General features: G+C 60.5%; 100 protein-coding genes and 8 pseudogenes (1 of these 108 running past the window's edge). 35 read left to right on the top strand and 73 right to left on the bottom strand.

Annotated features, from left to right (window positions below):
* The 3 genes in view from L0U84_RS42455 to L0U84_RS42445 are tightly spaced (at most 2 nt apart) and all read right to left on the bottom strand, a layout consistent with a single transcriptional unit that may run on beyond the window.
* Positions 1–858: the 5' portion of an efflux transporter outer membrane subunit gene (locus L0U84_RS42455; RefSeq protein WP_233860093.1), read on the bottom strand. 606 nt of this gene lie to the left of the window's left edge; the window shows 858 of its 1,464 coding nt (coding positions 1–858); it begins with the start codon at positions 856–858; its stop codon lies off the left edge, out of view.
* Positions 859–860: 2 nt separating this feature from the next.
* Positions 861–4,037: an efflux RND transporter permease subunit gene (locus L0U84_RS42450; RefSeq protein WP_233860092.1), complete on the bottom strand. Its 3,177-nt coding sequence runs from the start codon at positions 4,035–4,037 to the stop codon at positions 861–863.
* Positions 4,034–5,161, bottom strand: coding sequence for an efflux RND transporter periplasmic adaptor subunit (locus L0U84_RS42445; RefSeq protein ID WP_233860380.1), 1,128 nt, complete (start codon positions 5,159–5,161; stop codon positions 4,034–4,036). The genes L0U84_RS42450 and L0U84_RS42445 overlap by 4 nt, the downstream gene beginning before the upstream one ends.
* A gap of 71 nt (positions 5,162–5,232) precedes the next feature.
* Between L0U84_RS42445 and L0U84_RS42440 the strand changes: the two genes are divergently transcribed.
* Positions 5,233–5,415 carry a hypothetical protein gene (locus L0U84_RS42440; protein WP_233860091.1) on the top strand — a complete coding sequence of 61 codons (183 nt, stop codon included), beginning with the start codon at positions 5,233–5,235 and terminating at the stop codon, positions 5,413–5,415.
* 118 nt (positions 5,416–5,533) lie between these two features.
* The gene (locus L0U84_RS42435) at positions 5,534–6,280 is read left to right on the top strand and encodes a TetR/AcrR family transcriptional regulator (protein WP_233860090.1); all 747 of its coding nucleotides are present in this window, start codon (positions 5,534–5,536) and stop codon (positions 6,278–6,280) included.
* Positions 6,281–6,323: 43 nt separating this feature from the next.
* Here L0U84_RS42435 and L0U84_RS42430 read toward each other — a convergent pair whose 3' ends face one another.
* Positions 6,324–7,379, bottom strand: coding sequence for an AI-2E family transporter (locus tag L0U84_RS42430; protein ID WP_233860089.1), 1,056 nt, complete (start codon positions 7,377–7,379; stop codon positions 6,324–6,326).
* Positions 7,380–7,437: 58 nt separating this feature from the next.
* Positions 7,438–7,620 (bottom strand): hypothetical protein, encoded by a 183-nt coding sequence (locus tag L0U84_RS42425; RefSeq protein ID WP_233860088.1) that lies wholly within the window; start codon positions 7,618–7,620, stop codon positions 7,438–7,440.
* 393 nt (positions 7,621–8,013) lie between these two features.
* On the opposite strand from L0U84_RS42425, the gene L0U84_RS42420 reads away from it, so the two are divergent.
* A complete protein-coding gene (locus L0U84_RS42420) occupies positions 8,014–10,401 on the top strand; it encodes a DUF3772 domain-containing protein (protein ID WP_233860087.1) in 2,388 nt (795 codons plus the stop codon).
* A gap of 140 nt (positions 10,402–10,541) precedes the next feature.
* Here L0U84_RS42420 and L0U84_RS42415 read toward each other — a convergent pair whose 3' ends face one another.
* The 14 genes from L0U84_RS42415 to L0U84_RS42350 form a co-directional block, all read right to left on the bottom strand.
* On the bottom strand, positions 10,542–11,099 hold the full coding sequence (locus L0U84_RS42415; protein ID WP_233860085.1) for a GNAT family N-acetyltransferase: 558 nt from the start codon (positions 11,097–11,099) through the stop codon (positions 10,542–10,544).
* Positions 11,087–11,632 (bottom strand): GNAT family N-acetyltransferase, encoded by a 546-nt coding sequence (locus L0U84_RS42410; RefSeq protein ID WP_233860084.1) that lies wholly within the window; start codon positions 11,630–11,632, stop codon positions 11,087–11,089. The genes L0U84_RS42415 and L0U84_RS42410 overlap by 13 nt, the downstream gene beginning before the upstream one ends.
* Positions 11,633–11,676: 44 nt before the next feature.
* Positions 11,677–13,038, bottom strand: a complete 1,362-nt coding sequence (locus tag L0U84_RS42405) for a TldD/PmbA family protein (protein WP_233860083.1) — start codon at positions 13,036–13,038, stop codon at positions 11,677–11,679.
* Complete coding sequence (locus L0U84_RS42400) at positions 13,038–14,474, bottom strand: TldD/PmbA family protein (RefSeq protein WP_233860082.1); 1,437 nt, start codon at positions 14,472–14,474, stop codon at positions 13,038–13,040. Before L0U84_RS42400 ends, L0U84_RS42405 begins: the two co-directional genes overlap by 1 nt.
* Positions 14,471–16,102, bottom strand: coding sequence for an ABC transporter ATP-binding protein (locus L0U84_RS42395; RefSeq protein ID WP_233860081.1), 1,632 nt, complete (start codon positions 16,100–16,102; stop codon positions 14,471–14,473). Before L0U84_RS42395 ends, L0U84_RS42400 begins: the two co-directional genes overlap by 4 nt.
* Positions 16,102–17,214, bottom strand: a complete 1,113-nt coding sequence (locus L0U84_RS42390; RefSeq protein WP_233860080.1) for an ABC transporter permease — start codon at positions 17,212–17,214, stop codon at positions 16,102–16,104. The genes L0U84_RS42395 and L0U84_RS42390 overlap by 1 nt, the downstream gene beginning before the upstream one ends.
* Positions 17,168–18,220, bottom strand: a complete 1,053-nt coding sequence (locus L0U84_RS42385; RefSeq protein ID WP_233860079.1) for a microcin C ABC transporter permease YejB — start codon at positions 18,218–18,220, stop codon at positions 17,168–17,170. Before L0U84_RS42385 ends, L0U84_RS42390 begins: the two co-directional genes overlap by 47 nt.
* Positions 18,221–18,228: 8 nt before the next feature.
* Positions 18,229–20,043 (bottom strand): extracellular solute-binding protein, encoded by a 1,815-nt coding sequence (locus L0U84_RS42380; RefSeq protein WP_233860379.1) that lies wholly within the window; start codon positions 20,041–20,043, stop codon positions 18,229–18,231.
* 251 nt (positions 20,044–20,294) lie between these two features.
* Positions 20,295–23,054, bottom strand: coding sequence for a TonB-dependent receptor domain-containing protein (locus L0U84_RS42375; RefSeq protein ID WP_233860078.1), 2,760 nt, complete (start codon positions 23,052–23,054; stop codon positions 20,295–20,297).
* A gap of 533 nt (positions 23,055–23,587) precedes the next feature.
* Positions 23,588–24,793, bottom strand: a complete 1,206-nt coding sequence (locus L0U84_RS42370) for a tetratricopeptide repeat protein (RefSeq protein ID WP_233860076.1) — start codon at positions 24,791–24,793, stop codon at positions 23,588–23,590.
* Between the two features lie 14 nt (positions 24,794–24,807).
* Positions 24,808–25,239: an ExbD/TolR family protein gene (locus L0U84_RS42365; RefSeq protein ID WP_233860075.1), complete on the bottom strand. Its 432-nt coding sequence runs from the start codon at positions 25,237–25,239 to the stop codon at positions 24,808–24,810.
* 9 nt (positions 25,240–25,248) lie between these two features.
* A complete protein-coding gene (locus tag L0U84_RS42360) occupies positions 25,249–25,674 on the bottom strand; it encodes an ExbD/TolR family protein (protein ID WP_233860074.1) in 426 nt (141 codons plus the stop codon).
* A 14-nt stretch (positions 25,675–25,688) separates the two neighbouring features.
* A complete protein-coding gene (locus tag L0U84_RS42355; protein WP_233860073.1) occupies positions 25,689–26,597 on the bottom strand; it encodes a MotA/TolQ/ExbB proton channel family protein in 909 nt (302 codons plus the stop codon).
* Positions 26,598–26,666: 69 nt separating this feature from the next.
* The gene (locus L0U84_RS42350) at positions 26,667–27,374 is read right to left on the bottom strand and encodes an energy transducer TonB (RefSeq protein WP_233860072.1); all 708 of its coding nucleotides are present in this window, start codon (positions 27,372–27,374) and stop codon (positions 26,667–26,669) included.
* Positions 27,375–27,851: 477 nt separating this feature from the next.
* Here L0U84_RS42350 and L0U84_RS42345 point away from each other — a divergent pair, with 477 nt between their 5' ends.
* Entirely contained in the window at positions 27,852–28,118 is a 267-nt protein-coding gene (locus L0U84_RS42345; protein ID WP_233860071.1) for a hypothetical protein, read from the top strand.
* A gap of 816 nt (positions 28,119–28,934) precedes the next feature.
* On the opposite strand, the gene phbB is transcribed toward L0U84_RS42345, so the two are convergent.
* Positions 28,935–29,675 carry an acetoacetyl-CoA reductase gene (gene phbB / locus L0U84_RS42340; protein ID WP_233860069.1) on the bottom strand — a complete coding sequence of 247 codons (741 nt, stop codon included), beginning with the start codon at positions 29,673–29,675 and terminating at the stop codon, positions 28,935–28,937.
* Positions 29,676–30,359: 684 nt separating this feature from the next.
* On the opposite strand from phbB, the pseudogene L0U84_RS42335 reads away from it, so the two are divergent.
* The 4 genes and pseudogenes from L0U84_RS42335 to L0U84_RS42325 all read left to right on the top strand — a co-directional run.
* A pseudogene (locus tag L0U84_RS42335) lies at positions 30,360–30,562 on the top strand (helix-turn-helix domain-containing protein); the annotation flags it as partial.
* A gap of 72 nt (positions 30,563–30,634) precedes the next feature.
* Positions 30,635–30,940: pseudogene (locus L0U84_RS43955) on the top strand (transposase); the annotation flags it as partial.
* On the top strand, positions 30,920–31,324 hold the full coding sequence (locus tag L0U84_RS43950; protein WP_326491263.1) for an NUDIX hydrolase: 405 nt from the start codon (positions 30,920–30,922) through the stop codon (positions 31,322–31,324). The pseudogene L0U84_RS43955 and the gene L0U84_RS43950, both read left to right, overlap by 21 nt.
* Before the next feature lie 93 nt (positions 31,325–31,417).
* Complete coding sequence (locus tag L0U84_RS42325) at positions 31,418–31,828, top strand: hypothetical protein (RefSeq protein WP_233860066.1); 411 nt, start codon at positions 31,418–31,420, stop codon at positions 31,826–31,828.
* A gap of 169 nt (positions 31,829–31,997) precedes the next feature.
* Here L0U84_RS42325 and L0U84_RS42320 read toward each other — a convergent pair whose 3' ends face one another.
* The 4 genes from L0U84_RS42320 to L0U84_RS42305 form a co-directional block, all read right to left on the bottom strand.
* A complete protein-coding gene (locus L0U84_RS42320; RefSeq protein WP_233860065.1) occupies positions 31,998–32,531 on the bottom strand; it encodes a nuclear transport factor 2 family protein in 534 nt (177 codons plus the stop codon).
* Positions 32,441–33,775 carry an MFS transporter gene (locus L0U84_RS42315; protein ID WP_233860064.1) on the bottom strand — a complete coding sequence of 445 codons (1,335 nt, stop codon included), beginning with the start codon at positions 33,773–33,775 and terminating at the stop codon, positions 32,441–32,443. The genes L0U84_RS42320 and L0U84_RS42315 overlap by 91 nt, the downstream gene beginning before the upstream one ends.
* A 90-nt stretch (positions 33,776–33,865) precedes the next feature.
* On the bottom strand, positions 33,866–35,389 hold the full coding sequence (mhpA, locus tag L0U84_RS42310; RefSeq protein ID WP_233860063.1) for a bifunctional 3-(3-hydroxy-phenyl)propionate/3-hydroxycinnamic acid hydroxylase MhpA: 1,524 nt from the start codon (positions 35,387–35,389) through the stop codon (positions 33,866–33,868).
* A 57-nt stretch (positions 35,390–35,446) separates the two neighbouring features.
* Positions 35,447–36,298, bottom strand: a complete 852-nt coding sequence (locus L0U84_RS42305; protein WP_233860062.1) for a fumarylacetoacetate hydrolase family protein — start codon at positions 36,296–36,298, stop codon at positions 35,447–35,449.
* A gap of 146 nt (positions 36,299–36,444) precedes the next feature.
* Between L0U84_RS42305 and L0U84_RS42300 the strand changes: the two genes are divergently transcribed.
* A complete protein-coding gene (locus L0U84_RS42300; RefSeq protein ID WP_233860061.1) occupies positions 36,445–37,011 on the top strand; it encodes a VOC family protein in 567 nt (188 codons plus the stop codon).
* Between the two features lie 170 nt (positions 37,012–37,181).
* On the top strand, positions 37,182–37,994 hold the full coding sequence (locus L0U84_RS42295; RefSeq protein WP_233860060.1) for an IclR family transcriptional regulator: 813 nt from the start codon (positions 37,182–37,184) through the stop codon (positions 37,992–37,994).
* A gap of 165 nt (positions 37,995–38,159) precedes the next feature.
* Here L0U84_RS42295 and L0U84_RS42290 read toward each other — a convergent pair whose 3' ends face one another.
* Positions 38,160–39,134 carry an IS5 family transposase gene (locus tag L0U84_RS42290; RefSeq protein ID WP_233860058.1) on the bottom strand — a complete coding sequence of 325 codons (975 nt, stop codon included), beginning with the start codon at positions 39,132–39,134 and terminating at the stop codon, positions 38,160–38,162.
* Between the two features lie 285 nt (positions 39,135–39,419).
* On the opposite strand from L0U84_RS42290, the pseudogene L0U84_RS42285 reads away from it, so the two are divergent.
* Positions 39,420–40,850, top strand: a pseudogene (locus tag L0U84_RS42285) (IS1182 family transposase); the annotation flags it as partial.
* Positions 40,851–42,791: 1,941 nt separating this feature from the next.
* Here L0U84_RS42285 and L0U84_RS42280 read toward each other — a convergent pair.
* The 20 genes from L0U84_RS42280 to L0U84_RS42185 form a co-directional block, all read right to left on the bottom strand.
* Complete coding sequence (locus L0U84_RS42280) at positions 42,792–45,878, bottom strand: LPD7 domain-containing protein (RefSeq protein ID WP_233860057.1); 3,087 nt, start codon at positions 45,876–45,878, stop codon at positions 42,792–42,794.
* A gap of 114 nt (positions 45,879–45,992) precedes the next feature.
* A complete protein-coding gene (locus L0U84_RS44130) occupies positions 45,993–46,358 on the bottom strand; it encodes a plasmid mobilization protein (RefSeq protein ID WP_233860056.1) in 366 nt (121 codons plus the stop codon).
* 251 nt (positions 46,359–46,609) lie between these two features.
* Positions 46,610–47,998: a hypothetical protein gene (locus tag L0U84_RS42270; RefSeq protein WP_233860055.1), complete on the bottom strand. Its 1,389-nt coding sequence runs from the start codon at positions 47,996–47,998 to the stop codon at positions 46,610–46,612.
* Positions 47,999–48,409: 411 nt separating this feature from the next.
* Positions 48,410–48,871, bottom strand: coding sequence for a hypothetical protein (locus L0U84_RS42265; RefSeq protein ID WP_233860054.1), 462 nt, complete (start codon positions 48,869–48,871; stop codon positions 48,410–48,412).
* Between the two features lies 1 nt (position 48,872).
* Positions 48,873–49,688, bottom strand: a complete 816-nt coding sequence (gene stbB, locus L0U84_RS42260; RefSeq protein WP_233860053.1) for a StbB family protein — start codon at positions 49,686–49,688, stop codon at positions 48,873–48,875.
* Entirely contained in the window at positions 49,657–51,375 is a 1,719-nt protein-coding gene (locus L0U84_RS42255) for an LPD7 domain-containing protein (RefSeq protein ID WP_233860052.1), read from the bottom strand. The genes stbB and L0U84_RS42255 overlap by 32 nt, the downstream gene beginning before the upstream one ends.
* Positions 51,372–53,111, bottom strand: a complete 1,740-nt coding sequence (locus L0U84_RS42250) for a type IV secretory system conjugative DNA transfer family protein (RefSeq protein ID WP_233860050.1) — start codon at positions 53,109–53,111, stop codon at positions 51,372–51,374. Before L0U84_RS42250 ends, L0U84_RS42255 begins: the two co-directional genes overlap by 4 nt.
* Positions 53,108–53,476: a hypothetical protein gene (locus L0U84_RS42245; RefSeq protein ID WP_233860044.1), complete on the bottom strand. Its 369-nt coding sequence runs from the start codon at positions 53,474–53,476 to the stop codon at positions 53,108–53,110. The genes L0U84_RS42250 and L0U84_RS42245 overlap by 4 nt, the downstream gene beginning before the upstream one ends.
* Positions 53,477–53,566: 90 nt before the next feature.
* On the bottom strand, positions 53,567–53,833 hold the full coding sequence (locus L0U84_RS42240) for a hypothetical protein (RefSeq protein ID WP_233860042.1): 267 nt from the start codon (positions 53,831–53,833) through the stop codon (positions 53,567–53,569).
* Positions 53,830–54,870 carry a P-type DNA transfer ATPase VirB11 gene (gene virB11 / locus L0U84_RS42235; protein ID WP_233860040.1) on the bottom strand — a complete coding sequence of 347 codons (1,041 nt, stop codon included), beginning with the start codon at positions 54,868–54,870 and terminating at the stop codon, positions 53,830–53,832. The genes L0U84_RS42240 and virB11 overlap by 4 nt, the downstream gene beginning before the upstream one ends.
* Before the next feature lie 228 nt (positions 54,871–55,098).
* On the bottom strand, positions 55,099–56,445 hold the full coding sequence (locus L0U84_RS42230; RefSeq protein WP_233860031.1) for a TrbI/VirB10 family protein: 1,347 nt from the start codon (positions 56,443–56,445) through the stop codon (positions 55,099–55,101).
* 17 nt (positions 56,446–56,462) lie between these two features.
* Positions 56,463–57,422, bottom strand: coding sequence for a TrbG/VirB9 family P-type conjugative transfer protein (locus tag L0U84_RS42225; RefSeq protein WP_233860030.1), 960 nt, complete (start codon positions 57,420–57,422; stop codon positions 56,463–56,465).
* Complete coding sequence (locus L0U84_RS42220; RefSeq protein ID WP_233860029.1) at positions 57,419–58,273, bottom strand: virB8 family protein; 855 nt, start codon at positions 58,271–58,273, stop codon at positions 57,419–57,421. The genes L0U84_RS42225 and L0U84_RS42220 overlap by 4 nt, the downstream gene beginning before the upstream one ends.
* 302 nt (positions 58,274–58,575) lie before the next feature.
* Positions 58,576–59,451 (bottom strand): type IV secretion system protein, encoded by an 876-nt coding sequence (locus tag L0U84_RS42215; protein WP_233860378.1) that lies wholly within the window; start codon positions 59,449–59,451, stop codon positions 58,576–58,578.
* Between the two features lie 67 nt (positions 59,452–59,518).
* A complete protein-coding gene (locus L0U84_RS42210) occupies positions 59,519–59,764 on the bottom strand; it encodes a hypothetical protein (RefSeq protein WP_233860028.1) in 246 nt (81 codons plus the stop codon).
* Positions 59,754–60,431 carry a type IV secretion system protein gene (locus L0U84_RS42205; protein WP_233860027.1) on the bottom strand — a complete coding sequence of 226 codons (678 nt, stop codon included), beginning with the start codon at positions 60,429–60,431 and terminating at the stop codon, positions 59,754–59,756. Before L0U84_RS42205 ends, L0U84_RS42210 begins: the two co-directional genes overlap by 11 nt.
* A 24-nt stretch (positions 60,432–60,455) precedes the next feature.
* Positions 60,456–63,026, bottom strand: a complete 2,571-nt coding sequence (locus L0U84_RS42200) for a transporter (RefSeq protein ID WP_233860026.1) — start codon at positions 63,024–63,026, stop codon at positions 60,456–60,458.
* A complete protein-coding gene (locus L0U84_RS42195; RefSeq protein WP_233860025.1) occupies positions 63,023–63,463 on the bottom strand; it encodes a VirB3 family type IV secretion system protein in 441 nt (146 codons plus the stop codon). The genes L0U84_RS42200 and L0U84_RS42195 overlap by 4 nt, the downstream gene beginning before the upstream one ends.
* A gap of 9 nt (positions 63,464–63,472) precedes the next feature.
* Positions 63,473–63,835, bottom strand: a complete 363-nt coding sequence (locus L0U84_RS42190; RefSeq protein WP_233860024.1) for a hypothetical protein — start codon at positions 63,833–63,835, stop codon at positions 63,473–63,475.
* Between the two features lie 53 nt (positions 63,836–63,888).
* A complete protein-coding gene (locus tag L0U84_RS42185; RefSeq protein WP_233860022.1) occupies positions 63,889–64,563 on the bottom strand; it encodes a lytic transglycosylase domain-containing protein in 675 nt (224 codons plus the stop codon).
* Positions 64,564–65,001: 438 nt separating this feature from the next.
* Here L0U84_RS42185 and L0U84_RS42180 point away from each other — a divergent pair, with 438 nt between their 5' ends.
* On the top strand, positions 65,002–65,289 hold the full coding sequence (locus tag L0U84_RS42180) for an Arc family DNA-binding protein (RefSeq protein WP_233860021.1): 288 nt from the start codon (positions 65,002–65,004) through the stop codon (positions 65,287–65,289).
* Positions 65,290–65,745: 456 nt separating this feature from the next.
* Here L0U84_RS42180 and L0U84_RS42175 read toward each other — a convergent pair whose 3' ends face one another.
* The 4 genes from L0U84_RS42175 to mnmH form a co-directional block, all read right to left on the bottom strand.
* The gene (locus L0U84_RS42175) at positions 65,746–66,759 is read right to left on the bottom strand and encodes a fatty acid desaturase (protein ID WP_233860018.1); all 1,014 of its coding nucleotides are present in this window, start codon (positions 66,757–66,759) and stop codon (positions 65,746–65,748) included.
* On the bottom strand, positions 66,743–67,456 hold the full coding sequence (locus L0U84_RS42170) for a helix-turn-helix transcriptional regulator (RefSeq protein WP_233860017.1): 714 nt from the start codon (positions 67,454–67,456) through the stop codon (positions 66,743–66,745). Before L0U84_RS42170 ends, L0U84_RS42175 begins: the two co-directional genes overlap by 17 nt.
* 34 nt (positions 67,457–67,490) lie before the next feature.
* Positions 67,491–67,736 carry a hypothetical protein gene (locus tag L0U84_RS42165; RefSeq protein ID WP_233860015.1) on the bottom strand — a complete coding sequence of 82 codons (246 nt, stop codon included), beginning with the start codon at positions 67,734–67,736 and terminating at the stop codon, positions 67,491–67,493.
* 707 nt (positions 67,737–68,443) lie between these two features.
* Positions 68,444–69,472, bottom strand: coding sequence for a tRNA 2-selenouridine(34) synthase MnmH (mnmH, locus tag L0U84_RS42160; RefSeq protein ID WP_233860014.1), 1,029 nt, complete (start codon positions 69,470–69,472; stop codon positions 68,444–68,446).
* A 907-nt stretch (positions 69,473–70,379) separates the two neighbouring features.
* Here mnmH and L0U84_RS42155 point away from each other — a divergent pair.
* Positions 70,380–70,865: a hypothetical protein gene (locus L0U84_RS42155; protein WP_233860013.1), complete on the top strand. Its 486-nt coding sequence runs from the start codon at positions 70,380–70,382 to the stop codon at positions 70,863–70,865.
* A gap of 637 nt (positions 70,866–71,502) precedes the next feature.
* Here L0U84_RS42155 and L0U84_RS42150 read toward each other — a convergent pair.
* The 3 genes from L0U84_RS42150 to L0U84_RS42140 all read right to left on the bottom strand — a co-directional run bounded on the left by L0U84_RS42150 (position 71,503) and on the right by L0U84_RS42140 (position 75,209).
* Positions 71,503–72,705, bottom strand: a complete 1,203-nt coding sequence (locus tag L0U84_RS42150; RefSeq protein ID WP_233860012.1) for a Replication protein O — start codon at positions 72,703–72,705, stop codon at positions 71,503–71,505.
* 249 nt (positions 72,706–72,954) lie between these two features.
* Positions 72,955–73,977, bottom strand: coding sequence for a ParB/RepB/Spo0J family partition protein (locus L0U84_RS42145; protein WP_233860011.1), 1,023 nt, complete (start codon positions 73,975–73,977; stop codon positions 72,955–72,957).
* On the bottom strand, positions 73,974–75,209 hold the full coding sequence (locus tag L0U84_RS42140; RefSeq protein WP_233860009.1) for a ParA family protein: 1,236 nt from the start codon (positions 75,207–75,209) through the stop codon (positions 73,974–73,976). Before L0U84_RS42140 ends, L0U84_RS42145 begins: the two co-directional genes overlap by 4 nt.
* A gap of 795 nt (positions 75,210–76,004) precedes the next feature.
* On the opposite strand from L0U84_RS42140, the pseudogene L0U84_RS42135 reads away from it, so the two are divergent.
* Together L0U84_RS42135 and L0U84_RS42130 are read left to right on the top strand one after the other, a co-directional pair.
* Positions 76,005–76,574 (top strand): annotated as a pseudogene (locus L0U84_RS42135) (cyclic nucleotide-binding domain-containing protein); the annotation flags it as partial.
* Positions 76,575–76,597: 23 nt separating this feature from the next.
* Positions 76,598–76,735 (top strand): hypothetical protein, encoded by a 138-nt coding sequence (locus L0U84_RS42130; protein WP_233860006.1) that lies wholly within the window; start codon positions 76,598–76,600, stop codon positions 76,733–76,735.
* Between the two features lie 32 nt (positions 76,736–76,767).
* On the opposite strand, the gene L0U84_RS42125 is transcribed toward L0U84_RS42130, so the two are convergent.
* The 5 genes and pseudogenes from L0U84_RS42125 to L0U84_RS42110 form a co-directional block, all read right to left on the bottom strand.
* The gene (locus tag L0U84_RS42125) at positions 76,768–77,076 is read right to left on the bottom strand and encodes a helix-turn-helix domain-containing protein (protein WP_233860005.1); all 309 of its coding nucleotides are present in this window, start codon (positions 77,074–77,076) and stop codon (positions 76,768–76,770) included.
* Between the two features lie 203 nt (positions 77,077–77,279).
* Positions 77,280–77,645, bottom strand: a pseudogene (locus L0U84_RS44335) (DUF3717 domain-containing protein); the annotation flags it as partial.
* Positions 77,646–77,781: 136 nt separating this feature from the next.
* A complete protein-coding gene (locus tag L0U84_RS42120; RefSeq protein ID WP_233860004.1) occupies positions 77,782–78,090 on the bottom strand; it encodes a hypothetical protein in 309 nt (102 codons plus the stop codon).
* Positions 78,091–78,142: 52 nt separating this feature from the next.
* A complete protein-coding gene (locus tag L0U84_RS42115; protein WP_233860003.1) occupies positions 78,143–78,973 on the bottom strand; it encodes a DUF932 domain-containing protein in 831 nt (276 codons plus the stop codon).
* A 51-nt stretch (positions 78,974–79,024) separates the two neighbouring features.
* A complete protein-coding gene (locus L0U84_RS42110) occupies positions 79,025–79,441 on the bottom strand; it encodes an antirestriction protein (RefSeq protein WP_233860002.1) in 417 nt (138 codons plus the stop codon).
* Positions 79,442–79,664: 223 nt separating this feature from the next.
* On the opposite strand from L0U84_RS42110, the gene L0U84_RS42105 reads away from it, so the two are divergent.
* On the top strand, positions 79,665–81,728 hold the full coding sequence (locus L0U84_RS42105) for a ParB/RepB/Spo0J family partition protein (RefSeq protein ID WP_233860000.1): 2,064 nt from the start codon (positions 79,665–79,667) through the stop codon (positions 81,726–81,728).
* A gap of 260 nt (positions 81,729–81,988) precedes the next feature.
* Here the strand turns inward: L0U84_RS42105 and L0U84_RS42100 are convergent, their stop codons facing one another.
* A complete protein-coding gene (locus L0U84_RS42100) occupies positions 81,989–82,471 on the bottom strand; it encodes a hypothetical protein (RefSeq protein WP_233859998.1) in 483 nt (160 codons plus the stop codon).
* Between the two features lie 679 nt (positions 82,472–83,150).
* On the opposite strand from L0U84_RS42100, the gene L0U84_RS42095 reads away from it, so the two are divergent.
* On the top strand, positions 83,151–84,302 hold the full coding sequence (locus tag L0U84_RS42095) for a PDDEXK nuclease domain-containing protein (RefSeq protein WP_233859996.1): 1,152 nt from the start codon (positions 83,151–83,153) through the stop codon (positions 84,300–84,302).
* Between the two features lie 5 nt (positions 84,303–84,307).
* Here L0U84_RS42095 and L0U84_RS42090 read toward each other — a convergent pair whose 3' ends face one another.
* A complete protein-coding gene (locus L0U84_RS42090) occupies positions 84,308–84,508 on the bottom strand; it encodes a hypothetical protein (protein WP_233860377.1) in 201 nt (66 codons plus the stop codon).
* On the opposite strand from L0U84_RS42090, the gene L0U84_RS42085 reads away from it, so the two are divergent.
* Both L0U84_RS42085 and L0U84_RS42080 read left to right on the top strand, forming a co-directional pair.
* Positions 84,486–84,653: a hypothetical protein gene (locus L0U84_RS42085; RefSeq protein ID WP_233860407.1), complete on the top strand. Its 168-nt coding sequence runs from the start codon at positions 84,486–84,488 to the stop codon at positions 84,651–84,653. The genes L0U84_RS42090 and L0U84_RS42085 overlap by 23 nt on opposite strands.
* 212 nt (positions 84,654–84,865) lie before the next feature.
* Complete coding sequence (locus tag L0U84_RS42080) at positions 84,866–85,393, top strand: hypothetical protein (RefSeq protein ID WP_233859988.1); 528 nt, start codon at positions 84,866–84,868, stop codon at positions 85,391–85,393.
* A 223-nt stretch (positions 85,394–85,616) separates the two neighbouring features.
* Here L0U84_RS42080 and tnpC read toward each other — a convergent pair.
* From tnpC to L0U84_RS42065, 3 genes and pseudogenes are all read right to left on the bottom strand, one after another.
* Positions 85,617–86,171, bottom strand: a pseudogene (gene tnpC, locus L0U84_RS42075) (IS66 family transposase); the annotation flags it as partial.
* Between the two features lie 381 nt (positions 86,172–86,552).
* Positions 86,553–87,761: an IS91 family transposase gene (locus tag L0U84_RS42070; protein ID WP_233859987.1), complete on the bottom strand. Its 1,209-nt coding sequence runs from the start codon at positions 87,759–87,761 to the stop codon at positions 86,553–86,555.
* 8 nt (positions 87,762–87,769) lie between these two features.
* Positions 87,770–88,648 carry a tyrosine-type recombinase/integrase gene (locus L0U84_RS42065; RefSeq protein ID WP_233859986.1) on the bottom strand — a complete coding sequence of 293 codons (879 nt, stop codon included), beginning with the start codon at positions 88,646–88,648 and terminating at the stop codon, positions 87,770–87,772.
* A gap of 924 nt (positions 88,649–89,572) precedes the next feature.
* Here L0U84_RS42065 and L0U84_RS42060 point away from each other — a divergent pair.
* Genes L0U84_RS42060 through L0U84_RS42050 form a run of 3 tightly spaced genes read left to right on the top strand, consistent with a single transcriptional unit; the run spans position 89,573 to position 92,789 of the window.
* Complete coding sequence (locus L0U84_RS42060; protein ID WP_233859985.1) at positions 89,573–90,808, top strand: site-specific integrase; 1,236 nt, start codon at positions 89,573–89,575, stop codon at positions 90,806–90,808.
* The gene (locus tag L0U84_RS42055) at positions 90,805–91,776 is read left to right on the top strand and encodes a tyrosine-type recombinase/integrase (protein WP_233859984.1); all 972 of its coding nucleotides are present in this window, start codon (positions 90,805–90,807) and stop codon (positions 91,774–91,776) included. Before L0U84_RS42060 ends, L0U84_RS42055 begins: the two co-directional genes overlap by 4 nt.
* A complete protein-coding gene (locus L0U84_RS42050) occupies positions 91,773–92,789 on the top strand; it encodes a site-specific integrase (protein ID WP_233859981.1) in 1,017 nt (338 codons plus the stop codon). Before L0U84_RS42055 ends, L0U84_RS42050 begins: the two co-directional genes overlap by 4 nt.
* A 96-nt stretch (positions 92,790–92,885) precedes the next feature.
* Here the strand turns inward: L0U84_RS42050 and L0U84_RS42045 are convergent.
* Positions 92,886–93,870: pseudogene (locus tag L0U84_RS42045) on the bottom strand (IS66 family transposase); the annotation flags it as partial.
* A gap of 51 nt (positions 93,871–93,921) precedes the next feature.
* Complete coding sequence (tnpB, locus tag L0U84_RS42040; RefSeq protein WP_442794136.1) at positions 93,922–94,140, bottom strand: IS66 family insertion sequence element accessory protein TnpB; 219 nt, start codon at positions 94,138–94,140, stop codon at positions 93,922–93,924.
* A gap of 300 nt (positions 94,141–94,440) precedes the next feature.
* On the opposite strand from tnpB (L0U84_RS42040), the gene L0U84_RS42035 reads away from it, so the two are divergent.
* Positions 94,441–94,638 carry a hypothetical protein gene (locus tag L0U84_RS42035; RefSeq protein WP_233847938.1) on the top strand — a complete coding sequence of 66 codons (198 nt, stop codon included), beginning with the start codon at positions 94,441–94,443 and terminating at the stop codon, positions 94,636–94,638.
* A complete protein-coding gene (locus L0U84_RS42030) occupies positions 94,616–96,709 on the top strand; it encodes a recombinase family protein (RefSeq protein WP_233847935.1) in 2,094 nt (697 codons plus the stop codon). Before L0U84_RS42035 ends, L0U84_RS42030 begins: the two co-directional genes overlap by 23 nt.
* A gap of 12 nt (positions 96,710–96,721) precedes the next feature.
* On the opposite strand, the gene tnpB (L0U84_RS44330) is transcribed toward L0U84_RS42030, so the two are convergent.
* The 3 genes from tnpB (L0U84_RS44330) to L0U84_RS42020 form a co-directional block, all read right to left on the bottom strand.
* The gene (gene tnpB / locus L0U84_RS44330; RefSeq protein WP_442794135.1) at positions 96,722–96,889 is read right to left on the bottom strand and encodes an IS66 family insertion sequence element accessory protein TnpB; all 168 of its coding nucleotides are present in this window, start codon (positions 96,887–96,889) and stop codon (positions 96,722–96,724) included.
* A complete protein-coding gene (tnpA, locus tag L0U84_RS42025) occupies positions 96,886–97,281 on the bottom strand; it encodes an IS66-like element accessory protein TnpA (RefSeq protein ID WP_233859979.1) in 396 nt (131 codons plus the stop codon). Before tnpA ends, tnpB (L0U84_RS44330) begins: the two co-directional genes overlap by 4 nt.
* A gap of 365 nt (positions 97,282–97,646) precedes the next feature.
* The gene (locus tag L0U84_RS42020; RefSeq protein ID WP_233859977.1) at positions 97,647–98,525 is read right to left on the bottom strand and encodes a LysR substrate-binding domain-containing protein; all 879 of its coding nucleotides are present in this window, start codon (positions 98,523–98,525) and stop codon (positions 97,647–97,649) included.
* Between the two features lie 103 nt (positions 98,526–98,628).
* Between L0U84_RS42020 and L0U84_RS42015 the strand changes: the two genes are divergently transcribed.
* From L0U84_RS42015 to L0U84_RS41995, 5 genes are all read left to right on the top strand, one after another.
* Positions 98,629–99,537, top strand: a complete 909-nt coding sequence (locus tag L0U84_RS42015) for an HpcH/HpaI aldolase/citrate lyase family protein (protein ID WP_233859975.1) — start codon at positions 98,629–98,631, stop codon at positions 99,535–99,537.
* 44 nt (positions 99,538–99,581) lie between these two features.
* Entirely contained in the window at positions 99,582–100,787 is a 1,206-nt protein-coding gene (locus tag L0U84_RS42010; protein WP_233859974.1) for a CaiB/BaiF CoA transferase family protein, read from the top strand.
* A gap of 11 nt (positions 100,788–100,798) precedes the next feature.
* Positions 100,799–101,629: an amidohydrolase family protein gene (locus L0U84_RS42005; protein ID WP_233859973.1), complete on the top strand. Its 831-nt coding sequence runs from the start codon at positions 100,799–100,801 to the stop codon at positions 101,627–101,629.
* Between the two features lie 66 nt (positions 101,630–101,695).
* Complete coding sequence (locus L0U84_RS42000; protein WP_233859972.1) at positions 101,696–103,060, top strand: short-chain fatty acid transporter; 1,365 nt, start codon at positions 101,696–101,698, stop codon at positions 103,058–103,060.
* 36 nt (positions 103,061–103,096) lie between these two features.
* Positions 103,097–104,443: a 2-hydroxycarboxylate transporter family protein gene (locus L0U84_RS41995; RefSeq protein WP_233859970.1), complete on the top strand. Its 1,347-nt coding sequence runs from the start codon at positions 103,097–103,099 to the stop codon at positions 104,441–104,443.
* 290 nt (positions 104,444–104,733) lie between these two features.
* Here L0U84_RS41995 and L0U84_RS41990 read toward each other — a convergent pair whose 3' ends face one another.
* Both L0U84_RS41990 and L0U84_RS41985 read right to left on the bottom strand, forming a co-directional pair.
* A complete protein-coding gene (locus L0U84_RS41990) occupies positions 104,734–105,213 on the bottom strand; it encodes a hypothetical protein (RefSeq protein ID WP_233859969.1) in 480 nt (159 codons plus the stop codon).
* Between the two features lie 394 nt (positions 105,214–105,607).
* The gene (locus L0U84_RS41985; protein WP_233859968.1) at positions 105,608–106,096 is read right to left on the bottom strand and encodes a carboxymuconolactone decarboxylase family protein; all 489 of its coding nucleotides are present in this window, start codon (positions 106,094–106,096) and stop codon (positions 105,608–105,610) included.
* A 329-nt stretch (positions 106,097–106,425) separates the two neighbouring features.
* Between L0U84_RS41985 and L0U84_RS41980 the strand changes: the two genes are divergently transcribed.
* Together L0U84_RS41980 and L0U84_RS41975 are read left to right on the top strand one after the other, a co-directional pair.
* Positions 106,426–106,761: a hypothetical protein gene (locus tag L0U84_RS41980; RefSeq protein ID WP_233859964.1), complete on the top strand. Its 336-nt coding sequence runs from the start codon at positions 106,426–106,428 to the stop codon at positions 106,759–106,761.
* 2 nt (positions 106,762–106,763) lie between these two features.
* Positions 106,764–106,979, top strand: coding sequence for a hypothetical protein (locus tag L0U84_RS41975; protein WP_233859962.1), 216 nt, complete (start codon positions 106,764–106,766; stop codon positions 106,977–106,979).
* A 371-nt stretch (positions 106,980–107,350) separates the two neighbouring features.
* Here the strand turns inward: L0U84_RS41975 and L0U84_RS41970 are convergent, their stop codons facing one another.
* A complete protein-coding gene (locus L0U84_RS41970) occupies positions 107,351–107,617 on the bottom strand; it encodes a hypothetical protein (protein ID WP_233859960.1) in 267 nt (88 codons plus the stop codon).
* 185 nt (positions 107,618–107,802) lie between these two features.
* Positions 107,803–108,000: a hypothetical protein gene (locus L0U84_RS41965; RefSeq protein WP_233859958.1), complete on the bottom strand. Its 198-nt coding sequence runs from the start codon at positions 107,998–108,000 to the stop codon at positions 107,803–107,805.
* An 800-nt stretch (positions 108,001–108,800) separates the two neighbouring features.
* Here L0U84_RS41965 and L0U84_RS41960 point away from each other — a divergent pair.
* The 4 genes from L0U84_RS41960 (at position 108,801) to L0U84_RS41945 (ending at position 113,631) form a co-directional block, all read left to right on the top strand.
* Entirely contained in the window at positions 108,801–109,034 is a 234-nt protein-coding gene (locus tag L0U84_RS41960) for a type II toxin-antitoxin system ParD family antitoxin (protein ID WP_233859956.1), read from the top strand.
* Positions 109,035–109,039: 5 nt separating this feature from the next.
* Entirely contained in the window at positions 109,040–112,192 is a 3,153-nt protein-coding gene (locus tag L0U84_RS41955) for a CheR family methyltransferase (RefSeq protein ID WP_233859955.1), read from the top strand.
* The gene (locus L0U84_RS41950; protein WP_233859954.1) at positions 112,185–112,562 is read left to right on the top strand and encodes a response regulator; all 378 of its coding nucleotides are present in this window, start codon (positions 112,185–112,187) and stop codon (positions 112,560–112,562) included. Before L0U84_RS41955 ends, L0U84_RS41950 begins: the two co-directional genes overlap by 8 nt.
* A gap of 550 nt (positions 112,563–113,112) precedes the next feature.
* A complete protein-coding gene (locus L0U84_RS41945) occupies positions 113,113–113,631 on the top strand; it encodes a low affinity iron permease family protein (RefSeq protein WP_233859953.1) in 519 nt (172 codons plus the stop codon).
* A gap of 12 nt (positions 113,632–113,643) precedes the next feature.
* On the opposite strand, the gene L0U84_RS41940 is transcribed toward L0U84_RS41945, so the two are convergent.
* A complete protein-coding gene (locus tag L0U84_RS41940) occupies positions 113,644–113,991 on the bottom strand; it encodes a response regulator (protein WP_233859952.1) in 348 nt (115 codons plus the stop codon).
* A 130-nt stretch (positions 113,992–114,121) separates the two neighbouring features.
* Positions 114,122–114,527, bottom strand: a pseudogene (locus tag L0U84_RS41935) (histidine kinase); the annotation flags it as partial.

The following is a 114,527-nucleotide window of genomic DNA, read 5'->3' as shown; positions in this document are numbered from 1 at the left end:
GTGCGCGGGCAGCGTGAGACTGTCGAGATCCGGCACGCCCGGCGCGTTATCAGGCGTGCGGCCGATCAGCACCGCCAGCGCATGGACCGCGCACGTGCGTTGCTGCCGCAGTGCAGGCAGCGTCGCCGCGATCGAGGCCGCGTCCTGTTTCGATTCAAGCATCTGGGCGCGCGACACCGAACCGAGCGCGAACCGCTGCTCATCCTCGCCCGCGACAGCGTTGGACACTTCGACGAGCCGCCCGGTAAGGGCGATCTGCCGGTCGAGAGCCGCGACATTGATCACGCTCGCAACGATGTTGGCGGCAAGCGCGCGACGCGACGCCTCCAGTTCGAATGCCTGCACGTGCACGCGCGCGGCGCTTGCCGAGTTCATGTAACGCGTCTCGCCGAACAGGTCGAACGTGTAATGCGTGAATATCTGGCCGGCGAAGAAGTTGTATTGCACCTGCTGCGGTCCGAGCCCCGGCACGACCGCAGTGCGGGCGCGCTCGACCTGCACGCTGCCATCGATTGACGGCAGCGTCGAAGCGTCGACCTGCGCACGCAGCTGCTCCTGCGCGGCCGCGAGCGTGCGCTGGGTTGCCGCGAGGGTCGGGCTGTTGCGCAGGCCCTCGTCGACGAGCTCATCGAGCGTGTCGGATCGGTACAGGCGCCACCATTGGGCCGCCCCCGTTGCGCCGACATCGAATGTCTGCGCAACGCCAGCGGCCGTCACGGTATTGGACGGCTGCGCCTGTGCACCGTAATGTTGCGGCGACGGCATCGCCGGCGGTTCACCGCCCGGGCCGAACGAGCACGCCGTGACGGTCAGCGCGGCAGCCAACGCCAGCACGGAAGTCCTGAATGGAACGTTCATGATCACACCTCCGTAGGCTCGGCGACGAGCGCTTGCGTCGTCCCGGACTCGTCACGCCGGACCCTGAAGCAGGTCGCGTAGAGCGCCGGCAGAAAGAACACCGTCAACAGCGTGGCGACGGTGATGCCGCCCATCAGCGCGGTCGCCATCGGGCCGAAAAAGCCCGAGCGAAGCAGCGGTATCAGTGCGAGCACGGCGGCGGCGGCCGTCAGCATGATCGGCCTGAAACGCCGCACCGTCGCGCCGATGATCGCGTCGAAGCGAGGGTGCCCCGCCGCGATGTCCTGATCGATCTGGTCGACGAGAATCACGGAGTTGCGCATGATGATGCCGAACATCGCGATCACGCCCAGCAACGCGACGAAGCCGAACGGCTTGCCGAACAGCAGCAGCGCGCTCACCACGCCGATCAGGCCCAGCGGCGCGGTCAGCACGACGATGAAGGTGCGCGCGAAGTTCTTCAGCTGGATCATCAGCAGCATCAGTACCGCGATGACCATCAGCGGCATTTCCGCGTTGATCGATGTCTGGCCTTTCACGCTCTCTTCGACCGCGCCGCCCACGTCGATCCGATAGCCGACTGGCAGCCCGGCGCGCTCCGCGGTGAGCGCACGGTCGATGTCGCGCGTGACGTCGATGCCCTGTGCGTCGCCGCGCACGTCCGCCTGCACCGTGATCGTCGGCTGCCGGTCACGTTCCCAGATCACGCCATACTCCAGGGTGTCGCGCACGTGTCCGAGCGCACCAAGCGGCACCGGGCCGTTCGGCGTCGGCACCGCAAGGCTCGTGAGCTTCGCGGGATCGACGCGCTCGCTCTTCGGCGCGCGCAGGTCGACGTTGATCAGCTTGTCGCGCTCGCGATACTGCGTGACGGTGAAGCCGGACAGCGTCATTGCGAGGAAACTGGACACGTCCTCCGACGTGACACCAAGCTGCCGCGCGCGGTTCTGGTCGATTTCGAACGAGAGCGAACGTTCAGCGGGCTCGTCCCAGTCGAACTGGACGTTGCGCGTGCGCGCGTCGGCGCGGGTCTTTTCGGCGACCTTCTCCGCGATCGAGCGCACGGTCGCGATATCGTCGCCGCTGACCCGAAACTTGATCGGGAAGCCGACCGGCGGTCCGTTCTCGAGACGTGCGACGCGCGTGCGGACCCCGGAGAAATCCTTCTCCAGTTTCGCGTCGAGCCACTGCATCAACTCTTCGCGTGTCTCGACGTCTTTCGCGGTAATCACGAACTGCGCGAAGTTCGGCTGCTGAAGCTGCTGGTCGAGCGGCAGGTAGAAGCGCGGCGCGCCGGTGCCCACGAAGTCGACGAAATGCGCGATTTCCGGCTTGCCATCCAGCACCTTTTCGAGGCGCTTCGCTTCACGCAGCGTCGCTTCGAACGATGCGCCCTCCGGCAACCTCAGATCGACCAGCAGTTCCGGCCGTTCGGAGTTCGGGAAGAACTGCTGTGGCACGCGCGTGAATGCCGCCATCGCGATCGCGAACAGCACGACCGTGATGCCGAGCACGGCCCAGCGGCGGTCGATACACCCGCTGACCCAGCCCGACAGACGCCGGTAGAAGCCGGTGTTGTACACATCGTGCTCGTGGCCGTGTTCACCGCTCGCGTGGCGTTTGTGCTCGGGCAGCAGGTGAAAGCCCAGCAACGGCACCAGTACGACCGCGGCGAACCACGAAACGATCAGCGCGATGGCTGACACTTCGAAGATCGAACGCGTGTACTCACCAGTGCTCGATTTGGCCAGCGCGATCGGCAGAAAGCCCGAAACCGTCACCAGCGTACCGGTCAGCATTGGAAAAGCCGTGCTCGAATAGGCGAAGGCCGCCGCGCGCATGCGGCTCCAGCCCTGTTCGAGCTTCACCGCCATCATCTCGACGGCGATGATCGCGTCGTCGACCAGCAGCCCCAGCGCAAGCACCAGCGTGCCGAGCGATACCTTGTCCAGGCCGATACCGAACACATGCATGCACAGCGCCGTCACCGCGAGCACGATCGGAATGGTGATCACCACCACCATCCCGGTACGCAGGCCGAGCGAGATGAGACTCACGACCAGCACGATGGCCACCGCTTCGCCGACCGCCTCCACGAAGTCATCGACCGAATGCTTCACCGCGTGCGGCATGCTCGACACGCCCACGAGCTTCAGACCAGCCGGCAGCGACGCCTGAAGTTCTGCCGTCTTTGCGTCGAGCGCCTTGCCGAGGTCGATCACGTCGCCACCCTTTTGCATTGTCACGCCGATGCCGAGCACCGCGCCGCCGCCCACGCGCATCTGCGTGACCGGCGGATCGTCATAGCCGCGCCTGATCGTCGCAATGTCGCCGAGGCGAAACGAGCGCTTGTTCACGGTGATCAGCACGTCGGCGAGCGCCTGTTCGTCCTTGAATGCGCCGCTTGGCCGCACGAACACGCGGTCGTCCGCGGTCGTGATGGTACCGACAGGCGCAACGGCGTTCTGCGCGTCGATCGCCTGAGCGAGTTGCTGCGGCGTGATCGCCAGCCGCGTCAGCTGCGTGTTCGAAATCTCCACGAAGATGTGCTGATCGGGATCGCCGAAGTAGTCGACCTTCGCGACACCGGGCACCCGCAACAGCACGGAGCGCAGCCTGTCCGCGTAATCGTGCAGCTGCGCGGGCGAGAAGCCGTCGCCTTCAAGCGCGTAGATGTCCGTATAGACGTCGCCGAACTCGTCGTTGAAGAACGGCCCGGCCGTTCCCCTGGGAAGCGTCGCCTGGATGTCGCCGACCTTCTTGCGCACCTGGTACCAGGTCTCGGGCACCTCCTTGACCGGCGCCGAGTCCTTCATGGCGAAGAAGATCATCGACTCGCCGGGCCGCGAGTAGCTCTTGACGTTGTCGACATACGGCGCTGCCTGCAACTGGCGGCCGATCCGGTCGGTGATCTGCTCCTGCACTTCGCGGGCCGTTGCGCCCGGCCAGTAGGTCTTGATGACCATTGTGCGGAACGTGAAAGGCGGATCTTCCGATTGCGCAAGGTGGGTGTAGCCGAACACGCCGAACAGCGTGGCGAGCCCGATCAGGAAGATCACCAGTTGCTGGTGCCGCAACGCCCACGCGGAAAGATTGAAACCGGTTCCTTCAGCACCCGAGCCGTCGCCTGTTTTCACGCGCGCGTCGTCGCGCGCGTTTTCATGGTCGCGCGCGTTCATGACGGAAAGTCCTCCGGATGCAGCGGAGGCACAACCTGGACGTGCTCGCCGGCGCTGACTGCATGCACGCCTTGCAGCACGACCCGGTCGCCATCGTGCAGGCCCGAGCTGACCAGCACCGTGCGTTCGTCGTATCGCCCGATGGTGACCGGACGCAGTTCGAGGGTGTCGCTACCGGTGCGCGCCACCCATACCGCAGGTTGCTCGCCGCGGTGAAAGAGCGCCGTCACGGGCAGCGTATAGGGCTGTGCAGTGCCGGCGTTGCCAGCGGCATCGAACGTCACGTTCGCGCTCATGCCGAGACGCACCTCCGGGCCTGGCGAAGTTAGCGTCAGCTTGACGCGCCAGGTGCGGCTTTCCGGATCGGCGGCGGCGGACACCTCACGCACCGATGCATCAAAGGTCTTGCCGGGCAGCGCGGGCAGCGTGACGTGCGCCTTGTTGCCGACTGCCAGCGCATTCACCGTTGCTTCGGGCGCGTCGCAAGCGATATCGATGTCGCCCGTCCAGTCCAGGTGATACACCGCTTGAGTTGCCTGCACGTTCTGGCCGGAATCGGCGTCTTCCGACTTAATCACGCCGTCGTGATCGGCCACCAGCGTCGCATAGCGCAGGTGATCCGTCGCAAGTGCCATCTGCGCGAGAGCGGAAGTGCGCTGCGCGAGCGCGGAAGCGTAGGCGTCCTGGGTCTGCTCCAGCTGTGCGGTCGATATCAGGTTCGCGCGTGCCTGCGCCTCGTCCCGATCGAGCTGCTGCTTCGCGAAGACGAGGCGATGTTCGGCCGCATCAAGCTGGGCGCGCGCGTTGACGAGGTTGTTTTGCAGATCGGTCGGATCGAGCAGCGCGACCGTCTGCCCTGCTTTTACCGTGTCGCCGATCCGCACCCGCCGCTCGATGATTTTGCCTCCCACGCGGAACGAAAGAGGCGTGGCGTAGCGCGCCTGGACCTGCGCCGGCAACGAGTCACCCGCGATACGCCCGTCCGCGTGAACGGCACGCGCGACTACGGGTCTGGCCTCCGGCACGGCGGCTTTGTCGTGGTGACATCCGCAAAGAAGGATTGCGGTGCACGCCGCGATGACGGCGGGTGCCCGGTGTATCGACCGGGCGCAGGAAAGCAACAGGGAGCACGCCCGTATCGGTGCGTCAGGACCGGAGTGTTTCACGATGTTCACAAGGAAGCCGATGAGTTCAGATGGAAATTGATTTCACGCTGACCGAGGCCAGCCACGCGGGCGGTGTTGCGATCGGCGGCACGCGACCGGCGCACAGGCTGATGCGTGCGCACCCTTCAGCGCTGCTCGCCGCAGCAAGGCGCCGATTGAATCCAGCGCCTCAAAGCTCTGATCGTTGTATCGACCCGCTGCCTGAGCCCTGATGGCTACGCGATTTCCGTCATCTCAGGCGCTCTGGTGACATTAGACCCATCTTTGATACTATTGTCAACTATGACAAAGATACCTACAATCACAACGAACAGTAACCAGAGAGACAACATGGCAGATGTCCGCAGGGCGCGCACGGGTCGTCGGCAGACAGTCAAGGGGCCGAATTCGCCCCCCGAGTCCATCACAGCGCGGTCGCCCCGGCTCGTCCGGCGCAAGCACGAAACGCGCGTGCGTTTGCTTGATGCCGCGTTCGGCCTGATCGCGAAAAAGGGAATGGACGGCGTCACGATCAACGAGATCACCGACGCTGCCGACGTGGGATTCGGGTCGTTCTACAATCACTTCGACTCGAAGGAAGGGCTCTTCACGACACTCGTCGAATGGCTGTTCGAGCAATTCGCGGATACGCTCGATGGCCTCGTCGGCGGCCTGTCCGACCCGGCAGAAGTGGTCGCCGTGTCCGTACGTCATACGCTGTTACGCGCCTGTCGCGAACCCGTGTGGGGACAACTGTTGATCCGCGAGGGTCTATCCGCGCGTGCGCTCAGCGGTGGACTGGGACAGCGCCTGTTACGCGACACCCGCAGAGGCATTGCGCAAAGACGCTTCATGGTCGCGGACGAACTGATATGTGTCGTCTCGGTGATCGGCACCGTCCTCGCCGGACTCGCGGCCGAGCTTCATTTCTCGCCGTCTTCGAAGCGGATCGTCCGGTCGCGGAAAACCCTCCGATCCCAGGAGGAACGGTTCGCCCGGAACATCGCGGCGGTCGTATTGCAGGCGTTTGGCCTCAAGCGCATCGAGGCGGAGAAGATCGCCCGGCGTCCAATGCCTGCCAGCCCCGGAACTGTGTGAGGAGCAACGGTGGCATGCTGTCCACCGGGCCACGCCGGCCTGGTCAGTCCCGGTAAAGCGCGGTGGTCAGATAGTGACGACGCAGCTCCCGCAGCGCCGACGCGCAGGCCGCGCTGGCCGGCAATGCAAGCAGAACGCCGAAAAATCCGAACACCTTCCCGAAAGCCAGCAAAGAAAAGATCACCGCAAGCGGATGCAGACCGATACGCTCGCCGACGAGTCTGGGTGTGAGAACGACGCTTTCGAGGATCTGGCCGATTCCGTACACGAGCGCCACCGCTCCCACGCCGTACCAGTCTCCGAATTGCAGAAGCGCGGCGAACAGCGCGGACACCAGCGCGGTCGCAAATCCGATGTACGGAATCACGACGGCCAGCGCGGTAAGGACACCCACAGGCAGCGCGATACGCAATCCGGCGATCGTCAGCGCGGCGGGATAGAAAACGGCCAGCACCGCGATGACGGCGAGTTGCCCTCGCAAATACTGCGACATCATGTGGTCGACTCCGGCGACGAAATCCCGCGTTGGTGCGAGCCAGCGCCGTGGCACAAAGCTCTCGATCCGCGCCAGGGCTTCGGGCCTGTCATACAGCAAATAAAACAGCACGAGTGGCACCATCACGAGATTTCCCATGACGCCGATCATCGCACTGCTGCCTGTGCGCAGATATTGCCAGACGGCAAGGACAGCGTCGTGTTCGCTTGCCAGCAGGTGGGTGGCCACTGCGGCGCGCAGACTCGCCGAATCCGGCCAGTAGTCAATTCCCACGGAAGCAAGCCACGGCCTGACGGCGGTTTCGAGTTTCGAGGCGAGCGAAGGGATCTGTCCGGTCAGTTTGGGGCCTTCCATCTGAATGACCACGAATACCAGCAGAATCAGCAACGCGATAAGCGCCACGAAAAGCGACATCATGATCAGCGTGGCAAGACCTCGCGGCGCCCGCCGGCGTACCAGCCACTCCACACCCGGCTGCAAAACGTACGCGATCATCGCACCGAGCAGAAAAGGTGTCAGCACGGAGCGAAGGCCCCACAGCAGCACGCCGGCCGACACGGCGACAGCGCCCCAGAACAACGATTGGCGATGATAGGCAGTCATGGTTGCGTCTTTGTTGCGTGATCGCATGAGGTCTCGGGCGAGACCCTAGCCGATGAACTCAATGCATGGGTGCGTTGGTTTGCGCGACGAGGCGCTCCAGTTCGAGCAGCGCTTCGCCGAGCAGATCGATAGCGCTGTCAGGCGTCGACGCGATAGCGGCGCTGCGAATAGCTCGCTGCACAATCCGGTGCAGGTGTGCCGTTTTCGCTGCGCCCGCTGCGGCGGTGGACCGCTTTTCCATAAGTATTCCTGTTTATAAGGACTGTCAGACGCCTGATGCTGACTGGCGCCGGCGGAAAGTATAGGTGCGTAGAGTAGACGCGCGGACGTGCGCAATTCGTTGTTGCGAAAGCCGCAAACGCGACAAGGACGCCGCATCGATCTAACATCTGCTGATTACATCATAAATGATAGTATACTCATCTATGATTCGCACGCTTTTTTTGCCCTTCGAGTCGGATTTCTGCCGACGCGGCCGCAACAGCGAAGCGATATCGGCAGACGATTGCTGTCACAGCGCAGGGCAAAACGTCTGGATCTTTTCGCCTTAGTGAGTGTGCGTTATGCGACAAGTTCTTCTGTTCATCCTTCGCCTGGTCGTCGTTGCACTGCCAGCCCTTGGCCCGATGGCCGTATGTGCAGCTGCCCCGCCGCCCACATTGAGGGCGATGCCCGGGACGAACCGGACATATCGCGGGCACTAGACACCTTGCAGGCTCGCGAAGACGGAATCAGACAGCGTGCATCGAGCGCAACGAGCGACGCGCAGCTACTCGAACTTGACGCGCTGAGCCGCCAGACGGCCGATGAAGTCGACACCCTGATAGCCACATCGTTGCAGCCCGTGCTGGCAAGAACACGTGCGCAGCTGCACGTGCTGGGCGCAGCACCGGCGGCGGACGCAGGCGCCGAAACACCGGCGGTCGCGCGACAGCGCGTCGCACTGACCAATCGGCAAGCCCGGCTCGATGCGGAAGTCCAGCAGGCAGGCCGCGTCAAGGATGCGCTTGCGAACGTCAATGCACAGATCACGCGACTGCTGCACGAACATTTGAAAGATCAGCTCGCGCTTCGTACGGGCAGCATCATGAGCGAAGCCTTCTGGAGACCTGTCGTTCACCTGGACGAAACGGACTATCGACGTCTGAGAACGTTCGCGGGCCAGGTCGAGGCGCAGATTCTATCCATGTGGCAACCGCAGCACCGGCTCATCAACGCTGTGCTCTTGCTGATCGCATTGGGCTACGCGACGATTGGCACGCGCATTCTTCAGAAAACTGCGGCATTGTTCTGCCTGCGGCGTCTTCCAGAAGGACGGCTGCGGCGCAGCGCATTGGCGATATCGATGGTCCTCGCCGCGCTGGCGACCACGATTGGCGCGTTGCAGCTGCTCGGCGTTGCCTTGGCTAGCCAGCAGGCCCTGTCGCCTATTTTGCAGACGTTCGTCGACGGACTGTTCAAGCACATCGTGAATTGCGTGTTGATCGCTGCTCTCGGCGGGGCGTTGCTATGTACACGACATCCGTCCTGGCGGCTGCCAGCCATCGCCGATCCGGTCGCGCAGGCCCTGAGCCCTTTTCCGCCCGTCCTCGCGGGACTGCTGCTCTTTGCGGGGACGCTCGAGCAGATCGATCGGGCCGTCGATACCAGCATCCAGCTCACCATTTTTACTCGGGGCCTCGTCGCGCTGATCGTCGCGTTGACCATCAGCGCCTCGCTGATGAGGGCCAACCGGGTGCGCTCAGGGGTGGCTGCGGCCGGGAATGCCCCCGAAGCACGGACCACGCTTGCCGGCTCGATACATGCCGCAGTAAGCCTCGCCGTCGTCGGCTCTCTGGTTGCATTGCTCGGCGGTTATGTTTCCGTCGCGCGTTTCATCACTTACGAACTTGTGTGGTTCGACATCGTGCTGTGCACGCTGTATCTGCTTGTAAAGCTCTCGCACGATGTGTGCGAAAGCGTATTCTGTCCGACACAGCGGGGCGGCAAGACGATCAGGCATCTGTTCGGGCTCAAGGACTTCCATCTCGACCAGATCGCGACAGTTCTTTCTGGAATCTGTCGAAGCGTCCTGATTGTCGCCGCGGTAGTGGCCCTTCTCACCGGTGGCCTCGGCACGACACCAGCCGATCTCATCGCCAGCATTGTCGACGTGCTGGGTGGTGACCGGCTGCGCGCACTGAATATCGTTCCCGGCCATCTGTTCAATGCAGCACTCACGTGCGGCGTTGGACTGTACCTCACTCGATCCGTGCGCAGATGGTTCGAGACCGAGTTGCTGCCGAGAACGGAAATGAGCCACGGCATGCGTGCGTCCCTGTTGACGCTATTCGCCAACATCGGCTACCTGCTCGTCATGCTGCAGACTCTGTCCGTGCTGGGAGTCAGATGGCACAACCTTGCGTGGATTGTCAGCGCATTGTCTGTCGGCATTGGCTTCGGGCTGCAGGAGATCGTGAAGAACTTCATCTCCGGGCTGATATTGCTGGCGGAGCGCCCAGTGAAGGTGGGTGACATGATCAGTATCGCCGGCATCGAGGGAGACATCCGGCGCATCAATGTACGCGCTACCGAGATCCAGCTCGCCGACAAGTCAACTGTGATCGTGCCGAACTCACAACTGATCGCGCAAAACGTGCGCAACGTCACGATGGGCAACGCGAGCCCAGGCGTCGTCACGATCGTGCTGACTTTTTCGGTGAATGTGGACCCGGAACAGGTTCGTGAGATTCTTCTCGATGCCTACGTGGATCATCCATCGATCCTTGAACGTCCAGTACCTTGCGTGATGTTCAGTCAGCTGACTGCAGACGGCATCACGCTGACGATTACCGGATACGTCAAAAGTCCCCGGGTCTCCGCCGAAACCAGAAGCGAACTCCTGTTCATCATCCTGAAACGCCTGCGTGCGGCGGACATACCGCTGTCAAACCCTCGAGCCGTCGTGGTTCATGGAACGCGAGTTAGCGACCTCCCTGCACATGAGGGAACTCAGGGGAAGCCGCAGCGAAGAGCGGCATAGCTGTTGAATTGCACGGAGAATGCTGCGCGACCGGCAGCAATGGAATCGCGAGCACGCCCGCCACCATTACCGCGAGCGCGATGACCCATGTGAAGACCGGCCGGTCGATGAAAATGAAAGGCACGCGCTGGTCGGTACGGTCACGGGGACAAGGGAGAAGCGAACGGTGGTGCTTCGCCGTGGCGCGCCATATGAAGCGTATCGGCAAGCACGCCGTCGCGCATCGCCGCGCCACGCGAGTAGCCCTCTACCACAAAGCCGAACTTGCGATAGAGCGCGATCGCGGCCTCGTTGTCGGCGAATACTTCGAGTTCGAGCCTGCGCAGGCCTAGCGACTGGTCGGCGCAGGCGACGATCGCCGCCATCAGCGCGCTGCCCACGCCGCGCCGCTGCCAGGCGTCGTGCACCCCGAAGCCCACCGAAGCGCAGTGTGAGCGGCGCGCCTTCGCGACTTCGAGCTGCGATTGTCCGACCACGCGTCCGTCGATTTCGGCGCAAATCGTGATGCAGCCGGGCGGCCGGCTCTCATACCACTCACGCAAGGATTCGGGGGTGCGCCACCCGCTCAATAGCGTGCCGCGGCGCACACCTGGCTGGTTCATCAAGTCGGCGATCGCCTCGAAATCGGTGGGCTCGCAGGTACGCACGCGGATAGCACCGGCGCTCGAAGCCACGGACGATGGAGTCAGGTCAGGCATGAAAATGACTCCGTGGCGAGCGGCATGGGATCGCGCAGGCGCGCGATCAGGAAAGAATCGACGAGCACCCCTTCGCGCAGCACGGTTCCGCGGAAGCGCGCCTCGACTTTGAAACCACACTTGCGGTAGAGCGCGATCGCGGCGGCGTTGTCGGTGAAAACGTGAAGCTCAAGTCGACGCAGGCCGAGCCAGTTATCGGCGAAATCAAGAATCTGCCGCATCAGATGGGCGCCGATGCCACGCCGCTGCCAACCGTCGTCCACGCTGATGCTGATCTGCCCAACGTGCGCGCGGCGCAACTTCTGCGGATGCAGCCCGGCCTCGCCGACCATCGTGTCGCCCACCCAGGCGCCGATGGCGAGCGCGGGCGACGCCAGCTGGCGGATCCACTCGCGCGTTTCTCCCACCGGACGGTACGGCGCATGCGGGTGCCCGCGCAGCACGGACGGGCTGAGCCGCAGCGCATGCAACGATTCGGCATCGCCGGGGCGCAGTGCACGCACGACAAGCCCCTCGGGTAAGCTCGACTGCATTGTTGTTTCCTTCGTGTTTGCGTCGTCGGGGACAGACAGGCAGGCTACAGCGTCAGTTCAAACGACTTCACCAGCACCCCGGGCAGTTGCATGCCGCCCGTCGCGCGTTGCCCCCACGTGTCTTCGGAGATGCGCAGTTCGGGTTGCGCACCAAGACGCTCGAGGCGCTCGCCGAACAGGCCGTACAGACTGTCGTCGAAGCGCATGGCGTCTACCGGTGCGACCACACGTCCCTCTTCCACCCAGAACGTCGCAAAACGCGTCATGCCGGTAAGGCGGCAGCTCATGCGGTCCGAGAAGTTCACGTACCACAGGTTGCCGACGTAGAGACCCGTGCCAAGCGCCGCGAGTACATCCGCATCCGCGAGGTCGCCGCCCGACATCGAAAGGGACGACGGCGCCTCGGTAGCCAGCGCACCGTTGGGTATCAGGCCGTACTCACGCGCCGTCCGGGCGTTAGTCAATTGCGCGACGCTCCTCCCCTCAAGCACAAGCGGCACGCTTTCGCGCAAATAGCCGTCGTCGTTGAAGGCAGGTGTAATACCAAGATCGAGGTCTTCAGTGATCGAGACACGCGCATCGAGTGAAAGCTCGCCGCCATGCAGCCGGTAAAGCGGACTCTGTGACGTAGCCTGCGCGCGAGCCGAAAAGCCGCCCCACGCAGCAACGCCCAGCAGCTCTTCGAGCGCCGCTGGCGCGAGCCACGCACGGTACCGGCCCGGACCGAGCGCGCGCGGTGCGAGCGCTAGCACGGGCAGGCGCGCCGCCGCCTCCTGCACCTTGCTGGCAAACTTCGCGTCGTCCCAGTTCTCACCCGCATAAGTCGTCTTGATTGCGCGGCCGCCGGGATGATAGAGCGACCAGCTGAAGCAGAAGTTCTCGACTTCGTGCCAGCCGCGGCTGCCGCAGCTGGAGGCGAAGCCACGCGCTAGCGTGCCACCCGCGTAGAAGCCCACAAAATCGAGCCCTCGTGCGCATTCGGCCACCACATGGACGAGGGCATGCGGATCCCGAAGCCGTCCCGTGCGCCGCGTCGAATGCTGCCACGGCGCCGTGTCGTAGAGCAGGTGCGGATCATCAGGCGCATCACGCAGGCCCGAGCGAAGCGTTTGCAACGTAGCGCCCACATCGCGCAGATCCTGATCAGCATTACCGCAGATGTCGAGCGTGGAATATGCCTGGCGCGCGCCATCGATCAGGCGGAGCGTGAGCTTGCCCTGCGAGACCAGGCCCATCTGCCGGACCTTGCCGCCGTTGAAGCGAATGAAGTCCGACTGCTCTCCGGCAAAAGAAAGAAGTGCCGTTTCACCGGCCAGCAACAACCGGTCGATCGCATCAGCAAGCATCATGAAATGCGTGTGCCAATCCACCGCCACACGCTTGCTCGCAAAGAGTGTATCGCTCATCAGGCGCCTCCGAATACGTCTACGTTGCTGAAGACGCACGCGGGTGACGCGTGCCCCACACGAATCACCTGCGCAGGCTCTCCCTTGCCGCAATAAGGCGTGCCGTAGACCTCCCGGGTACTCGCGTCGCCTACGGCAACGAGACTGCGCCAGAAGCTCGCTGAGATGCCGCGATAATTAGGTTGCTTAACGACCTGCGTGAGCTTGCCGTTCTCGATGAGCCGGCCATATTCGCAACCAAACTGGAACTTGTTGCGATGGTCGTCAATTGACCAGGACGTATTCGAAGTCATCAGAATGCCGTTTTCGATGTTTGCGATCATTGCGGCGAGTGTCTCTGTCCCGGGCTCGATGTTCAGGTTCGCCATGCGGTCGATAGGCGGGCGATTCCAGTTGGCCGCCCGCGAGTTCGCGACCCCTGGCAGCCCGGCGCGCTGCTGCGTGAGTGCCCCACCAAGCGGCCGCTCCAGAACGCCGTTGCGGATCAGGTATTGCTTGCTCGCCGAACTGCCTTCGTCGTCGAACGCATATGTAGCGGCTTCTTCGCGCAGCTCCGGGTCGAACGTCACGTTCAGCAACGGGGAGCCGTATTGATAGCTGCCGAACATCTCCGGCTTCACGAAGCTCCAGCCAGCGAAGTTGCGCTCGTCGCCAAGAATCCGGTCCAGTTCGAGTGGATGACCGATCGATTCGTGAATCTGCAACATCATCTGGTCCGGCATCAGCAGCAGGTCGCGTGTGCCAGACGGGCAATTCGGTGCCGCGAGCAATTGCAGCGCCTCGTCTGCCACACGGGCACCAGCGCCATTGAAGCCGTGCCGTGCGAGTATCTCGAGGCCTCCCTGCCCGAGCGCGCCGTGGTCCCCGGCAAGCGTTCGCACCTGCGTGTCGCCGTTGGCATGCGCTGCCACGCTCAGTCCTGGCATGAGGTAGCGAAAGCGCTGCTCGATATGCACGCCGTCGCTCGTGAGATAGAGTTGATCCGCGTGTGCAACGTGCATGCTCGCCACGCGCTCGACGATGCGCGCATCGAGGTTCGCCGACGCACATTCGTGCGCGAGCAGGCCGATCCACTCACGTCGGGTGAGGAGCGGCGCGTCGACATTCGGTGAAGCATAGCTGCCACTCGCAACGGGCCGGGCAATGCGGCGATGATCGATCAACGAGACTGGCGCACATGCTAACGCCCGCGCCGTGGCGATCTCGAGCGCACGCTGGAACCCCTCAGCACTGAGATCGGCGGTAGCCGCATAGCCCGCGCCAGCACCGGCCCAGGCTGTCAGCATTGCGCCGCGCTCGCGCATTACGCACAGCGGCTGCGCGATGTCGTTGCGCACCACGTGGTCCTCGACAAATTCGTCCACCATGCGCAGCGACCAGAAATCGGCGCTGCTCCGCAACGTGCGCGCACCCTGAACCCAACGCTCTTCGATCATGCAATTTTCTCCTGTAGCGCTGTTGGCTCGTGCAGCATAGACGACGCCAGCAGCGATTGAGTGTAGGGATGTGACGGCGCGTGCAGTACGTCGAGCGTGTCACCCTGCTCGACGATACGGCCCGCTTTCATCACGATCACGCGATGCGCCATCGCGCGCATAACGGCCAGATCATGCGTGATGAACAAATAACTCAGCTTGTACTTCTTCTGCAAGTTCGTCAGTAGCGCGAGCACCTGTCTTTGAATCGAGACGTCGAGCGCGCTGGTCGGCTCATCGAGCACAATCAGTTCCGGCTCGACCGCCAGCGCACGCGCAATAGCGATGCGCTGCCGCTGGCCGCCCGAAAATTCGTGGGGGTATCGCTGCATCGAATCGGCGGGCAGCCCCACTTCCTCGAGCAGTGATGCGATGCGCATGCGCCGCGCGGGTCCGTCAACCTCCGGTTTGTGGACGGCCAGCCCCTCCCCGACAATCTGCTCAATCGTCATGCGCGGAGAAAGCGAGCCGAATGGATCCTGGAACACCACCTGCATACGCGAGTACAATGCGCGGCGCGCGCTCGCCTTGCGTTGCGCCGAAAGCGCGATCCCGTCGATGCGGATCTCGCCCGCCGCCGCGCTTTTCAGCCCGAGCACCGTGGCCGCGAGCGTCGATTTGCCAGAGCCCGACTCGCCGACGATACCGAGCGTTTCGCCGCGCCGCAGACTAAGGTCCGCTTCGTGCACGGCACGGAAAGTCGAGCTCCCGAACAACGACCGCCAGCCCTTCGCGGCCGTTCGGTAGTCCACGACCAGGCTCTTCACATCGAGGATCGACGGCGCATCGGCCTCAACCTGAACCACCTCGCGACGAGGTTCGCTATCGATCAGGCGCTGTGTATAGGGATGCCGCGGGTTCGAGAACAGAGCCCCGGTCGTGTTCGTTTCGACGAGCACGCCCTTCTCCATCACCGCCACGCGCTGCGCAAAGCGCCGCACGAGATTCAGGTCATGCGTGATGAGCAATACGGCCATGCCACTGGCTGCCGCCTCCTGCTCCTGTAGCTCGATCAGCAGGTCGACAATTTGCTCGCGCACGGTCACATCAAGCGCCGTCGTGGGCTCGTCGGCGAGCAGCAGCCGCGGGCGGCACGCGAGCGCCATCGCGATCATCGCACGCTGGCGCTGTCCGCCAGACAGTTGGTGCGGAAAGCTGTCGATGCGGCGCTCCGGCTCGGGAATGCCGGTCCGCCGCAGCAGCTCGATACCGCGCTCACGCGCCGCGCCGGCGCTCAGACCTTCGTGCAGGCGCAGGCTTTCGGCAATCTGCTTGCCCACCGTGTACAGCGGATTCAGGGCAGTCATCGGCTCCTGAAAGACCATCGCAATATCTGCTCCGCGAATGCCGCGCATCTGCTGCTCGCTCTTCAGCAGCAGATCCTCACCGTCGAACAGCATGCGTCCCGAGAACCGTGCATGCTCGACGAGGCCCAGGATCGACAAGGCCGTCACGCTCTTTCCCGACCCCGACTCCCCGACGAGCGCCACGCGTTCACCGCGTGCAATCGAGAGACTCAATTCGCGCACTGCCACTTTCTCACCGAAACGCACGCAAAAGCGCTCGATTTCCAGCAAAGGACCATTCATTATTTACCTCCGCCGAACGCCGACCCACGCTTACGCGTATCGAGTGCATTACGCAGTGCATCGCCCATGAACGTGAGCAACAGCAGCGTAATCACGAGCGCCGCAAAGGCAGAAAGCGAGATCCACCACGCTCCGAGGTTGTTCTTGCCCTCTTGCAGTAGCTCGCCAAGGCTCGGCGTAGGTGGCGGCACACCCAGCCCGAGGAAATCGAGACTCGTGAGCGAGAGAATCGCCGCACTCATGCGAAAAGGCAGAAATGTGATGACCGGCGTCAGGCTGTTTGGCAGCACGTGGCGCCACATGATCTGCCAGTTTGAGAGACCCATCGTGCGCGCAGCCTTCACGTAGTCGAGGGAACGGTTGCGCAGAAACTCAGCGCGCACGTAATCGGAAAGTACAAGCCACCCAAACATAGAAAGCAGGATAAATAGCAGCCAAAGCGTAGGCTCGAAGATCGACGCGAAGATGATAAGCAGGTAGAGGTCCGGCATCGAGCTCCAGATTTCGATGAGCCGCTGGCCAATGAGATCTGTACGTCCTCCATAGTAGCCCTGCACCGCGCCTGTCAACACACCCAGTGCGACGCCCGAAACCGTAAGCGCCAGGGCCATCAGCACCGAAAGCCGGAAGCCGTAGAGCAATCGCGAAAGCACGTCGCGGCCGAACTGATCGGTACCGAGCCAGTTTGTGGCCGACGGCGCGGACGGATACGGTCGCGCCGCGAAGTAGTCGATGGTGTCGTAATGAAAGTGATTGAGCGGATAGATTGCAAAATTGCCGTTCGACTCTAGACGTTGCCGGATATAAAGGTCGAGATAGTTGGTCCTCGCCGGGAAGTCGCCACCAAAGATCGTCTCCGGATAGTCCTTGACGATCGGGAAGTAATATTGACCGTCGTAACGCACGACGAGCGGCCGGTCATTTGCCAGCACCTCGCCGAGCATGCTGATCGCAAACAGCGTGACGAAGATGACGAGACTCCAGTAGCCGAGCGGCTGTGCGCGAAAGCGCCGCCACGTGCGCCGCCAGGGCGAGACCGAGGATACGTGCGGAACGGCTGCGGAATCAGCGGTCCAGACGGTGGAACTGGATGCGGGGGTCGACGAGGACATAGCAGACGTCAGCAATGAGTTTGGTTACGAGGCCAATCAGCGTGAACAGAAACAGCGAGCCAAGCACGACGGGGTAATCGCGGCGGATAACAGAGTCGTAAGAGAGTTGGCCCATGCCGTCCAATGAGAACAGTGTTTCGATCAGCAGGTTGCCGTTCAGAAAAGCGCTCACGAACGCGGCGGGCAGGCCCGTGACGAGCGGAATGGCGGCGTTGCGCAATACGTGCTTCCACAGCACGTCGCGTTCGGGCGCGCCTTTTGCCCGTGCGGTCAACACGTACTGGCGGCCGATTTCTTCGAGGAAAGTATTCTTCGTGAGGATCGTGACGATCGCGAAGTTGCCAACCACAGAGGCCGTTACCGGCAGGACGATGTGCCACAGGTAGTCGAGCACCTTACCCGCGAGGCTCAGGTCGGCGAAATTGTCGGACGTGAGACCTCGCATGGGAAACACCTGCCAGAATGTGCCACCACCGAACAGCATCAGCAGGAGCACACCGAGCACAAACCCCGGCACCGCGTAACCCGAGAGCACAAGTACGCTGGTCACTGTGTCAAAGCGCGAACCGTTGCGCACGGCCTTGGCGATGCCGAGCGGCACGGATATCACATACGTTAGCAGTACGGTCCACAAGCCAAGCGTGATGGAAACCGGCAACTTCGACCGAATCACGTTCCAGACGCTGTCGTGCTGGTAATACGACTGGCCCAGATCGAACGTTGCGTAGTTCTTCAGCATGAGGAGGTAGCGCGTGAGTGGCGGCTTGTCGAAACCGAACTCCTTCTTGATCTGCTCGATCTGTTGCGGATCCACGCCCTGGCTGCCGTGATAGCCGCCCCCCCCTGCGCCGGCCTCGCCGCCGCGCGTATTGCCATGGCGCAGTTGCGCCATGATCTGCTCGACGGGGCCGCCCGGCACGAACTGCGTGACGACGAACGTCAGCGTAACGACGCCGATCAGCGTCGGCACTATCAGCAATAGACGTCGAAAAATGTAAGCGAACATGGTGCTCCTCAGTGGGCAACCGCTTGCGCGGTCTGGGCGGTGACTTGCACGTTTTGCCGCTTGCGATACCAATAGTCGACGATCCAGTCCTGAGCCCCGAACGATACGGGCACGACGGACGGAAAGCCGAGCGACGTCTTGTATGCGATGCGCGCGTTGGGAGCGTAGTACTCGGTCACGAGGTAGTACTCGTTCATCAGCACCCGATCAAGAGCACGTGTGGCCGCTTCAAGGTCGTCGAGCGTGTTCGCGACCTGCACCGCCTTCACGAGCGCGTCGACGGCCTGCGAGCGCACGCCCGGATAGTTCTCCGAGCCCGCCTCCAAGGCAGCTGCGCTGCCAAAGCGACGAGCAAGCTCCGCGCCGGGAATCGTCACCGGGCTGTAGAGCCAGGTGGTCATGTCGTAGTCGAAGTTGTCCAGGCGCTTCTGGTACAGCGCACTGTCGATTTCGCGCAGATGCGCGTTGATACCAAGCGTCGCGAGTGCCTGCGTATAAGGCAGAATCACGCGGTCCATGCCCGGCTGGTCGTCGAGGATTTCGATGATCAGGGGCTCGCCCGCGGCATTGCGCAGCGCGCCGTCACGATAGTGCCACCCGGCCTGCGCAAGCAGATCGCGCGCCTCGCGCAAATTGCCGCGCAGCGAATCGGGTGGCAGCGTCGTAGGCTGCTTCATCATCGGCCCAAAAACTTCCGGCGGCAGGCTCGCGCGCCACGGTTCGAGCAGCTTCAACTCTTTCTCGCCCGGCATGCCGGTCGCGCCGAATTGGCTCGCCTCGAAATAGCTGTGCAGGCGCCGGTACTGACCGTAGAACATCATGCGGTTCATCCAGTCGTAGTCGAACGCGAGAGAAAGTGCGTGGCGCACGCGTACGTCCTTGAACATCGGCTTGCGCAGGTTGAAGAGCATTCCCTGCATCTGCGCCGGACCGTCCGGGAAATTGGCCTGCTTTAGCATGCCGTTACGGAAATTCTTGCCCACATACTTGCGTGCCCACTGGGTCGCGCTGTCTTCCACATGGACATCGGCATCGCCAGCCTTGAACGCCTCGAGCTGCGTGTACAGGTCGAGGTAAAGCTTGAACGTGATGCGCTCGAAGTGATACATGCCGCGGCGCGTGGGCAGGTTAACCGCCCAGTACGCAGGATTGCGGCGATACGCAATCTGCTTGTCGTTCTTGCGTTCGGAGATCAGATATGCACCGCTCGCTATGGGCGGCACGTTCGAGAGCTGGTCGAACGGAATATGTGTGCCGTCGGATTTCATCCCCCACTTCGGCGAGAAGATGGGCAAGTCGCCCGCAATGAGCGGCGCATCGCGCTCCGCGCGACGGAACTCGAAACGGATCGTCGAGGGGTTCACCACGACAGCGTTTCTGATCACCGAAAACTGCGCATTGAAGAGCGGCGAAGCCTGAGGGCTCGTGAGTGTCTCGAACGAATATTTGACGTCGGCCGCCGTTACCGGATCGCCGTTTGAGAAACGCGCAGCCGGGTTGATATGGAACGTCGCAGACGAGAGGTCGGCCGCGACGGCAACGTTATCGGCGATGAGCGGGTATTCGGAGGCCAGTTCGTCCCAGCTGCGCTGCATTAGCGTGTCGAACATCAGATTCTGGATGTCCGGCGCAGGTGCACCTCGCACAAGAAACGGGTTCAGCGAATCGTAGCTTTGAAAATCATTGTAGTTTTCGAAGCTCAGGACGCCATTCGACGGCGCATCAGGGTCCGCGTAGTCGAAATGGGTGAAGCCGGGGGGATACTTCGGCTGGTCGTACTGCGCGAGCGCCGTGGCCGCCTGCGCCGGCGGCATCGCAAGCATGCCGACACCGACTGCCAGGCCCAAAGCGGACGTAGCGCCCGACCAATGCGGCGAGAATCGTGACAAGCTCAACTTCTTCAATCTCATCGTCTGTCTGCATTAGGACGTACACCGGCGCGTGGCCGTTGCACGGTTCGTCTGTCCGACGTGGCAGGGGTCTGCCGCCGTCGCTCGCCACTTCAGGAAACTTTCGAGGCAGGCGGCCAAAGCCGCCTGCCTCATATACCTACCCACTACATTGCGCCGCTTGCTCAGAACTTGTACGTCCCTCCGATCTGCGCGAAGCGGCCGACATAGTTGTACAGCGACGTGTCGTAGCCAGTCTGGTCGAGCGCGCTGCTGGCAAAGATCGGATCGAACGGAGGCGTGCGGTTGAAGATGTTGTTGATGCCACCGTAGATCGTCCAGTGCTTGATGCCCGTGTAGGTGACCATCAAGTTGAACTGGCTGTACGAGCCCACCTTGTCGGCTACGGGCGTGGGCGCCGCCACCGACAACGTCTGCGCATACGGGCCAGTGAACTGCCACGTGAGCGCCGCGTTCCAGCCGTGATTTGCCCAGCAGAGCGTCGTATTTCCCTTCCAGCGCGGGAAGCTGCCGCCGAACGGCTGCGTGATCGTGTAGTTGTTGCCTGCACCGTTGATCGGGCCCGTGGACTGCCCCAGTGTGAAGTCCTTCACGTACGCCCAGTCGGCCAACAGCGTGAACGTGCCAGCCTTCGTCGGCAACGACTGGCGGAAGGTGCCTTCGAAGCCGTTCGTGTCGAGGTAGCCGAGGTTCTCATACGGGAAAACTTCATAAAGCACCTGGCCTTGCGCATTCGTCACGACCTGCGACGGCGTAGCCGCCTCGCCGATGACGTGATCGACACGGATCTTGTACCAGTCGAAGCCGAAATCGGTCGTGCGCGTCGGCGACGTCTGGAAGCCGAGGTTGATGTTGCGCGTGCGCTCCGGCTGCAAGTTCGGATTGCCCTCAGTAATCGTGGTAACCGTACCGGTGGCCGATTGCTGGATACCAAGCGTCTGCGACGTGCTGTTTTCGACGAACGTCGGTGCGCGGAAGCCACGGTTATAGGAGCCGTACATCGTCAGCGCCTGGACGGGCTGGTAGCGCAGGGCGAAGCGCGGCGAGAACGCGCCCCCGAAGTCGCTGTAGTGGTCATACCGGCCCGACTGACTGAACGTCAGGTTGTGGACGATGGGCACATCGACCTGGTAGTACACCGCCGCGACATTGCGTTGACCGTCGACGGTCTGCAGCATCGGGTTCGCCACGAGGCCTTGAGAAAACTCTGCGCCCGGGTTGATGACTTCGCTCTGGTGCAGGAACTGCGCGCCGAAGCCGACACCGATATCGCCCGTGGGCAGATGGTAAAGGTTCGGCGTGGCCAGCGTTGCGTCAACCGTATCGAGCTTCGAGATCCCCTGGTTGTTCGCATCCATGTACAGGCCGTTAAAGCCATTCGGCGTCGAGGACGGATTGGCGAAGTTGAACGTGCCGTTCTGGTAGATGTTATTCAGCGTCGCTGTGTTGAGCTGGTTCGTATACGTGTTCGAAACGTTGCTCTGCGAGTGGCTATATGAAGTCGACCAGTCCCAATCCCCATACCTCGGCACAGTGAATGAACCGCGAATGCCCGTGGACGCGCGCCAAAAGTTCGCGTCAGTTTCTTCTGCCACGGTATTCGGGAACGAATAGGTGAGCGGAGTCGCCACGCCATACGGGTTGTACGGATTGCTTGCCGGCACGACGTTGTTGAACGGCGTCAGACCGACGCCCGGTGTATATGTCAGCGTCGGCGTTTGCGGGCTGCCCACGATGTTGTTCCAGAGACCGTCGTTCGTGGTCGTCTGGTTGTAGCTTTCCCAGAGATCTGCAAAGGCAGTGGTCGTGTCGTCGACCTTGAAGTCGGCATGGACCTTCACGCTCGCACGCGTAGTCTCCGGCGCGATCGACATGCTGTTGGCGGTGTTGAAGGCGCACACCGTGCCGCCCAGCCCTGCAGCGGCGCCCAGGAAATTGCTCGCGGCCGGATGGACCGCGCCGCCGTATGGACACCCGCTCAACGCCTGAGCAGTGGTGGGACTCGTCTGCCAATAGGACGGCGCGAGCAGCGAGAGGCCGCCCGGCTTGTCCGTGAAGTCCTGCGCCGCCGTGGAGTCCCGGTCGGCCAGCGTCGAGCCCGCCGAGTGATAGACGCTCGCGGACGCAGTGACGTTGAAGCGGTCCGCATTGAGGTCGCCGAAGCCCGCCAGAATGCCGAACTTCGTCGTGCCGTTGCCGCCACCGTCGCTCACCGAACTGCCGTAGCTGCCGTCGAGCTGAAGGCCGCGGAAATCGTGCTTCGTGATGATGTTGACCACCCCCGCAATGGCGTCCGAGCCGTATTGCGACACCGCGCCGGTTTTTACGATCTCGATGCGATCGATGGCGTTGAGCGGGATGGTATTGAGGTCGAAGAAGCTGTCGGTGCTGTTCGAATAGAAGGCGAACGGCGCAACGCGTTGACCATCGACGAGCACGAGGGTGTACTTCTCGCTCAAGCCGCGCAGAGCGATACCAGCCGCGCCGGCTGCGAAGTTGCCCGCCTGTCCTTCGCTCCAGCTATTGGCGGAGTTGGCCGAGACAGTGCGCAGGTAGTCGGCCACCGTTGTCGCGCCGCTATTCTGAATGTCTTTCTGGCTGATCGTTTGCACCTGCTGGAAGCCGGTCTTGTCCGATTGCCGGATCAGCGAACCGGTCACCTCAAATTTCTTCAGCTGCTTGACGGTTGTATTGCCCCCGGTCGTGGCGGTCGCGCTGCCCGTGCTGGCCTCACCCGTCTCCGCGCTCGCGCCTGGTTGCTGCGTCGCTGCCGGCGCGGCTGCATTTTCTGCCGCGACGGCCGTAGCGGCGCCGTTAGTCACTGCCTGGCTCTGGGCAAACGCAGGTACGGCAAACGCCGCTGAGAACGCAAGTTCAGCCCAGACTATTCTTCGAATGGCTACTGCCAATTTCCTTGGTTTCACTATTTCCCCCTCTCACTCGTCGGTCACGCCCACTTCGGTTATGCGAAGCAAGGTCTCGTGAACCCCCGTATCAGATTTGACGACGCTGTCGCATCGCGCCACTTTTTTTGCTTGGATCCACCGGCATATGTCCAGGGATCGTCCAGTCCCTTGCATCCGGTCAACTTTGGGACGCACGGTAATTCAACTCTCTTTACAGCGGACCGCGTCATTGGAAATGCGGCTTCGCTTCGCATCCCCTATTGCCGCTTTCTCGAAACTTCATGCCGCTTCACTTCTGTCACGTTCCTCACCTGACGAGCCCGGTCGAATTGATTATTTCTTGACTCCTTATGCATACCTAATTAACGACATGACATTACAACTTCAATCTATTTCCTTGATCGACTTAAAAAGCTACGGATCGGCACCCCATACGAGCGCGCCGTCCTTGCAGGACGTACTGATCCCACACCTGAGTCGCCACGCGATTCAAGGTGTGCAGTCTCGCCAGCTTGTGGATTCCCCGGCCTTCCGAAGGCGCGCTCAGGTACTCAGGGCTTCGAGGCCACCAGTATCCAGAGCTGCGCCAGATCAGCGCTGCCGTCGCTGCCCTTGACTGCCTTAAACGCCTGGACAGCTCGCACCTTCTCTCCTGCGGCAAAGTCTGCCTCGCCGAGACGCAGCCGCGCTAAATCCTGACGGTCAAGCCCGCCCTTCGCAATGAGCGACTCCATGGTCGCGAGACCCTGCTTCGCCTGACCCGCATACACCTGATTGAAAGCCGCTTCGAAAGGCGCGACTGGATTGGCCGGGTCCGGCCCGGCATTGGCACGCTTCGCCGCGAGAACCTGCAGGCGACGTTCGCGATCGGCCCCGGCATCGTGACCAAGCAAGCCAGATGCAAAACCCTGATCGATGATCTGCTTGCCTTCCGCCGTGGACCCCGCAACGATTGCCAGTTGCGTCATCTCCATGTAGTCGTCGGCGCGGGACAGCGAACCCGTAGCGCGGCGCAAGCGATAAGTGTCCAGATCGAGTGCACCGAGATAGCCCGGCTTGCTGCGAATTGCGTGCAGCAGGTCGTCCCAATACGACTGCTTCGGGTGATATGCCACGAGCTTTTCGAGCGCGCCGCGATAGGCCTCCTCGTCGTTCGCATGCTGGGCGCAGGTGCCGAGCAGTTGCAGTTGCGCCTCGTCTGGCGTATGGCCACCGCGCACCTGGGCTTCGACGTCCGCATTCAGCAGGCGCGTCGCGCTAGCGTAGTCGCCCAAGAGATAATACGACTCGACCAGCAGCGTGGCCATCTGGGGATCGCCGCCGCCCGCCTTCAGGTAGCGCTGCGTGACCTTGATCGCCTGGGCATAGTTCTTCTGTTGGAAGTAGATGCCTGCGAGCGTCGCCGTCGTGCGCTGCCCGTCCTCGCCTTTGAGCTGCCCGCTCGCGAGCAGCCATTCATACGCCTGCACCGCCACGCCGTTCTGGCCCGCCGCCATGGCCGCGGAGCCGCGCATCTCCTCGACCATGTAGGTTTCGTATGGCGTCTTGTTCGGCACGGCCGCGGCCTGCGCAATCTTGATGAGCGCCTCGTCATAGTGGTGCGCGTGGTACAGATTCTGCGCGTCGCTTAGCGGCTTCGCTACGTCGGGACGCAGCGTGTCCGCGGCCTGCGCCGCCGTCGGCAGCATGGACAACGCCGAAAATCCGCTCACCGCGAGCGCAAGCGCCACCTTCTTGAATCGATACTGAATGCTCATCGCTTTCGTATACCTCACTGCATGTACTGTTCGTTGCCGATCAAGCCAATCTTTGTTGCGCCTTCGCGCTGCGCCGCCGCCATCACCTCGGCCACGTCCTTGTATGGCGCAAGCCGGTTCGGACGCAGGTGGATCTCAGCCTGAACCGACTCGGCCGCGACCTGCGCGAAGTGTTGCTCCAGCGCCGCCCTGTCGGGCACAAGCGTGCCGTTCCAGGTCGTGGTGCCGTCGAAGTCGATGTCGATCTGCACGACCTCCGGCTGCACCGCCGGAGGCGGCGGATTGCCCACTGGCAGATTCATCTTGACGGCGTGCATCTGGATCGGAATGGTGATGATCAGCATGATCAGCAATACCAGCATCACGTCGATCAGCGGCGTGGTATTGATGTCCACCATCACTTCGGGTTCGCTGCTGCCGCCGCCCGACGATACGTTCATGCCCATAACCGCCCCTTAACCGCCGCGCGCTGGCGGCTCCGTAATAAATGACACTTTCGCAATTCCCGCCCGCTCGCACGACGTGATCACCCGCCCGATGAACTCGTATCGGGTACTCTGGTCGCCACGCACGTGCACTTCCGGCTGCGGCTGCTGCTCCGACACCGACTTCAGGCGCGCGAGGAGTGTCGGACCATCCACCAGCGTCTCGTTCCAGAAGAACTCACCGTCGCGATTCACCGCAATCTCGATGCTCTTCGGGGTGGTCTGCAGCGGCTGCACCGTTTCCTTGGGCAACTGCAACTGCACGGTGTGCGTGACCACAGGAATCGTGATCAGGAAGATGATCAGCAAAACCAGCATCACGTCGACTAGCGGCGTGGTGTTAATGCTCGAGATGACCTCGTCTTCGCCGCCTTCCCCTCCAACGCTCATGGCCATGGAGTGTCCCTCGCTCAGTCGGCCATGACGGCGGCGCGCGGCGCGGTGCGCCCGACGCGCTTGCCGCCAGCCAGCAGAACCGCATGCAGTTGCGCGCCGAACCCACGCACGCGCTCCATCACGGCCTTGTTGCGACGCACGAGAAAGTTGTAGCCCAGCACCGCGGGCACCGCGACCCCAAGGCCGATCGCCGTCATGATCAGCGCTTCGCCGACGGGCCCAGCGACTTTGTCGATCGACGCCTGGCCCGCGATACCGATCGCCGTCAGCGCGTGATAGATGCCCCACACCGTGCCGAACAGCCCGACGAACGGCGCAGTGGAACCGACCGTGCCGAGGAACGCGAGGCCATCCTGCAGACGATTCGAGACGTTGGTGATCGCGCGCTCGATCGAGACGTCGATCCACGTGTTGCGGTCGACCGCTTCGAGCAGCGCTTCGTCATGATGTTCGCCCGCTTCGATCGCGGTTTCTGCAATGAAATGGAATGGCGAGTTTTCTTCGAGCTGCTTCGCGCCATCGGCGAGCGAGCGAGCGCTCCACAGTTGAGAATCAGCCAACTTCGCGTGGCGGTTCGCCCGGACCTGCTCGATAAACTTGGTGGCCATGATGTACCAGCTGCCCATCGACATGATCACCAGCAGCATCAGCACGAAGCGCGCGACGAAATCGCCGTTCTTCCATAACGCGCCAAGGCCGTATGGATTGCTGACCGTTTCGGTCGTCGCAGGAACAGGCAGCGGCTGATCTACCGCCGGCCCCGACGCGAGCGCTGCGGCGGTCGTGCTCGGTGCGCTCGCCGAGGCCGTGGCGCTCGCGTCGCTCGCTTGCGCGTGGGCGAGCGTGGGAACAACAAAGGTGTCAACCATAACTACGGCGATCAACATGCTGGCCGCCAGTGCGGCGAAAGAATGCTTTTTCATGCCTACTCCAGTTCATTCGTTAAACTTACGTGACTAATGAATTGCCACCCGAATACTGCCGTTCGCAACTCAGTTGAGATTGAATGAGAACGGCACCTGCACGCGGACCGGCTGCCCCTGCGATATACAACTGAACTGCCTTACTGCGTTGAACGCCGTGCGATCCAGGCTGTCGTCGTCGGCGGATTTCGCGACCCGCTCGTTCGTGACACGCCCTTGTGCATCGACGACGAACTCGATGAGCACCTCGCCGGTCACGTTGTTCTCCTGCGCTTCTTGCGGATACTTGATCGTCGAGCGAATCTGGTCCGAGTTCGGGCACACCACGCCCACTTCATGGCTCACGGGTCTGGCCGGTGCGGTGACGGGCGCGGGCGGCGCGAGCGGCGCCGTCGCCGGCGCGCTCTGCACCGGCGCGGCTGAGTGAGCGATGGTGGCCTGCTGCGGCGCCTGTACCGACACCTCGGGCGGCGGCACGAACGGCGGCGGCGGCGGGGTGAATTTCGGCGGAGGCAATTGCACGGTGGGCAGCGGCGGAGGCGGCGGCGGTTTCACCGGCTCGACGATCTTCGTTTCGATCGGACGCTGAATGACCTGCACGACGTTCGTTGCCAGCCCGCTCACCAACGCATAGATCAGCACGATGTGCAGGGCGAGCACAGCCGCGATGCCACCGAAACGGCGCACCGGGCTCTCCTGCTTGCGGCCGATCTCACGAGGCCGCGCGGGCCGTTGCAGAGCGGTGCCCACCGATTGCAATCCGACTTCCCCTTTCATCACCACCTCCGCTCCCTCGGGCGCCGCGCGCCCTGCTTCCGTTTTGCGGCAACGCGTCCAACCAACGCGCGCTGCGTGTCACATTTATCCTGCCATTTCATTCGCATTCCGAACTAAATGGAATGCTTCGGGAACACGGCGGACCCGATTCATGCGTCATGCCCGGAGGCTGTCTACGGCATCGTATCGTTCCAGTCGATTCGACAAGGATTGCGCGCCATGAAGTGATGACAAGCGTGATGTCGAAGCTCGTGATAACGAGTTGCGGGAAGAACAATAACAACTGACAAAATTATCAACAAACTTTTTTTGATGCTGCATTACCCACCTAGAACATCCACTCTAAAATGCAGAAATCCGTCCCTTTGAGCGCCTCCCGGGAGTTGACATCGGAAAATTTAAATGCATTAAGTCGGCTATTCGGTTGAATAGAAATATCGAATTACAGATGCTTTAAATGGCGCATGATTAATCGAAATGGTGCGCAGCAATCCTTACTCGCGCCGTATTGGTGCAAGCAGGTTCCCGGCGTCAATCGCGCCGTCGGGTTTGTGGTTAATACGGTTCATGTTCCTACTTTGCTTGCTGCCCGGCCTGGCAACGGCCGCGGGCGACTCGCAACCGATCGCACTCAACGACCGGTATGTCCACAAGGTTATCGGCGATTGCGCCGCCGATTTCCACGCACTGGAAAATCAGGGCGTGCAAGAGTCCGCGACCCAAGGTGCTCAGAACGTAACGTGAACCGTTGACAATCAAAACCCGCAGTATTCTCGGTCTATAGCCGTTTGAAACTCGTGGGTGATCGTCGCGGGGTGTAGTGCTCGGGCGAATTCGCAACGCATCGCCGTGGCTTGGGGGTACGCCAACGAGCTCGCGCGCTTGCTAGTGCGCGGCATTTTTCCGTCGCGATAACTGCGGTCGGATCCGGCAAATGATCGCGGCCGCATATCACGCGTCGGAGAAAATTTGCCGGTACTCACAAGTCGCAGAGGTCGCCCCAAGGGGCAGCTATATCAAACCTCGAGCGAAGATCTGTCCTTGAACGAGCCGTTTCACTATGCCACAGTCCTGAACTATAGGAACGGCGCTCCTGTTCATAAACACACCAGAACGCTCGCCGAGAAGAACAAACTGCATCGGCGAACCAATTTTTCCACGTCGCTTCAAAGGAATTCGCCCCATGTGACAGCTCTACTACCCCAACGGATACACGAGCGCGGCGCCAGGATGATTGGCATCCCGCGCAACCAAACGAAACCTTCTTTGCCAGAGGACGGACGAAAATGGTTCCATGCCTGGTACATCACGCATGTGGCTCTCCGTGAGAGATGGGTGAGGAGGTTCAGGGCGTACTGTGTTGAGGTCAGGTCCGACGCGACAGTTCCAACCTGGGTGCGTTCTCGGGGCGGGAAGTACCTGAACCCCAGCATTTCGCCGCGGGAATGGACATAGAGCGGGGAACGCGTAATACGGGCGTGCTTCGCGTCTCCAGCGCTTTATCCGGAGCGCTGGAGACAGCGGTTTTCACCGTCTTCGTTAAAGCATCGGCGGATGCTGCTAGCTCATGTACAGGCCGCCGTTCAGCGAGAAATCAGCTCCAGTTGCGAAAGCGGCTTCATCGCTGGCAAGCCAGGAAACAATTGAGGCAATTTCCGCGGCCTCTCCGAGTCGGCGAACCGGAATGCTCTGAACGATGGCGTCCAGGATCTCAGGCTTCACGGCGCGGACCATATCGGTCCCGATATATCCTGGAGAAACCGTATTCACCGTGATGCCCTTGTTCGCCACCTCCTGCGCAAGCGACATCGTGAAACCGTGAAGGCCCGCCTTGGCCGTCGAATAGTTGGTTTGGCCGAACTGCCCCTTCTGCCCGTTGACGGACGAGATATTGATAACACGGCCCCACTCCTTGCTGACCATTCCTTCAATGACCTGTTTGGTGACGTTGAACAGACTGGTCAGGTTCGTGGCGATAACGTCGTCCCAATTCTCCCGTGACATCTTGCGGAATACGCCGTCCCGCGTTATGCCGGCGTTGTTCACCAGTACGTCGATGTCACCCACCTCTTTCTTCACCTTCGCGAAGGCAGTCTCAGTCGAACCCCAGTCCGCGACATTGCCTTCCGACGCGATAAAAGTGAAGCCCATCGCGGCTTGCTCGGCCAGCCAGCGCTCCCGCCGCGGAGAGTTCGGCCCACAGCCCGCCACCACCGTCATCCCATCTTTGTGCAGCCGCTGGCAGATTTCCGTTCCGATTCCGCCCATGCCGCCAGTAACATATGCAATTCGCTTCGTCATTTCTTTGACTCCTCGTCGGTTGCGGTTAGTGCACGGAGAATTGTTGCCAGGGTGAAGTCAGGCGTTTCCGTGCACACTCTATGGCACTACTATCTTTCTATTCGTGAGCGAACAGGTATTTCTGCTTCATACTGGTGCAACAGCTTGCCGCGTTATTACCTATATGATGGCGGCCGGATGTCAGGAAGGGCCAAGAGGTACGTTGCCCTCTGAGACTGCGCGGCAGTCCTTGCTCCCTTTGTCTGTTCTGTACAGAGCCAGTAAGCGTGAAGATCAAGAAAAGCCACAATACGCGTGAATATGCCTGGCGGTGGAACTGTGATTCCAAGGCGCCAGAATTGCACGTCGCATTCATTCACGTCGAGACGCCTGGCTCCCCGAGCAGAAGTGACCCGGGCCCGCTTCAGAGCAGTGTCAAGGCGTGCGGCAACGGCGCGTTTCACGGTGCTGTCCTCACCGCTCCGCTCCGCTCAAGATGCTCGATGGTTCGATCGTGTTGATTCATCCCGTTTGAATTCTCTCAGAAGTGCTTTTATAGTCGTCGTCACCTCTTGGGACGCCCGATAAAGCTAACCAGTCAATTTGGCAATTTCAAGTCCTACATCGATTTTTCGCTGTCAATCCGCTAGCGGCTGATGGTTGTGCAGGCACACATAGGTGCACGCGCTTGCCTCCAGCCGAACGATGGCCGTTGGCCAGGTAAGGCGAGCGCGGTTGATCCTGCTGCTCGACGAGGGGGCCTCGCGCGGGGCGATCATGAACGAATTGCGATGCGATTCGCGTTTCATCACCACCTGGCAATCCCGCTTCGCGAGTGAGCGTCTGGCGGCCCGTATGGCAGACACCCAGGTCGTGCGCCGCGCCGTGACCTAGCGCGTCGTGAGGCCCCCGACGTCAGAATAGTTGTCATGTTATCTGATTCTTATAGACATGGTCCGGGGGCGGTAAAATCGGAATGAATGAAACCGTACTCAGCAGAAAGAAAAGAAGCGCTGGTGCGCCGCATGATGCCGCTAGAGAATGCGCTGGTTTCGGCGCTGGCCAGAGAAACGGGGATTACGGAACAGACGTTGTACACGTGGCGCCGACAGGCCAAAGGACAAGAAGTCGCAGTGCCGGACGATGGGAAGAATCCCGAAGGATGGTCTTCGGAAGACAAGTTTGCGGTAGTGCTGGAAACGGCGCCGCTCAATGCAGCGGAGCTGGCCGAGTATTGCCGCCGCAAAGGTCTTTATCCCGAACAGATCGCGGCGTGGCGAGCCGCCCCGCCGCCGGGTTACAAGCGAGCAGCAGGTGTGGTGATCCGTGAGCCGGACGGTCGCGTGTGGGTCGTCGCGCAGACTAATGGATTTGCTGGCTACGAGGCGACGTTTACCAAGGGCACCGCAGTCGGAAAGTCCTTGCAGGCAATAGCACTGGCCGAGGCTTTCGAAGAGTCTGGGCTGAAAGTGCGTCTGATCTCGCATCTGGCCGACGTGAAGCGCAGTCAGTCGTACACACGTTACTACCTGGCCGAGCGGATCGGCGGCAATCCTGCGGATATGGGATGGGAAAGCCAGGCGGTATCGCTGGTGCCGACTGGGCAACTTCCCGCGGTGCTGAATCATCCAAACGACAAGGCGATTATCGAGGCGTTGAAGCATGTTTAAAGACACTACCTCGCGAGGCTCATGCCACAAGTCGGCACGGCATGGGGCAACGCATCGGCTCAACGCAGACAGGTGTTAGCAGGAGGGCATGCAATGACGGAAACGACTCATGATTCGATGGAACTGACCGGTTGCGATCACTGCTGGCCGGCATCCGCCGAGGCCGCGTGGGAACGGCCGAGCGGTCTGAGAGAACTGGACAGGTGGGTCGACGAATCGCACTTCGTCGTGCGCGGCCTGCAATGCTTTCGTTGTTCGCGCAGATTCATCTCGGTCTTCACCGAATCAATAGACTGGACGAATGGTGACGATACGCAAAGCTGGACCACAGTGCCTGTCACCGCTGACGAGTTCGCGTGGGTGGGAGCGGTGGTGCCATCGTCGATTGAAGCGGCACTACGCGTGGTGCCTTCGCAGCGCCGCACCTTGCGTCGCGATCATCCGTCAGGACGGGACGCGCAGATCAGTTGGACGAGCGGCGTCGCCGTCGGCAGTCACGACTGAGCAGAAACGGCGGCGGGAGCTTCGAAACGGGCATGTCGGTCGCTTTGCTATGGTGTGCTACCTGATGCGGCGGCTGACCGGGGCGACGGATATCCGGAGGGAGCCATGCTGGCATCGCTTGCCTTCGCCCTACGGGCTGTTGGCTTACTGAACGGCTGATTGAGGTCGCTCAAAACCATGGAGGGCGAGGGTCGGCCATGAAGGGACTGTCGCAATCGTCTGCCGAGTGGCCACTCTCTGGCTTCGAACGGACCTTCATAGACGGCGAGCCAAATGGGGCGTACGCCGAGATTCCGGGAGCGAAGGCATGAACCCAATGCGCTCCGTCTGGTAGGCGCCCTGAATGAAGATGTGGTAGCTTCCAGCCGGTCTCACGTCTGATCCAAACCTGAGTGACTAGAGCACGGATATTTACCTCCGAGCCGTCATTGCGGCGCTGCAACGATTGCTCAAACTGACCCGTCGTGATTACCAATTCAGGCAGGAAGATGTACGCGAGAGGCTGGGCACGCACGTTTTTATGTGTCTTGATCTTGTCGCTGAGGAACGCCAGATGTTTCGGCTTGTCGTGAATGTAGCCAGACGAATGGACGAAGGTCAGATCGTCGTTCACTAATGAGGCGAGCGTGCCGTCCGGTGAGCTGAGCCGCGCAGCAGACTTGCCTTTGGCAGGGCAAAGCTCGCGAGCAAGGCGACGGCGCATGCACTAATCACGTAGTAGGCGGGGGCGGCCAAGGATCCTGTCTCACGAACCAGCATGGTGGCGAGCAACGGTGCAAAGCCGCTGAATACGACCACTGAGATGTTGTACGCAAGAGCAATTCCACTGAACCGGACCTGGACAGGGAACTGATCGGCGAGGACGGAGGGCCACGTACCGCTTGCGAGCGAAAAGACCACCGCGGCGAGAACGAATAAGACGACCGGATTGACTGTGTGATTCACGAGCGCCCAATAAAACGGGTAGCTGAGCAGGATCAGCAGCGCTGCTGACGTTTGCAACAGGTATCGGCGCGCAATCTTGTCTCCCAGCCAGCCCGCAGCGAGCAGACCGAAGGAACTGACGACCAGATAGGCATTCTGGGCTATCGCCGCCGTCTGGGGCGCATAGTGCAGTTGTTGGACCAGATAGGCCGGCATGTGACCGTAGAGGATGCCATTGACGCCGGCCATCACAGCGATCGTGAGCGCTCCCGCGACGACACCTTTGCCATGATGTCGCAGCGTCTCGCGAAATGGTTGCTTGACGACCGCGCCATGCATCTCCTTGAACTCGGGAGACTCGTCCAGATTGCGACGCATCCAGTACGACACGAGCCCACAGAGTCCCCCGAAGAGGAACGCGATCCGCCAGCCATAGGCCGCCGCGTCAGCGCTGGAAAGGTAGGTCTGGATGCCGAGATTAACGAACGTAGCAAGCAAAACACCCACGTTGACCGCACAGATGATGATGCCTGCGGCGAGGCCCGCACGATGCGGCGCCGCTTCGACTGCATAGGTAATGGCGCCTGGCATTTCACCGCCGACGCAGAAGCCTTGCAGCATGCGCAACAGGATGAGCAGGATCGAAGCGGTGATACCCCAGCTCTGAAAATTGGGCAGCAAACCTAGACAGATGGTGGCCGTGGTGACCACGATGATGGAACCCAGGAAGACCGGACGACGACCGTAACGGTCCCCCCAGCTACTGAGGACGATACCGCCAAGCGGCCGGATGACATAGCCGATTGCCAGCACTGAGAAAGTGGCCAGCATGCTAATCAACGACGAGGCGTTCGGGAAAAACTGGGCCGCGATGTAATGGGCGAAGAAACCGTAGACGATAAAGTCGTAAAATTCCAGCGAACCGCCAAGGCTCGCGATGAGAATCATCCTCCACTGCGCCCGCGATAAGCCAGGAGAGTGCGAATGATCAGCGGCGCCAACGGGGTGGTGAGATATTTCCATGACTCCTCCAAAGATTGTTGTCTTCTTCGTCCAATAGATGTGTGTAGTCGTGCCGCATCAGCGGCTCTAAGCGTTCTGCGCGCCGGCCGGTTATACGCCCGCTGTTTGCAATGCCGGGAATGCGTGTTCGAGCAAGCTGTGCAACGATGCTGTGTCATGTGCGACGCCGTACACGTAGCGGTCAGGACGGATCAACAACGCTGCAGCGCCTGTTGACGCTAAAGACGCATTTACCGTGTCCCCATCGCTCACGATCTGGACGCCCGCGCGTTCCGCACAACGGACGATATCGTCACATCCGGCGAGCAGTTCGGGCGAAGCGACGAGCGCAAACCGATATCCAACGACGTCATCCATCAAGCGTCCGTCCTTCAGGCGGGGCTGGGACGAGATCTGTCCAACCACGGCTGACGACGATCCGTCGAGACAGGCTCCAGGGCCAAGCTTCGGTTGCGGGGTGACAAAGTTGCGAATCGCGGCGCTCATTTCGCTGTCGCGGTTGCTCGCGGCTTCAGGACTGGTCGTCTGAATGACCGAACCGAGTTGCACCGCAGTTTCGATAAATTCGCGCACATGAGGCGAGCGCTCCGATTCGTAGGTATCGAGCAGACTATCGGGCGAAGTGCCGCGAATGACGGCGCCGAGCTTCCATGCAAGATTCGACGCGTCGCGGATGCCGGCTGCCATCCCCTGGCCCATGAAGGGCGGTGTCTGATGCGCGGCATCTCCAGCAAGCAGCAGTCGTCCGCGGCGCCAGCCGTTCGCCACGACCGAGTGGAAGGTGTAAATCGCGGAACGCTCGAGTCGGGCATCGGCCGGGGAAATCCAGCGGGCGAGCTTATCCCACAACCATTCGGGGGACGCGAGTTGCGTCGCATCGTCGCCCGGCATGACCATGATTTCCCAACGGCGGCGATTTGCCGGACCACGGGTGTAGGTCGTCGGGCGCGCCGGATCGCAATACTGAATTGAGAAATCACCGAGGTCGGGTCGCGAGGTGTCAAGCAATACATCGACCACGACCCACCGTTCATGCGATTTCAGATCTGTGAGTTCGGTGCCCATGAACCGACGCGCGATCGAGCGCGCCCCATCGCAGCCGACCACATAGCGAGCCGTAGCGTGACCAAGCTTGCCGCAGCTGGTGTCTTCAAAGCGCAGTTGGACCCCATCGTTCGTTTCGTCAAGTGCAAACACTTCGTGACGCAGCCGTACGTCTACATTGGGGTGCAGTGCCAGGCGATCTCGTAACGCGTTTTCGAGGTCGGGTTGATGAAACTTGTAACTTGCGCACCAGCCCTGCGGGCCAATAGACGTGGGCCGTGCCCAGTCGATGAGAAGCTTGCCCGCGGCGTTCACGAATTTCATGCCGGGACCGACAAACAATTTGGGAAGCAGTGTGTCTGCGAGCCCAATGCTCTGAAACACGCGCATGCATTCGCCGTCAAAATGCACCGCGCGGGGCAGCGCAAAAATGTCCTTGTCTCGCTCCAGCACGAGTACCCGCAAGCCTTCGGTCGCCAGCAAGTTCGCCAGCGTCGCACCGGTCGGGCCGAGGCCGATGATGGTGACATCGTAGTCGCATGCGTGCATCGAAATCGTTTTATCTGACATGTCTACATCCGCTTGATGAGGCGCCGGATGCGCGGAAGGGGCATCCGGCAACAGTCTTTATGCTTCGTCGGCAATCGGATTGGAGAGGACGCCAATCCGGTCGACTTCCACTTCGACCCGGTCGCCAGGCTTCATGAACAGCGGCGGATTACGCTTTGCACCGACGCCGCCGGGCGTGCCGGTGACGATGACGTCGCCCGGAGCGAGCGGCGTGAAGGTGGACAGGTAGGCGATCTGTTTGGCAATGCCGTGAATCAGCATTTGTGTGGTCGCGCGCTGCACTTCCTGCCCGTTCAGACGAGTGACGAGCGTCATGAGGGCGTCCGGTTCGATTTCGTCGCTCGTCACCATCCACGGCCCGAACGCGCCGGTGCGATAAAAGTTCTTGCCCGGTCCCCATTGGGTGGTGTGTCGCTGCCAGTCGCGCACAGAGCCATCGTTGTAGCAGGCGTACCCGGCGATGTGATTCCAGGCGTCGGCTTCAGCGATGCGCCGCCCACCCCTCCCGATGATCACTGCGATTTCGCCCTCGTAGTCGAACTGGTGGGACTCGGCCGGACGCAGCATCGGCTGCTCATGGCCCACTTGCGAAGCCGGGAGCCGCATGAAGATCACGGGCTGCTCGGTGGTTTCGCGATTGGTTTCCTTGACATGCTCCGCGTAGTTGAGTCCCACACAGAAGATCTGCTCCGGGTTGGGAATCACCGGCAGAAGCGTCACTTCCGACAACGGGTAGTCGCCCTGAGCGCCGTGGGCCGCTTCGGCGGCCTCACCAAGCGCGTCGGCGGTGATCAGTGCCTTCAGGTCGGCATAACGACCGTCCAGGCGCCTGCCGAGGTCAACGATGCTGTCGTCGCGAACGACGCCGAAGGAAGGGCCTTGCCGAGTAGAAAAGCTGACGAGTTTCATTGAAGTTCCAGGTAGATAAAATTCCAGGTGGATCGATACTATCGACTCTATAAAAATCGTGCAGTTATCGTATTTTGAGAATAAACTACATTTATCGCTGAGCACAACGTGTTTTTAGTTAGGGTTTATCACTACTGGAGGCGGGCATGGAAGGTATGAAGAAGCTGCGACGCGGACTGTCGCTGAGCCATATGGGCTTCTACGTGAGCGATATGGCACGGGTGGAAGACTTCTATTCGCGGGTGCTGGAGTTCACTGTGACGGATCGTGGGACGCTGCAGACGCCGCGCGGCGAAGTGCGGCTGGTGTTCTTGAGTCGTGATCCCGCTGTTCATCACCAGATCGTGCTTGCGAGCGGTCGGCCTGAGCACCTGGCGTTCAATCCGATCAATCAGATTTCGTTCGAAGCGGACAGTCTTGACACGCTCAGGCAGTTTTACGCGCGCTTTGTCTCGGAAGGTTTGGAAGAGATCAACCCCGTCACTCATGGCAACGCGATTTCGATTTATGCGCGCGATCCTGAGGGTAACCGGCTGGAGATCTTCATCGACACGCCTTGGTACGTCGATCAGCCGATGCGAGTACCGGTCGACTTTGATTTGCCTGACGCAGACCTGATGGCGGCTGTTGAGCACCACGCGAGCACACTGCCGGGATTCAGGCCACGGACCGATTGGCAGGCCGAGATGGCCGTGCGCATGGGCCTTGTCTAACTTTGTGCTTGCCCGATCGGCTGCGCGTCGGGCAAGCACAAAGGCAGTACCCTGCGCAAAACAGGTTGGCGGCCGAGCACCCAACCGTTTGCCGTGAGTGAGCCGAGAAGACCGGCGGGAAATCGCGCTAGTGGCATAATCCGGTCAAATAGAAGGAGCTTAGCGCCCAGATGTCGAGCATCACCCGACTTTTATCCATACTGGAACTGTTTTCGGAGGCAAAGCCGTTCTTGTCCGCCGAAGACGTTGCTGCCGAACTCGATTGTTCGGCGCCGACGGCTTATCGCTACGTGCGTGAGCTCGTGGATGCGGGTTTGCTCGTCCGGTTCACAGGCGGAGATTACGGTCTCGGTCCTCGCATCATCAGGCTGGATTACCACCTGCGCGCTTCGGACCCGCTGCTTGCGGTCGGCCAGCCGATCATGCACGAGTTAAGTGAGCATTCCGGCTTCGATGTAGTGATGTCGCGCTGGTACGGAAACGAGCTTGTTGACACGCATCGGGAGACTCACGACGCGGCTCTTGATCTCCGATACGGCCGAGGCCGACCTAGGCCCCTGTTTCTCGGAGCCGCTCCGAAAGCGATTCTTTCAACCTTCCCGAAGGCCAAGCTCGCGATACTGTTCGAACAGTATCCTGAGGACATTGCACAAAGCGGCCTCGGGACGACGCTCGAAGAGTTTCGGACTTCGCTGTTCAAAATCCGACGCGCGGGTTTTTATCTCTCTAGAGACGAACTGGAACACGGGGTATCGGCACTCGCGTCGCCGCTGTTCACCGACGATTCCGGTGAAGCGGTCGGATCGCTTGCGTTGATCGTCCCGACGCAACGTCTTGAGTTCGCGAATCTGGAGCGTCTCGTCGAATCGCTACGGGAGGCCGCGGCGCGAACTTCACAGCGCACGCGGGCGGCCATTGAAAGCCGTGGAATTGCGACAGCTTCGCTGTCGCACACCGTGTCGCCAACAAGGCGCTCGGCATAATTCACGACCATTCGCGCCCACGCGCGTTAGGGCAACGCTGAACAAGCCGTTGTATTTATCTACTCGGGCGCAAACAAAGGCAGATTCATTGTGAGAGAAGCTTTCCGCCTGCATTTCCTGCCAACCTGGGCGTTGGGCACGGGCCTGTCGCCCGCTTTTCGCCCATTACGGGCGGACCTGTGCCATCAATCGCCTGCGCGAGAGATAGACGTTGGTCAACGCCAGCGCGACGAAGGCGCGATTGGCGTTCTTCGCCAGACCGCGATAGCGCACCTTCGTGAAGCCCCACAGGCGCTTGACGACAGCAAACACGTGCTCAACCCGAGCACGGATCTTCGACTTGTTGCGATTCTTGCCGCGCGCTACCTCGTCAACCTCGCCCGCACGGCGCGTACGCTGATTGGTGAAGTCGCGTGCGTTGGGGGCCTTGTCACGGATCAGCGCTTTCTGGCTCGCATAGGCACTATCTCCATAGACGCGTTGCTCTTGCCCATGCAGCAATTTCGGCAGCGGATGTTTGTCGTGGACGTTGGCCGGCGTGACCACCGCGCTATGTGCCAGGCCGCTTTGACTATCGACCCCGATGTGCAACTTCATGCCGAAATACCACTGCGTTCCTTTGCGCGTCTGATGCATCTCAGGGTCGCGCGCCTGCTGCCTGTTCTTGGTCGAGCTAGGGGCGGCGATCAATGTCGCGTCCACGATGGTGCCACTGGCAAGCTTCATACCGCTGGCTTGCAGCACCCGCCCCACCTCGGCGAAGAGCCGTTCACCCAGCTGGTGCTTCTCAAGCAGCCGCCGGAATTTGAGCAGCGTTGTCGCATCCGGTACGGCTTCGCATCCCAGATCAATGCCCACAAAGCGCCGCAGGCTGGTGCTGTCATACAGAGCCTCTTCGCAAGCGAAGTCGGCCAGATTGAACCAGTGCTGCACGAAGTGAATCCGCAGCATGCGCTCCAAACCAATCGGCGGGCGACCGTTGCCGCATTTCGGGTAATACGGTTCGATTACCGCGCACAGTTCGGTCCACGGAACGATCGTGTTCATCGTGTCAAGAAACTCGTCGCGTCGCGTGCGTTTGCGTCGGGTCTCGAACCCCGCACCTTGATCCGCGGCCATCGCGAGCGTCTGCTGCTTCATTGTCTTTTGCCTTTCTCGTTGCTTGTGCGCTCTATAACGCTTGACGCGCACAAGCGGTGGACTTAATCAGCATTGCCTTAGGAACAATTAGATCGCTTTCAAAGACTCAACTCGTTACCACTGCACCTAGCATTAGCGATCACGGAATAGCATTTTACGAAAGGCCGTTTCAAGACCGACTTGAGACGGCCACTTGACATTCGTGAGAGGCAGGAATGGGTCGAGCTTGTGTGAAAACACGCTGATCACCTAAACTGGATTAACTCATTCAGCATGGGTGACCGGATGAAGCGATTCATAGAAGGTGAAGATCGCAAGCAGGTGACACTGCTTCCGGAGTGCCTGGATGACTTCGTTGCCGAAGACAATCCGGTCAGAATCATCGAGGCGTTTGTTGAAGAGCTTGACCTTGCATCACTGGGCTTCGATGGCGCGATGCCGTCGACTACAGGTCGCCCGTCCTATCATCCGGGCGTGCTGCTGAAGATCTATATCTACGGCTACCTGAATCGGGTCCAGTCGAGCCGCCGCCTGGAACGTGAATGCCAGCGCAACGTTGAATTGATGTGGCTCACGGGACGGTTGGCGCCGGATTTCAAGACCATAGCTGACTTCCGCCGCGACAACGGCACTGGCATTCGCAACGTGTGCCGCCGTTTCGTGATGCTGTGCCGTGAGCTGAAGCTGTTCTCGCAAGCACTGGTCGCCATCGACGGCAGCAAGTTCAAGGCAGTCAATACACGCGATCGCAACTTTACCGAAGGTAAGGTTGATAAGCGCCAGAAGCAGATCGAGGAGAGCATCCAGCGGTATCTGAATGCGCTGGAGACCGCAGATCGTACGCAACCCGCAGAGCTGGAAGCAAAGACGACCCGGCTGAAGGACAAGATCGAGCGCTTGCGCGAACAGATGCGAAACCTGGAGCAGATCAAGGAGCGACTCAAGACTGAGCCGGACGGTCAGCTCTCGATGACCGATTCTGATGCACGCTCCATGGCGACTAGCGGCAAAGGCTCAGGAATGGTGGGCTACAACGTACAGATAGCAGTGGACGCCAAACACCACCTTATCGTCGCTCACAAGGTCACAAACTCTGGCAGCGACCGGGCGCAGCTTAGTCCCATGGCAAGAGCTGCGCGAGACGCGATGGGCAAGAGCAGACTGCGGGCAGTCGCCGATCGTGGCTACTACAGTGGGCCTCAGATAAAGGAGTGCGCCGATGCGGGGATTGCGGTCATGCTACCGAAGCCGACAACATCAGGTGCGAAATACCATGGCCGATTCGACAAGGCAGACTTCATCTACATTGCACGGGACGACGAATACCAATGCCCAGCTGGAGAACGGGCAATTTACCGTTACACCAGCGAGGAACACGGATTACAGCTACGCCGTTACTGGAGCAGCGCCTGTTCGCAATGCGCGATGAAGCCAAAGTGCACTCCGAGCGACCAACGACGGATAAGTCGATGGGAGCATGAATCGGTGCTGGAAGCAGTTCAACGTCGGCTGGACAAGACACCTGATGCGATGACAGTGCGCAGACGAACCGTCGAACATGTCTTCGGAACGTTCAAGCATTGGATGGGCTACACGCACTTCCTGATGCGCAGGTTGCCCAACGTAGGTACCGAGATGAGTTTGAACGTACTCGCCTACAATCTCGCTCGAGTGCTAAGAATCCTTGGCTTCAAGAAGACGATGAAGGCAATGCAGCCGGACCGAGCCGGCTATTTGCACCAGAGCCCCGAAAGTGATAAGCAAGGGTTGGGTTCAAAACAACGGAACGGTTGCCGTACATAGTGAAGCGAACACAATTGAACGTTCCAGCGTGGTCCGTAGTCGTTGCGTCCGCCCGGAAGCCGCCGTTCAAGTCAATCTCGACGCCGGTAGGCGGCCACCGTCTGTGAAGTAATGACCTGCGCCAACGCTTCTTCCGCGAGCGAATCCAGATATTCCGCGCATTCCGCGACCCAGTCCCGGAGCGATGAACGAAAGCCGTAAACGGTAGTCCCGAGCCGTGACAGAATATGTCTGACACCCCTCGCTGAGGTTGGAGCCCCGCTATGTTGTCCATTTGACGGGGCTTGTGCAACTCATTGTGGCATTGCAGTGTCATTCTTTGGAAAGCCAAGACCCAAAAAGGCCAAGCAATTCATCGACGCGGCGAACGACGTGGTCGGCCAGCAGGTCAGTCGGCCCGGAAGACAGTTCCGCATACAGCGAACCGGCAACGCACACATCGCAAACGCCAACGGATATTAAATCTCACGCCGATATCGAACGACACCCAGATACCGTTCAAGCATCGATGTACCGGGACCGATGGGATTCGAATCCACGATGTCCTTTCGGCGGCGGATTATGAGGCCAGACCAATACATAATCGGGTCATGAGGTTACCCGTTGCCGCGCGGTCGCGCAATGCCGGCAGCCTAGGATTCAGGAAATACCCCTCGCGCGGACGACGGGAACAAAAACACCGCGGGCACCGGATGTTCGCTTCCTGCCCGAGCGACAGGAACCGTCGGTCGCACGTCCCGTCATTGACTGCCCGATCCCCACAGCGATCCCGAAAATCCTCACCTCTACAAGTGCCGAAGACCGTCGGCGCACCGTCGCACCGGTCATGTGAGCAGACGCGGGCGTCGTTCCGGTATCGCGCGCCTCAGCGCGGACCTAAACCTTCCTTGCCAGTGGCGAGGGGTGCGCAGCCCAGCCCGGGGGAGCGCGCGATGGTTGATTCCTTGAAGACAGCCCGGTTACTTCGGTCCGGAGTCGTTACACGACATTCCTGGCGTAATGTCGATGTCCGTTTCGTCCTTACATCATTCTTTTCAAGCCAGCCAATTCACGCAGAAAATCTAATCAACGAATTGATCGTCGCAATGAACGCGTTAATCGTTTCGCCCGTTGTCGCGTTGCTTTCGCCCGTCGCGGCGTCGATCGCGCGTCGATCGCGTCGACCAGTTACCGCTTTTTCATTTCGCTCTCCAGCTAAATGAAAGCGTCACCCTATCGTCTGCCGTACGGTCGCGCATGCCTGCAGCGTGGGGAACAGGAAATACCGCTGGAGCCGACGACGCGAACAAAACACCGCAGGCGCCGGAACCCCGCTTCCCGCCACAGCGAGACGACCGTCGGCCGCACTTCCGATCAACGCGACTGGATCCGGACAGCAATCCCGAAAATCCTCACCTTTAGGAAGTGGGGGGCAGATTGCCCTCTCGTTTGCAGGACGGTTCGTGGCGAAGCAGCGGAAATGAATAACCGGCACGGACGGTTAGTTGCGATTTTCGACACCGACGTGAAGTGACAAATTTTTGCGCGAGGTTGAGAAACGTTTAATGCGCTCTACAATCCGCAGGCCGATTTCCCCCTTTATCGACCTCTGTGAATGGGCGGAGACCTTGAGATCTGCGCAGACGGCGTGGTGCTGCCCTGGTCCGGTACGACAGACTTGCGCAGATCGACTTGGTCGCCGTGTTGGAGCACAAGCGTCGCAGTCATGCGCTGCGGGTCACCTGGGCGATCCAGGAGCAGTGCGATAACCGCCCGATCTGCGGCTCGGCTTCACGCACGACCTGCGGTGAACCCGTCCGGGTGAAGGCGCGGCTGCACGTCAACAAAAGGCAGCGCGAAGTGACGCTTTCCGTTCTATCTCTCAGTTCTCGGGCCGCCGTCGGGGACATACGGTTCGTCGGGCGGAGTTATATCTTGCGCGTGTTCGGGTGGCAGATTGCGCACGTCTTCGCGCAGCCGATCGCGCTCCCATGTGTCACGTTCGCGCTGGGCGGCTTTTCGATCCTGTGCTTCGCCATCGAATTCCGCAACGCGAATCTGACGCATACGCTCGGTTTCGGGTTGCTCGAATACGATATGCATGCGCAAGTCTGCCGCGACACGTGCCGCGGCCGCCTGGAAGTCTTCCGGGCCTGACAATGACAGGGTGAAGCCGAACTTCTGCTGGGCGAAGCGCAGCGCAATCTCAATGGCGTCGCGCTCACTGTCCCACAGCCGCACTGTCCGTCCCTCGTCGATGAACAGCGCCGCGCCGTCCTTGAGGTAATCTACCTCTCCGCTGGCCCGTACCTCAAACGTGATCGACGGTCCGCGACAGAAAATCTCGTTCTCCTGCTGCGGCGCCTTTCCCTCACGCCAGGCAGGGCCAAGCGCCATCGTACGATCCTCGTCTGCGTGGCGAGACCGTGGGCGTTGCTGCATGCGTCGCAACTCGTGCAACGCCCGCTCGTCGCCGACCTGTGCCCGCTCCTGCAAAAAGATGCGGTAGTGCTCGTTGATAGGCCGCCGCCCCGCCTCCTTGAGTGCCGCACGCTCGCGGCGGATGCGATCGCGCAGTGCCGCCTCGGCCTCGAGGCGCCTAACGCGCGCGGCAGCGAGCTTGTCGCGGCGCTCGGTGGAGGACAGGTCCATGCGGTCGGCGAATGTGCTCCGCGTGTCGTAGAACGCGGTCTTGATCGCGCCGCGCCGCGCCTTTTCATGTTGTGTCTGTTTGTCCCACGCTTGCCGCAGTTCGTCACGGTATGCCGAGCGCCATCGCAGAAACTCGCCCCACAGGTCGCGCTCCGGCGGGCGGTGAGGTCCGTGCTCGGGACCGCGCGCCGTCTGCGCGCGATACGTGTCGCAGAGCATCTGGGCCGCCTCGTTCCACGACAGCTTCATCTCCTTCGTGAGGAAATCCGACACGTTAAGATTGCGCGTGCCCGCTCTGATCCGGTCGCCGCCATCCGCGCCCTTGCCGACACTATACTTTTCGACCATCAGCCCGTGCGAGTGCGCGAGCGCCGCAAGCAGCCGCGTGGCATCGAGTGTGACGCGAATCTGAGTAAGCGCTTCCCGTTCGTGCGCCCGCTGTGCCGCGCGCGATTCGACAAGATCCCACGCAAGCTGGTCGCGAACGGTATCGGCCTCGCGCCCGGCGGCGCCGCGGGCCAGCGCGTTGAATGCCTCGGCCGCAACGTCGCTGGCCACCGGCAACACCTCGTCGAAGGGAAGCGACTGGATCGCATCTAGCGAGGGAATATCCGCGAGGCTGCGGATCGGTTCGAGCGCTCCGAATCCCGTCGGCAGCTGTCTGCTCCCCAGCACCGAATTCAAGCCGAGCGGCTCGACGAGCGACGGTCCGTTGCCGAACGGTGCCCCAGAACGTATGAATTTGTCGGCGGCCGTCGCGGCGAATCGGGCACGCGCAGCGTCATCGGAACTGTCCCACGCAGCGTACATACGTGTGGCGATCGCGTCGAGCACCGGCGCGCGCTCGCGCAATCGCCCGTTCAGGACTGGCTGCTCTCCTCCCGTTCGCTCGCGATCGCCAGTCCATCGCAATGCGTCAATTCGGTCGGCTTGTTCGTTTCCCAACTCCAGTAGTGCATCAAGCGACAGAAACATTTGACGTCGCGCGGCGTCGCCATCCATACCGCGGCTGGACACACCTCGCACACGGTGTGCGGATTGGGACGTTTGGCGGGGTCGATCGAAACGAGCGTCAAAGTCGTGATCCGCCCCGCGTCGCCACCGCCCGCCGACTCTGTGCTGCGCGGCTTCGCGCTCTTGCCATTGCTGCTCCCACTGTGGCTCGCGCCCCCCTTGCGGCTCTGGCCACCACTGCCCTCCCCCGTGCCGTGAATCTCGCCAGTCTCGGGATCCTCGTACGCCGTCGATTCGTGGTGCTCGCTCATCGTGCTCTCCTGCTGCGTCATAGAACCGCTGCTCGCGGTGTTCGAGAATGCGCCGCTGTTCCTCTGGCGACGCGGCCTGCCACGTCCTGTAGAAGCTACTGCCACTGTTCAGATACTTGATCTCTCGGGCGCGGGTGGCCTGCCACTCCGTGAGGGAATCGAGATAGACCGGGGATGTCGTGCGCGGCACGCCCGGGTGGATGTACTCGGCGTGAACGTCGTGTTCGAGCGCCGCGCGCTTGGCCGCGGCATCGAGCTCGATAAATTCGCGCGAGAAGACGAATTCCTTCAGGTTGATGCCCTTATCGGCGCCGGGAGGCTTCACGTTCTCGTAAGCGTCCGCACGCCCGGCGTTGCGTGTGCGGGTCTCGCCAAATTCTGCGAGCAGCGTCTGGAAATCCTGGTAGCGTGTGACGTTGCCCGCCACCACAGCCTCAAGGATCCGCGCCTTCAGCTCGCGGTTCAGTGGCCGGAAAATGTCGCCCTTGTACCGGCTGATCATCTCCGAAGCGTCGGTGAATCGCAGACGGCGGTTATCCTTCGGACTCGCCAACCCGTATTTCGCGTTCATGTGTTCCTGAAACGCCTCAAGAAACCTGTGGTTTCTATCAACCTTGCCGAACGGCTCCAGTCGTCTTCCAGTCAGGAGATTCACCTCTGGGATGACCACATGCACGTGAACCTTGCGCTCGACAAAGTCCCCGCTGCGACGATCTGCGTAGCTCTTGATTCGCGGGACGTGCGCTTCCGCGTAGAGGTTGTACTCGTCAGGCCGGTAAGCAGCAAACGCAAAAGCCTCAAATTCTTTCACTATTTCTGCGAGCACTTCCCGAGGGACGTGGTCCTCCTTGAAAGACAGCGTGACGTGAAGGTACCGCTCTGCTCCAGTATCCATCGACTGGATGATGTCGTTTGTCAGTTCAAGGTCACCTGCCAGGATCACGCGTTCGTCCATTTCGTCGCGCCCGAACTCCCGGTCCTGCTTCTGGCCTTTTTCTAGATATTCCTTGATCCCATCGTGATACCCGCGTACCCGTACCAGCATCGCTCACCCCTTCCACTCTATGCACCGCTGCTCGCGATCTTCAAGGCGACGCGAGCTTCCGGGATACACAAGGCCGGACAAGTAGCAGCAGTTCATAAGCATGTCCCAAAACGGCTAGTCCACCTTCGCTAGGACGCTCTTCAGATATCGCGAGACAATCTGCAGCTGCACGAGCAACTGATCGTAGGTCGCCTCCGACAGCGTGCCGCGCAAATGTTCCGCATTGGCCCGGTGCGCAATCTGGTTCAGGTTGTTACTGGTTTTGTTGAAGACGTATAGCAAGCGCTTGCGGTCCGCGCTCGATGCCGGCCGCGCGATCACCTGAGTACGGTTGGTCAGCACCGCCAGCCGGAAGAACTCGGATTGCGTGAGGCCCGACGCCGCCACCTTCGCGAGATACGCTTCCCGGTCCGCCTCCGAAAGGCGGAACGCGATCGGCTTGCCAAGCCCAGTTCCGTCGTTACCTTTCCGTCGCGGCACGATCTAACGTCCTGTACGGTGGGTCCGGTTCACCACCCACGCCGGCAGGTTTGACCGCATCCGGTCGCGGTCCGATGCGTGGAGGCGGAGTCTGGACTTCCACCACAGCGCCTCGTCCTCGCACGACGCTGCCATTGCCCACTCGCCTGCCGGCGGTGATACGGATCCTGCCGAGGGCGGGTGCCGCCGCTGCGTGTTGTGCTTGCCAATGCGTGACCGGGTCACAATCTGGACCCATTCGCCCTGAGGAATCATTGATGTGCCTCCCGATCCGTCGGTGGCCGTGGCACGCCGGCGAGATGCAAAATTTTCGCACCGACGCGACGAAAGAACGCATCGTTGCGTTCAGCCTGTCCGTCGTCGTTCGCTACTCTAAGCTCAATAAGGACGCCCCATCGCTTCATGATGGCGTGTGTGCGGGACTTGCGCTCCAAATATTCCGGTGCATCGGCTCCCATCGTCTCGACGACGATCCGATGCAGGCGTGCGGTGGTATCGCCCACCGCGACCGTGCGGAATGTCAGTTCGAAGTCCGGCCGGCACCAGACGCTGGAACCGTCAGGCTCTAGCACCTCGCGGTCAAACAGCGGCTTGCAAAGAGTCACGTTGACACCACGCTTCCTTACCCACTCCATCACGGCGAAGAGCGATTCGAGAGTCACACGCTCGTAGCGGCTGTCCAGCGGAACTGGATGTGCCGCGGAATATGCGTGCTGGACGAAGGCCTCGCGAAACCGCCCGTTCCCATCCCGGTCGCGGTCAACGACCGCAAGTATCCAATACGGCGGCTGCTTCAGGCCTTGGTCGCGGCCGCCGGCACGGATGCCCTTTACCGGGCGCACCATTCGTTCGCCCATCGCCGTGTGCTTGACTGCGGCACCCTCGCGGACTTCATCAGCGACGAACAACAGCAGCGCGCTGCGGGCCTTCGTTCCCGGCCAGGGCAGCGAATCGATGGCAGCCATTTTGCCGGCGGGGCTGATCCAGGGCTTGAAATACAGGATCTGCCCCAGTGTCAACTCCGGACTCATCGCTTCGTCGTGCGCCCAAGCGTCAAGGCGCTCCCACGAACGGGTCTTGACCTTCAGGGAGTCGACCGGGACGGTAGCAAACCCCGCGTCCTCGAGCAGCGTATGCATGATGCGTCCAAGACGCGGCAAGCGCTTTTCGCTTTCGACGCGGTCACCTGGTGATTCACCCGGGCTGCCCGAACGTGCGACGCCCTCATGTATATCATCGAGATAGTCGAGGGCATCGCCGACCGGCTTGAGGGGATGATGCTTCCCAGGCGCCGACAACTCATCGTCGGCGTCGACTTCTTCCTCCGGATCTTGCCGGAACGAGGCCAGAGTACAGCGATGCTCGCCGTACTGGTGCATCCGCACAAAATGCCGTGGGCCCTCATCGCGCACGCGGGCGGTGAGCCGCGGCTGAGATTGCGAACCCGGCCGGCAGTCACATTCGAGCCACCGCCGCACGTGTCGCCCGTCGTGCATCGCTTCGAGCACGGCTGTCACAAGTCCAACGTCGCCAGGTTGCACTCCCTGTCCCTCACTGCAGAACCGGCGCACCGCTGCGGCTTCTTCCGGCGTGAGCGATCGCTCGATACGGTCGGGGCGATCCCTATCAATCAGACGCATGGCAAGTTCTCCCTAGTGCAGGCCGTTGAGCGTGATGAAACGAAGCATCATGAAGAACGGGAACACGATTTATGGTCCATTTTCGACAGCACCATATCTCGAATTGACCGAACCCCTTAAGTCTCTTCCGACCGATTGACATTCGTTCAGATAATTGCCGCGCGCGTTGGACGTACCACTGAGGTCGAAGTGCCCGTGGTGAAATCGCACGATGGAAAAGTACGTTGCCTCGTATTCGCCACACGTTTTGCCACTGCTACCACCGTCCATTACGCCGGCGAGACAGAGCACCACTCCACACGCAGCCACGTTATCGTCAGCACGCGCCAGCGGCGTCACTAGTGTGCAGATGAGAGCCACACGACAGAGTGCGACCACAATTGATCGTTGTTCCATTGCCTCGCCCCCGGGTCATCGTCCGAAGAGATGCAACGCAGCCAGAACGGCCGGCAACGCCACAGTTAGTGCCGCAGCAGTGATCGCCGCAACCACCACCCAGCTCATGAGTTCCCCCCGACTGACGAAGGCGCTCTGTCGCCATTCCTGCTGGAGTACTTCGCGCAGGAGGTTACGGCTGCGGCCGTTCGCCTCGTCGTACTGGCGCAGCGACAAATCGGCCAGCAACTGATCGCGTGCCTCGCCGAAACTGGCCGCCTTCTCCAGCACGTCCACACTCGCTTTGGAGAACTGCTTCAGGAACTGCTCGTGGCGCGCGGTGAGTCTCAGCAACACGAGTTCGCCATCGTCCTTGAGCTGTTTGCGATAAGCCTCGACCAGATCGCCGAGCGCCTTCACCTCGCGACGCACATTCGTTACCTCGCCCAGCGCGGCCGCAATCAGCTCCTCGCGGATCGCATCATCTTTTGCGCCCATGTCATTGCACCAGCTCTCTGAACACCATGTCGAGCTCTGACGTGACTCGGACTGCAAGCCGCTTGAGCGCCACCATCTGCCGAATATATGCGCGCTGGTCCTCGGGCAGCCCGGACTCGATCGCTTCGGCGTTCATGGTCAGGTAGTCCGCAGGATCGTTCCGAATATCGGCGATGGTCTTGCCTGTCCCCTTGATCTTTTCGAAGATGGGGTTTTCATAGATCACGGCCCTGGCGTTCAGGGTGATCCAGCGCTCAAGGCCAACTGCATCGAACAGTCTTGCGAAGGAACGGTTGAGATCCTCCTTTGGGTCGACCATATTGAAGACCACCCGAATCTTCTGCGGCGGCACGCCGATATCCTTCAGTGTCTCGAGGGTTGAGATCGTATCGACCTGCTGCTTTGTGCCCGAGACTGTGGGTATGATGAAGCGATCGTAGTCCGCGTGCGAACCGTCGTAGCAGTTCATCAGCATAATGAAGTCTTCGACGTTCGACGCGCCGACGTCGACGACGGCGTGGATCACACTCATCAGCCGGTCCTGCACCTCATCAAACTGGCTACCACGCAGGGCGGCGGTGTTGGAGCCGTCGGAATTGATCGATTCAACTGAAATCACGACCGCCCCTTCGAGGCGAGGTGCCAGTACATGATGCGTGATGGTTGTCTTGCCGACATTGCCCGAATGGTTCATCACGGCGATTTTCATGCTTCGCGGCTCCGGAGAAGGATTGGCAGGAATGGCCGTTGTCTGCACGCGGTCATCGTCCGGCTTCAGGTTAGGATCAGGGTTCCAGTTCGAATGGCGGCGCCTCATGTCCGGTCTCCAGTGAGGGTTGCTCCGATGCGCTTTCCGTAGAGAGGTTCCCCGAATGCTGCTGGCTGGGCTCCTGCGTCGCGTGCTCGCGCTCGATCTGCTCACGCACGGCCTCGATCGTTGCGTCACTGACCTGTGGCATCGGGACGTCGAGCGGACGGTTAGTTGCGCGCGCCTCGGCCACGGCGCTTTCGAACTCCCCCCGCAGTTGATCCTTCTGTTGCTCGGGCAATCCTTTAATTTCGTCTTCCAACACCTCGCGCGCAGCCAGTTCCTTGATGCGCTCGCGCGCCGCTTCGAGCATCGCCTGCTGCTCCTTCGTGTAACGCCAGTTGCCACTTAGAAAGCGCTCTCGCGCCTCGTTGATGCGGCGCCGTTCGTCGATTTCCCGGCGCACACTCGCCATCTGTTGACGCTGCTCGCGCGTCGGCAGCCCGGCCACGTCGGGTGACCATACCAGCCACTCATTGCGCCGGCTCGTGACAGGCTTCGAATCGATTTCCCGTCCCCTGCCGTCGAACTGCCGCTGCAAAATGGTGACCTGGCGACTACCACCCTTTTCAAGCTCGATACGCTGCCCGATCTGGACACCGCTCTCCGCAATCGCTCGTTCGAGGTCGAGGCCCCAAACGGTGCGCTCTCCTTCCTGTGTGCGAACTGTCGCGTAATAGCTGTCCTTGTGCTTTGGATCGTGATTGAACGGAGCCGACCCGTGCGCAATTAGCTCGCCCAGCGTGACTCCCTGCGGAGTCGTGGTCTGGAGCGCGGCCTGTGCCTGCTGTCGCGCCTCCTTCGGTGCCAGACTGCCGGCGCCACCGCCCGGTGGCACCGCCGCGGGTGCAGGACTGTCCGGCCCGGGAAAGCCGATACCCCTGCTTGCGCGAGGCGCCTCACCTGCCGTCCGTGGCACGCCCTTCCCCCGCCCCATGTTTTCGTCCGACGCAACGGGTCGTTCCGGGCTTTTCGCATCGGCCGCTGATTCAACGGTATTCGTGCGTGCCGGCTCGTCAGTCGTCGACCGCTCGCCGGCAGCAATACGCATCGCCTCGCGCGCGGAAGCAAGCGTCGCCCGATCCTGAGCCTTGGGCCTGAAACCGCGCGTGGGCACGCCGGCCAGCTCGGCAGCGATCCACGCTTGACGGCGAAACTCGTCGCTGCCCTTCAGTTGCAGCTCGCTCCAGTGCTTCGCCTGCGCCACCGCAACCATATGCTGGATCACCTCGCGGTCTTCGCTCGCCGTGGCCAGCGAGCGGCCCTTGTCCTCGAAATGCACGGCCTCGCTCTTGCGATCGAGATACTTGCCCTCGAACGCCACATACTGATCGCGGACCGACTTCGGAATTTCGTAGCCGGTCTTCTCAACGATAGGCTTCGGCCGGATGCTGTTGTCGCCCTCCTTCGCGGCGAGCGTCCTGCCGATGCCTGGGGCCGGCTTGACAGCGTCATCGACCGCAGGGCTATCCTTGAGCAAGACTTCGACCTTCCTCCGGTCAATTCCGCGAATCTTCTTCATCCGCTCTTGCGTTGCTTCGTCGAGCGACGTTTCAGGTGCTTTCGACACAGTACCTGCATTGGGCTCGCTTGCCGGTAACATCTGGCGCGCGCGGATAGCCGCCGCGTCGTCGGAATTGGCGGCGTCGCGCTCGTGGAACTCAAGCTGGTCCTCCGGGAATTCAATCTCGTTCATGGGTTAGCTCCTTCAGATATCGAGAAGGGCGCGGCCGCGGGCTTGTCACCCGCGGTCGCATCAGATAGCACGTCGCTCAGGTATGGCATCAGCTTGAAAAGCGAAGCGCGAATGCTGATACGGTTGGCAAAGTGGACAGCTTTCAGCACATCGATTTCGTGCTCGCGCACATCACGCACCAGTGTGAACGACGCCGCCATCTCGGCCGTCTGGACACGGCGCAAGTCGTTCTGCCGACGCCACCACTGCTCAACGTCAATCTGCGGCACCGGCGCGCAGAGTTCCCGTTCGACAAAGGCAGCATGTTTCATCTGCGCTTCGTCCGGAAACTTCCGAGCAAACCCGAAGAATTCGCGTCGACGATTGGCCTTTTCGAGGCCCGCCATGACGCGCTGCAGATACGGGCTTTGCTGTACGAGGCGACGCACCATCTCGGCGTCCTCGTAGTAGTACGCCTTGTCGCACAGGATCGGATTGCACCCTTCGATGGTGATGATCTGCCTGCGTCTGGGCAGGCCGCGCAATTCCTGAGGCAGCATCAGCGGGCGCGCGTGCTCGGTCTCGTTCGTGTTCGTGGACGAACTACGGCCACGGCTGCGCCCGCGCGAACGCGCGAGATACGTGAAAGTTCCCAGCATCTTCGAATACTCTTCGGAGTCTTCTCGTGTTCGGGGCGCAAAGATATTCCGCATCTTGCAGTTCACAGCGAGCGTCTGCGCGCCGTGCCTGCCGTACAGCTTGGGGTCCTCGAGTTGAGACATGCTGTGGAAAATCAGCATTAGGCGCAGGTTGTAGCCCGCAATGAAGGCATTGGCGGTGTCGATGATGTCAATTTTCCCGGGGGCAGCAAATTCGTCCATCATCAGCGCGCACTGGTATTGCAGTTCAGGGTTCTCAGCCGGTTGCTCGCGCGTGTTCAGATCGATCAGCTGCGAGTAGAAGAGGTTCATGAGCAGCGCGCCGGCCTTGAGCTCGTTCGGTCTGATCGCCACGTAAATCGACATGGGCTTCCGGCGCACGCTTGCTAGATCGAAGTCACACCGCGACGTCGATGCGTCCACGATCGGATTGATGAATACATTCAGCGGTGCGGTCATCGTGGACACGATGTTGCCAAACGCCTCTTTCGACTGGGACAGGAAGCGGTTCAGACAGTCCAGGCATTCGAAGCTGAGCGCGGGCAGCGTGACCGTAGCGTTCGTGCGCGTGCTGACGATCGCCGAAATATGCTCGCGGATCGAGCGCCCTTTGCCGGAGGCCTGCCGCAGCACCTCACCGAACGCGCAAGTCAGCGACGGCGTCTCGAGCAGGTAAAGTACGATCCCGATGAAGAGATTGCGGGCGTTGTCGTTCCAGTATTTCAGCCGGGCGTCGACGTTCGACGGATACAGATGCTCGCCGATAGCCATCACATCACCTACACGCGTATAGGCTGGCCGGCGCTCAATGTATGTGAACGGGTTATACGCGTGCGTGCGGCCGTCTTCGGCAAAGGGTGCCCACAGCCAGGTTTCCTGCCCGCACTGACGCCGATAGCCGGACGTGTACAGGAAATTCTCGCCCTTGATGTCCTCCACCACAACCGAATGCGGATAGGTGAGAAGATTCGGGATGACCATGGATACGCCTTTGTCGGCGCGCGTGCCTGCGGCAAGCATCAGGAAATCCTGACCGTGGTACTTCAGGTATTCGCCTTTGTACTTGCCGACGATAAACGGGGGATACAGGTGGCTCATGGCTGCCTCCCCCGCCGCTCGAGCAGGCCGGCTTTCTCGATATCACGTCTCGAGGCGAAGCGTGCCTCGCCAAACTGGGCGACGCGTCCGCGGCTCTTCAACATCGCCATTGAGACCACCGCCACCGGCAGGCCGCCGATCAATACCGAGAGCAGCGTGCAGACTTTCAGCGCGCGCTGGACCGCGGGCGCATCACCATACGCCAGCCAGTAATCGTGAAGCGTGAATACGCCTGCCGTTTCAGGCGGCAGCTTTTGCATGCGGGCGAAGAGCACACCGCCGATGTACTGGCCAAAGGCCACGGCACCGGCCACGATCGCCAACAATACGACGCAGGGGACAAGGATCCTGAGATATCTGGGCATGACTTCCCTCAATGCATGATCACGACGATCCAACTGGCGCCGATGCCGAACTTCACGTGTATCGTCATCTGCCTGTCTCCTTTCTCTTTTTCACTCCGCTTCATGCAACGCGAACCGCCGGTGCAGCCACAGTGCGTCGCGCACGTCATTGAGCGGTCCATGGAACACAGCGCCGTTCGAGGACCAGCACAGGTTCACCGGCTCCCACAACAGATCGCGCCATTCCACATAAACGGCGTATCGCGCAATCGCCCAACCCGTCGAATTCATGAGCGCGAGTCCACCATCCGGGCGCCGCTTGCACGCATCGGAATCGGCGACGGCGGTCGCCGATTCCTGAAGTACGGTAACGTTCATGAAATGCCCCCCAGTAGTTGCCACTTGCCGACCGGGTCGTACCAGATTTCCGCAAGCCGCTTGTTGCGCATGAAGAGCACCAAATCGATTGTCGAACGTACCTGATCCATGATGAATCGCCAGTCGAGTGTCTGGCCCACCGCGCTCTGCTTGACGAGAGTGGCGATTCGCGAGTGCGCCGAACGGGCGTCGTTGCAATGAACGGTCGTTATGCCGCCGGGCGTACCGGTGTTCAGGAGCGTGATGTAGTCCCACGCCTCATCGCCACGTAGTTCGGCAAGGAACACGCGATCGAACTTCATGCGCAGCGTCGAGCGCACGAGATCCTTCGCAGGCAGCGTGTCGCTGAAAAATAGATGGACGTGGTTCGAATGGTTTGGCAATGAGAGTTCCGGCGTATCCTCGATCGTGCCGATCCGCTCACAGGACGGTACGAGGTCGGAGAGGCCCTTGTTTAGGGTCGTCTTGCCGGATCCGGTGCCACCGGCCAGCGCAATGTTGAGCCGGTTGGAGACGGCGACCTCGAGCATATGTACGATGTCGCACTGGTTTTTCGCCTTGAGCATTTCGAGCTCGAATGGCTGGAGCAGATCGTGGTGCGCGCTGTCACGCCGCGGCGACAGATCGCGATAGCCACTGAACCACCCGTTCTCCTCGTACTCGTAAACCGTATACCGCACGTTCGAGGGAATACGGATCGTGATCGAGATGGTGTCCTGCTCGCAGGCCGGCGACATCAGCACGTGTCCACGCTCACCATCGGGGAGTACCACGGGCTGAATAGGCTGATTCGCTGAGAACTTGCCCCCTTTCATCACGGTGAGCGCATTCGCAAGCTTGAAACATGCATCGAACGTGCACGCGGGCGCATTGTGCCGCTTCCAGCCGTCCGACCCCTCCGTCCAAATCTCTCCCGGCCGATTGATCGCCACTTCGGTCAGTGAACCGTCAAAGAAGTTCGATATGCCCATCTGTTTCAGGAAGTTCCGGGCGATGGTTCCCTTCTCGATGACGTCAATAATCGCAGCGCCATTCATCAACAATCCTCCCTAATTCACAATCAGACTGATCGAGGTTCGACGACAGGCTCACCCAGTGCGCGGCGGCGCTCGATGACGGCTGTAACTCAACTTGCACGAGAACGTGCAACAACTGTCTGTAGTCCGGAACAGTAGCTACGCCTCAAACGCGCCCCGCTCGATGCCACGCAGCGGGAAGCGTTCCGGGAAGCCAATATGTTCCACATCGTCAAGCCACGCCTCCGATCATTGCCGGCGCGTATTGCCAACCTCGTTGCCGTCCAAGCCGACGTTTTCGTACACACTTCTCAGGTCAATATCCCGGGCCACAAAGATGTTTATCAGGGAGCCCTGGTTCGAATACGCAGTCGGTGGAATGTTGATCGTGGAGCGCAACGTTTCGGCCGCCACTTCCTGCGTCGCGTTCGAACTGTTCGTGAAGGTGATCGTTTGGCCAGCGCCCGTGGCCTTGTTGGCGAGCGCCTGGCCGAAATCGCCGATCAGGCTGACCGTGAGCGCACCCTTGAAACGTAGCCAGAAGTGCTCGTCGACGTAGGCAGGGATGCCTGCTGCCCCAAGTGTGTCTGTTGCCGGTGAGTTGAGCGGGATATGTACGTCGCCATCGTCAATCTCGTCCCAGATCGCACCGATCACGCCCTGCCCCTGCATCACGGCATCACGCGTCTCGCCCTTGGCAATCGCACCCTTGCGCACCAGCAGCGTTGTGCCGTCGTCGGACCAGACGTCCTGGGCAATCGGGCAACCGATCAGACCCGGACGGTCGGTCCGGATTGCCGTCGCCTGCCCGCAGCGGATCATCGTATTCCGGCTGATCAGGTAGTGACGGTTGGGCCGAAATGAGGCCTGCATTGGTTGCAGCTTCGACGGCTGTAGAGACTTCTCCAGTGAGTTGCCGTTAGCGTCGACAGTTTCCGCGCGCGGCGTGCTGCCGGCACCCGACTGGCCGCGCAAGGCCGACTGACCCATCGAGCGCGCCATGCTCGCCAGGCCCTGATTGTCACCACCAGTATTTCTGGCGCTCGCCTGGTCGCTGCGTCCGGAAGCATCCAAGGATCCGCCGCCGCCAGCGTCATCCGTCCCGCCAACGCCCCGCTCATTCACAAGCGCAAGCACACCGCCCGACAGACGCCGCTCGGCAGGCGTCAGCGGCTGCGCCTGGTTGCTAGCCACCTGCCCAGTCCCGGCTTGTGACACTGCACCCGAGGGCTGGGCGAGCGCGGCGCGTGCTACGGACGCGGCGAGCGCCGCGGCAGCTGCGTCCGACGCCGCCTTCGCCTGCGCTGCCTCGTCGCGCTTGATGCGGTCCTTCTGCGACTCGATATCCGTACCGGTGTCACTAATACCCGAGTCCTTTGGCTTTCTAAGATCTGCGGCTTTCGATTCCTCATGCTGCTGGAACACACGCTGCAGGTATATCGTCAGCGCCGACGCGCCGAGCGCGATCATGGCAAGCGCAACCAGCGCGATCCGCATCTTGCCCGCTCGGGTCTTGCGCCGCCCCGGAAGCTCAAGGGAAGGCTGCGTCCCGACATCGGGAGATGAGCCATTCGAGATTTCGTTGTGCTCTTTCATCTGTATATGCGCAGAGCTCAGTTGCCAGGATTCGGGGTCGGGGTGGACATGTCATGTCCGCGCGTGAGCCGCGCCGTTCCCGGCAAGGACGAGCCCGAAGCGTCATAGCGACCATCTGGCGAATAACTGTCATTGCGGATGCCAAGCACCGACTGCCCGTAGCGAATGACGAACGCTTTCGAAACCTCGTGAACGACGACGGTATCGCCTTCCATGTGGTAGTTTGCTGTCGCCTCGCTGCCGTCCGGCAGCTTCGCAAAGATCGTCGGGAGATCGCGCGTCGTCGAATACTTGAAATAGGTAAAGCGCCCGTCGTCCCACAGCAGGATCGGCGCAAGTACGCGATCGCCACGCATCATGTACTGCATGTTCGACGCGTTGGCGGTCGCGCCCGCCGGCGCCTGTGGCGGCACGCCCGGATTGCCCACCGCCTGCAAACTCGCCATAGATGCAGCCCCGCCACCGGGGATCGGCTCGCGCGGCATCGGCCCGTGTGACGCGGCGCCGAGCGCCGCTGTGACTTCCTGCTCCCGGCGCAGTTGCGCGGCGCCCGCTTTCGCGCGCGTATCGGGATAATCGAAGCGCAATATCCATGTGGCCGGCTGGGCCGCTGTCGCGTCGGCCAGCGATATCGCGTAGACGCGACGGTTCGTCACGATCAGGAAGTTGGTCTGCGGCTGCAGAGCCTGAGGCTTCAGCATAGCACCGCTATCGTTCATGCCAAGCGACCACGCTTTCCTGTCGCCCATTCCGGCGCCATTGTCGATCACATGCTCACCGGGCTCGAACTGGATGAATACGGCATTTCCCGCCGCAGTCGCCACGCGGTAAGACTGATCAGGGTCATAGGTCGCACACTGCACATGCTGATCGCCGCCGCAACTATGAGGTGTTTCGAGGGCAAATGCCGGAGTGGCTCCCACAAGCACGGTCGCGAGCGCAAAAACGGAATGGGCGGGAGAGATGCGCACTCTCATGTGGCACCTCCGCTCGACGGAAGCGCGTTAGCGGCCGACGCTGCGCTGCCCGGCGAAGTATCGGCAGGCGCTCGTGTCCAGTCCCGTGCAACTTCGTAACTCGTGCAGCGAAATCCGTCCGGGTCGATATCCTGTTCGTCGGTCTTCTCGGGAACGTTCACGCGCGTGAAAGCTACCGTCGCGATCCAGAACGTCGGATCGGGACGCTGTGCCGCCGGGTTCAGGGGAATCAGTTGTTTGGAAAAGAAGACCTGTGCGGTCGAACCGACAAACGTGATGGAACCGACCCTAGCGATGACCCGTGCTTGGTCTTTCAGAATCTTGAGCGGACCGCCGGCCCCCCGGATGAAGGTGTCGTAAATTTGCTTCTCGCGATCGTCGCTCATCACCGTCACAGCCTTGTGGGTGTCCTCGATCGTTTCCCAGTCGTAGCTCTCCCGCAGCACAACATAGGCGTGGAGGTCATGACGATCAGTCTTCTCCCCGAAGCTCACATGACCGTCTGCAGTGGTAGGCAGGACTTCCACTTTCCCCGTGGCGTTGTCAACCCTCAACACGGCCGGTGGGTTCGGTCTTTTTAGGATTCCTAATGCTCCCATTCCAAAAGCAGCGACAAGGGCGACGCCAGCTGAGAGCACCGACCGACGGTCAGCAATACGTGCCTTTTCCTCCGCGGCCTGCACCTTTGAGCGTTCGAACTTGAGCGCCTGCTTCAGATACCATCCCACCACATTGTTGTCAGCCAGATCGAGCGCCTCGTGCTGGGTCGGAACAACGGATGATGCAGTCACCGCCTTGCGCCCGCGCGCCGGCATCGCTGCGGCAATCCATCGCCTGATCAAGGTTGACATCCCACCCTCACCTCTGTTGTGTCCGGCTCACCTGCGCCGTCGTCGGGTTCACTGGTACCCACTGGCCTGTGGGCTCCGGGGGTTTCGGGGGTGAACTGCAGCCCGCGAGCATCACCGCCAACGCAACGACGCCCATCGCCCGGATCTTTCCCGCGATGTATGAATGCGTAGCTTTCACGTGTCCCTTCCTTTCTCTCAGGGGTTCAATACAACAGCTTGATCGATACGATCGTACCGATCGTTGCTATCACGGCGGCGATCAGCCACCACCGCGCCATCAGCGGAAGGAACCGGACCATTAGTTACCTCGCTTCGCGAAGGCTGCCACCGGTCGCCGTCTTGCAAGCACCACCAAGCCTTCCGAGGTCGGTCGCGAGCCTGGCGACTGTCCCAAGCTTGCCCACCATCGTGGAAATGCCGACCCCACCGGCGAGGGACGAGGCGAGCCCCGGCAGATTCAGTGAAATGATCCAGAACGACAACCCCATGACGTCAAGCTCGATGACCTGCGCCAGGGACGGAGACCCGTTTAGTGGAACGATACTCATCGCGAAATTGACCTGCAGTGCGCATGCGGACGCGAAAAGGGCGACCAGCAATACGTAGTTCAGGCACTGCCCCACCCAGTTCCAGAAAAACTGCCGCACCGGCGGGAAAAGCGCCGCCGAAATGAACAATGGCCCGAGGGTGAGCAACAAGCCGAGCGCGAATTTCGCGAGAATGATGTATGCAATCGCAATCGCCATGAAAGGAGCGCCGAGAATAACCATCAGCGCAATCGTCCAAATGGCGGCAATGATCTTGAGGCCGGACGCCTGCAGGTAAATGGCCTGTGCGGCGTTGATATAGGCGTTGAGCAGGTTATCAAGCCCCGACACGGGGTTGCCGCCATCGGTCAACGCGCCGGCGAGCTGCTCTCCCAGCCCATTGAAAAATGGAACAACATAGGTGCCGTAGAACTGAATATTCATCCCACAGGTCAGGATGAATGTCCAGGTCACCACCCGCCTTATGAAGTCATCGATCGGATCGTCATTGCGGCCCTGCCAGTAGCCCCAGCAGACGAGGAGTACGTAGATACTGAAACACACGGCCATCAGCGGCGAAATAAGCGAAATGATTCGCGTCGAACCGGACGAGATCGTGTTCAGCACGTTCTGGTCGAACGAATTCGTCATTGACGTGAAAAGCTGGATCACTGCCACGGATGGCTCCTGCTTCATTCAGGGGGATGACCAAGTAGAACTATTTCAGCCCCGCCGCGCTCGCCTCGGCATCGTCGCTTGCTGGATTGATACCTTTCGCCTTGCGTTCAGCTGCCAGTTTCTCCGGGGTCGTTCCGAGAAGTGAAGCGTCGAACTTAAGATCCTGCTGTTGTTGCTGCGCCTCCTGCACGTTGTGCTGACGACGGTCCCATGCCAGGTATCCGAGATATCCTGCTATCACAACCAGCAGTGAGATAATCGCTCCGAGAAGTGCTTTATTGGCCATTGATTTTCCCCAAGAATGCGCTGTCGAATTCTCGATCACGTTGCTCCTCTGCGAACCTCAGTTCTTGACCCTGTAGGTTTGCAGTGAGCTGCAGGCGTGTCTGGTCATTTGTCACCATCGCCTCTTCAGCGGCCAGACGGTTCTGAAGGTCGGCCTTTTCGGTCGGATCCTGAGTCAGGTTCGATTGCTGCATGAGCGACTGGATGTTGCTGAAGCGCGCCATGATCGCCGAGTACGCCTGCTCGTTCATCGCTTTGTTGGCGGCGAGTGTGTCGTAGTATCGCTGCTGGCCGGGTGTGCTCGCCCCGGTCATGCCCTCCTGCTGCTCGATGGTCTGCATGGACGAACTAATGCCCGAGAGGCTGCCAGCCCTAGCCTGCGAATAGATGTCCTGCCACTCCTCGGGCAGGTAGCTGCGTAGCGCCGGATTGTTCGCGATCGTCCCCAGGCCGCTATTGCCGGTGATGGCCCGGATCTGGTCCTCCTGATTCTGGATCTGCTGGACGAGCTTCTGCACCATCTCCATCTGCTGCGCGAGTTCCGCGGGCGAGATGGTCGGTACCCCCTGTGCGTGCGCGGTCAGTCCAACGCAAAGAAGGGCGACGACTGGAAGGCCGCGGCGCGTCAGTCCCCGGATGGCGCTCGATACGACAATCACAGGTTTCATGGATGTCTCCATTCTGTTTGAGGTTCAGGCCGCTGCCCCTTCCGACATGACGTGCGAGAGGCGACCATAGACTGCTTCGAGCTCCGCACGCTTGCGCATGAGTGCCACGGTCAGTTCATCGTTCCACTGCGTATCGTCCATGCCGTGTTTTGCGATCAGGCGCGTGCGCTGCTTGCGCTCGAATACGCGGAACAGATAGACCGGCAGCCATACATCGGGGTCATCGCCAACGTCGGCGCGCACGCCATCGAGAATCAGGGCGTTTTCCCGGTCGCCCGAAAACACGGCAATCGCATCGTCCATACCGCGCAGGTCGAAAATGGCGAAGGCAGACTGATTGCCCTGCTTGATCAGGACACCACGTGATTGCGGCGTCAGTTTCCTGAATTCCTGAAATTCCTTCTTTGTCTGGCCATCGCGCAGATATGGCGCCTCTTCGGCGGCTGGATCGGCAAGGTACATCTTCGTCGCGATTAGGCTGCGCAGCGCCGGATACAGGTCGGCCGCCTTCTGGGCCTGTTCCGGCTGCTGTGTGAGCACAATCATGAATTCACCTTCCTTGCGCCCGCTCGCCAGCGTTTCCTCGATCTGTTGACGGATCGTGCGAAAACGGATGGGCAACCAGTATTCTTCAATAACGGTCGCCATCAGCGCACCCTCCTTCCGCATGAGCCTCTTCAAGTGAAAGAGCCACGCGAACACCGGCTCTGACGGCTCATAGTTCTCCACGAGGAACGCCTCGACATCAAAGCCGATACAACGCTGCTCGGTGAGGTTCAGCAAAAGGTTGGGCGGGTTGTCGAACACCCACCAGAACCGGCCGTTTTCCGACTTGCACCAGATCGACAGGCGCGCGCGTAGGCAGTCGTCGCCCTCGTCCGGGATGCTGTCCAGCAGAAGGCTGAAGCGACGCAGCCGCACGTCCTCAATATCCATGACCGCGTCGACGGCGGTACGGCAATGGGTTTTCTCGGTTGCGGTCAGGTCAGTCTTGATGGGTCTGTCCTGATGATCGTGGCCGCTCTTGCGGCCGCACAGCTCCACGAGGCCGTAGAGAAATTCCCGGTTTTCCGCGGTATCAGCTAACTGAAACGGTGCCCACCCAGTCGGCGCGCCCTTTTCCACGTAGACATACGCCCCGCCCAGCATGCGAACAGTTGGCTCCCAGCCCCGCCCCTTGTCCAACACAAACAGCAGCGGCTCGAAGCGCATGAGCAGGGAAACAGCCGAGGCAACGAGGGTTGTCTTGCCAGTGCCTGTCGTGCCCTTCACCTCGGTATGGCCGGCCAGTCGCTCGGCCACGTTGACGTCACCTAGGCGCGTTGCGTGAAAATTGAAGTTGTAGACGTTGTTCGCCTTCGTGCGAAACGGAATGATCGCCGAGCCATCGCCGACAGGATTGCCCTCCGCCTTGCCTGTCGAGTAGTCGTGACACGCATTCATCGAAGCGAGATTGCGTGAGGACTGCACCTTGGGCCGCGGCTTGACCTTTGCGCCTGGCACCTGGGAAAAGTACGTGAACGGCGCCGAGCCGGTGGCGGTCATCCATTCGACGCCGCATTCATTGCGCGAGCGGGATACGAACAGATCGCCGTTTGAGATCGCTTCCTTCGCCGTCTCGCCATAAATCACGGCCGCGCCGTGAAATTCCCCGAAGCTGAGCTCGCCCGTGTTCACATATCCTTGGGCCTGGCGCAGCTCCTTGCGCTGATGCTCCGCCTTGTCGCCGGCGGACTCCAGCTTGTTGATAGCCGAATCGATCGCGCGGTTCGCATCGAACCCGGTCAGGCAGTTAAACGATTGGGTAATCGTGAACTCCATTGGCAGCGTGAGCAACGGGTTCAATTGACCCCACCCCGGCTTGTCTGGAAAGCCTCGCAAGTCAAGGCAGGTTGCAAACTGCCGTCCTGCCATAACCCCGGGCCCACGGATCGCCACCGTGCTGTAGCCGAAATGCAGATAGCTGGACGGGATGAGGTCGTTACCCGGCTCCGCCGCGACCGGCACGTCAGTCCATGCCGCATTGATGAGATCGCTGATGAAGCCGTACTGCTTCGAGAACAGCATCTGCGAGCCGTTCATGTGCGTGCACGGATACACCTCAAGCGGCGCTGCCTCGTAGTCGGCGAACTGCAGCACCGCCTGCTTTGTGAGCGATTCGATTTCCTTCAGGCCATCGTCGAAATCCTCATACTTCAGGATCAGCGAGAGGTAGTAGCGGTTCTCGTAAAACCGGTCATTGTTGAAGTGCCCGATGTATTCATGCGCGAACCACTGCATGAAGCGCTGTTTAAAGCGGTAGACACGGTCAAAATTCACCCTGCGGCGGGCGAACGTCGTACAGTAGCCGAGCCGGCCGCCCAGATCGCGCCCAAGTTTGCTGTACGTTTCTGTGTCACGGTCGAAGATGCGTTCGAGCGCCGGATTGTCGTGCACCTCAAAGGGCACACCACTCATCGCGAGCGTCACCAAAAAGCGGTTGCCTTCGAGATGCTGGACGTGCTTCGTGACCGGATGACCAAACCCTGGCAGCCAGTCCTCAACGGCGCCGAGGCCACCGAGAATCTCACTAGAAACTGCGGGCTTCTGTCTCATGACTCTTCCAGATCGAGCTCACGCATACGACGCGTGCCGCGTGGTAATGGGCTGAGAAAGTCCCGAAAGACCTTTTGCTGGCGTCCGTAACGGAGCGGCGCCAGTGTCAGCGTGTTTCCAAAGCGCGGAGCGGCGCGGTTCGCGTTGATGGACGCGCGAAGCTTCTGCATCAGGAAGTAAAAGCGACAGCGCATCTCGAGCCACATGATGCGCAGTCCCTGATCGTCGGTTTCGCACACCTTCTTGAAATACAGAAGTACCGGCCCTCCGAGAAAGACAAAGGCGAGTCCACCCGGTCCAAGGAAGAACCCGACGAACATCGCGAGCAGCATGGAAGACACGACGACCACGAGCATCGCCATGTAGGGCACACCCCAGATGCTGGCCGTGCGGCCCAGTCCGTTGAAGCCTGGATAGCGGACTTTCTCATCCGACATGGCGCGCGCTCAGGTAAAGAGGTTCCACAAGTACGGCGCGAGAGTACCGACCACCGCGCCTACCACCGCGACCTTGCCGCCCAGCGTGACGAATTCGGCCCAGTGCGCGCGATCCGCCCAGCACTCCGCGCCCTTCCAGAGCATCACACAGGAGGCGATGATTCCAAGAATCGTGTAGAGCCAAGTTTTGAACGTGCTTGCGCCCTGCGTCGCCGAGTCTAGACCGCTGGCGAAAGCCAGCTGCGGCCCAATGATGCAGGCAAGAGCGAATGTCATCCGCATATGGCTTGCGGCACGACACATAGCAACGTACACCGGATATTTTCTCAGTTGTACTGATTCAATATATTTGAGCTTGATCCCGTGAAACATGATTCCTCCATCTGGTTGCCATCGTTCAACCGCCACCCGGCGGCGGATTCACATCATTCGCACGAGTCACCGTCACACGCGTAATCCCCAAAGGCGTCCCACGACGGATGTTTGCGTGAGGCGGGGTCACTTCCCTCTTCGACCCCAGATGTTGTCGCCCGGCGCACTTGATTCGGCTGCGGCGGAGACGGCTTCGTTGCCAACGACCGATTCATAACGACTGGAATCGCCGGTACAACGTTTGCCTGACCGTCCGCTTGCTGTGCGTTTGCCGACACGCGGTGAACGTAGCTCTCGCCATCGAAATCGGCGACAAATCCGCGCGTGAAGTTGCCGCTGTAGTAGCAGCTGATTGCGGCGCCCATCGCCCTCCCCCCGGTCCGTATAGTCTCAGTGGCAGTGGCGTAGCAGCGACTCAGGATCTCCGCGCTAGCGTGCAGATTCGCGCACATGTCGAATACGGTTTCGTAGGTCAGGCCGTAGCGGGTCAAGTTGGCCTTGTTGATCTGGCCAAGCCCCAAGCTGAAGTTGATGCCGCGCGCGTCAAGTGCTATAGCAGTCGCAACAGCTTCCCCGCGATTGTGGGGCTGATGCACGAGATGCCCACCAACAATGCCAATCGCATAGGGGTTGAAACCGGACTCAGTACGGACGATCGCTTGCAGTGTGATCGGATGAACAGTCGGAGCACACTGTTGTGCGAGGAGATTGAAATCTACCGACAACATGACAACCTCGAAAACTTCGGCGGTTGATCCGAGCCTCTATCAATGAGCACCGGCAACGCTTTAAAACGCAGTCTTGGACGGTTGCGCGCAGGGGCTGACAAGCATCGCGAATGAGTTGCAGCGATGCAAAGTGCCTGCGCTTGAATGAGAATAGCCATGCATGTTTCCTCAATAGCTGCTGCGTAATGGTCGGCTAATGCCGATGTGTCAACGACGACATCAACCGTATCTAGCGCTCGTTTCCATCCGCGAATCGTTCCTCGCGTTGCTTGCGCCCTAGTCGGCAGCGATCAGTTGCTTTACTTCGTTCACGAGTTGGGCGCATCGATCGACCTCTGCCGGCAGTCTGCGCGAAGTGGCACCTAAATCGAATGTCACTACGCGTGACACGTTATGTCACTATACGTCGGTGTCTACGTAGTGTCAAATGTTGCACCTATGGATGACACATTTCGCTCCCAGTTCCGGCTGCCGTGGCCGGTCTACCTTCAACTTAAAGCGGCAGCTGCGGCCAGCGGGCGGTCTTTAAATGCCGAATTGGTGGCACAGCTCAGTAACGCCCTATCAACTCCGGGCGACGAGGCAGCACCGGCGAAGGTGGCGCCTCTGACTACCGAGCAACTCTCCCTGGTTTTAGGGCACATCGGCCTGCGGAACCTCCTGACTCCCAAAGAAATGGATACGGTCGCAAAGCGACTTCAGGCACTGCTCGCTAGTGACAAGTAAGTGCCATCACAGTGAGGTCGTATCAAGCGTCGCGAATGAAGCGTCTGCAGGAACGTTACCGTGCGCAGCCGCTGCGGAAACACAACTCGCGACTCACTGTATGTTGAACTTTCGCAACCGCCTCACCGCCAAACATCAGCTGCAGTAACGGACGCGATTCAATCAGGTACGCAAGTCGAGAGATTCGTGCAGGGAGAAGTCCAGCCCCCTCCCCTCTACCTCGGCGCGACGCGCACGAAGCTCAACGATCAGTTGTGCATTCTTCGAGCGCGACTCATGCTTTGCGCGCTCGGCCAGCCAGTCGTTTAGTTCCTTGGGTAGTCGACACTGTGAGCGAACGACGTCACCCATTCCCGCCTCTTGTCACGCACTATCGTGCTATTTGTCAAATGCTTCGTCGAAGGCAACACTGAATCGACACCACACTGACACTCTCGCTTAAACCCCCTGACAACTTCAAGATGCACGTTTATTCTTGCTTTCCATACTCGTTAGTGCTATGGCGCTTCGCCAGCATTTCTGATGGTGGTTCATGATCGAGAACCAGAGGGGTGGAATGAGCGCCAGGAAGAACATGTGCATGTAGCCAGCGGGCAGTATTGCAGTACCGCACTTGAGGCGCTCATAAGAGAGTGTTTGTTCGAGGTGATGATGGGCGTGAAGACCGTTATTCACGAACAGTCGATTTGACAGCCACGAATGGGCGTTCCAGGCGACAGGATCGCCACCATCAACGAGGCCGTAGTGCTGTATATAGCCGATCGTTTCGACAACAAAAATGGAAATCGCACACTGCCCCACATAGAACAGTAAGCCGCGAGGGCCACAAAGATACGCGAATACCACCACCGTTTCGAGCCACATCGACACAGGAAACGAAAGCCTGCGCTTTCGCCCTTGAGATAGTCGTCGGCGATCGTCAGCAAGAACCGCCGTAAGCGAATTGCCGAAGGAGCGTCCTACGTGTCTCCAAAGTGACAGGCCGATGGGGGCAGTTGACCCAAACTGGGGATCGCCCACATGTGCGTGATGCAGTTCGTGTACCAAACGATAATGTGGGTAGCCTGCGAGAGTCATCGCTATATCGGAAGCCCTTCTTCCCCAGCGACTATCGCGATGCATCACTTCGTGAATGTGCGCCATTGCAAACGCGCCTAGAACGCCTGATACAACTGTAAGGCCCACAAACTCCATCACAGCGACGCGCTTGATTCGGGCGGTGGAATCCAGGACCGCGAGCAACCACAAACAGATGAAGCCGACAGGAACAGCGATGCTCGTCGATGCCATGTCGTCTTTTTGGTTCTCTATGGCAACATGCTCACCCAGTATCGCATCGAAGACAAGAATTGCAGCTATCATACAACCGAGGTACACCCACGGCTGATCATACTGAAACGCAACGATGGCTGAAGCCGGCAGCGTCGACGACAACCAGTACCATCCAGGTTTCTCACGCGAGGAGGTCATGCTCCTCCGCGAATTTCACCGCTGCGGTGATGCGTGCAACACCAAGCTTTTCGTTGATGCGTTGGAATTGGCGATAGACCGTCATGGACGATACCTGCAGTTCGGTGGCGATATCTGTCGCGGTGAAACCGGTCTTTACCAGCTCCAGGAGCCGAAGCTCTTCGTGCGTCAGGCCGGTTGCCTGTAAAGTCTCTTCTCTCACTGCTCCAGACGACCACTCGAGTAGTTCCATAGCCAACGCGCGGAGAAATGGGCGTGCTTCGTGGAATCGCGGTTCCATCTGTTCTGGTGGGCGGTCGGATCCGAGATAAAGAACACCGATGCGCCCTCTTTCGCTCGTGTGAACAGGGACGACATAGCCGCTGCGGAATCCATACTCCGCGGCAACTACAAGCATGCGCTGCTGTCCCGCGGTTCGAACCGGTATCGCGGAGCCTAACAAGGGTGCCGTGTTCGAGCGCGCATATTCCAGGCACGGATCCGTCAGATACCAGCGGTTTGCGTTATACAACTGGCACCACTCGGGGCGACAGCCGATCAGGAATCGGTAGGTTGACCGACTGTCAGAATGGTCGGAAGGATGCAAGGTGACGAATACAAACCAGTCGGCTCCGTGATTCTGAACGGCGCGTTTGACGAGTGGAATCAATTCCATCTCGTCAGCTGCATTCAGGAGATCATCAACGCCCAATTCCATAACTGCCGCCCTGCTCAAAGTGCTTCGCTAACCTTTAGCTTCCCCACACCAACTGGCGTACTTCGCCATAAATGGCCTTCATCATTGGATAATGTGGATCGGACGACGCGAAGCCCTCAAAATCAGCGAGAGCAAACATCGGAAGGACCTGCACGGCAACCATCTGATTTCCCTGAACGACAAACCGCTCGGCGACAAACCCGGTAGCAACGCGATACAGCCGAATACCGATTTGTTCGGTCAACACGCCGATATGACGTTCAAACAAGAGATTCTTCATAGTCCTCACCGATCGCGTCAGGGTGATGGCCACACTTTCTGCACGTGCGATCGAGGCACGCCTTGGATGACATGGAGGTAATTACGTTGTCCGTCACGCAGGCCTCGCATTCGAACAGACTCGTGAAAAAGGTGGCCCGACATGTCTGACACGTCATTTGATGAACCTCGTCTTCTTGCAAGCATTCCCATGGGTCATCACCGAATACGGTTCCGCAGACCGGGCAAACAATGCTGATTGACTGGCTCATAGTTTCTCCCCAACAGTTTGGTGCCGATGCCGCAGCAGTCGGCAGTCGCGACATAGCCGACTAGCGACGTACAGGCGTCGCTCCTCATGAAGATCGACGCAGTCTCGCGGGTCCGTGAACTGACGTGCGCGTCCTCCAGACTCTGCTCAGCTTGGCATAGGCGCCACCAGCGCACACCTTTCCCCGTCCTACCTCGCTAAAGAGAAACCGAAGCACCTTTGCGATACCGACTGCTTATCGGGGATGGCAGGAGCGAGAGATACTTGTATGAAAATACCGCTGCAATATTGCGGCGCACCACCTCTGTTACATTCCGAAATATCCTCCAGAACATGGCGATTTCGGAAGGTATTTTTCAGCGAATAAAAATTACCGGTATATGCGAAATAGATAAGATCGGAAATAAATACAGAACGGTAAGGCGCAGTCAGACAACTCGGTTATATATTGTGCAAGATCAACCAAAGCGACTGATCAGATTCCGAGCGCAGTTATTCAACGCAGCCGGTCGCAGGTCATGAAGTTCGATACGAGGCACATCAGTGAGCATCTGATAGTTCCGCTTCATCGAACGCGAGTATGAGGGATCGTAGTGAGCAATCATTAGTCGTTCGAACAATTCGGGGATCTTTCGGCTTCCAGCCAAACCACGCCAGAGGTCAAATTCCTTTCCGCCGACTAGGCTACGCAGATAAGCAAGCCGCTCGACCAGCGCATCCGGATCGCTTTCGAAATGCGCGTAGTCTTCGCGCCAAAGCCGCACGCGTTCTGCCATGGGAGCGCTCACCTGCAGGAGCGCCCCTTTCGAGTGCATTGTTTCGAGCAGCGCTGGTGGTAGCTGGACATCGCCAATCTTCTTGCTTTCGGCTTCGACCCAGACAGTACGCTCGCTGGAAAACCTGGAAAGCACATGGAGGAGCAAGCTGTCGAAGTACTTCTGAGTCGGTTGTGGAACTCCAGGTATCGCTCCGATCACCGAGCCACGATGAGCGGCGATCGCTTCGAGGTCGAGCACCTGTGCGCCTTCGGTCTCGAGTTGGTAGAGCAGACGCGTTTTCCCGCAGCCGGTCGGACCGGAAAGCACTACATAGGAAAACTCCCGTGGGTAAGTTTCCAGTTGCTCGTTGACCCAACGACGATACCCCTTCCAGCCTCCTGGCAACCGCTGTACTTTGTAACCGATCGTGTCGAGAGCGTCGAACCATAGACGGCTCCGCTTCCCACCACGAAAGCAGTACACCAAGATTCTGTCACGTCGAGAGCGCTTCGCGATCACGCTCTCGAGGTGGCGCGCAATATTTTTGAGCGAATACTCCACACCGATCAGATACGCCTGCATCTTGTCGGTCCGATGCAAGGTTCCTACTTCCGCGTATTCGTCGTCGTTGACGACCGGAAGGTTGATTGCGCCGGGGATATGATCCTCCGCATATTCCCGCTCGCAGCGCGCGTCGATGATCAGATCGTACTCTTCGAATCGATACATGGCCGCCCACCCTTCGAGTTACGAGTGTGCCGACGTCGTCAACCCGACGTCGACGGAACGCTCCGATTACAAAGCGCCGCTCGCGGGGAGAGGACGACGGGGATGATCGCCCGGGCCGCGAATCGTAGATCTTTGAACTCGATCTTCGTGTCCAGCGCGACACCGGATCTTAGGCAGCAGGCGCTTTTGTCCGCTTCGCCTTGCGCAGTTCGCCAGCTACGGATAGACAGAACTTATCCGCGATGCTGGGCCATGGCAAGACGTTTGCCTCGTTGTGCGGTACCGGTTCCGGTTGCTCTGTGCCAATGTACCGTACATTCACCTGCTCCGGTTACGCGATCTTTAGCGACCGCTCCTGCGGCGACGACGGTCGTAGCTCAAGCAGCCCCTCACGAGAGGGTCATGGCTGAACGCGAGGTCCAGCGCCAGCATGTGCAGGTTCCGTGGATGCCCGCCCAGCATCTTCAGCAGTAGCAGGTCTATCCGCCGACGTATCCCCCAACTCAACCGGCATGTAACCCCGCGATGGCGCCACAAAGGATGATCCATCAGTCCCAAGCGCCGGCCCAGCAACCGCACATCGTACATACGGGCCGCGGCGTTGACTTCAATTCTGTCATCCAATCGAACCCGGCTCTGGCGTACAGCAGTCCGATTCCGGAGGCGCCGCAACAATCGTAATAAGGTTCGCGCTAGGCGCAGCAGGCAAGCCACCCGCAGCCGATGTACTCCCAGCCGATGTACCCCATACTTAGCCTCTCCCCCAGAGCATCAGCGTCTGGTCTAACAATGTCTGACGGCATGGGGGAAGAGCGGGCGTTGCCCTCTCTCCCCTCTCATGATCAAGGGAGCGACGGAACGCCGCTGCCAATCTGGTACTGAACTGAAGTCTGCCAGGTACACGTTCTTGACCGTGGTACCGGTCGACTGCGAAGTGATTCGCGTGATTGACCGCTGCCGGGAAACATTTGGTCAGGACACGGTTCTCAAGCGTCGGCAGAACAATGTGCACAGCGCGATCATCTACGAGCACGTGCAAGCGAAGGAAATCGGATGCATCAACGTCCAGTCTTTCGAATTTGTACAAGGCATGTACGGATATTCAGGGATTCCTACTGGAAGCGAATTGCCCGGATCAACCTCGACAATATTTGGGCAACGCGGCGTAACGGTTCAATATCCCCGGTTGACAGATGAACGACCATGGGTCCCAGCCCTGTCGATCCGGCGCACCAAGGTCCCTTGCTCAAGCATCGTAACCATGACCTCACGTACCGTGGTCGGGGAGTGCATCCCTGACCTCTATTTCGCCATTCTTATTTTGGCCTACCGAGCGAATCGGATTTCAAAGATAGATGTCGAGACTGAGTCGCGGGTCATGGCTAACCCGTGATATAAATTAGGAGTGCTAACGTTTGGTTTGAATGCTACTGGAACAACTGAGTGCTCAGTGTGAGAACAATCATTGGACCTTTTTCAAGTTTGCTGGAAGGTCGGCGAAGCGATGGTGATCTCCGGCTCGCACTTGCTTTGCCCGGGCGCCCTCCCCGCCTTGCACAACGAGCAACGCTTCGATCGAAATGCGTCGACGCGGCAGTGGATCATTGTCTGACAGTGCAGAAGTGGCTCACGTCGAAATACTGGTTCGGGGTTGAGGCTTGCAGCTTGATCAACGGAGTGACGTCGCCATTAATGTCACTTAGATAATCTGACGGACCTACAACGGTTCGGTCGTCGGTCCGTCTTGGTGGGGAGCACAGGAGCGCACGAGATTCGACGTGGGCTGTGTGCGTGGCGCGAGTCCGAGCGAAACATCGGTGTTTTTGTTCCATTCACCTTTATCGCTTTTTGCGAAGATGAGGAAATCGACACCAACTACCTTCGCCTAGTTCGTGAGCTAGCTGGGTATGGGAAGGGCAAGGCGATTCGGCTTCTTTTGGTGAGGCTCGAGTGCTCCGATGTCGAAGGCAAAGTTGACCGCGGGTGGCAGGCAGCATCGAGACGGTCCAACGACCCGCTTTTTTGCTTCGTCAAGGCGCTTGCACCTGTGTCCGCATGCGCAGCAGAGAACGCAATCCAGAGATATGGCTCCGAATCGCTTCGGTTACCGCTGGCTTCTCGTCAAAGGTGACGACCGGTTGAGCGACGGCATTCGCCACACGGCGAATGCGGCCGGCCGTCAGTGCTTGAACGAAACCTTCCTTCCAGTGCGTAGCTTGACGCTCAACACCTTCATCGATGCTACGCACAGTCATGTGCTCGCCGGTCGAGTCGATCGAATAGCGCATGTGTCCATCCGCGCTTTCGAAGACCTGGCCTGCATGTTCCTTTGCGGCTGCGTCGGATTGGTTCGCCAGGGTGATGCGCTGCTGCGTTTCAACTCGAGCAGCTTGTTTCAGGCGGAGCTGATGGCCAAAATCGACTGGGCTGCGAAGCAGGGCACCAAGATAGTTGATTGGTGTGCGAGCGGACTTCAGGTGTTCCCAGACGACCTCAACGACATCTGAGAGGAACTTACCGTTTTCGCGGGCGATCCGCATCAGTTTGAAAATCAGGAAATCAGAGAAACCCAGTGCCTTCAGACGCTGGAGATCCGCTGGCACTTCCCCTGATTGTCTCTTTTGAATAGAAGCAGGGGAAAGATCCTTATATATAGCACCGTCTGCCAGGTTGGCACACGGGGAGTTAAATGAGGATCCGGCAGTTTCAGTTTTCGGAGCATCAGTGGAGATCCAGTTTGCCGCGGAGGAAGCGGGTTCAGCTTGTTCCTGTGCGGTGAACTGTTGCGACGCTGCTTGGGGTTGAACGAAGCCAAGGAGGGCGGCTGCACGCTCCGTGAGGTGCAGATAAGCGCGGCCGAAAAGACCCGCTTCGACGTAGCGTGTTTGGGTTTTGCGTTCAATGAGTCCTGCGGACTCGAGGTCGTCCAGACTGCGATAGAGAGTCCGCATGGAAACCATGGCACGACCGGTCAGCAACTCGCGACGGGCGAAAATCGATGCGTAGGGACGTTGTGCGTCAACGGTACGAGCAAGCGCTGAGAGGAGTGCGCGAGCACGCTGGGGAAGGCCTTCGACGTGGGAAGCCCTGAATGCAGCCCGGAAGACGACCCACGGCAAATTGGTCGTGTCGCATTGAAATGCGACAAGGGCGGCAGAGTCGGTCTCAATCGGCGGGGTAATCTGAGGGTGTGCTTGACCCTCGCCAGCAACCGAACGTTGCGCGATAGACATATCTAGCGTCCAAACCAAGAAGTGGTTGGGTTTTGCTTGACTGTCTTTCGCGATCCGTTACACTCGGGGATGTGAGGTCCTTGCCGGTTTCCAGCCGGTGAGTGCGACGCGCGAGGTTCCAGCCAAGCCCGTTGCCAAAAGCCCCCGGTTCCAGCCGAGGGCTTTTGTTTTTCTGCTTTCCGTTAGTCCATTTCGACTCCCCTGAGGGATTCAGAAACTGAAGTCATTGATTTCAAAGGGTTTTTTGTTTTAGGCTTCGCTCTCAACTGCTGCTTTTGCCTTGGATTCCTCTTCCAGCACGCGCCTTAAAGCAGCCTGAATGCGCTCTGCTTCTTCGTCCGTCTGGAAGTTCAGGCGCAAGACACTACCTGCCCTGCGGATTTCGCAGTACAGAGACTTTCCCTGCTTGATCTTCTCTGTGACCGGAGTCGGTGCCGGCTTCTTTGCCTTGGAAGGATCGTGCGCGGCGAGCTTAACTGCCTGGCCCTGATCAATTTCGCCAGCCGCAAGTCTCTTTACTGCCGCGGTCACCTGCTCAGATTTCCCGTCTTTGGTATAGCCTGCGAGCGCCGCAACGGCCGTCGCACCGAGCAGATCCGGTTTTTCCTCGACCATCGACAGGACGTCAACCGGCAGCTGATCGAACGAGAAAATGTACGACATCAACGTCGTCGAAAGCCCAGACAGCTCAGCAAGCTTCGCCTGGGTCATGCCCTGCGTGCGTTCCAGCTTGATCTTGAAGCCAAGATACTTCTCATAGTCGGTGAGGCCCGACTGCATGAGGTTGGCGTTGAAAGCGCCGTCTGTCGCTTCGTCGTCCGAGCCTTCGATGATTACGCTGCGAATAGCTTCGCGACCGATCTCACGGTAAGCGTCAACCCGGTGATGACCAGAGACGATCTCGTACCGGCCGTCATCAATGCGCCGGACCACGACGGGATGGATAAGCTTGTTGTGCCGCAGATTCTCGCGCAGCTCGACGAACTTCTCCTTCGACATCTTGCGGCGCCGGCCGGTGATTTCCACCAGTTGATCCAAAGGGAGATCGGCCCCGGCGTTAGAGGCGTTCTCAAGCCTCTCCCGCATCGTGGCGAGTTCGGCCGCCAGTGCCTCAACCTCTTTTTCCTTTTCGGCGAGCATCGGCATGGCTTCGAGCAGCCTGCCTGGCGCTGTCCTAGGCATTTCGACCGGTGGTCGCGGAATGCCGCGACCCGATTCAGTTGCAGCGGCAATCGCAGCATTCTTGGCCGCTAGTTTGTCTCGGAGACTCATGCTACCTCCGCCACGTTGCTTTCCACTTCGGCGCTCCAGAGGGACGTGATCTGTTGGTCGATCATTTCCGCAAACCGGTCGTACGCCTCTCGGGCGCGCTGATAAGTCTTATTGCTACCTTCGTACTTCGAGATGTCGTAGACGGTACCGAACTCCATCGACGCCGTCGTGGTGACTGTAGTCGTCGGAATCTCGATCGGCAGCACCAAGCTGTCGTACGAACTCGTAATCCACTCGCGGACCTTGTTTGTCGCGATCTGACTGGAGTCGACCTTGGTCAGCAAGACGTGGATGAAGTCGAACTGCTTCTCAAGATCAGGAACGATCTTCTTCATGCTTCGGGCAAGATCCGTGAACAGCGACCAGAATTGGGTTGACGACGCGTAGTCCAGGGCATTCGGGGGAATAGGCACCACCAGGCCATCAGCGGCCATGAAGGCGTTGATCGTGACGTAGGAGAGGGCGGGCGGAGTGTCGATAATGATCGCGTCGTATTTGTCGAGCAACGGCTCGAGGCCTGCGTTGAGAACGTCCCAAAACCGGAAATTCGAATCCTTCGACTGCTTGAATGGCAGATAGAACTCCGCACCGAAGAGCGAGGCGCTCGCCGGGATCAGGTCAATTCCATCCCAGTAGGTCGACTGAATGGCGTACTCCAGACTGCTTTGCTCGCCGTAGATGAGCGGCAGGATCGTTTGATCGTCTGAAACCTCGCTGTCGGCGATGACTCCATTGAGTGCGCTGAGCGACGCTTGTGGATCCAGATCTACAAGCAAAACCCGTCGACCAAATAAGGAAAGACCCTGTGCAAGGGTCATTGCGGAGGTTGTCTTAGTCACGCCCCCCTTGAAGTTACCAATAGCGATCTTCTTCCCCTTGACGCCCGCGGGTCGGGCAGGGAAGGGGCCAACCTTCCTGACCCACTCGCGAGCCTCGACTAGCGTGAATTCACGCGTCCGTGGCAAGATCGTGCCTTGGGGGAGACCTAGGTCCGCCTTCTCCCAGTAGTAATTCACCTTCTTGCGATCCATTCTGCATAGGGAGGCAAGTCGGGAAGTCGAGAACACCGGAGCGTGCTTCTTTGGATGAGGCAGGAGCATTTGCTCCCGGACCGTGAGGAGCGTTTCGTTGGCGTGCTCTGAGATGATCTCGATATCCTCCAGAGCGATACGCATTGGAGTGTGTTTTACAGTCGCATCGATCGACACAATGGGTTTGGCAGTTGCGCCCATACAGTCCATCCTTTGTCGTTAGCGTTGTTCGGTGATCGAGTCGCCATTCGGTGATCTATACACTCGCGATTGGCGAATTGACTGGACTGTAAACGGTAAACAGGGACACCGCAAGTAAACGTTGCGGCCTGACTGCCAGGGTTGGCGTGCCTTCCCGCCCGAAAGCTCGAAATAACTTGAGGACTGTGGCCGTGAAACAAGGCCATGCGAATTTGACAGGCGATAAAATCGCGCCAAATCAGCTACTTGAGCCAATTCTGGCTTGAATGTTCCACGCTTTTTTCGCGAGTTATTCTCGAGATAATTGGTCTCACAGCCGAGATGCTGGGTTTAAAGAAACTTCCCGTAGAGATGTACTCTTCAATACGTATTCCGTAGTTTTCTTACAATCGAGATGATCGGAACTAAGGGTCTTAATGCAAAGCGATCCTAGGGCAATCCGCCGCACCGAAAAAGACTTCCAACTGTGGACGACTTCAGATCCGCGCGTCGGTTGACCTGAACTCATCTCTCATTGCACGTCCCTTCCTCGATCGATGAGCATTGATCATTTACTCATCCGAAAACTCAGCCTTCGCAGCCCGATCGGCGGTTCTGCCGCCCGACTTGTCATTTCCGTTGCCGGAACGTAGAACTACGCCGACTCCCCAGCAACGTACCTCCGTCCGCTGCTCCGGATGTGCACGGCGCTCGGCGTGTATGCCACCGAGCTTTAGTCAGGGTGGCCTCCCGACCTGATTCCATCCATGGCGCGACGCGTGACGTACGTCGAGGAGAGATGCTTATCGCACGAATGATCCATTGCGTGCTCTCTACACGGTGCTTATTGGATCGCTCAAGCTGCTCGTCGCAAACGGTGAGGGTCTGGAGCATGTAACTGGTTTGAGGATGTCGGGTGATGTAATTGGGATCGACGGAGTGTTCAGCGGGACCCACATTTTCAACGCAGTCGCACTCGAAGACAGCCACGTCCGTGTCGTGCCTTTTGCGCCGCTCAGGAACATGTGTGAAGAAGCCTGTCCCGTGCAGGATCACATGCACCGGCTACTGAGCTCGGAGATGATGAAGCGTTCGCGTCTCGGAATGCTTCTGAGCACGGTGACCGCCGAACAGCGCGCCGCGATTCTTCTGCTTCCCCTATCGCGCCGACAAAAGGTGCGCGGCTGTGCTGAAGATGAGTTTCCGCTGCGCATGTCTCGCGACGATATCGGCAGCTACCTCGGAGTGAAGCTGGAAAGAGCGATTGACAATCTCGGGCTCGCATGGACCCCGCACCGGAGGTATCACATGCGCGAGCCAGCTCTTTCAGCTGCTCGACGAACTTGCGATGGCGGTTTCGCAGTTGTCGCCTTCCGTGGCCATTGATCAAGACGCCCATCGAGGAAGCCATGTGCACTAGCTACAAGGCTGGGAAAGATATCCGCATGGAAGACCTGTTCGATGTCGATCCGCCACCCGGGGCGTGGCGGGACGAGATCTTTATGGAGTACGCGGTGCCGATCGCACTGAATAGGGAGGGGAGATAGATTGGAAACAAATCGCGACGCACCGACAGTTGCTATTCAACAGGATGTTCGCGCCGAAGTTCGCGCATTTCATCGACCTGGATTAACCAAATGTTGCCGAGACCTGCCGCATGGCACAGGAGCGCCCACGCGGCGTATGGGATATGCGATTCACCGCTGATCCAGCGTCTTATCTGGCGGCTTGCGCCTTTTCCGCTCAAGCCCACGAGAACTGCTGCTTCGCTTCCGGTCAGGCCGGCCCGGCGGATTACCTCGCGAACCTCCACCCCAGTGGGTTGTTTCCAGCCTTGAACCCAGGGAACCAGACACTCCGGGCGTATATGTGTATAAAAATCACTCATAGAAACCTCTTGTTCATACGTCGGGGCACTCATTCTGAACGGGCCTTCCGGAAAACTGGGGTAGGGTGTCGCCCGATCTTACGGCACGTACCTCCACACGTCGCTCAGCATCCAGCCCCCACGGCTTCGCCGCGGGGGAAACACGCGCCCTCTGGGCGCTTGACGACCCCGTCCCGTGGTCCACTCAGGCCCGATCCGGATCGTCACGCCGCGATCCGCGGCGCGCCGGCGCTCTCCCCACGCATTCTGCGTGGGTCCCCGTGCGCCTCGATCCGGGCGCGCGGCGCGCGCGACGTTCCCTCGATTATCAGGCCTTCCTGCTTGCAGGGGGAGGGCCTCTCGGGCACGGCCGCGATGGCCCGAGGCGTGGCGGGTTTAGACAGGCGGCCCGCGAAGGCCGCTATCGGATGGCACGTCGTGCCGTCAATCGGCAGTTCCCGCTGATACGAAGCGACGCCGATCGCGTCCAGTTGTTCCGGTGTGAGCCGCGACACGTCAACTGACAAGGCACGCTCGTAGATCATCAGGCCGTAGAGGTTGGCAAGCGGGCGCGCCGTTGGGCACAGCGTGCCGTCGCCAGGTGCTTACTGGGCGCACCGATAGTTGATGGTCAGTTCGATTTCGGCGATGGTCAATTAGGTAGTCATATCAGCCCCTCAGGCTTGCGCAACCCTACGCGCGGATTGACTGTCAGTCAGCCAAGTCTTAGTGCAATTGTTCCCGGTGCCCGATGATGGTCGTGACGGGTGCGTAAGGCGGTACCCGATCAAAGGCCGCGAGAGCGGCACGTGCGATGGCGCGCAATTCCTCACGGTGCATCTCGACCGGGTTGCCCTCGCGGTCGAGCATGTTGGCAATGCGGTGGAGCGCGTCGGCGGAATGCGCTGCCGCGTCAGCAGACAATGCCATGCGGTGCAGTTCGGCACGCACGATATTTCGGTCTCCGTATTGCCAGACAGCCAGCAAGGGTAGCAGGGTGGCGAGCCACGAAGGACGGGTGTTGAGTGTGTCCATGGGATATTCCCCTGTCGGGATGCGCCCCGACCCGCAGGCCGGGGCGATCTGGTTAGCTGCGCAGGCGGCGCAGTTCGTCAGCCAGCGCCCACAGGGCACGATTCAGGCGGATATTCTGGTCGATACCCGTAACCGCTCGGGTCGTGGTGGCCCGACCGCTCGCGTTGCGACCATGCAACCCGCCGCGAATCATGTTTTCCTGGAGACGGTTAAACGTGGTCCACAGATCAGGCGACCGATCCTCAGCACGGCGCGGCGCGAGAAGTTGCCGCTCCGTGACCGGCGCAGGCTTGTCCTCGTCGTAACGCAGCGTGAGTGCAGCGCGGGCAAAGGCCAACTGTTCGGCTTCGTCAAGCACGGTCGCCGCCATGCCTTCGCGCTGCCGTTCAGTTTCCCCGAAGCTTTGAAGCACCTTAAAGGCACCTTCTGTGACTTCGCGAATAACATCGCCCTTATGCGGTATGCGAATATCACTGAGTTCATGGCCGCACACGATTCCGTTCTGGCACGCCCAGCGGATCATTCCGGCGATCATCTGATAACTTGAACTGCCGTTGTGGCTGTTCAGCAGGATGACCTCATTCGTTTCGCGCATGCCGGTGATCTGGTCGGCGTGCCTCAACCTCAGCATGTGCTTCGTGTATTCACGCATGTCGTCATTGCGCACGCGGGTCTGGCAGACCATGAAGGGCTGGAAGCCTTCCTTGCGCAGGGCATCGAGCACATCAATCGTCGGGATGTAGCTATAGCGCGCCGAACGGCTTTCGTGTGCGGCGTGGGCGAGGACGGAAGGCGCAACTTCCGCGATTTCATCGTTTGTCAGCGGGTGATCCGAGCGCCGGACAACTGCGTTGCTGCTAAAGCTGCTTGCGAGCGTACCCATGTCTTTCTCCAATGAAGTAGCTGGCCCGGCCCGCAGGCCGGGGCCGGTTGCCTAGTCGATGGCGCGCAGAATGTTGGCGGCTTCCGTGTGCTGCGTGGCGAACTCACGCAATTGATGGAACCGTTCAATGATGGTGTCGTCCAGCGTTTTTTCCGCGAGGTGGCAGAGCGCGAAAAGCGTCACGGTAACGCCGAAGGCATCCGCGCCCATCATGTCGCTGTAGCCGTTCAGATGCCAGCGCACGTGCACGCGGCCCATGTTGGCAGGGGCCATGTAGAACCCGCCGTTGGACAGTGTGAAGTAGTGCCACAAGCCACCGTCATAGCCGCAATACAGGCGTGCGGCCCAGTCATAGACGAGAGATTCGCCGTTGATGTGGTGGCGACCCAGATAGCGCGGCAGCACATTCAGGCGCAGTTCTTCGGGGACGACAGAGGAAGTAATACGGTCTTGCATTTCAGTGGTCATCGGATATCTCCGGTTATCGACCGAAAACACTTCGGCCTCATCTTCAGTATAGGGCAATTTGCCCTATTAACAAGTTTACGTTAGGCGCACTTTAAAAATAAATTTCTATTAAATGAGAAAATCTATTTAAATAAAAAATGACGTTCTTGTTTTTATATAGGGCAAATTGTCCTATGTTGAAGATGAGGCCAGAATCGTTCTGGTCGATAACCGGAGATATCCGATGAAAGTCAGCACAACGGTAGAAACAGCAGTAGCCACCGCGCATGAATCCGGGCGGCCCCGGATCGAATATGTTGCCTGGTCGCGCCTCTCACTTTCGCCGCTGAACGTGCGCAAGAGAGCGCCTGGCGGTATTGAGTCGCTGGCCGAAACGATTCACGAAAAAGGGGTGATCCAGAACCTGGTTGTGCACGAAATGAAGGGGCGAGCCAGGCTGCCCCAGTTGGGCGTCAGCGCGGGACAGCGTCGCCTGGCTGCGCTCAACCTCCTGTTCGAGCAGGGACGGATTACGAACGACTACCAGGTGCCGGTGTTAATCGTCAGCGAAGGCGAAGCTCTGGCCGCGTCGCTGATCGAAAACCGCGAGCGTGAGGACATGCATATCGCGGACGAATGCGTGGCGTTTCGGCTGCTGACGGAGGAGGGCAAGAGCGTCGCGCATATCGCGGCCCTGTTCAAGATTCCAGAGGTGGCCGTGAGGCGTGCGCTGAAAATCGCAAACCTTGCGCCTGCGCTGCTAGACCTGCTTCGCGATGACCGGCTCGATTATGAGCAGGCCAAAGTGCTCGTACTCGCCGAAGATCACGCGACGCAGGAGCGCATCTGGAACGATGCGGTGAACGGCTGGCAACGCCGCCCCGGCGAACTGCGCGCGACCATTACGCGTGAGGAAATCGATGCGCGCGGCAGCGCTCTGGCGCGGTTTGTGGGCCTCGATGCCTACGAGGCGGCGGGCGGGCGCGTCCGTCGCGACCTGTTCAGTGACGACGCCCATGCCGGATATATCGAGGACGCTGCATTGCTGCATCGCCTTGCCTCGGACCGGCTTGTGGAGCTATCGCAGACGGTCGCTGCGGAAGGCTGGTCGTTTGTGGAGACGAGGACGCGCTATGAAGGCCTGGAACTCATGCGTCATGGGCGCATTGCTTCGACTACGCGCAAACCGACAAAAAAGGAGAAGGCGGAACTCGCGGAGCTGACCGCGACGCGCGACGCGGCACAGAGCGAGCTCGACGCGTATTACGATGACGATGGGGAGCCCGACGAGGCACGGCAGGAACGCCTCGAAGCGGCGGCCACCGCCGCGGTGTATGCGGTGGACCAGTACGCGGAACGCTTCGAGACTTTCGACGCGGAGGACATGAAGCAGGCCGGGGCGTATGTCTATCTGGACGATGACGGGCGGGTGTGTATCGAGCGCGGACTCGCCCGCCGGGAAGCGGCACAGGGCGCGCCGACGGATGCATCGCGTGCGGACAGTGCGATTGCAGGCGCGGCGCGCAAGCCGAAAGAGCGACCCATGCATGGCGAAAAGCTGTGCAAGCGGTTGACCGCGCACCGGACCGCTGCCGTGCAGATCGAGCTTGCGCAGCTGCCGGGCGTGGCACTGGCCGTGCTGATGCAGCGCATGATTCCGGTAGTGTTCGATGACCTCTACGCGCGGGCGTACATCGACCACGCGGTAAAGATCGACGTGCATACTTCGCGGGACGCGCTGGTGTCCAATGCTGACGACATGGCCGAGAGCGTGGCCTGGAAGGCACTGGAAGGGGAGCGCTCGAAATGGGCGCGCATGCTGCCCAGGAGCGCCGATGAACTGCTGCCGTGGCTGCTGCAACAGGACACGGACGTCATGTCAAATCTCTTCGCCTTTTGCGTCGCGGCGACCGTGGACGGGATCAGCGCGGCGGACCGTCCGCACACGGTCAACGAAGTTGCCAATACGCTCGCCGTGGATCTCGCGCGTTACTGGAAACCTACGCGCGCGGGCTATTTCGAGCACGTACCAAAAGACCGGATCGTGGCCGTGGTAGGGGAAAGCGTCTCACCGAAGGCGGCGGGCGAACTGCGCGGGATGAAGAAGGGCGATGCGGCAACCGCTGCCGAGCTTCGCATGCTTGACTCGGGGTGGCTGCCGGAAGTGCTGCGCAATCGTGCGGTCCCGGAACGCACGACCTACCTATGGCACGACAACGAGGAAGGAGACGAAGACGCCGAATCCAGTCCAGACGAGAGGTCAAACGCACAGGCAGAGTACGACGTGGAGGAAGCCGGTACAGATTGACACGCACCCGCATCAGCGCGGGCGATTCCGCACAGCCGTCCGGGCGCAGGTCCGGGCGGTTTTTTTGTTGTGCGCTCAACCAAATAGGGCTGGATTCGAGACGATGCACCGCCGCGTTTTCCTTTCTGAAGACAGACTGTGGGCCTGCGCGGATCGCCGTGTTGTCGCGCGTACCGCGCGCCCGGATCGAGGGCCACGGGGACCCGCGCGGGACGCGTGGGGAGAGGCCCGCCCCGACGCGGGGCGGAGGGGCGATCCGGTCAGGCCTTCAAATGCTGGGGGAATCTGCGTTTCAGTTCCTCGATCGCTTCGGCATTGATCGACGGCTGGCCGAACTGCTCGGCGTAGAGCTTGGAGAGTTGAAGCATTGGCAGGGTCGGATTTTCGGCGCGCAATTGCTCCTTGCTCTTGATTTGCCCGGTGACGGAGGGACGGGTGCCGTTTTGGGGTGTGGGGCGCAATGCCGATTCGCCAGCCGGGTCTACGGTCGTGCGGGCTTGGGCTTGTGGCATCGACGCGCTGCGTGCCTGTTTGCGCAGGCGGTAGAGAGTGCCGTGGAACGTGCGGTGTGTCAGATGAAGACCATATTCAGCCAGGGCCGCACGGATCTCGTTGGCCGGCACGCCTGCGGCAAGAGCGGCTTCGACGTCCGGAAGTAGCTGACGCAGGCGGGCAGTTTTGCCGCGCCCGGGGCTGTTGCTGGCCAGGTCGCGCAGGCGCGCGGCGATTGTTTCGTTGTCCATGAAAAATGTAGGACGAGAGTAGGACAGGTAGAGTATAGGAGATGGACAACCGTAGGGCGTTGCAGGAACAACGATGTATCCACGCTGAATAGCGCAGGATTAGCGGGAGAGCGGCGCGGGATTTCGGGGCAGGGCGAGTGATGGCGATCTAGCGGCGAGGCACGTCGGATATGTTTACGCAACGCTACGCGCTGCGCAAAATATCGCGTGCCAAAGGGGCAAGCCCCTTTGAAACCCCGAGGCGGGCGATTGCCTGCGCCCGAGGTGCCATTGGCCCCCGAGACTGCTGTCATCCACGGCGCTGACGGGAAGCATCCCGGACGGCAGCATCGGAACGACCGAAGGATATGATTCTCATTAAGCCAGTGCAGATTTGCTTGGCTAGATGAGATAAGCCGGGAAACGCAAGGCTGCTAATACGACCTATCAGACTTGTCGTGATGCCGCCCTATTTTTCGAAGAGCAATTGGCGTCAAGGAACGGAGAAATAAGAGGGCGTGCATTGCGCCGTGCGCCCGATCGACGTGAGCTACACAAGAGCGTTGCCCCGCACCTGCTGGCGCCTTGCCTGTTGTCGCCGGCAGACCTAGGCCGTTGGCGGAGCCGCACGACGAGCACTGCCAGCGACAGCCGCCGGTCGGGTATCCTTCCCTCGATATCAATCCTGAAAACTGAGACGATGAGCGGTAAACCTCCGGCCAAGGACGACTACAGCAATACCCTGATCGACGTGATCGCACTGCTCGAAGAGGCAAGGCGGGCTGCGGCGCGCAGCATCAATGCCCTCATGACGGCAACCTACTGGCTGGTTGGCCGGCGGATCGTTGAATTGGAGCAGCGTGGGCACGAGCGTGCAGCTTATGGACAAGAGGTCCTGCAACGCCTGTCGAGCGATCTTACCGGGCGGTTTGGACGTGGCTTCGGTGCCGACAATCTTGAGTTGATGCGCCTGTTCTACCTGAGCTATCAGCCTGGTGAGATTTCCGAATCAGTGATTCGGAAATCCGGGGCTCTCGCGCCGAAGCGAAAATCCGAATCACCGATTCGGGATTTTGGGCTTCAGCAACTGGCCGAACGTTTCCCTCTGTCGTGGACGCATTACGTCAGGTTAATGCGACGGACGCGTTCGTCCGAAGAGCGGGCGTTTTATGAAGCGGAAGCCCTGCGCGGCGGCTGGAGCGTGCGGCAGCTTGAAAGGCAGATTGGCAGTCAGTTTTATACGCGCGCGCTGATGTCCCGTAACAAGCACGCAATGCTTGAGAAGGGCGCGGCCGCGAGGCCGGGCGAGGCCGTGAGCCCCGAGGAGGCGATCAAGGATCCGTACGTACTCGAGTTCCTTGACCTGAAAGACGAGTATTCCGAAAGTGACCTGGAAGAAGCGTTGATCCATCGTCTCGAAGACTTCCTGCTCGAACTCGGTGGCGACTTTACGTTCGTCGGACGGCAGCGAAGGTTGCGGATCGGTGAGAGCTGGTTTCGCGTAGACCTGCTGTTTTTCCACAGGCGCCTGCGATGCCTTGTGATCATCGATCTGAAATTGACTGAGCTTAACCATGCCGATGTCGGGCAGATGCACATGTACTGTAATTATGCAAAGGAGCACTGGACGCTACCCGGCGAAAACCCGCCGGTCGGCCTGATCCTGTGTGCCAGAACCAACGCGGCAATTGCGCGCTATGCGCTTGACGGCCTGCCTAACAAGGTGCTCGCTGCTGAGTACCACACCGTACTTCCGGACGAGCAGTTGCTTGCGGAGGAATTGGCGAAGACCCGTCGCGAGTGGGAGGCGCAGCATCCGGTCCTCCCGGACGGCGAACGCTCTGCCGGCTAATAGTTTCAATAGGTGGCTAACGCAGGCCACCGCAGCGATCCGTCCGCTCGTGGGAGGCTGGGAGCAGATTCACTGCAACCGGCATCAATTGAAGGAGCCAATTGTCGCGATCGGAATGACTGACCGCTGATCGCTGCTATAACTTCGTCGCGGCCCTGATCCCTGCGAACCATGACCACGTGGATGTCGACCGAGAGCCGAGGCATGGGCTGCAGGAAGAGGTTCAACGCCGTTCCGCCTTTCATGGTGAACAACTGCACTTCGACGATGCTCATCGGGATCAAACGCGAGAGCGTAAAACGCGTGCTCAAAGCCATCGTCACGCGTTACGGCATCGACCTCACCGACTGACGCGCCGGTCTCCCATCCAGATTGTCGCGCCACAGGGGCTCTCCAGAAGCTCATCGATGCCCGGCTGAAGGAGAAGATCAGGCGCGGTGCAATGGGTGGAATGCCGACGAAGAGGTAGGACCGTCGTATGTGTCTACGAAAATCGGCCGTCATTTATTTTTCGTTATTAGTAACGTAAAACATGGATGATTCCATTCCAGACGGGGAGCCGAATGGCAGGTCACAAGAATATTTCGTTACATGCGGCTCCCGTAACGGAAAAACGAGGCCGTGGCCGACCGCGCAAGCCTGACGCCATGTCAAACGCGCAGCGCCAGGCGGCCTTTCGAGCTCGGCATAAGGCGGACGAAAAACCCGTTACTGTAACGAAAAATGAGTATGACGAGCTCGCAGTCGAATGTGAGCGGCTGCGCAAAGAGTTGGCGCAGGCCCGTCGCGCGGTCTCAGGGCGTCCACGCCGCAGCATGTCGAGCGAGAGCTTGCCGGCTGTCTCGGAGGTGTTGGCCCAGTCAGTGCCGGCGGACGAGGCGGAATCGGATGACAAGCGGCTGGTGGTGACGATGAACGGCCGCGAGTGCTTTTCACTCGAACGTCTGGAGGCGCATTGTGGTCTATCCAGACGCGCCGTGCTCGAGCGGCTGATCTGGTGGGCGGATTACAGCATCGTGCAGTCCTTTGGGGGCGACGATGCAGCGTTTAACCGTTACCTGAATCGGGTAACGAAAAGTCGTGAAAAATGAGCTGTTAGTGTGGGGGGGCCCCTTCAAGATTCGGACTTTTACTTGCGGGGCGCAAGACATTAGGCTGATAGGCATTTGGCTATCGATGCCGGGACGGACCTGCCCTCGTCGAAAGGCGGGGACCGGCCACGACCTGCCGTTCAGCGCGCGGGGAAACCTTCCTTGAACGGCTGCAGTACTCCGTAAGCGTCCGACCACGACCGTTATTGACAGCGTGTTGAGTTCAGGCGACGTCGAAGTGAAGCTGATCGGCAACGACCCAGGGGAGCAGCTCGTCGACGCGATTGACGGGATGCTCGGCGATGCGAGCGATGACGTGGCGCAGGTAGGCTTCGGGATCGAGGCCATTCAGTTTGGCGGAGGCAACCAGAGTGTAGATCGCGGCGCCGCGATCGCCACCGCTGTCGGAGCCGAAGTGCAGGTAGTTTTTTCGGCCGAGAGCGACCGCACGTAAAGCGCGTTCAGCTGCGTTGTTGTCGATTTCGACGCCACCGTCATCGACGTACAGCGTGAGCGCAGCCCACTGGTTCAGCGCGTAGTTAATGGCTTTGGCGGTATCGCCTTTCTGCGACACCGTACTCAATGTCGAGCGCAGCCAGATCTCGAGGGCGTCGAGTAGCGGACGCGCCTGCTCCTGCCTGACATGTCTTCGCTCGTCGGGCGGCTTGCCTCGAATCGCGGCCTCAATTGCGTACAGTTCTCCGATCCGGCGCAACGCTTCAGTGTTGACCTCGTTCCTGCGCGCGACGAACAGATCATGGAATTTGCGGCGCGCGTGAACCTTATCTGGAGCTCCAGATAAGGCAGAGGATTTTTTGTTTATCGGTCGCGGCTTCGGATGCATGAGCCGGACCGGCGGCGTTGGCCCGCGAGCGGTAAATAAAAAATCGTTTGTGCTGAACCGCTCCGCAGGCGGTGGCAGTTATGGGCATTGAATGATCGGCGAGGTCATCCAGCGTGCACCACCCGCGTTGGCCGGGCGCCGGACGACGATGAAACCGGGTGGATGGGTGCGTGAGGATGTGTGAGCGCTCTGTTGGCGAGGTCAGGGGTGCCGATTGCGGAGGGCTCCCCTACGGCAAGGAGTCGGTGGCGCAAGGCCGGACACGTTGCCATCCGGAATGCATGGCAACGTGACAGGTCGTGGTGCGAGCGCGCATCAGTGAACATGGTGAGCGGGTGGCGGCGCACGCGGCAATGCACCGGGCAGGAAGGTTTCGATGCAGACCATGTGCCCCTTGCCGCAGACGGGGCAATCGCGCAGGGACCTGCCAGTGAGTTGGTGGTAACGGTCGCGGTAGTCTTCCGTCGGGTCGGGCATTTCGTCCGCGGGAGCCACGACGTCGAGCAGCCGGCGGCAGGTGGCGAGCCTGGCGGTCCGGTGGCGATTGGCGAGCCACCCGTAACTGCGGATACGCTTGAAGCCGTCGGGCGGCACGTGCAGCAGGAAGCGGCGGATGAATTCGTCGGCCTCAAGCGTCATCGTCTTTGTTGCGGCGGGGTGTTTATAGTCTTTCCACCGGAAGGTGACGTGGCCGTCGTCGAAGCTGACCAGCCGGTTATTCGAGATGGCCACGCGGTGGGTGTAGCGGCCCAGATAGTCGAGCACGTGTCGGGCATCGCCGAAGGGAGGCTTCGCATAGACGACCCATTCTGCCTGTGCGGCCGGTGCGAGAAAGGTGGCGAACGCCCGGATGTCGGCGAGCGGTTCAAGCTGGCCGTAGAAATGCAACGCGCCGGTGTAGAAGGCATGGTGCAGTTGTTCAAGGAACAGTCGCCGGAATAGCCTCGAGAGCACCCGCACGGGCAGGAAGAAACCGGGACGGCAGGCGATCCAGTGTTCGCCGTCCGGGGCGACGCCGCCGCCGGGTACCACGCAATGCACGTGCGGATGATGCTGCAGGTTCTGCCCCCAGGTATGCAGTACCGTGATGAAGCCGATTTCCGCGCCCAGGTGTCTCGGATCGGCGGCGATGGTGCGCAGGGTTTCGGCGCTGGTGCGGAACAGGATGTCATAGAGCACGCGTTTGTTCTGCCACGCGAGCGCCGCGATGGGCTCGGGCAGCGTGAAGACCACGTGGAAATACTCGACCCCGGGCAGCAGCTCAGCCTGCCGGTGTTCAAGCCATTGCGCGCGGGCGAGCGACTGGCACTTCGGGCAGGCGCGATGCCGGCACGAGTTGTAGGTGATCCGCTGGTGGCCGCAGGCGTCGCACTGTTCGACATGGCCGCCGAGCGCGGCGGTGCGGCACAGTTCGATCGCGCTCATCGCACGCCGCTGGGCACGGCTGAGTCCGTCGGCATGCGTCTGCCGATAGTTCGGGCCGCAGCGGCGGAAGATGTCCGCCACTTCGAGCGCCGGTCGCATGGCCGCACTCAGAAGTACTCGGGCGCGGGCGGCTGGGTTGGAATCGGTGCGGGGTGCGGCAGCAGATCAAAGGGACTGGTGGTGGCGCACACGGTGCTGGTCGCCACTTTGAGATAGCGTGCCGTCGTGGACAGGGCGCGATGGCCCATGAGCAGCTGGATCCTGCGCACGTCGGTGCCGGCCTCGAGCAGATGCGTGGCGAACGCGTGCCTCAGCGAATGGGGCGTAATCGGTTTCTGGATGCCGCTGCGCTGGCGCGCGACTCGGCAGGCCAATGCGACCGCATCGCGAGAAATAGGTCTGCCAGGAATATCGCCAGGAAACAGCCAGTCGCGAGGGTGAGCATCGTGCCAGTATGTTCGCAGGATCTCGAGCAGCCGCGGCGACAGCATGACGTAGCGATCCTTACGGTTCTTGCCCTGGTTCACGCGGATGACCATGCGCTGGCTGTCGATATCGGTGACCTTCAGGTGGACGACTTCTGACACCCGCAGGCCTGCGGCGTACGCGGTCATCAGGATGGTGCGCTGCTTGAGACTGGCGATCGACTCGAGGAAGGTGGTGATCTCCTCTAGGCTGAGAATGACCGGCAGTCGGACCGGCTTCCTGGGCAACGGAAAATCCTCGTCGCTCCAGTCGCGTTTGAGCGTCACGCGGTAGAGGAAGCGCAGCGCGCCGATCGTTGGGCCGAGGCTGCCGGGCGCGAGCTTGCGCTCTTCACGGAGGTAGACCAGCCAAGCCCGGATCTCCTCGGGACCCAGCAGTTCAGGCGAACGGCGGAAGTGCCGGGCAAAACTTGAAACCTGCAACAGATAGGATTGCTGAGTGTTATCCGCGAGATTGCGGATCTGCATGTCCTGCAGCATGCGTTGTCGCAATGGTGTCATGGCGCGCCTCCTGGAAACAGTAAGTGGAATGCCCAATCGGGCGTCCACATACTGCTCCTGGTGGACCGCGCAGCTCGTTGTGGTTTGGCGCCACAGAGTCGTCCGCATGAAACGTCAGCCACCGAGGTGAGCTTCCCTCCCACTACCGCGTCAGCGGTTTAGTACAAGGATCATTATCCCGAGCGTCGCTTTATCTGGAGACTGACGCGTGCGGCCCCCGCTTGTAGGCGGTGGGGCCTGCGTGCACTCGGCATAATATCTTCCTGCGCCCAGATTCCCGTTGGCGCAGTTGGAGATGGCCTTGCAGATTCCGATGCACACAAGTACTGGCGTGGAAGCTTATGTCGCCGGTCGTGAGTGGACGATTGCGAAGCTGCCAGCCTGCCCACTGCATCCTTCCGGCGGCTGCGACTTTGCCCGCCATGGAAGCTACGCGCGGGCCAAGCCCTCCGGTGTCCGCGTGGCCCGTTGGTACTGCCCACAAGGGCACCGAACCTTCAGCCTGTTACCCGACTTTCTGGCAGCACGCTTGCCTGGGTTGCTTGCCGAGATTGAAGAGGCGATCTTCGCGGTAGCACGTTCGACGAGCATCGAGGCTGCCGCGGCCAGTATGCGAGACTTGGGAGTGACCCTGCCGGCAGCCGTACGTTGGCTTCGTCGTCGCCTCGGGCCTGTTCAGCGTGCTGTTCGAGCGCTGAGGGATGCCGATATCGAAGTGGCCCTTGTCGTTGACGCTGGCTTTCTGACGCGCATTCGCCTTGACCTCGACGACCGGGCGCTTGCACAGCTACCACCACCACTAGGGTTCGGGGTTAGGGGCCGTAGCCGGCAACCTGTTGACGGCTGCCAACACAAGATGGGGCCTGACGCGCACGAGCGCACGATCTATCCTGGTCGACAACCCAACCCGTTGCCGCCAACCGTATGGTCACCCGATCCCATAGAACACTGCAACCCGAACGCGCGCCCACCACCCAGGACATCCTGCGCGTGTGGCGCGCAGACCGCTGCGTCAGAGCGAGCAGCGCGCAGCAATACCTGCAGTGGATAAGCCGGTTCAGACGCTACTGCGACTTGCTCGGTCTCGACGAGGCTGGCGAGCTGACGCGCGATGGGGTCAAGCGCTTCCAGGCGTGGTACGCGCATTTGCGCGGGATCCCCATCAGCCATCTCGATCTTGCAAGTTCGTCAATGCGCTCGCTGCACCGCGTCTATGAGTTCGTTGGCGCGCCAGTGCCACCATGGCGGCCCATCGAACGCCGTCCTCAGCCTGTCACGGCAGTCCTGCGCGACTTTGCAACCCACCTCCGGCAACATCGGGGCAACCCCGAGGTCACGATCCGCAAGAAGCTCGACCACGTTGGCAAGCTTCTCGAGCACCTCAGTCGCTCCGGCAAGTCATGGCGACAGTTAAGTTTGCCCGACATCGACGCATTCCTCATCGGATGCGCCCGTCGCTATGCTCGCTCGACGACTGCCGACATCGCCAGTACGGTCAGATCCTTTGCCCGATTCCTGTTGTTCAGCGGGCGCACTCGTGCCGACCTGGCCGACGCGGTGATCTCGCCAGTGCAACCGCGATTCGAACGACCGCGACGTGCCTTACCTTGGGAAGACGTTCAGCGACTGCTGCGCGCGGTGGACACGAGCACGGCGCGCGGGCTGCGCGACCACGCGCTACTGTTGATGATGAGCACCTACGGCCTCGGCGCCGGCGAAGTGATCGGCTTGCAACTGCAGCACATTGACTGGAACGCCGGCACGCTGCAGATGTCGCGCCCCAAGACGGGGGTGAACTTCGTCCTGCCACTGCTTCCCCCGGTGGCCAAAGTGCTTGCGCGGTACCTGCGTCATGGGCGACCGTCTCATACTCCAACGCGGCATGTGTTCGTTCGGATGAAGGTGCCATTCGGCGCGTTCACGGCCTCGTCAGCGGTTCGACACATCCTCATCAAGCATGCAGCGATCGCCGGCATTCAGGCTCCCTACCTCGGCAGCCACGTCTTGCGGCATTCAAACGCAGCACGGCAACTCGATATTGGCACCACAGCGCGAGTGCTGTCGGACCTGCTCGGCCATCGTGACCCGGAGTCGGTGTCGGCGTACGTGCGCATCGCGACGCAGTCGCTGCGCGAAGTCTCGCTGCCGGTACCGCGATGAGCACGAAGATCACCGCCGCTGCCCTGGCCCGTGACGCAAAGGAATTCCTGGCGTTCAAGCGAGCCATGGGAATGGGCTACCTGCGTGCCGAGTTTGTGCTCAATAGCTTCGTGCGCTTCGTTCGTGACCACTACGGCGAACGCTCCGTATCATTGGAACGGGCGGTGACGGAGTGGGTAGTGAGGATCGAAGGCCGCAAGGCCATCACGGTGGGCAACGAGTTCGGCGTCGTTCGCCAGCTTTGCCTCTTCCGTCGCCGTAGCGACCCGCACTGCTTCGTGCCGGATCACGCACTGGCACCTGTCAAGGAATCGGCATTTGCACCATACATCTTTAGCCGCGAAGAGGTACTCGCTCTGGTGAACGCCGCCACGCGACACGAGGGTCGCAGCATGATGTGGGGCGCGATGTTGCGCGCTCTCACGCTCGTGCTGTATTGCACCGGAATGCGGCTCGGCGAGGCTACAAGACTGAGCATGGTCGACGTCGATCTGCGTCGGGCTGTCTTGACGGTTCAACGGAGCAAGGGGCGTTCGCGCATCCTGGCAATTCGCGACGATCTTGCCGCAGAATTGCGGCAGTACATTCGGTACCGTGAGAAGGTACTGGCGGCTAGCGGTGCGGACGATCCAATGACGTTGTTCATCCGTCGCGATGGATCGGCTCTCACCCCGCGCGCAGCGTCCGATGCGTTGCGAGGCCTGCTGCGGGATCTCGGCATGAAGCCACCGCGCGGGCGCTCGGGCGCTAGACCTTACGAGTTCCGGCATGCCTTCGCCGTGCATCGGCTGACCGCGTGGGCCGTCGAAGGTGCAGACGTGCATGCGAAGCTGCCATGGTTGTCTGCCTACCTCGGGCACCAGAATGTGCTCGGCACGGAAGTCTATCTCAACGCCACGCCGCAACTGCTGCAACTGGCAAGCCAGCGCTTCGAACAGCACTCACGTGGCAAGCGCCGCATGCGATGAGCCGCTTGCCGTCGCCCAGCCTGTTCGCTCACGTGCAGTCATACTTCACCGAGTACCTGCCGCGGCAACGTGGCGCCAGCACCCATACCATTCGCGCCTACCGGGACGCGTTGACGTTGCTGTTCAGGTTCGTCTCTGAGCAGAACGGTCGCGGTGTTGTCTCCTTGCAGCTTGCCGACCTCGACGCCAACGTCGTGACACGCTTCCTGGATCACATCGAAGCTGAGCGATCGAACTCGGCGGCGACGCGCAATTGCCGACGTGCAGCTATCCGGGGCTTCTTCAAGCACCTGCTGCGCAACGACCTGACTCACTCACAACAGTACATACGGGTGTTGGCCATTCCTGCCAAGAAAGCGCGCCAGCAGCCATCAACCTACCTTGAGGCGGAAGACGTGCGATTGATCATCAACATGCCGAACAAACGCACCTGCGACGGATGGCGCGACTATACGCTGCTGCTGTTCCTCTACAACTGCGGTGCTCGGGTCAGTGAGGCTGCGGGCCTTCAATGGGACGATCTGCAATTGGCTGCGCCGAGGCAGGTTCGTCTGCGTGGCAAGGGTAAAAAGGAGCGTGTGTTGCCGCTGTGGCCCGAGACAGCCAATGCATTACATCGACTTCGCGGCATGTCCCGCGGCGCCAACGGGCAGTGCGTGTTCGTCAATCGACATGGGCAACCCCTGACACGCGACGGCATTGCCTACATCCTCACCAAGTACGCGACTGCGGCGGCTCACGACAACCCTGCGTTGCTGCAAAAACACATCACCCCTCACGTCTTGCGCCACAGTTGCGCCGTCGCGTTGCTCCAATCTGGAACCGATGTCACAGTGATTCGCGACTACCTTGGCCATGCGAGCGTCGCAACGACAGGTCGCTACATCACGATCAACCTGCAGATAAAGCGCGACGCCATGCAGGCGTTCTGGAAGAAGGCTGGCATTGAGCCGACGACCACAAAACCATGGAAGCCCAAGGCCGACCTGCTCGCGTTCTTGCAGTCGTTGTGAGCGCGATCAAACCTTATGTCGAGTTCGAGCCTTAGACATGCCGTGTACCCGTTGGTGGCAACCTGCTTCGCTCCAGATAAAGCCACGCTCGGGATAATGTGCCATGCATCCAGCCTCGCGCACCGCACCACCTTCGTAGATCGCGTTGTAACCCGCGAACGCATCGGCCTGCAGTGTTCCCTTGAAGCCCTTCAGATGGGTTTGTGGATATTCACCCGAGCGTGTGGGACTGTATGCGAACCAGACCGCCGGCGCTTCCTTGGAACCAGCCTGTCGGTCATCCCGAACGTATGTCCAGATCCGTGCCGTCCGTGTCTTGCCGTTTCCGGGTTCGAGCACGGGTACCGGCGTGTCGTCGGCGTGGATCTTCACGGCAGCCATCACGTATCGGCGAATGACTTCTACGAGTGGTCGGAGCAACGCACTGCACTGGCCGACCCAGTCCGCGAGTGTCGAGCGGCTGAGCTCCACGCCGTCGCGCGCGTAAATCACTGACTGGCATGCCGCGATCGATTGGCCGGCTGGGCGCCGTGGCCTGCACAATGCAGTCGCAACAGGTACAGGCCTTCTTCAGCCGCCGATGACGAATCACCCGCCAATGGCCGGGTACGTAGTCGAGTTGCTCGGCAATGTCCTCGCCCAGTTCGGCGAGTGTGCCACCGCACTGCGGGCAACTTTCATCATCGGGCTGGTGAACAACGTCTTCGCGTGGCAGGTGCGCCGGTAGTGGCTTGCGTCCTGTCGGCTTGCCGGCTTCAGGGCGAGTCCGCCGCTTCGGCTCATCGACCGCCGCCACACCGTCGTCGGCCTGCAGATCTTCGAGACGCAATTCCAGTTGTTCGATCTGGCGATCAATCTTCTCCGACTTGCGCCCGAACTGCATGCGCTGGAGCTTCGCGATCCACAGCTTCAGGTGCTCGATCTCGAGCGCACGATCCGAGAGTGTCTGCTGGAGCGTCGTCACCGTGCTGCGCAGATCCGCAAGGTCGCCTTCGCGCTCGCGTAGCGCCGACTCACCCGCAAGCACAAGAGCCTTCAAGGCCTCGATGTCGTCCGGGAGGGAAGCATTGCTGGATGCCATGCAGCGAGTTTACGCGCGTGCACTGCGCTACGCGCGCGTTGTCACATACGTTTACAAAGCACTGCAGGGTCGGGCCGCATCGACGGGCTGTCGCCAGTCAAACCCTTCGAGCAGAAGGCCGAGTTGGGCGCTGGTCAGCGAAACAATACCGCCGTCAGCACGAGGCCACGCAAAGCGCCCACGCTCCAATCGCTTGGCGAACAGGCATAGTCCACCGTCACGCCAGTACAGGCATTTGATGAGGTCGCCAAGCCGCACGACATTCAACATACCGATCACAAATCGTTGTGATCGCATACCGCTGGCACCCTGCCTATGGCCAGGAATACAGACTGGTCCGCCGTACAGGGCGTCGTGGGAATCAGATGGTTCATCTCGACGTTCCACAACAGATCTCCCGCGAATTGCCAGCGTGGATGCTCGATGCGTCGGCATGCTCGGCAATGTCACTCGGCGAGCCGCAGGTGAGCGCGGATGCGCTGGCCCTCCTATGCCGCATCCTGTCTGACCGGAAGCGCCACTGCGACGCAGGAGGATCATCGGAACCTCTGTCAACGGAGGGCCATTCCGATGAGACGACCGCAAAGAGAACCCGGCGTACAACTTCCGCTGGAACTGCACCGAGACCCAACGTTCAACGCAGACATTGTGGGGAATCGACGGGAGGAAGTGATCGAAGCGCTCGCGGCACTTCTGCTGGAAGCGCTGGGCAAACCGGCGAACACCAACGACCCAGGAGATCGCGATGAGCCAGAAGATCTCCGCTGAACATCTCTGCCGAGGTGCGGTAGTCTACGTCCGGCAGTCAACCATGAGCCAGGTAGTGGAGCACACGGAGAGCCAGAATCGTCAGTACGCGCTCGCCGAATCTGCACGGGCCATGGGCTTTGCTTCGGTAATAACCATCGACGATGATCTTGGACGTTCAGGGTCCGGCAGTATCGAACGGCCCGGATTCCAGAAGCTGGTCGCGTCAGTGTGTGCAGGATCGGTCGGCGCCGTGTTCTGTCTCGAGGCCTCGCGACTTGCGCGCAACGGCCGCGATTGGCACCATCTCATTGATCTTTGCGCACTGGTCGGCACGGTCGTGGTTGATCACGACGGTATCTATGACCCCAGGCTGGTCAACGACCGGCTCCTGCTGGGACTCAAAGGCACGATGTCGGAGTACGAACTCAGTCTGCTGCGTCAGCGCGGCATTGCCGCCCGTGATTCGAAGGCTCGGCGCGGCGAATTGCGTTTCGCGCTACCTCCGGGCTACTGCTGGAACGAGCTTGGGCAGATCGAGATCGATCCAGACGAACGGGTTGCGGAGGCCATCCGGGTGCTCTTCCGTAAGTTCCGCGAACTCGGCAGCGCACGTCAGGTGCTGCTATGGGCCATACAATCGGACGTCAAGCTGCCCGTCACGCGGCACGGCCCAGCCGGCGTCCGGATCGAATGGAGTCGGCCTGCATATCACACGGTCGTCCAGATCCTGGAACATCCGGTTTATGCTGGGGCGTATGTGTTTGGAAGGACGACCCAACGCACTGCCGTCGTCGACGGACGGGCTCGTAAGACTGAAGGTCACTCCAAGCCGATGAAGGACTGGAGCGTCCTGTTGCGAGACCATCATCCAGGGTATATCACGTGGGATCAGTTCGAGGAGCATCGAAGGATGATCGCCGAGAACACACACATGAAGAAGCGCGCTTCCCGCCGATCTGCTCGTGGCGGACGCGCATTGCTGACTGGCCTGGCGCGATGTGGCCGGTGCGGTCGAATGATGCGAGTCAACTACGGCATGAGAGCCGGCCACGCGCATCGCTATTACTGCCGCGGCGACGAAGCACATGTCGGAGCATTTCGCTGCATCGGAATCGGTGGAGTACGTATCGACAAGGCGGTGGCGGCCGCGATTGTCGAAGTGGTTTCGGAGCATGCGGTGGAAGCGGCCATTCGTGCTGCACAGCAAATATCGCGCGCAGATGACGATGTGCGTCGTGCGTTGGCCTGTGAGCTCGAGGAAGCACGCTACGACGCATCTCTCGCCGCACGCCGGTATGAGGTTGTCGATCCGATGAAGCGGTTGGTTGCACGCGAGCTTGAAGCGCGCTGGAATGCGGCCCTCGAGCGTGTCGCTCACCTCGAAGAGCGCGCAGCGCTTCTGGACCGCGAGGTTGCAAGCCGGCCCGCGATCGACCAGACACAGTTGATGACGCTCGCGCACGATCTCCCGGCGACGTGGAATGCGCCGGGCACCGACATGCGAACAAAGCAGCGGCTGACCCGTATTCTCATTCTGGAGGTCGTGATTGATCTGGACGACGACACGAACGAAGCTGTCGCCACGGTTCATTGGACCGGTGGCCGGCACACGGAGCTGCGCGTCGCACGCGTGAATGTTGGTCGATATCCGTCCAGCCAACACTTCAGTGCTGTTGAGGTCATGCGCAAGCTTGGTGGTCAGTGGCCGGACAGGGAGCTTGCGGTGACCATGAACCGCATGCGATGCAAATCGCCAGACGGCAAGACCTGGACCACGGTTCGTGTTACCGAAATGCGTGAACGGCTGGGCATTGCGCCGTTCGATCCAACGGCGTCGCATGCGGAGACGATGAGCGTGGAAGAGGCCTCACGGCGACTGGGAATCTACGGAAGCTCGATTCACCGCCTGATACGTGAGGGAATACTGCCTGCGACCCAACTCATGCCCTCCGCGCCCTGGCAGGTGCCTGTTGCTGCGCTCGATTCCGAAGCCGTCAGGGAAGGTGTACGGGCCATCAAGGAAAGGCGACCGCCTCACTTCAAGGCCCGACAGGAAGCAGAGAAATCACTCAAGCTGCCTGGTTTCTAACCAAAGGATGCACTATGTCACGAGACTCCCACGTTTGCCTCTGAACACGAAGATGTGTCCGCAGAACGGATCCTTCGCCAGCACGGTCTGCACCTTCGCAGCCAAGCCATCGAAGCCGCAGCGCATATCCGTAAATCCAGCGGCAACCCAGATGCGTGTGTTCGCCAGCGGACCGATCATCGGGCCAGGCACTGGATCACCACGCGCAGCGTGTCGGGATCGACACTCCCTTCAACGTACACGTCGCCTCGTGGCAACTGGATTCGGATCGTGCCGGGCCCCTGTGCCGCAAGCGCAGATGCAGCCGGTTCGGCCAGGCCGCTGTCGCTGGCCTCATTCACGGTGACCGGCAGCAAGGCACATCCGCGCTCGTCGGCGCTGAGCCGTCCTTCGAGATATTGCTTACGCCAGTCGAACACCTGATTCGCGTTCACTTCGTGACTGCGTGCAATCTCCGCCACCGAACGCCCACTGGATAACGTCTCCTCGACGATCTGGCGCTTCTCATCCGGTGTACGCCGCCGATACTTGCGGGCGCCTTTGACTTCGGTGAATTCGGTTACTGTGTCCATGATTTCCTTTATGGGCACAGTGACAAATGTGCCCCGGGAAAGCATGGCGACGACCTCATCGAGCGTCTATACGGTCACGGTCGGACGGTTACAGTACTCCGGAACCTGACGGACGTTCTACGCGCACAATTCGGCCATAGCCGACGCTCAGCGTCCAGCCGCCGTACGGCCGCAGCACACCGCTTTGCTGTCGTTCGCGATGAGATGCTGTCGAACGTCGGCTTCCGGGAACGGCGAACGAGTCTTCACGACCCGTTGCTGACGCTAGGATCCGAATCGTTTCGACGACCGTAGTCGCGAGCTATGCCGTCATTGCGACAGTTTGTGACAGACCTTCCTGGCAGCGACACACTCGCAATTGAGATTCACCCCCCTAGATCCGACACTCGCTCTGCACACTGCAGAAGCCCCTTGATCAGACGTCCGCGTGGCGACGCTCGCTGCCAGAGCAGGCCGAAGCGCCGCGGTTCTGTTTTCATCGGCAGTGGCATCCTCGTAATCTCGAGTCCGGACGTCAAAGGCGAAACGATGTCCGGTACAAGCGACACACCCAGTCTGCGGTCGATCATCATAGCGATCGCCATCAGCGAATTCAGTTCGAATAGCTCGTGTGGAACGATCTTCGCCGCCCGCAGGTATTGATCCGCCTGCTTGCCGCCGCCAAGCGACCGGTCGTATCGGATAAAGGGCTCACGGCGCAGCAGCTCATGCGGCTCCTGGCCGGCCAGCCTCGAATGTGCAACGACGACGAGCGGTTCCTCGCGCAACAGATGCCAGTCGTAAGCCTTGGGCAACGCGAACGCCGGATGAAGGCAGATCGCCACGTCCAGGTCCCCGCGCTGCAGCGTTTCATACAGCTCCATGGACGTTCCCGCCCGGATCAGCACCTTCGCTTTCGGGAAGGCCCTCGCAAAGCTGGCCAACACATCCGGCAAGAGACTCAGCAGCGCCGTGGTGATCGTGCCGACCCGCAATTCACCGGTCGCCTCTCCTTCGAGCGCGACCGCCTTAAGCTCCGAGAACTCCCGGACGAGCCCGCGCGCCCGTTCGATTACGCGATGCCCGGCTTCGGTGGGAATCACAGTACGCCCGGCACGCACGAACAGCGATACGCCGAGTTCGCGTTCGAGCGCATGAATCTGCTGCGCGACGGCGGCCGGTGTCACACCGACGCGGCGAGCGGCTTCGGCCATCGAACCACTATCGACCACGAGCAGGAGGTTGGAGAGGAAATCGATTTCCATAAAAGATAGATTTTCTATTTTTTAAAGATAGATACAGATAGTTTATCTAAATTCATGGCGGCCGTAGACTTGTTTCCAGCCAATCAAAACGAAGGATGGAGACATGAGAAGCAAGCTCTTCGTGCCGGCATCGCGCCCAGAACTGTTCGCCAAGGCGTTCGCAAGCGCCGCCGATGCGCTGTCGTTCGATCTGGAGGATTCGGTCGCCGCCGATCGCAAGGGCGAGGCACGCGACGCACTACGCGCACTGCTGCGCTCGAACGACATCACCGGCCACGCGAAAGTCCTGATCGTTCGCGTGAACGCGCTGGACACTCTGCATTTCAACTCCGATATCGACGCGGTCGTTCAAACCGGACTGGATTTCATCAACCTTCCGAAGCCCGAGCGCGTCGAAGATGTCCGTGCGGCTGCATCCGCCATCGACCGCGCAGAACGCGCCAACGGCGTCACACGGCCTGTGAAGCTGCTGCTCAACATTGAGTCGCCGAGGGCTTTGCATCATGCAGTGGAACTGGCGCAAGCGCATCCGCGCGTCGCGGGACTGCAACTGGGCCTTGGTGACCTGTTCGAGCCGCTGGGTATCGCCCGGCGCGAGACTGCGGCCATTGAGCAGGCGATGTTCGGCCTGCGCGTCGCAGCGGGCGAAGCAGGCGTTTTCGCCTACGACTCGGCCTTTGCCAACATCAAGGACGAAGCCGGGTTCCGCGCGGAAGCAAGACTCGCACGATCGATGGGCTTTCTCGGCAAGAGTTGCATTCACCCGAGTCAGATCGCGCTGGCGAACGAGGTCTTTCGCCCGTCCGATGAAGAAATCGCGCATGCGGTGCGAGTCGTCGAAGGGTCGCGCGAAGCGCAAAGCAACGGCGTCGGAGCGTATGTGGTCGACGGCAAGATGATCGATCCGCCGTTCGTCCAGCGTGCGCTCGTTCTCGTGCGCCACGCCGATCGACTTGGCTTGCTAACGAGCGAACAGCGCGCGGCGCTCGCGAGCACGGACACCGCACTCTGAGGCGCGCAGTCGCGCTGACTCACCCGATATACACGGAGACTTTCATGCAAGCATCACCCAATCCATCGCGCGACGAGAGCAGCGGTCCGCTCGCGGGCGTGCGCGTACTCGACCTGAGCGCCTATATCGCCGGCCCTTACGGCTGCGCGCTACTCGCGGACCAGGGCGCAGAGGTCATCAAGATCGAGCCGCCGACCGGCGACAATCTGCGCAAATACCCTTCGACGCTCGAAGCCGAAAGCCGCGCCTTTCTCGGCGTAAATCGCGGCAAGCGCGGCCTCGTGCTCGACCTCAAGCAGCCGGAGGCGCTCGCGGTTCTGATGCGTCTCGTCGAATCCGTCGATGTGCTCGTCCACAACTTTCGTCCGAACGTGCCGGCGCGGCTCGGCATCGCGTATGAGCAGTTGCGCGAGGTCAATCCGCGACTCGTCTATTGCGCGGTGACGGGCTACGGCGAAACCGGACCAAACAAGGACAAGGCCGGCTACGATCAGGTGCTGCAGACGATGACCGGCATGTGCACGCTGCAAGGCAAGCGCGGCGGCCCCCCGGAGATCCTTTACGGATCGGTGGTCGATTACTACGGCGCGGCGCTCGTTGCGGCGGGTGTGTCCTCGGCCCTGTTCGAGCGCGAGCGGAGCGGCGAAGGCCAGTATGTCGGCGTATCGCTGTTGCGCAGCGCGCTCACGATGCAATCCGCGCGCATGATCTGGGCCGAGGACGAGCCAAAAGACATCGGTCGCGACATGCGTTCGGGCGGCATCACGGGTATTCATCCGACGCGCGAGGGCTACCTCTACATCTCCGCCAACACACCGCATTTCTGGCAATCGCTGTGCGAGAAGACCGGCCTCGAAGAGCTTGCGCAGAGCGAGCGCTATGACACCGTCCGCAAGCGTGCGCAGCATTGCGACGAAATCGTCCCGCAATTGCACGCCGCATTGCAGGCGCGCACCGCGCTCGAATGGGAAGCGCTCTTCGGCGACGCCGTGCCGTGCGCAGCAGCCCGCAGCGTCGAGGACATGTTCGACGATCCGCAAGTCGTCGCGGAAGACATGGTGACGACATTCGAGTATCCGGGCGTGGGCCGGTATCGGGGCTTCAGGCATCCGATCCGCTTCGGCACGACGCCTGGACGCGATCCCTCGGCAGCGCCCGCGTTTGGACAGCATTCTGATGAGGTGTTGCGCGAGTTCGGCTGGACCGATGCCGAGATCGAATCGCTGCGCGAAAAGCGTGCGGTGCTGTAAGGAGAACCACGATGCAGTTCAAGGCACCAGAAAGCGCATGCGATTCCCATATGCACATCTATGACCGCCGCTTTCTTGGCGATGATCCCGCGAATGGATTTGTCGAAGGCGCGACCGTAGCCGATTACCGCAACGCGCAGGCGCGCATCGGTACCCAACGCACGGTCGTCGTGACGCCGCGCGTGTACCAGACCGACAACAGCGTGACCCTCGATGCCATCGCCCAACTCGGCATCGACAACGCACGCGGCATTGCGGTGCTGCGCCCCGACGTCGACGACGCTGAATTGATGACGCTGCATGAAGGCGGCATCCGTGGCATCCGTTTCACGCTCTACACGCCGGCGCATGCCGTCGTGAGCTTCGATATGGTCGAGCCGCTGGCGCAACGGGTCGCCGATCTCGGCTGGCATGTGCAGTTGCACTGGACGGCGCAGCAGATCGTCGAGCATCAGGCGATGCTCGCGCGACTTCCCTCAACCATTGTCTTCGATCATCTCGCGCGCCTGCCGCTGCCGGCCGGGACGTCGCACCCGGCGCACTCCGTCGTTCGACGTCTCGCCGATTCGGGGCGCGTATGGGTCAAGCTGTCCGGCCCGTATCTGGACTCCACCCTCGGTCTCGCCGGTGGCTATGCCGATATGACACCGACGGCTCGCGCCTGGATCGATGCGCTACCCGAGCACACGGTGTGGGGCAGCGATTGGCCGCACACGACGGAATCCCATAAGCCCGACGACACTGCGCTGCTCGATCTGCTGGGCACATGGGCCGCAGACGAAGAAACCCGCAAGCGCATCCTCGTCGATAACCCGGCAATGCTCTACGGCTTTACGACCTGACCGCGACATCGCCGCCCTGAACGCGCACAGACCGCGTGGGCTATACCCAATATCCGGAGACATTTCATGAAACCCGCCGCCACAGCATCACCCGTGCGCAAGACGCGCTTCACCGAAGCGACGATCGCCTTCTTCGAACGAACCATCCCCGATCCCTTCGTTCTCGCGATCCTGATCACCGTGTTCGTGGCCGTCCTATGCGTAGCGTTCGCGCCGCACGCCTCGTTCGTTCATCTGGTGGGCGGATGGTACAAGGGCTTCTTCGACATTCTCACCTTCGCATTCCAGATCACGCTCATTCTCGTGACGGGGCACGCATTCGCGCATGCGCCGCCCGTGCAGCGCCTGTTCAAGGCGCTGGTGTCGGTTGCACGCACGCCCATCCAGGCCGCGACGCTCACGTTCGTGCTGGTCGCTGTGGCGTCATTCTGCAACTGGGGTCTGGGGCTCGTCGTGAGCGCGCTGCTTGCGCGTGAAGTGGCAAAACGCATGCGCATCGACTTCGCGTGGATCGTGGCGGCTGGCTTCTCGGGCTGGGTCGTGTGGGCGAGCGGCCTCTCCAGTTCGATTGCGCTTGCGCAGGCGACACCCGGCAGCGCGATGAACGTCGTGCAGAAGCTGACCGGCCAGGTTTTGCCGTTCAGCGCAACCGTGTTCACGAGCTTCAATCTGGTCCCGACCATCGTGATGTTGATCGCGGTGCCGTTTGTGCTCGCATTGCTCAAGCCACGCGATGAAGACGCCGTCGTGCTCGATACCGCGAAGAACCCCGATCCCCCGTTGCGCGAGAAGCCGAAAGGCAAGCTGAGCTTCGCGCGCTGGATCGAATATTCGTGGCTTGGCAGCGCGTTCATCGGCGCGGCCGGCATTGCGCTTTTCGTGCTTGCGCAGTTCCAGCACGTTGCCTTCTCGGGGGTGAACGCCGTGATCTTCATCATGTTCATCGCGGGCGTGATTCTGCACGGCTATCCCCTGGCATATGCGGACGCCGTGAAAAACGCGGCCAAACAGACCGGTTCGATGATGCTTCAGTACCCGCTCTACGGCGGCATCATGGGCATGATGGATGCGACCGGTCTGCCCGATGTGATCTCGCACTTCTTCATCGCGATTTCAAATGCTCACACGCTGCCGTTCTGGAGTTACATCTGCTCGCTCATCGTCACATTCTTCATTCCAAGCGGCGGCGGTCACTGGGCCGTGCAGGGGCCGTTCGTCGTACCCGCCGCGGTGGCATTGCACGCATCCGTGCCCGCCACGACGATGGCGGTCGCGATGGGTGAACAGGTGTCGAACATGATGCAGCCATTCTGGGCGGCGCCGGTCGTTGCGATGGCGGGCATCGGCGTGCAGCGCGTACTCGGTTTCACCGTGATGACGTTCCTGCTCGGTACGGTGGTCTATGGCGTCGCGCTGCTGTTGCTCGTGTGATGGCCGTGTTCGATACATATAAACGGAGATAGAGAGATGGATTCGGCAACGACGCAAAGTGCAGCCCAGGCTACGCGGACACATCCGAAGTCACTGGCACAGCGCTGGTGGAGCGTATTCGATACGCGCATCGGCGCGCTGCCCGTGCCCGTGTATCTGGTGCTGCTGGCCGTGCTTGCCTCGATGACGCTGCACGGCAAGCTCGCATCTGATTTGCCGACGGGAATCGCGCTGGTCGCGGTCGGCGGCTTCACCTGCGCGGAACTGGCAAAGCGCATCCCGTGGATTCGCCATATCGGCGCGACCTCGATCTTCGCGGCGTTCATTCCGTCCATGCTTGTGTACTACAAGCTGATGCCGCTCCCGGTCGTCAAGGCCGTGACCGATTTCACCAAAAGCTCCAACTTTCTCTACCTCTTTATCGCGGCGATCATCGTCGGCAGCGTGCTCAGCATGGATCGCCGGACGCTGATCAAAGGGTTCGTGCGCATCTTCATTCCCGTTGCAAGCGGCTCGATCGTGGCGGCGTGCATCGGAACGGGCGTGGGCGTCGCGCTCGGCATGGAAGCAAAACATGCGCTCTTTTTTGTCGTGGTGCCGATCATGGCGGGCGGCGTTGGTGAAGGTGCGCTTCCGCTGTCCGCGGGCTACGCGCAGATTCTGGGAGCAGAACAAGGGCCTCTCTTCGCCCAGGCGCTCTCCGCCGTCATGCTCGGCAACGTCGCAGCGATCTGCTGCGCCGGCCTCCTGAGCTATCTCGGCACCCGCAAGCCGAAGCTGACGGGCAATGGCCAATTGACCGTTAGTGATTCGGGCGATACTCCGGGCGATCTCGCAGCGCCTTCGTTCGAGTTCGACGTGAGTTCGGTCGCTGCGGCGGGAGCGACAGCCATCGCGCTGTATCTGCTCGGCGTGCTGAGTCAGCAACTGTTTGGCTGGCCCGCGCCTGTTGTGATGCTCGTGCTCGTGGTCGCGGCGCAGCTTTGTCACGTGGTTTCGCCTCGCGTGCGTGGTGGGGCGCGCTTCATGTACGGTTTCTTTTCAACGGCGGTGACCTATCCGCTGATGTTCGCGATCAGTGTCGCCATGACGCCGTGGGGCGAGATCGTCACCGCGTTCCACTGGGTCAACATCGTGACTGCGGTCTCGACCGTGCTCGCGCTCACCTCGACCGGATTCTTCGTCGGGAGAATGATCGGGATGTATCCGATCGAAGCGGCCATCGTCAACGCAACGCACAGCGGCCTCGGCGGTACCGGCGACGTGGCGATCCTGACGGCAGCCAACCGGATGGAACTGATGCCCTTCGCGCAGATCGCAACGCGCATCGGCGGTGCCACGACCGTCATGATCGCCCTTGCTGCGTTTGCTTACTTGCATTAGGCACGCGTGTTCGTTGCTTGAGACGGTTGCCAAATGCGAGAGCGACCTGCGGACTATTCCCTCGACGGCTGGGCCGAATGCATCCATTCTGTCGCCGGGAAGATGTCCGTTCTCTGAGGGTAAGCGGCCGCTTGAACCACTATCTACTTGCGCCTGCGAACTGCTGAAAGTGGCCGACTGGCGCCCGACGCGCGGCCCGAAACCGACCTTGCCTTCGTCGTAAGCGTGGACAACGCCCGGCAACGAACTGAACGAGAATCGGTGCCTGATCCGACCTCGAACAGGTGGCCCTAGAAGTCGTGTCTAGCGCTGATGGCCGCGCCCATGTCGCGCGAATTCAACATCGGAAGATGTGCAGCCGCCGACAGGTCCCAGTCGCCAACAGTTGTGCCCGTTGGGGTGGTCGCGTGCAGCGCCTGGAATGGCACACCAGCGCTGTCGGTGAGACCGTTCTGGGCCAATGGCCCGGCCGACGCGCCCGCGCGTGCACTATCCGATTCATCGAGGTTGCCAGGCGTTGCGGCGCGGCTTTGCCCGGGGAGCGCGTCGTACTCCTTCTCGAATGGAGACTTGTAGACATGCGGCGCAGCAATCGGGAGCAAAATCAGGGGCGGGGCTGGTGGCGCGCCAACGGCGGCGACCGCGTGATCCTCAACGTGCTTGTGGGCATGCTTCAGGACCTGCGTTTCCTGGACTGGCTCGGCAGTTGAAACGCTTGCGAGCGCGAGGAGAAAGGCACCGGGAAGCCATCCCTTGATTGGATACATCATGAAACGAACACCAGCGTGGATGGGACGTGGGGCGCGATTGACGGCGCCGCGCTTGCCCGCAGGCAAGCGACCTCGGCAGTCTAAAGCAACCAAAGGGGCAACCTATCAGTGACTACCCTTGCCAGGACAACACGCCGCACCGCACTCCGGGCCGCGCGGGAATAGATTGTTTTCAAACGCGAGAGGCAAAAAAGGGTTCTTCGTGAATTTCCGCGGAAAGGCGCTACCCGATCCATTTGCGCCACTGAACCAGAATTCGCGCACGTGCGTTTTCAACGCGATATGAAACAGTCGAGATGGTCGCTGCACCTGGTGTTGACCGCCTATTGCTGAAACCCCCGGCAGCGTTGTCCCAACCGACGAGAGGATGGTCAATCGGCGGTCAGGGCGATCATTACTTACGTTGTGGCGACCACTCGGTGCCGCCGTCCGAGCCATTCAACATTGTGCTGTTGAAACGGACGAGTGCGGCGGTTGCAATGGCCTCCTTTATTTGAGCATCGGTCGCACCAGCCGCTTTTGCCGCTTTAGTGTGAGCGTTAACGCAGTATGCACAAGGAATTTGTGCTGCCACACCGAGGGCAATGAGTTGCTTGGTTTTTCCGTCCAAAGCTCCCGTGGGATTCATCACGGCGCGATATTCGTCCCAGTGTGGGTTCAGTGCCTGGTCGGGAAGTGTCTGTTTCATCCAACCAGGAGCCTCCTGAGCGCTGACGCCTGGTTCCGTTGTAAAGGCCAACAACAGTGCCAGGCCGGCGCTCGTCATTAGAGTTCTCATGACTGATTTCCCCAAACAGGCGGCTTGCGCGGCCCGCTCCGGGCTGTTCTCGATGGCGCGGATACCCTGATCCGTAAATTTCATATGCACGACATAAGTTGCCATGGCGACTCTCCTTGCGAGTGACGCGCAACACGATTGAAACCGTGCGAATGTGCGGGCAAGCGCTGCTGCGTCTGCGTGGTCGGAACCCTTTTTGCGCGTAACCTGATTCTAGGCAGTGGGAATCGTTCGAAACGGACCGATTCGCTGCTTTAAGTGTTGGGGTGGGCGCGCGCTCTGCCGAAGGTCGGTTGCTTGGGGCAGAGCGGCAGCTCGAATGCTCTCCCGAGCGCGATCGAGAACGGCTGAAAGTGGCCGCCCCCTGCCTGACAATGAATTCGGGGCCTGGAAGTATCCCGACGGTCATGCGCCCGCCGTAGTATTTTCGGGCAATGTTCAAAATCGGCAGGATCAGATCGCCGAAGATGAACGACGCGTCGCCGCCAAACCTGATGCCGCCGCGCCCCAGCACGCCTGCGAGCGGAATATTGCCCACCGAGCAGGTGAATGAGGCCAACGCGCCAAATCGCTTCGAACGCCCAACCGCACACGCAAAGACCGGCACATTTGCCGTTTCGCGCGCCAAGATGAACTTCGCCGTGCTGGTACGACTGATGCTGGAAAGAGATGCGGCTCATACCGCATGGATCATCAGTAAGTCATTTGTTAACAGGCAAGTGCGTCGTTCGCCGGTTATGAATGCGCGGCGGCGGCAAGCAAGGAGGTAGAAATGAGCGGAAACCAAAATCAGCAAGGCAACCAGCCGAATAACCCTAATCAGGGCGGTCAGCAACGGCAACACGGCCAACAAGAGCGGTCACCAGGTCAGCCCCAGCAAGGGCAGCAACCCGGCCAGCGCCAGCAGAACGAGTCGCAGCGCGAGAGTGGCCAGCGGCAGCCGAATCAATCGCAGTCGGATCGCGAGGGCGGACAACGCCAGCGGTGACGCGTTAAGTGCAAGCTGTCAGTAACGTAGTGACGAGGGCGGCTCACTTGAACCGCGGGCCGCCCTTTTACGACACTATTGCGCGGCTCGGTAACTCCAGGATGCTTGTGTCGAATGCTGCAACCGACCCCCGTCAACCGTTGGACGTCGCACGAGGGAAAGACGGCTCTGCTACGTTGAGCGGTCGCCCATTGTCACAGGTTCAACGCCGACTTCCTGGCCAATCGAGCCGGGCCCCACTAACTAACTTATGGCCGTCAGAACATCGTCGGATCGGCATCGCGCATTGCTTCGACAATGGCCTCGTGCTTGGCGCGTTCATACCGACAACCAGGTTGGGTCAAGCACCGGCGTACCAACCGGGAAACCCTTCAGTAATGCACTGCGACGGATTGTGCCGTGCACGGTTGTGCGACGCCGCACCGAGCCAGCCGGGCAAACAGGTCGCCGATCTGCGGCTTGATGGCGGGGGGCAGGTCCGCCGCCGCCAGTACCGTAGTGATCCGTGCGCGCCAGTAGACTGGGGACGTTACAGCGCTCGCCTGACTGATATCGCCCTCGTGAACGAGATGCTCGAGTTGCAGGATCATGGCGTGGATGTGCGCCAGCTCCTGCGCGGTTTGGTCGTTGTAACTCATGTGGCTTTCGATTGCTCCGAGGCATGTTGATGCGCGCTGCAGGCCGCAGACACCTCGCCTACAGTAAGTCCAGAAGCGTCCGGCCAACGGCATGCGGCCCGGCATAGACCAGTCGCGCCGGCCCTTTTCGACGTGTCTGCGTTACGGCGAAGTAATCCCCGACTTCCGAACGCCGGCGACGTGGTTCAGCCTTTTCGGGCGACGGCCTGCAGCACCGAATCACCGTCGTCGGTCAGGCAGAGACGTTGGAGTCCTGACGCGAGCTTCTCCAGTGCGACCAGCTGGTGTTCCAGCAGGGTGTCAAGCTCCTCGCGGTCCATGTCAACCTGCTCGGGCGCAGCCTTGAGCAGCATCAGGGTGGCAAATTCGTGAGGGCTCAGCATAGGGATCTCTCGATTTAATGGATTAACGTTGCCGGGGATGTATCAATTACCGCTAATGCACCTGTTTATCTGGGTTAACGTTGCCGGGATGCATCAATTACCGACTAACGCACCTGGTCGGAGTCATTGTTTCCGTAACTATTCCAGTCTTTTATTCCAGCATTGCCAATTCGGCCGTCTTGAACGTCGGTGAAATTATATTAATCCGGGATCGGGGCCGAACGGAATGAAAATAATGCATGGAGGCCACCTCTTTGATAGAGGGCGTTTTGACAGGCAAGATCCCAGCACAAGCACGGCAAGCCGGCAATTCCCAGCACTATCGCACCATTATGCGAATGACGGAGGTGTGCTGAGCCGCATGTTGCGTGCGCTGATTCGAGTGAATCAGTGATTATTTTTAATTCAATACCAACGCAGTTATTTCAGGTGATGTTATTCAATTGGCTAAATATCAACCCGGCAAGCGATACTTTAATCGCGGCGGAATAAGAGGACACTGCGACGATGAGGTGCTGGTCAAACAGCGTTTCAAGAAAGCGAAGAGATCGAGACATGGCGCGAAGGACTACACGTTGGGAGCCTGAGCGTCATTTATATTCCGAACGCGACCATTCCTCAATGACCGCCAGCAGGCAAGCCAGATACCCAATACGCAGTTGCAGGCATGAACTACGGTCAGCGCAGGCGCAACGCTTGCAGCGCAGTGCGCGCCCGGCAGTTACCAGGGCACATCCGATGCTACCTCGCGTTTACGCGGGGGTAAGATAAAGTACCGCCGCAATGCACAGGAACCCCTTATGCCCAGTAAACATGCGATCAGTGTTTCCCTGACGGAGCATCTCGATCTCTTCGTGAAGTCCGAGCTCACTGCAGGCCGCTACCGCACCGCCAGTGAGGTGGTTCGCGCGGGGCTGCGCCTGCTCGAAGAACAGATTGCTGAACGCCGCCCGTCGGCGACGCCGTCCGGGTCGGTAGTCCAGAAACCCGTCAACGGCCGCAACCGCGCCGCGCGCCAGCCCCGATCCGAATAGCCGCCATGTCATCCAGTGATTTCCCAATCGTCGGCATCGGCGCCTCTGCCGGGGCGGTCGAGGCGCTCGAAGGCTTCTTCCGCGGCGTCCCTGAGAATCCTGGGATTGCCTTCGTCGTGGTCACCCACCTGAGCCCGGGCCGGGACAGCATGCTGCCCGAAATCGTGGCGCGCTTCACCTCGCTACCCGTCCATCCGATCACCGACGGCATGCGCGTGGAAATGAACGGCGTGTACCTGCTGCCCAATGACGCCGTGCTGGACATCAGGGAGCGCACACTGCATGTCCGTGCGCAGGTGGCCGCCACCCGTGAGCGCAAACCGATCGACGTTTTTTTCGGCGCACTCGCTGAAGATATTGGGGAACTCGCCGCTGGCGTCGTTCTTTCCGGCGGAGACTCCGACGGCACGCTCGGCGTGAAGGCCATCAAGGAAAGCGGCGGCCTGACGCTGGCCCAGTCACCGGACGGTTTCGGCCCGCACCACCCCAATATGCCGGACAGCGCCATCTCCACAGGCCTGGTCGACTTCGCCGTGCCCGTCGAGCAGATGGGTGCGAAGCTGGCTGACTTCGCCCGCGGCACCTACGAGTTTGACGGCATCGTCACGGGCGACGAGGGGAGGAGCTCACAGGCCCGTGTCGACGAAGCGCATGAGGCCATCTGCACCATCCTGCGCAATCAGGTCGGGCACGATTTCAGTGGTTACAAAACCAAAACCTTCCTGCGGCGCGTGCAACGTCGCATGCAGGTGCTGCAGATTGAAACACCTGAAACCTATATCGCCCGGCTGGCCGCGGAGCCGCGTGAGGTCACCGCACTGTTTCGCGATCTGCTGATCAACGTCACGAGTTTCTTCAGGGACCCCGAGGCGTTCGACAGCCTCGCCGAAAACGTTCTGGACAGACTGTTCGAGCGGCGCGGCGCCGACAACCCCCTGCGTGTATGGGTGCCCGGCTGCGCGACCGGCGAAGAGGTGTATTCGATCGCCATGCTCCTGCGCGAACGGATGGCGGGCCTTGACGATGCGCCGCGGGTGCAGGTGTTCGCTACCGATATTGACGAGCACGCGCTGGCCGTCGCACGGGCCGCGCGTTACCCTGCTGCGCTGCTGGACGGCGTCACGCAGGCGCGCCGTGAGCGGTTCTTCGTGGCCGACGGCGGCAGTTACGTGATTGCAAAGGAAGTGCGCGATCTGTGTATCTTCTCGCCGCACAGCGTGATCCGTGACCCGCCTTTTTCGCGCATCGACCTGGTCTCGTGCCGCAATCTGCTCATTTACCTGGGAACGGAAGTCCAGAACCAGGTCATTCCCACGCTGCACTATGCGTTGCGCGAGGATGGCTACCTGTTTCTCGGCACGTCCGAGAACGTCAGCCAGTTCGACGACCTATTCACCGCCGTGGACAAGAAGCACCGCATCTTCCGACGCCGCGCCGATGTCGCGCCGGTGTTACGTCTGCCGGCACATCTGCCGGCGTTTCGGGCCGGGCAAGCCACGGCGGTACCGAATCGCGCGCCCGTGGGCATCACGGCCTTGCGCCAGATGGCGGACAGCCATGTGCTCGAGCGGTTTGCGCCGCCGCACGTACTCGTGACGCGCGACGGCGACGTGGTTTTCTACTCGGGCCGGACCGGGAAATATCTGGAAGCGGCGTCCGGCGTGCCGAGCCGCCAGCTGTTCGCGATGGCGCGCCAGGGCCTGGGGCTGGACCTGCGCGCCGTATTCCGGGAATCGGTCGACTCGGGACGCTCCGTCTTACGTGAAGGAGTGGCCGTCGAGAGCGAAGGCGGCCGTGTCCAGGTCATCACCTTGACGGTTGACCCGCTGCCTGCGGGCGCACATGGCGAGCGCCTCTACCTTGTCGTATTTGCCGACCAGGGGCCCGTGCTCACGCGCGAGGAGGCGCTGACTCGGGCGCAGGCGATGCACGACGGCACCGCGCTTCACGTGGAAAAAGAACTGCGCGACACGCGCGAGCGCCTGCAGTCGATGATCGAGGAATACGAGACGGCCCTTGAGGAACTGAAGTCATCCAATGAGGAGCTGGTATCGGTCACCGAGGAACTGCAGTCGTCGAACGAGGAACTGGAAGCGTCCAAGGAAGAACTGGTCTCCCTGAACGAGGAACTGCATACCGTCAATCTTGAGCTGAACGGCAAGATTGATGCGCTCGATCGCTCGAACACCGACCTGCGCAACCTGTTCGAGAGCACGTCCGTCGCCACGGTATTCCTGGACCGGCAACTGGTCATCCGCTCGTACACGCCGGCAATCGACAGCATTTTCAGTATCCGGCCGAGCGACCGGGGCCGACCCATCACAGAACTGGCGAGTCGGTTAGCGCTGTCCGACCTCAAGGGAGATATTGCGAGCGTATTCAACACTGAGGAATCGCTACAGCGGCGCGTGGCGAGCGCTGATGGTTCAAGTCACTATCTGGTCAGACTGTCACCGTATCGCAACGCGGATCGCCAGACGGATGGCGTGGTGATCGCTTTCGTGGACATCACCAGCCTCGTGAAAGGCGAAGAACGTCAGCAGGTGCTGGTCTCCGAACTCCAGCATCGTACGCGCAACCTGCTTGCCGTAACCCAGTCGATTGCGAGACAGACTCTTGCGCCTGACCCTTCGCTCGACACGTTCATCAACCGTCTGGGCGCATTGGGACGTTTGCAGGGACTGGTTGGCGAGGCCCACCAGGGCCTGATCGAACTGGGCGATATCGTCAGCCTCGAACTCAACGCGTTGGGCGTCGCCAACAGTAGCAGGCTCACCGTCAGTGGGCCGCCAGTGCCGCTCGGCTTTCGCAATGTGCAGACCTTCGCCCTCGTGCTCCACGAACTGGCCACTAACGCGCTCAAATATGGCGCGCTGAAGGATGACGCGGCGAGGCTCGACATTTGCTGGCAGATTGTGGCTGGGAATCACCATCCTGACTCGCTTGTTTTCGACTGGCGTGAAAGCGGACTGAAGACCACGCCAGATGCATCAAGAACGGGTTTTGGGCGGCAACTGATCGAGAAGGCGCTTAAGTTTTCGCTACACGCCACGACCGAACTGACGTTCAATCCGGATGGCGTCTCGTGCCACATCGAAATTCCGCTGCCTGCTGCGCAAGAGCAGGACACCACAGCCCGGATGAAGCAACATGACTGAACAGGAAAACGCGCTGGACGGGCGCAAGATACTTGTCGTTGAGGACGACTATCTGGTGGCGCTCGCACTGGCTGACATGCTGCAGGCGGCAGGGGCAGAGGTCATCGGCCCGATCAGCGAGATAGAGGAAGCGCTGTCCTTCGTCGAGGAAGGCAAGGACGTCGACGCCGCGATACTCGATGTGGATCTGCACGGCCAGAAATCGTATCCCGTCGCGCAGGCGCTGGCGGCCAGACACATTCGCGTCGTGTTTGCAACGGGCTACGGCGAAGAGGCGGTTGACCAGGCCTGGCGCGCGTACCCGCGTCTTCAGAAGCCTTTTGATGAGCACGCCCTCGTCAATGTGCTCCTGTCTGCCCGTCCTGCCTGACTCGATTCCGGTCGTGGCGGACCAGGCATTGCGCACGAAGCATGGCTGTCGACGCCTTGCGCCGTCCAAAGTTGAGGTCAGCCGACGGCTTCCGATCGTTCCCTGGCGCTTCAACGGGATCCATCAGCGTGACGGGCCTCACGAAATGCCGTTTCAAAGCCAGCCGCCAGCGAGCGCTTCAGATCCTCTGCCTGGCCGTACCCGCTCAAGGCGAAAAGCCGAAGTCCCGCGTGTTGCGGCTGTTCGCGAAGGGTGACAGCCAACGCATATCCATCCCCGGCAAACCGATGCCGGGAATGGCAACTTTAGGCCGAAACTGTTCGGCTAAAATTCGCGACATTTGATGAGGCATGCTGACGATCTCGGCGCCCGAGGCAAGTGTGAATGTCCCTGTGAAACGTCGCGTCTTTGTTTCGGCCCATACCTTCAAGAGACGGGACGGGGCCACGGCCGGGAAATGACGGGAGGCCGGTTGCCGCACCGGTGCCATTTTGCGAAGGCAGGCACGGATGTTGCGCCTCTCCGTCACACATCATTCTGGAGCCGGGCCATGAAATCAGATTCAATAGCTCCGGCCCACACGGACGAGCTCGCGACTATTCCCGATACTTCGAGCCCGGCGTACGCCAGTCGACACCCGCTGACTCAGGCATTCGATACTTTTGCGAGTCTTGTCACAAGGTGGGCAGGCTCTCCGGCCGCGTTCAGCCTCGCAGTGCTGACTGTTATCGCATGGATCGTAACCGGCCCGATCTTTCACTACTCGGACGGTTGGCAACTGGTCATCAACACGGGAACAACCATCGTGACGTTCCTGATGGTGTTCCTGATACAGCAGAGCCAGAACAAGGACAGCGTCGCGCTACACCTGAAGCTCAATGAACTCCTGGCTTCGCATCGACCGGCTGACAATCATCTCATCGGTATCGAGGACGCATCGGAAGAGGAGTTGCGACGTCTCGCGGCAGCGTATCTGCGGCTATCGACGAAAAATCCGAGTGAGGAAGATATCAGGCAAAAGACGGCCGACCTGAACGCCTGCCAGCAGCCGAACGATTCTGAGCGTTAGAGAAGTCTGCGTTCAGGGCTGCTGAACCTCGCGCAGCACCTCAAGCAATCGGGCAGCAGGAAACGGTTTGCTTAAAAGCGCATGGATAGGCAGTCCATGAGGAAATGCTGCCGCCGAAAGCATGATGACCGGTATATGAGCGTGCGCGGGCTCGCTCTTCAGAGCGCGGACCAGATCGGCTCCGTCCATTCGCGGCATCATTACATCGGAGACGATCAGGTCTGGTTTCTCCAGCGCCACCATACTGAGCGCATCAAATCCGTCCACTGCCGTGCGGACCCGATATCCATCAGAAGTAACGAGCGTTTCGAGTGCTCGAAGCAGGTTCAGATCGTCATCGACCAAAAGGACGAGTGCCATTGTTTCTCCCGTTGTACGTTCTATCCGCAACGGGTGTTCCCGCATCCTTCTGTTCGCTCAGACCGACGACCGCTTCCTGTGAAACGACGTTGATGTTTCCCATTCGCAAAGTCGGCATTCCGGCGATCCTTTAATCCCCGAGCCGTGACGCAGGCAATGCAATATCCACGATCAACCCGTGTTTTTCCCAGTGTGAGCTGAGGTCACCGCCGAGCCGACGTGTGATGGTGTTGCGTAGCACCATGCTACCGAACCCCTGTTTTTCGGGAGGCCCTTGAATCGGTGGGCCATCGTCTTCCTGCCACCTGATCGCAAGGATGTCTCCTTCCCGTTGCCAGCTGACCGAGACGCGACCTGCTGCTGTCGACAGTGCCCCGTATTTCGCTGCATTTGTTGCAAGCTCATGGAACACCATTGCGAGTCCCGTAGTTGCTCCATCACCGAGATTCACGTCGTCCCCGGTGACGATGAACCGCCTCAGGTCAGCTTGCTGATAAGGTTTGAAGATCGTATCTGCCAGACCGTATAAAGTCGCA

It is taken from the genome of Paraburkholderia sp. HD33-4, assembly GCF_021390635.1.
Lineage (GTDB): Bacteria > Pseudomonadota > Gammaproteobacteria > Burkholderiales > Burkholderiaceae > Paraburkholderia.
The sequence above is the reverse complement of the archived record's forward strand: the minus strand, read 5'-3'. Positions and strand labels throughout refer to the sequence as shown.

Bases quoted from the DNA above. Each gene is read 5' to 3' on its own strand.
- L0U84_RS42005 (WP_233859973.1), top strand. From the start codon at position 100,799: ATGCAGTTCAAGGCACCAGAAAGCGCATGCGATTCCCATATGCACATC.
- L0U84_RS42440 (WP_233860091.1), top strand. From the start codon at position 5,233: ATGGAAATTGATTTCACGCTGACCGAGGCCAGCCACGCGGGCGGTGTT.
- L0U84_RS42190 (WP_233860024.1), bottom strand. From the start codon at position 63,835: ATGTTTCACGGGATCAAGCTCAAATATATTGAATCAGTACAACTGAGA.
- virB11 (WP_233860040.1), bottom strand. From the start codon at position 54,870: ATGAATGGCGCTGCGATTATTGACGTCATCGAGAAGGGAACCATCGCC.
- stbB (WP_233860053.1), bottom strand. From the start codon at position 49,688: ATGAGGCGCCGCCATTCGAACTGGAACCCTGATCCTAACCTGAAGCCG.
- L0U84_RS42450 (WP_233860092.1), bottom strand. From the start codon at position 4,037: ATGAACGCGCGCGACCATGAAAACGCGCGCGACGACGCGCGCGTGAAA.
- L0U84_RS42060 (WP_233859985.1), top strand. From the start codon at position 89,573: ATGGTCACCCGATCCCATAGAACACTGCAACCCGAACGCGCGCCCACC.
- L0U84_RS42270 (WP_233860055.1), bottom strand. From the start codon at position 47,998: ATGCGTCTGATTGATAGGGATCGCCCCGACCGTATCGAGCGATCGCTC.
- L0U84_RS42295 (WP_233860060.1), top strand. From the start codon at position 37,182: ATGTCGAGCATCACCCGACTTTTATCCATACTGGAACTGTTTTCGGAG.
- L0U84_RS42085 (WP_233860407.1), top strand. From the start codon at position 84,486: ATGTCGACCGAGAGCCGAGGCATGGGCTGCAGGAAGAGGTTCAACGCC.
- L0U84_RS42020 (WP_233859977.1), bottom strand. From the start codon at position 98,525: ATGGAAATCGATTTCCTCTCCAACCTCCTGCTCGTGGTCGATAGTGGT.
- L0U84_RS42030 (WP_233847935.1), top strand. From the start codon at position 94,616: ATGAGCCAGAAGATCTCCGCTGAACATCTCTGCCGAGGTGCGGTAGTC.
- L0U84_RS42325 (WP_233860066.1), top strand. From the start codon at position 31,418: ATGACGGAAACGACTCATGATTCGATGGAACTGACCGGTTGCGATCAC.
- L0U84_RS42385 (WP_233860079.1), bottom strand. From the start codon at position 18,220: ATGTTCGCTTACATTTTTCGACGTCTATTGCTGATAGTGCCGACGCTG.
- L0U84_RS42140 (WP_233860009.1), bottom strand. From the start codon at position 75,209: ATGGGCGCAACTGCCAAACCCATTGTGTCGATCGATGCGACTGTAAAA.
- L0U84_RS42205 (WP_233860027.1), bottom strand. From the start codon at position 60,431: ATGAAACCTGTGATTGTCGTATCGAGCGCCATCCGGGGACTGACGCGC.
- L0U84_RS42000 (WP_233859972.1), top strand. From the start codon at position 101,696: ATGAAACCCGCCGCCACAGCATCACCCGTGCGCAAGACGCGCTTCACC.
- phbB (WP_233860069.1), bottom strand. From the start codon at position 29,675: ATGACGAAGCGAATTGCATATGTTACTGGCGGCATGGGCGGAATCGGA.
- L0U84_RS42185 (WP_233860022.1), bottom strand. From the start codon at position 64,563: ATGTTGTCGGTAGATTTCAATCTCCTCGCACAACAGTGTGCTCCGACT.
- tnpB (WP_442794136.1), bottom strand. From the start codon at position 94,140: ATGTTGAATGTCGTGCGGCTTGGCGACCTCATCAAATGCCTGTACTGG.
- L0U84_RS42175 (WP_233860018.1), bottom strand. From the start codon at position 66,759: ATGACCTCCTCGCGTGAGAAACCTGGATGGTACTGGTTGTCGTCGACG.
- L0U84_RS42300 (WP_233860061.1), top strand. From the start codon at position 36,445: ATGGAAGGTATGAAGAAGCTGCGACGCGGACTGTCGCTGAGCCATATG.
- L0U84_RS42425 (WP_233860088.1), bottom strand. From the start codon at position 7,620: ATGGAAAAGCGGTCCACCGCCGCAGCGGGCGCAGCGAAAACGGCACAC.
- L0U84_RS42350 (WP_233860072.1), bottom strand. From the start codon at position 27,374: ATGAAAGGGGAAGTCGGATTGCAATCGGTGGGCACCGCTCTGCAACGG.
- L0U84_RS41970 (WP_233859960.1), bottom strand. From the start codon at position 107,617: ATGAGTTACAACGACCAAACCGCGCAGGAGCTGGCGCACATCCACGCC.
- L0U84_RS42430 (WP_233860089.1), bottom strand. From the start codon at position 7,379: ATGACTGCCTATCATCGCCAATCGTTGTTCTGGGGCGCTGTCGCCGTG.
- L0U84_RS42370 (WP_233860076.1), bottom strand. From the start codon at position 24,793: ATGAGCATTCAGTATCGATTCAAGAAGGTGGCGCTTGCGCTCGCGGTG.
- tnpB (WP_442794135.1), bottom strand. From the start codon at position 96,889: ATGATCGGTCCGCTGGCGAACACACGCATCTGGGTTGCCGCTGGATTT.
- L0U84_RS42280 (WP_233860057.1), bottom strand. From the start codon at position 45,878: ATGCTGGTACGGGTACGCGGGTATCACGATGGGATCAAGGAATATCTA.
- L0U84_RS42170 (WP_233860017.1), bottom strand. From the start codon at position 67,456: ATGGAATTGGGCGTTGATGATCTCCTGAATGCAGCTGACGAGATGGAA.
- L0U84_RS42120 (WP_233860004.1), bottom strand. From the start codon at position 78,090: ATGGACACACTCAACACCCGTCCTTCGTGGCTCGCCACCCTGCTACCC.
- L0U84_RS42100 (WP_233859998.1), bottom strand. From the start codon at position 82,471: ATGGACAACGAAACAATCGCCGCGCGCCTGCGCGACCTGGCCAGCAAC.
- L0U84_RS42200 (WP_233860026.1), bottom strand. From the start codon at position 63,026: ATGAGACAGAAGCCCGCAGTTTCTAGTGAGATTCTCGGTGGCCTCGGC.
- L0U84_RS42305 (WP_233860062.1), bottom strand. From the start codon at position 36,298: ATGAAACTCGTCAGCTTTTCTACTCGGCAAGGCCCTTCCTTCGGCGTC.
- L0U84_RS42015 (WP_233859975.1), top strand. From the start codon at position 98,629: ATGAGAAGCAAGCTCTTCGTGCCGGCATCGCGCCCAGAACTGTTCGCC.
- L0U84_RS42420 (WP_233860087.1), top strand. From the start codon at position 8,014: ATGTGCAGCTGCCCCGCCGCCCACATTGAGGGCGATGCCCGGGACGAA.
- L0U84_RS42410 (WP_233860084.1), bottom strand. From the start codon at position 11,632: ATGCAGTCGAGCTTACCCGAGGGGCTTGTCGTGCGTGCACTGCGCCCC.
- L0U84_RS41945 (WP_233859953.1), top strand. From the start codon at position 113,113: ATGAAATCAGATTCAATAGCTCCGGCCCACACGGACGAGCTCGCGACT.
- L0U84_RS42435 (WP_233860090.1), top strand. From the start codon at position 5,534: ATGGCAGATGTCCGCAGGGCGCGCACGGGTCGTCGGCAGACAGTCAAG.
- L0U84_RS42105 (WP_233860000.1), top strand. From the start codon at position 79,665: ATGAAAGTCAGCACAACGGTAGAAACAGCAGTAGCCACCGCGCATGAA.
- L0U84_RS42230 (WP_233860031.1), bottom strand. From the start codon at position 56,445: ATGAAAGAGCACAACGAAATCTCGAATGGCTCATCTCCCGATGTCGGG.
- L0U84_RS42395 (WP_233860081.1), bottom strand. From the start codon at position 16,102: ATGAATGGTCCTTTGCTGGAAATCGAGCGCTTTTGCGTGCGTTTCGGT.
- L0U84_RS42315 (WP_233860064.1), bottom strand. From the start codon at position 33,775: ATGGAAATATCTCACCACCCCGTTGGCGCCGCTGATCATTCGCACTCT.
- L0U84_RS42360 (WP_233860074.1), bottom strand. From the start codon at position 25,674: ATGGCCATGAGCGTTGGAGGGGAAGGCGGCGAAGACGAGGTCATCTCG.
- L0U84_RS42380 (WP_233860379.1), bottom strand. From the start codon at position 20,043: ATGCTTGCGATGCCGCCGGCGCAGGCGGCCACGGCGCTCGCGCAGTAC.
- L0U84_RS42215 (WP_233860378.1), bottom strand. From the start codon at position 59,451: ATGACGAATTCGTTCGACCAGAACGTGCTGAACACGATCTCGTCCGGT.
- L0U84_RS41955 (WP_233859955.1), top strand. From the start codon at position 109,040: ATGTCATCCAGTGATTTCCCAATCGTCGGCATCGGCGCCTCTGCCGGG.
- L0U84_RS41940 (WP_233859952.1), bottom strand. From the start codon at position 113,991: ATGGCACTCGTCCTTTTGGTCGATGACGATCTGAACCTGCTTCGAGCA.
- L0U84_RS42165 (WP_233860015.1), bottom strand. From the start codon at position 67,736: ATGAAGAATCTCTTGTTTGAACGTCATATCGGCGTGTTGACCGAACAA.
- L0U84_RS42180 (WP_233860021.1), top strand. From the start codon at position 65,002: ATGGATGACACATTTCGCTCCCAGTTCCGGCTGCCGTGGCCGGTCTAC.
- L0U84_RS42035 (WP_233847938.1), top strand. From the start codon at position 94,441: ATGAGACGACCGCAAAGAGAACCCGGCGTACAACTTCCGCTGGAACTG.
- L0U84_RS42245 (WP_233860044.1), bottom strand. From the start codon at position 53,476: ATGCCCAGATATCTCAGGATCCTTGTCCCCTGCGTCGTATTGTTGGCG.
- L0U84_RS42115 (WP_233860003.1), bottom strand. From the start codon at position 78,973: ATGGGTACGCTCGCAAGCAGCTTTAGCAGCAACGCAGTTGTCCGGCGC.
- L0U84_RS42240 (WP_233860042.1), bottom strand. From the start codon at position 53,833: ATGAACGTTACCGTACTTCAGGAATCGGCGACCGCCGTCGCCGATTCC.
- L0U84_RS41965 (WP_233859958.1), bottom strand. From the start codon at position 108,000: ATGCTGAGCCCTCACGAATTTGCCACCCTGATGCTGCTCAAGGCTGCG.
- L0U84_RS42220 (WP_233860029.1), bottom strand. From the start codon at position 58,273: ATGTCAACCTTGATCAGGCGATGGATTGCCGCAGCGATGCCGGCGCGC.
- L0U84_RS42320 (WP_233860065.1), bottom strand. From the start codon at position 32,531: ATGCGCCGTCGCCTTGCTCGCGAGCTTTGCCCTGCCAAAGGCAAGTCT.
- L0U84_RS41950 (WP_233859954.1), top strand. From the start codon at position 112,185: ATGACTGAACAGGAAAACGCGCTGGACGGGCGCAAGATACTTGTCGTT.
- L0U84_RS42010 (WP_233859974.1), top strand. From the start codon at position 99,582: ATGCAAGCATCACCCAATCCATCGCGCGACGAGAGCAGCGGTCCGCTC.
- L0U84_RS42080 (WP_233859988.1), top strand. From the start codon at position 84,866: ATGGCAGGTCACAAGAATATTTCGTTACATGCGGCTCCCGTAACGGAA.
- L0U84_RS42130 (WP_233860006.1), top strand. From the start codon at position 76,598: ATGTGCACTAGCTACAAGGCTGGGAAAGATATCCGCATGGAAGACCTG.
- L0U84_RS42065 (WP_233859986.1), bottom strand. From the start codon at position 88,648: ATGACACCATTGCGACAACGCATGCTGCAGGACATGCAGATCCGCAAT.
- tnpA (WP_233859979.1), bottom strand. From the start codon at position 97,281: ATGGACACAGTAACCGAATTCACCGAAGTCAAAGGCGCCCGCAAGTAT.
- L0U84_RS42415 (WP_233860085.1), bottom strand. From the start codon at position 11,099: ATGCCTGACCTGACTCCATCGTCCGTGGCTTCGAGCGCCGGTGCTATC.
- L0U84_RS41960 (WP_233859956.1), top strand. From the start codon at position 108,801: ATGCCCAGTAAACATGCGATCAGTGTTTCCCTGACGGAGCATCTCGAT.
- L0U84_RS42225 (WP_233860030.1), bottom strand. From the start codon at position 57,422: ATGAGAGTGCGCATCTCTCCCGCCCATTCCGTTTTTGCGCTCGCGACC.
- L0U84_RS42265 (WP_233860054.1), bottom strand. From the start codon at position 48,871: ATGGGCGCAAAAGATGATGCGATCCGCGAGGAGCTGATTGCGGCCGCG.
- L0U84_RS42250 (WP_233860050.1), bottom strand. From the start codon at position 53,111: ATGAGCCACCTGTATCCCCCGTTTATCGTCGGCAAGTACAAAGGCGAA.
- L0U84_RS42050 (WP_233859981.1), top strand. From the start codon at position 91,773: ATGAGCCGCTTGCCGTCGCCCAGCCTGTTCGCTCACGTGCAGTCATAC.
- L0U84_RS42390 (WP_233860080.1), bottom strand. From the start codon at position 17,214: ATGTCCTCGTCGACCCCCGCATCCAGTTCCACCGTCTGGACCGCTGAT.
- L0U84_RS42255 (WP_233860052.1), bottom strand. From the start codon at position 51,375: ATGAACGAGATTGAATTCCCGGAGGACCAGCTTGAGTTCCACGAGCGC.
- L0U84_RS42110 (WP_233860002.1), bottom strand. From the start codon at position 79,441: ATGACCACTGAAATGCAAGACCGTATTACTTCCTCTGTCGTCCCCGAA.
- L0U84_RS41975 (WP_233859962.1), top strand. From the start codon at position 106,764: ATGAGCGGAAACCAAAATCAGCAAGGCAACCAGCCGAATAACCCTAAT.
- L0U84_RS42055 (WP_233859984.1), top strand. From the start codon at position 90,805: ATGAGCACGAAGATCACCGCCGCTGCCCTGGCCCGTGACGCAAAGGAA.
- L0U84_RS42405 (WP_233860083.1), bottom strand. From the start codon at position 13,038: ATGAGCGATACACTCTTTGCGAGCAAGCGTGTGGCGGTGGATTGGCAC.
- mnmH (WP_233860014.1), bottom strand. From the start codon at position 69,472: ATGTATCGATTCGAAGAGTACGATCTGATCATCGACGCGCGCTGCGAG.
- L0U84_RS41985 (WP_233859968.1), bottom strand. From the start codon at position 106,096: ATGGCAACTTATGTCGTGCATATGAAATTTACGGATCAGGGTATCCGC.
- mhpA (WP_233860063.1), bottom strand. From the start codon at position 35,389: ATGTCAGATAAAACGATTTCGATGCACGCATGCGACTACGATGTCACC.
- L0U84_RS42095 (WP_233859996.1), top strand. From the start codon at position 83,151: ATGAGCGGTAAACCTCCGGCCAAGGACGACTACAGCAATACCCTGATC.
- L0U84_RS42125 (WP_233860005.1), bottom strand. From the start codon at position 77,076: ATGAGTGATTTTTATACACATATACGCCCGGAGTGTCTGGTTCCCTGG.
- L0U84_RS42195 (WP_233860025.1), bottom strand. From the start codon at position 63,463: ATGTCGGATGAGAAAGTCCGCTATCCAGGCTTCAACGGACTGGGCCGC.
- L0U84_RS42210 (WP_233860028.1), bottom strand. From the start codon at position 59,764: ATGGCCAATAAAGCACTTCTCGGAGCGATTATCTCACTGCTGGTTGTG.
- L0U84_RS42355 (WP_233860073.1), bottom strand. From the start codon at position 26,597: ATGAAAAAGCATTCTTTCGCCGCACTGGCGGCCAGCATGTTGATCGCC.
- L0U84_RS42290 (WP_233860058.1), bottom strand. From the start codon at position 39,134: ATGAAGCAGCAGACGCTCGCGATGGCCGCGGATCAAGGTGCGGGGTTC.
- L0U84_RS42365 (WP_233860075.1), bottom strand. From the start codon at position 25,239: ATGGGCATGAACGTATCGTCGGGCGGCGGCAGCAGCGAACCCGAAGTG.
- L0U84_RS41980 (WP_233859964.1), top strand. From the start codon at position 106,426: ATGTTCAAAATCGGCAGGATCAGATCGCCGAAGATGAACGACGCGTCG.
- L0U84_RS42400 (WP_233860082.1), bottom strand. From the start codon at position 14,474: ATGATCGAAGAGCGTTGGGTTCAGGGTGCGCGCACGTTGCGGAGCAGC.
- L0U84_RS41990 (WP_233859969.1), bottom strand. From the start codon at position 105,213: ATGATGTATCCAATCAAGGGATGGCTTCCCGGTGCCTTTCTCCTCGCG.
- L0U84_RS42150 (WP_233860012.1), bottom strand. From the start codon at position 72,705: ATGTCTATCGCGCAACGTTCGGTTGCTGGCGAGGGTCAAGCACACCCT.
- L0U84_RS42090 (WP_233860377.1), bottom strand. From the start codon at position 84,508: ATGCCTCGGCTCTCGGTCGACATCCACGTGGTCATGGTTCGCAGGGAT.
- L0U84_RS42145 (WP_233860011.1), bottom strand. From the start codon at position 73,977: ATGAGTCTCCGAGACAAACTAGCGGCCAAGAATGCTGCGATTGCCGCT.
- L0U84_RS42070 (WP_233859987.1), bottom strand. From the start codon at position 87,761: ATGCGACCGGCGCTCGAAGTGGCGGACATCTTCCGCCGCTGCGGCCCG.
- L0U84_RS42345 (WP_233860071.1), top strand. From the start codon at position 27,852: ATGGTGCGCAGCAATCCTTACTCGCGCCGTATTGGTGCAAGCAGGTTC.
- L0U84_RS41995 (WP_233859970.1), top strand. From the start codon at position 103,097: ATGGATTCGGCAACGACGCAAAGTGCAGCCCAGGCTACGCGGACACAT.